This is a genomic window from Rhizobium mulingense (assembly GCF_029194105.1).
Lineage (GTDB): Bacteria > Pseudomonadota > Alphaproteobacteria > Rhizobiales > Rhizobiaceae > Rhizobium > Rhizobium mulingense.
Genome location: NZ_JARFVE010000005.1, coordinates 56895 through 172237, shown reverse-complemented (window position 1 = coordinate 172237; position 115343 = coordinate 56895). Strand labels below are relative to the sequence as shown.

98 protein-coding genes, 2 tRNA genes and 3 pseudogenes (1 of these 103 only partly in view) are annotated in these 115343 nt (G+C 60.5%); 56 read left to right on the top strand and 47 right to left on the bottom strand.

Annotated features, from left to right (window positions below; translation table 11 throughout):
- Positions 1–27 precede the first annotated feature (27 nt).
- From amaB to PYR71_RS13470, 4 genes are all read left to right on the top strand, one after another.
- Positions 28–1566: an L-piperidine-6-carboxylate dehydrogenase gene (gene amaB / locus PYR71_RS13485; RefSeq protein WP_275619719.1), complete on the top strand. Its 1539-nt coding sequence runs from the start codon at positions 28–30 to the stop codon at positions 1564–1566.
- Positions 1567–1764: 198 nt separating this feature from the next.
- Positions 1765–2787, top strand: a complete 1023-nt coding sequence (locus PYR71_RS13480) for an iron ABC transporter substrate-binding protein (RefSeq protein ID WP_275619718.1) — start codon at positions 1765–1767, stop codon at positions 2785–2787.
- A 63-nt stretch (positions 2788–2850) separates the two neighbouring features.
- On the top strand, positions 2851–4518 hold the full coding sequence (locus PYR71_RS13475; RefSeq protein WP_275619717.1) for an ABC transporter permease: 1668 nt from the start codon (positions 2851–2853) through the stop codon (positions 4516–4518).
- Complete coding sequence (locus tag PYR71_RS13470) at positions 4515–5552, top strand: ABC transporter ATP-binding protein (RefSeq protein ID WP_275619716.1); 1038 nt, start codon at positions 4515–4517, stop codon at positions 5550–5552. Before PYR71_RS13475 ends, PYR71_RS13470 begins: the two co-directional genes overlap by 4 nt.
- A 2-nt stretch (positions 5553–5554) precedes the next feature.
- On the opposite strand, the gene PYR71_RS13465 is transcribed toward PYR71_RS13470, so the two are convergent.
- The 3 genes and pseudogenes from PYR71_RS13465 to PYR71_RS13455 form a co-directional block, all read right to left on the bottom strand.
- Positions 5555–6886: a glucoamylase family protein gene (locus PYR71_RS13465; protein WP_275619715.1), complete on the bottom strand. Its 1332-nt coding sequence runs from the start codon at positions 6884–6886 to the stop codon at positions 5555–5557.
- A gap of 250 nt (positions 6887–7136) precedes the next feature.
- Positions 7137–8920: pseudogene (locus tag PYR71_RS13460) on the bottom strand (gamma-glutamyltransferase family protein).
- A 47-nt stretch (positions 8921–8967) separates the two neighbouring features.
- Positions 8968–10410 (bottom strand): M81 family metallopeptidase, encoded by a 1443-nt coding sequence (locus PYR71_RS13455; protein ID WP_275619714.1) that lies wholly within the window; start codon positions 10408–10410, stop codon positions 8968–8970.
- Positions 10411–10686: 276 nt separating this feature from the next.
- Here PYR71_RS13455 and PYR71_RS13450 point away from each other — a divergent pair, with 276 nt between their 5' ends.
- Positions 10687–10881 carry a hypothetical protein gene (locus tag PYR71_RS13450; protein WP_275619713.1) on the top strand — a complete coding sequence of 65 codons (195 nt, stop codon included), beginning with the start codon at positions 10687–10689 and terminating at the stop codon, positions 10879–10881.
- A gap of 541 nt (positions 10882–11422) precedes the next feature.
- On the opposite strand, the gene PYR71_RS13445 is transcribed toward PYR71_RS13450, so the two are convergent.
- Together PYR71_RS13445 and PYR71_RS13440 are read right to left on the bottom strand one after the other, a co-directional pair.
- Positions 11423–11512 (bottom strand) — tRNA-Ser (locus PYR71_RS13445).
- A 113-nt stretch (positions 11513–11625) separates the two neighbouring features.
- Positions 11626–12246, bottom strand: coding sequence for a hypothetical protein (locus tag PYR71_RS13440; protein WP_275619712.1), 621 nt, complete (start codon positions 12244–12246; stop codon positions 11626–11628).
- 45 nt (positions 12247–12291) lie between these two features.
- Between PYR71_RS13440 and PYR71_RS13435 the strand changes: the two genes are divergently transcribed.
- From PYR71_RS13435 to PYR71_RS13415, 5 genes are all read left to right on the top strand, one after another.
- The gene (locus PYR71_RS13435) at positions 12292–12609 is read left to right on the top strand and encodes a hypothetical protein (RefSeq protein WP_275619711.1); all 318 of its coding nucleotides are present in this window, start codon (positions 12292–12294) and stop codon (positions 12607–12609) included.
- A 54-nt stretch (positions 12610–12663) separates the two neighbouring features.
- Positions 12664–16170, top strand: a complete 3507-nt coding sequence (locus PYR71_RS13430) for a helicase-related protein (RefSeq protein WP_275619710.1) — start codon at positions 12664–12666, stop codon at positions 16168–16170.
- An 81-nt stretch (positions 16171–16251) separates the two neighbouring features.
- Positions 16252–19230 carry a DUF1156 domain-containing protein gene (locus PYR71_RS13425; RefSeq protein ID WP_275619709.1) on the top strand — a complete coding sequence of 993 codons (2979 nt, stop codon included), beginning with the start codon at positions 16252–16254 and terminating at the stop codon, positions 19228–19230.
- A 10-nt stretch (positions 19231–19240) separates the two neighbouring features.
- On the top strand, positions 19241–22597 hold the full coding sequence (locus PYR71_RS13420) for a DUF499 family protein (protein ID WP_275619708.1): 3357 nt from the start codon (positions 19241–19243) through the stop codon (positions 22595–22597).
- Between the two features lie 82 nt (positions 22598–22679).
- The gene (locus PYR71_RS13415) at positions 22680–23423 is read left to right on the top strand and encodes an NYN domain-containing protein (RefSeq protein ID WP_275619707.1); all 744 of its coding nucleotides are present in this window, start codon (positions 22680–22682) and stop codon (positions 23421–23423) included.
- Between the two features lie 997 nt (positions 23424–24420).
- Here PYR71_RS13415 and PYR71_RS13410 read toward each other — a convergent pair.
- The gene (locus PYR71_RS13410) at positions 24421–25005 is read right to left on the bottom strand and encodes a recombinase family protein (protein ID WP_275619706.1); all 585 of its coding nucleotides are present in this window, start codon (positions 25003–25005) and stop codon (positions 24421–24423) included.
- Between the two features lie 204 nt (positions 25006–25209).
- On the opposite strand from PYR71_RS13410, the gene PYR71_RS13405 reads away from it, so the two are divergent.
- Positions 25210–25500: a hypothetical protein gene (locus PYR71_RS13405; RefSeq protein WP_275619705.1), complete on the top strand. Its 291-nt coding sequence runs from the start codon at positions 25210–25212 to the stop codon at positions 25498–25500.
- Here the strand turns inward: PYR71_RS13405 and PYR71_RS13400 are convergent.
- Together PYR71_RS13400 and PYR71_RS13395 are read right to left on the bottom strand one after the other, a co-directional pair.
- Positions 25497–25721 carry a hypothetical protein gene (locus tag PYR71_RS13400; protein ID WP_275619704.1) on the bottom strand — a complete coding sequence of 75 codons (225 nt, stop codon included), beginning with the start codon at positions 25719–25721 and terminating at the stop codon, positions 25497–25499. The two genes, PYR71_RS13405 and PYR71_RS13400, sit on opposite strands and share 4 nt — an antisense overlap.
- Positions 25718–26314: a hypothetical protein gene (locus PYR71_RS13395; protein ID WP_275619703.1), complete on the bottom strand. Its 597-nt coding sequence runs from the start codon at positions 26312–26314 to the stop codon at positions 25718–25720. The genes PYR71_RS13400 and PYR71_RS13395 overlap by 4 nt, the downstream gene beginning before the upstream one ends.
- Before the next feature lie 1199 nt (positions 26315–27513).
- Between PYR71_RS13395 and PYR71_RS13390 the strand changes: the two genes are divergently transcribed.
- Positions 27514–27714, top strand: a complete 201-nt coding sequence (locus tag PYR71_RS13390; RefSeq protein WP_275619702.1) for a hypothetical protein — start codon at positions 27514–27516, stop codon at positions 27712–27714.
- A gap of 107 nt (positions 27715–27821) precedes the next feature.
- Here PYR71_RS13390 and PYR71_RS13385 read toward each other — a convergent pair whose 3' ends face one another.
- Positions 27822–28040 carry a hypothetical protein gene (locus PYR71_RS13385; protein ID WP_275619701.1) on the bottom strand — a complete coding sequence of 73 codons (219 nt, stop codon included), beginning with the start codon at positions 28038–28040 and terminating at the stop codon, positions 27822–27824.
- A gap of 91 nt (positions 28041–28131) precedes the next feature.
- Positions 28132–29124, bottom strand: a complete 993-nt coding sequence (locus PYR71_RS13380) for a site-specific integrase (RefSeq protein WP_275619700.1) — start codon at positions 29122–29124, stop codon at positions 28132–28134.
- A 138-nt stretch (positions 29125–29262) separates the two neighbouring features.
- On the opposite strand from PYR71_RS13380, the gene PYR71_RS13375 reads away from it, so the two are divergent.
- The 5 genes from PYR71_RS13375 to PYR71_RS13355 all read left to right on the top strand — a co-directional run bounded on the left by PYR71_RS13375 (position 29263) and on the right by PYR71_RS13355 (position 33633).
- Entirely contained in the window at positions 29263–30504 is a 1242-nt protein-coding gene (locus PYR71_RS13375) for a PD-(D/E)XK nuclease family protein (RefSeq protein WP_275619699.1), read from the top strand.
- 106 nt (positions 30505–30610) lie between these two features.
- Positions 30611–31177, top strand: a complete 567-nt coding sequence (locus tag PYR71_RS13370; protein WP_275619698.1) for a hypothetical protein — start codon at positions 30611–30613, stop codon at positions 31175–31177.
- A 476-nt stretch (positions 31178–31653) separates the two neighbouring features.
- Positions 31654–31944 carry a hypothetical protein gene (locus PYR71_RS13365; protein ID WP_275619697.1) on the top strand — a complete coding sequence of 97 codons (291 nt, stop codon included), beginning with the start codon at positions 31654–31656 and terminating at the stop codon, positions 31942–31944.
- A gap of 223 nt (positions 31945–32167) precedes the next feature.
- Positions 32168–32500: a type II toxin-antitoxin system RelE/ParE family toxin gene (locus PYR71_RS13360; protein ID WP_275619696.1), complete on the top strand. Its 333-nt coding sequence runs from the start codon at positions 32168–32170 to the stop codon at positions 32498–32500.
- Positions 32501–32544: 44 nt separating this feature from the next.
- Positions 32545–33633, top strand: a complete 1089-nt coding sequence (locus PYR71_RS13355) for a HigA family addiction module antitoxin (RefSeq protein ID WP_275619695.1) — start codon at positions 32545–32547, stop codon at positions 33631–33633.
- A gap of 23 nt (positions 33634–33656) precedes the next feature.
- Here PYR71_RS13355 and PYR71_RS13350 read toward each other — a convergent pair whose 3' ends face one another.
- Together PYR71_RS13350 and PYR71_RS13345 are read right to left on the bottom strand one after the other, a co-directional pair.
- Complete coding sequence (locus PYR71_RS13350; protein ID WP_275619694.1) at positions 33657–35201, bottom strand: RNA-directed DNA polymerase; 1545 nt, start codon at positions 35199–35201, stop codon at positions 33657–33659.
- 179 nt (positions 35202–35380) lie between these two features.
- Positions 35381–35470: transfer RNA gene (locus PYR71_RS13345), tRNA-Ser, on the bottom strand.
- A gap of 303 nt (positions 35471–35773) precedes the next feature.
- Between PYR71_RS13345 and rplU the strand changes: the two genes are divergently transcribed.
- The 4 genes from rplU to PYR71_RS13325 all read left to right on the top strand — a co-directional run bounded on the left by rplU (position 35774) and on the right by PYR71_RS13325 (position 37761).
- Positions 35774–36091, top strand: coding sequence for a 50S ribosomal protein L21 (gene rplU / locus PYR71_RS13340; RefSeq protein ID WP_064683935.1), 318 nt, complete (start codon positions 35774–35776; stop codon positions 36089–36091).
- A gap of 34 nt (positions 36092–36125) precedes the next feature.
- Positions 36126–36395, top strand: coding sequence for a 50S ribosomal protein L27 (rpmA, locus tag PYR71_RS13335; RefSeq protein ID WP_004676172.1), 270 nt, complete (start codon positions 36126–36128; stop codon positions 36393–36395).
- A gap of 125 nt (positions 36396–36520) precedes the next feature.
- Positions 36521–37177, top strand: a complete 657-nt coding sequence (locus PYR71_RS13330; RefSeq protein WP_275619693.1) for a GNAT family N-acetyltransferase — start codon at positions 36521–36523, stop codon at positions 37175–37177.
- Positions 37174–37761 (top strand): GNAT family N-acetyltransferase, encoded by a 588-nt coding sequence (locus PYR71_RS13325; protein WP_275619692.1) that lies wholly within the window; start codon positions 37174–37176, stop codon positions 37759–37761. The genes PYR71_RS13330 and PYR71_RS13325 overlap by 4 nt, the downstream gene beginning before the upstream one ends.
- 95 nt (positions 37762–37856) lie before the next feature.
- Here PYR71_RS13325 and PYR71_RS13320 read toward each other — a convergent pair.
- A pseudogene (locus PYR71_RS13320) lies at positions 37857–38722 on the bottom strand (endonuclease/exonuclease/phosphatase family protein).
- A gap of 84 nt (positions 38723–38806) precedes the next feature.
- On the opposite strand from PYR71_RS13320, the gene obgE reads away from it, so the two are divergent.
- From obgE to modC, 8 genes are all read left to right on the top strand, one after another.
- Complete coding sequence (gene obgE / locus PYR71_RS13315) at positions 38807–39895, top strand: GTPase ObgE (protein WP_183917611.1); 1089 nt, start codon at positions 38807–38809, stop codon at positions 39893–39895.
- Positions 39882–41051, top strand: coding sequence for a glutamate 5-kinase (gene proB / locus PYR71_RS13310; protein ID WP_275619691.1), 1170 nt, complete (start codon positions 39882–39884; stop codon positions 41049–41051). Before obgE ends, proB begins: the two co-directional genes overlap by 14 nt.
- On the top strand, positions 41044–42327 hold the full coding sequence (locus PYR71_RS13305) for a glutamate-5-semialdehyde dehydrogenase (protein ID WP_275619690.1): 1284 nt from the start codon (positions 41044–41046) through the stop codon (positions 42325–42327). Before proB ends, PYR71_RS13305 begins: the two co-directional genes overlap by 8 nt.
- A gap of 37 nt (positions 42328–42364) precedes the next feature.
- A complete protein-coding gene (locus PYR71_RS13300; RefSeq protein ID WP_275619898.1) occupies positions 42365–42964 on the top strand; it encodes a nicotinate-nucleotide adenylyltransferase in 600 nt (199 codons plus the stop codon).
- 95 nt (positions 42965–43059) lie between these two features.
- Complete coding sequence (locus PYR71_RS13295) at positions 43060–43446, top strand: hypothetical protein (protein WP_275619689.1); 387 nt, start codon at positions 43060–43062, stop codon at positions 43444–43446.
- A 4-nt stretch (positions 43447–43450) separates the two neighbouring features.
- Entirely contained in the window at positions 43451–44242 is a 792-nt protein-coding gene (gene modA / locus PYR71_RS13290) for a molybdate ABC transporter substrate-binding protein (protein WP_275619688.1), read from the top strand.
- A gap of 256 nt (positions 44243–44498) precedes the next feature.
- A complete protein-coding gene (gene modB / locus PYR71_RS13285) occupies positions 44499–45200 on the top strand; it encodes a molybdate ABC transporter permease subunit (RefSeq protein ID WP_010031297.1) in 702 nt (233 codons plus the stop codon).
- On the top strand, positions 45197–46267 hold the full coding sequence (modC, locus tag PYR71_RS13280) for a molybdenum ABC transporter ATP-binding protein (protein WP_275619687.1): 1071 nt from the start codon (positions 45197–45199) through the stop codon (positions 46265–46267). The genes modB and modC overlap by 4 nt, the downstream gene beginning before the upstream one ends.
- Here modC and PYR71_RS13275 read toward each other — a convergent pair whose 3' ends face one another.
- Entirely contained in the window at positions 46268–46645 is a 378-nt protein-coding gene (locus PYR71_RS13275) for a winged helix-turn-helix domain-containing protein (protein ID WP_275619686.1), read from the bottom strand.
- 210 nt (positions 46646–46855) lie between these two features.
- Between PYR71_RS13275 and rsfS the strand changes: the two genes are divergently transcribed.
- From rsfS to PYR71_RS13245, 6 genes are all read left to right on the top strand, one after another.
- Positions 46856–47299 carry a ribosome silencing factor gene (gene rsfS / locus PYR71_RS13270; protein ID WP_168295087.1) on the top strand — a complete coding sequence of 148 codons (444 nt, stop codon included), beginning with the start codon at positions 46856–46858 and terminating at the stop codon, positions 47297–47299.
- 121 nt (positions 47300–47420) lie between these two features.
- Complete coding sequence (gene rlmH, locus PYR71_RS13265; RefSeq protein ID WP_275619685.1) at positions 47421–47903, top strand: 23S rRNA (pseudouridine(1915)-N(3))-methyltransferase RlmH; 483 nt, start codon at positions 47421–47423, stop codon at positions 47901–47903.
- A gap of 181 nt (positions 47904–48084) precedes the next feature.
- Positions 48085–49485: a murein hydrolase activator EnvC family protein gene (locus tag PYR71_RS13260; RefSeq protein WP_275619684.1), complete on the top strand. Its 1401-nt coding sequence runs from the start codon at positions 48085–48087 to the stop codon at positions 49483–49485.
- Positions 49475–50797 carry a S41 family peptidase gene (locus tag PYR71_RS13255; protein ID WP_003543943.1) on the top strand — a complete coding sequence of 441 codons (1323 nt, stop codon included), beginning with the start codon at positions 49475–49477 and terminating at the stop codon, positions 50795–50797. The genes PYR71_RS13260 and PYR71_RS13255 overlap by 11 nt, the downstream gene beginning before the upstream one ends.
- A gap of 77 nt (positions 50798–50874) precedes the next feature.
- The gene (locus tag PYR71_RS13250; RefSeq protein WP_275619683.1) at positions 50875–52065 is read left to right on the top strand and encodes a divergent polysaccharide deacetylase family protein; all 1191 of its coding nucleotides are present in this window, start codon (positions 50875–50877) and stop codon (positions 52063–52065) included.
- Between the two features lie 24 nt (positions 52066–52089).
- Positions 52090–52623 (top strand): RNA pyrophosphohydrolase, encoded by a 534-nt coding sequence (locus tag PYR71_RS13245; protein WP_275619682.1) that lies wholly within the window; start codon positions 52090–52092, stop codon positions 52621–52623.
- 72 nt (positions 52624–52695) lie between these two features.
- On the opposite strand, the gene bfr is transcribed toward PYR71_RS13245, so the two are convergent.
- The 5 genes and pseudogenes from bfr to PYR71_RS13220 form a co-directional block, all read right to left on the bottom strand.
- Positions 52696–53181: a bacterioferritin gene (gene bfr / locus PYR71_RS13240; protein ID WP_047615824.1), complete on the bottom strand. Its 486-nt coding sequence runs from the start codon at positions 53179–53181 to the stop codon at positions 52696–52698.
- Positions 53147–53546: pseudogene (locus PYR71_RS13235) on the bottom strand ((2Fe-2S)-binding protein). The gene bfr and the pseudogene PYR71_RS13235 overlap by 35 nt, the downstream one beginning before the upstream one ends.
- Positions 53547–53662: 116 nt before the next feature.
- Positions 53663–57109: an error-prone DNA polymerase gene (locus PYR71_RS13230; protein WP_275619681.1), complete on the bottom strand. Its 3447-nt coding sequence runs from the start codon at positions 57107–57109 to the stop codon at positions 53663–53665.
- On the bottom strand, positions 57106–58554 hold the full coding sequence (locus PYR71_RS13225) for a Y-family DNA polymerase (RefSeq protein WP_275619897.1): 1449 nt from the start codon (positions 58552–58554) through the stop codon (positions 57106–57108). Before PYR71_RS13225 ends, PYR71_RS13230 begins: the two co-directional genes overlap by 4 nt.
- A 10-nt stretch (positions 58555–58564) precedes the next feature.
- Positions 58565–59509, bottom strand: coding sequence for an ImuA family protein (locus PYR71_RS13220; protein ID WP_275619680.1), 945 nt, complete (start codon positions 59507–59509; stop codon positions 58565–58567).
- 163 nt (positions 59510–59672) lie between these two features.
- On the opposite strand from PYR71_RS13220, the gene PYR71_RS13215 reads away from it, so the two are divergent.
- Positions 59673–60110 carry a metallopeptidase family protein gene (locus tag PYR71_RS13215; protein WP_183917641.1) on the top strand — a complete coding sequence of 146 codons (438 nt, stop codon included), beginning with the start codon at positions 59673–59675 and terminating at the stop codon, positions 60108–60110.
- A gap of 25 nt (positions 60111–60135) precedes the next feature.
- Here PYR71_RS13215 and PYR71_RS13210 read toward each other — a convergent pair whose 3' ends face one another.
- Positions 60136–60342: a DUF1737 domain-containing protein gene (locus tag PYR71_RS13210; protein ID WP_009996762.1), complete on the bottom strand. Its 207-nt coding sequence runs from the start codon at positions 60340–60342 to the stop codon at positions 60136–60138.
- Positions 60342–61247 carry an HpcH/HpaI aldolase/citrate lyase family protein gene (locus PYR71_RS13205; RefSeq protein WP_275619679.1) on the bottom strand — a complete coding sequence of 302 codons (906 nt, stop codon included), beginning with the start codon at positions 61245–61247 and terminating at the stop codon, positions 60342–60344. The genes PYR71_RS13210 and PYR71_RS13205 overlap by 1 nt, the downstream gene beginning before the upstream one ends.
- 113 nt (positions 61248–61360) lie before the next feature.
- Here PYR71_RS13205 and PYR71_RS13200 point away from each other — a divergent pair, with 113 nt between their 5' ends.
- The 3 genes from PYR71_RS13200 (at position 61361) to leuD (ending at position 62863) form a co-directional block, all read left to right on the top strand.
- Positions 61361–61594: a hypothetical protein gene (locus PYR71_RS13200; protein WP_183917645.1), complete on the top strand. Its 234-nt coding sequence runs from the start codon at positions 61361–61363 to the stop codon at positions 61592–61594.
- Between the two features lie 107 nt (positions 61595–61701).
- Positions 61702–62124: a VOC family protein gene (locus PYR71_RS13195; protein ID WP_097583104.1), complete on the top strand. Its 423-nt coding sequence runs from the start codon at positions 61702–61704 to the stop codon at positions 62122–62124.
- Between the two features lie 130 nt (positions 62125–62254).
- Positions 62255–62863, top strand: a complete 609-nt coding sequence (gene leuD / locus PYR71_RS13190) for a 3-isopropylmalate dehydratase small subunit (RefSeq protein WP_183917647.1) — start codon at positions 62255–62257, stop codon at positions 62861–62863.
- Positions 62864–63022: 159 nt separating this feature from the next.
- Here leuD and PYR71_RS13185 read toward each other — a convergent pair whose 3' ends face one another.
- Complete coding sequence (locus PYR71_RS13185) at positions 63023–63955, bottom strand: pyridoxal-phosphate dependent enzyme (protein ID WP_275619678.1); 933 nt, start codon at positions 63953–63955, stop codon at positions 63023–63025.
- Positions 63956–64123: 168 nt separating this feature from the next.
- On the opposite strand from PYR71_RS13185, the gene leuB reads away from it, so the two are divergent.
- The gene (leuB, locus tag PYR71_RS13180) at positions 64124–65236 is read left to right on the top strand and encodes a 3-isopropylmalate dehydrogenase (RefSeq protein ID WP_183917651.1); all 1113 of its coding nucleotides are present in this window, start codon (positions 64124–64126) and stop codon (positions 65234–65236) included.
- A 199-nt stretch (positions 65237–65435) separates the two neighbouring features.
- Entirely contained in the window at positions 65436–66188 is a 753-nt protein-coding gene (gene lpxE / locus PYR71_RS13175) for a lipid A 1-phosphatase LpxE (protein WP_183917653.1), read from the top strand.
- 40 nt (positions 66189–66228) lie between these two features.
- On the opposite strand, the gene PYR71_RS13170 is transcribed toward lpxE, so the two are convergent.
- The 5 genes from PYR71_RS13170 to PYR71_RS13150 form a co-directional block, all read right to left on the bottom strand.
- The gene (locus PYR71_RS13170) at positions 66229–68115 is read right to left on the bottom strand and encodes an MFS transporter (protein WP_275619677.1); all 1887 of its coding nucleotides are present in this window, start codon (positions 68113–68115) and stop codon (positions 66229–66231) included.
- Between the two features lie 213 nt (positions 68116–68328).
- Complete coding sequence (locus tag PYR71_RS13165) at positions 68329–69630, bottom strand: ABC transporter permease (RefSeq protein WP_275619676.1); 1302 nt, start codon at positions 69628–69630, stop codon at positions 68329–68331.
- Positions 69627–70319: an ABC transporter ATP-binding protein gene (locus tag PYR71_RS13160; RefSeq protein ID WP_275619675.1), complete on the bottom strand. Its 693-nt coding sequence runs from the start codon at positions 70317–70319 to the stop codon at positions 69627–69629. Before PYR71_RS13160 ends, PYR71_RS13165 begins: the two co-directional genes overlap by 4 nt.
- Before the next feature lie 8 nt (positions 70320–70327).
- Positions 70328–70789 (bottom strand): hypothetical protein, encoded by a 462-nt coding sequence (locus tag PYR71_RS13155; RefSeq protein ID WP_275619674.1) that lies wholly within the window; start codon positions 70787–70789, stop codon positions 70328–70330.
- 94 nt (positions 70790–70883) lie between these two features.
- The gene (locus tag PYR71_RS13150; protein ID WP_275619673.1) at positions 70884–72638 is read right to left on the bottom strand and encodes an alkaline phosphatase; all 1755 of its coding nucleotides are present in this window, start codon (positions 72636–72638) and stop codon (positions 70884–70886) included.
- A 68-nt stretch (positions 72639–72706) separates the two neighbouring features.
- On the opposite strand from PYR71_RS13150, the gene PYR71_RS13145 reads away from it, so the two are divergent.
- The 3 genes from PYR71_RS13145 (at position 72707) to PYR71_RS13135 (ending at position 75078) form a co-directional block, all read left to right on the top strand.
- Positions 72707–72937: a hypothetical protein gene (locus PYR71_RS13145; RefSeq protein WP_275619672.1), complete on the top strand. Its 231-nt coding sequence runs from the start codon at positions 72707–72709 to the stop codon at positions 72935–72937.
- A 112-nt stretch (positions 72938–73049) separates the two neighbouring features.
- Positions 73050–74084, top strand: a complete 1035-nt coding sequence (locus PYR71_RS13140) for an aspartate-semialdehyde dehydrogenase (protein ID WP_064683966.1) — start codon at positions 73050–73052, stop codon at positions 74082–74084.
- A 169-nt stretch (positions 74085–74253) separates the two neighbouring features.
- Positions 74254–75078: a lytic murein transglycosylase gene (locus tag PYR71_RS13135; protein WP_275619671.1), complete on the top strand. Its 825-nt coding sequence runs from the start codon at positions 74254–74256 to the stop codon at positions 75076–75078.
- A 53-nt stretch (positions 75079–75131) separates the two neighbouring features.
- Here PYR71_RS13135 and PYR71_RS13130 read toward each other — a convergent pair whose 3' ends face one another.
- The 3 genes from PYR71_RS13130 to pdxY all read right to left on the bottom strand — a co-directional run bounded on the left by PYR71_RS13130 (position 75132) and on the right by pdxY (position 78434).
- Positions 75132–76751, bottom strand: a complete 1620-nt coding sequence (locus PYR71_RS13130; RefSeq protein WP_275619670.1) for a GGDEF domain-containing protein — start codon at positions 76749–76751, stop codon at positions 75132–75134.
- A gap of 94 nt (positions 76752–76845) precedes the next feature.
- Positions 76846–77487, bottom strand: a complete 642-nt coding sequence (locus PYR71_RS13125) for a carbonic anhydrase (protein WP_010031455.1) — start codon at positions 77485–77487, stop codon at positions 76846–76848.
- 71 nt (positions 77488–77558) lie between these two features.
- Positions 77559–78434 carry a pyridoxal kinase PdxY gene (gene pdxY / locus PYR71_RS13120; protein ID WP_275619669.1) on the bottom strand — a complete coding sequence of 292 codons (876 nt, stop codon included), beginning with the start codon at positions 78432–78434 and terminating at the stop codon, positions 77559–77561.
- Between the two features lie 270 nt (positions 78435–78704).
- Between pdxY and PYR71_RS13115 the strand changes: the two genes are divergently transcribed.
- A complete protein-coding gene (locus PYR71_RS13115) occupies positions 78705–83480 on the top strand; it encodes an NAD-glutamate dehydrogenase (RefSeq protein WP_275619668.1) in 4776 nt (1591 codons plus the stop codon).
- Positions 83481–83504: 24 nt separating this feature from the next.
- A complete protein-coding gene (locus tag PYR71_RS13110) occupies positions 83505–84893 on the top strand; it encodes an MFS transporter (RefSeq protein ID WP_275619667.1) in 1389 nt (462 codons plus the stop codon).
- A 27-nt stretch (positions 84894–84920) separates the two neighbouring features.
- Here PYR71_RS13110 and purH read toward each other — a convergent pair whose 3' ends face one another.
- The 4 genes from purH to htpX all read right to left on the bottom strand — a co-directional run bounded on the left by purH (position 84921) and on the right by htpX (position 90834).
- Positions 84921–86537, bottom strand: a complete 1617-nt coding sequence (gene purH / locus PYR71_RS13105; protein WP_275619666.1) for a bifunctional phosphoribosylaminoimidazolecarboxamide formyltransferase/IMP cyclohydrolase — start codon at positions 86535–86537, stop codon at positions 84921–84923.
- Between the two features lie 71 nt (positions 86538–86608).
- Positions 86609–88282, bottom strand: a complete 1674-nt coding sequence (locus PYR71_RS13100; protein ID WP_275619665.1) for a heparinase II/III family protein — start codon at positions 88280–88282, stop codon at positions 86609–86611.
- Between the two features lie 204 nt (positions 88283–88486).
- Complete coding sequence (locus tag PYR71_RS13095) at positions 88487–89887, bottom strand: RsmB/NOP family class I SAM-dependent RNA methyltransferase (protein WP_275619664.1); 1401 nt, start codon at positions 89885–89887, stop codon at positions 88487–88489.
- The gene (htpX, locus tag PYR71_RS13090) at positions 89878–90834 is read right to left on the bottom strand and encodes a zinc metalloprotease HtpX (RefSeq protein WP_275619663.1); all 957 of its coding nucleotides are present in this window, start codon (positions 90832–90834) and stop codon (positions 89878–89880) included. Before htpX ends, PYR71_RS13095 begins: the two co-directional genes overlap by 10 nt.
- A gap of 110 nt (positions 90835–90944) precedes the next feature.
- Here htpX and PYR71_RS13085 point away from each other — a divergent pair, with 110 nt between their 5' ends.
- Positions 90945–91169: a DUF1674 domain-containing protein gene (locus tag PYR71_RS13085; protein WP_275619662.1), complete on the top strand. Its 225-nt coding sequence runs from the start codon at positions 90945–90947 to the stop codon at positions 91167–91169.
- A 109-nt stretch (positions 91170–91278) separates the two neighbouring features.
- Here the strand turns inward: PYR71_RS13085 and acs are convergent, their stop codons facing one another.
- Complete coding sequence (acs, locus tag PYR71_RS13080; RefSeq protein WP_275619661.1) at positions 91279–93234, bottom strand: acetate--CoA ligase; 1956 nt, start codon at positions 93232–93234, stop codon at positions 91279–91281.
- Between the two features lie 229 nt (positions 93235–93463).
- On the opposite strand from acs, the gene PYR71_RS13075 reads away from it, so the two are divergent.
- Positions 93464–94171, top strand: a complete 708-nt coding sequence (locus PYR71_RS13075; protein WP_183919506.1) for a DUF1013 domain-containing protein — start codon at positions 93464–93466, stop codon at positions 94169–94171.
- 317 nt (positions 94172–94488) lie between these two features.
- On the opposite strand, the gene PYR71_RS13070 is transcribed toward PYR71_RS13075, so the two are convergent.
- Entirely contained in the window at positions 94489–96399 is a 1911-nt protein-coding gene (locus tag PYR71_RS13070) for a propionyl-CoA synthetase (RefSeq protein ID WP_275619660.1), read from the bottom strand.
- 82 nt (positions 96400–96481) lie between these two features.
- The gene (locus PYR71_RS13065; RefSeq protein ID WP_275619659.1) at positions 96482–97141 is read right to left on the bottom strand and encodes a YggS family pyridoxal phosphate-dependent enzyme; all 660 of its coding nucleotides are present in this window, start codon (positions 97139–97141) and stop codon (positions 96482–96484) included.
- Between the two features lie 201 nt (positions 97142–97342).
- Between PYR71_RS13065 and leuS the strand changes: the two genes are divergently transcribed.
- The 3 genes from leuS to holA are packed head-to-tail and all read left to right on the top strand — an operon-like array spanning position 97343 to position 101535.
- Positions 97343–99973 (top strand): leucine--tRNA ligase, encoded by a 2631-nt coding sequence (gene leuS / locus PYR71_RS13060; protein WP_275619658.1) that lies wholly within the window; start codon positions 97343–97345, stop codon positions 99971–99973.
- Entirely contained in the window at positions 99963–100484 is a 522-nt protein-coding gene (gene lptE / locus PYR71_RS13055; RefSeq protein ID WP_183919514.1) for an LPS assembly lipoprotein LptE, read from the top strand. Before leuS ends, lptE begins: the two co-directional genes overlap by 11 nt.
- 10 nt (positions 100485–100494) lie before the next feature.
- A complete protein-coding gene (gene holA, locus PYR71_RS13050; RefSeq protein ID WP_275619657.1) occupies positions 100495–101535 on the top strand; it encodes a DNA polymerase III subunit delta in 1041 nt (346 codons plus the stop codon).
- Here holA and PYR71_RS13045 read toward each other — a convergent pair whose 3' ends face one another.
- From PYR71_RS13045 to hemE, 8 genes are all read right to left on the bottom strand, one after another.
- Positions 101536–102417 (bottom strand): ParB/RepB/Spo0J family partition protein, encoded by an 882-nt coding sequence (locus PYR71_RS13045; protein WP_275619656.1) that lies wholly within the window; start codon positions 102415–102417, stop codon positions 101536–101538.
- Positions 102418–102448: 31 nt separating this feature from the next.
- Entirely contained in the window at positions 102449–103243 is a 795-nt protein-coding gene (locus PYR71_RS13040; RefSeq protein WP_038692104.1) for a ParA family protein, read from the bottom strand.
- A gap of 19 nt (positions 103244–103262) precedes the next feature.
- Positions 103263–103880, bottom strand: coding sequence for a 16S rRNA (guanine(527)-N(7))-methyltransferase RsmG (rsmG, locus tag PYR71_RS13035; protein WP_275619655.1), 618 nt, complete (start codon positions 103878–103880; stop codon positions 103263–103265).
- Between the two features lie 18 nt (positions 103881–103898).
- Positions 103899–105776, bottom strand: coding sequence for a tRNA uridine-5-carboxymethylaminomethyl(34) synthesis enzyme MnmG (gene mnmG, locus PYR71_RS13030; RefSeq protein WP_275619654.1), 1878 nt, complete (start codon positions 105774–105776; stop codon positions 103899–103901).
- A gap of 67 nt (positions 105777–105843) precedes the next feature.
- The gene (gene mnmE / locus PYR71_RS13025) at positions 105844–107163 is read right to left on the bottom strand and encodes a tRNA uridine-5-carboxymethylaminomethyl(34) synthesis GTPase MnmE (RefSeq protein WP_275619653.1); all 1320 of its coding nucleotides are present in this window, start codon (positions 107161–107163) and stop codon (positions 105844–105846) included.
- Between the two features lie 102 nt (positions 107164–107265).
- The gene (gene rho, locus PYR71_RS13020; RefSeq protein WP_003571435.1) at positions 107266–108531 is read right to left on the bottom strand and encodes a transcription termination factor Rho; all 1266 of its coding nucleotides are present in this window, start codon (positions 108529–108531) and stop codon (positions 107266–107268) included.
- A gap of 198 nt (positions 108532–108729) precedes the next feature.
- Complete coding sequence (hemJ, locus tag PYR71_RS13015; RefSeq protein WP_183919526.1) at positions 108730–109272, bottom strand: protoporphyrinogen oxidase HemJ; 543 nt, start codon at positions 109270–109272, stop codon at positions 108730–108732.
- Positions 109269–110300 carry a uroporphyrinogen decarboxylase gene (hemE, locus tag PYR71_RS13010; protein ID WP_275619652.1) on the bottom strand — a complete coding sequence of 344 codons (1032 nt, stop codon included), beginning with the start codon at positions 110298–110300 and terminating at the stop codon, positions 109269–109271. Before hemE ends, hemJ begins: the two co-directional genes overlap by 4 nt.
- A 400-nt stretch (positions 110301–110700) precedes the next feature.
- On the opposite strand from hemE, the gene PYR71_RS13005 reads away from it, so the two are divergent.
- From PYR71_RS13005 to dnaQ, 5 genes are read left to right on the top strand one after another with little or no spacing between them, the layout of a single operon-like run.
- Entirely contained in the window at positions 110701–111522 is an 822-nt protein-coding gene (locus PYR71_RS13005) for a pyruvate, water dikinase regulatory protein (RefSeq protein ID WP_037115893.1), read from the top strand.
- A gap of 33 nt (positions 111523–111555) precedes the next feature.
- Positions 111556–112155 carry a Maf-like protein gene (locus PYR71_RS13000; RefSeq protein WP_183919532.1) on the top strand — a complete coding sequence of 200 codons (600 nt, stop codon included), beginning with the start codon at positions 111556–111558 and terminating at the stop codon, positions 112153–112155.
- Positions 112148–113005: a shikimate dehydrogenase gene (locus PYR71_RS12995; protein ID WP_275619651.1), complete on the top strand. Its 858-nt coding sequence runs from the start codon at positions 112148–112150 to the stop codon at positions 113003–113005. Before PYR71_RS13000 ends, PYR71_RS12995 begins: the two co-directional genes overlap by 8 nt.
- Positions 113005–113616 (top strand): dephospho-CoA kinase, encoded by a 612-nt coding sequence (coaE, locus tag PYR71_RS12990; RefSeq protein WP_183919536.1) that lies wholly within the window; start codon positions 113005–113007, stop codon positions 113614–113616. Before PYR71_RS12995 ends, coaE begins: the two co-directional genes overlap by 1 nt.
- On the top strand, positions 113609–114337 hold the full coding sequence (gene dnaQ, locus PYR71_RS12985) for a DNA polymerase III subunit epsilon (RefSeq protein ID WP_275619650.1): 729 nt from the start codon (positions 113609–113611) through the stop codon (positions 114335–114337). The genes coaE and dnaQ overlap by 8 nt, the downstream gene beginning before the upstream one ends.
- A gap of 51 nt (positions 114338–114388) precedes the next feature.
- Here dnaQ and secB read toward each other — a convergent pair whose 3' ends face one another.
- Together secB and PYR71_RS12975 are read right to left on the bottom strand one after the other, a co-directional pair.
- Positions 114389–114871 (bottom strand): protein-export chaperone SecB, encoded by a 483-nt coding sequence (gene secB / locus PYR71_RS12980; RefSeq protein WP_037115887.1) that lies wholly within the window; start codon positions 114869–114871, stop codon positions 114389–114391.
- A 101-nt stretch (positions 114872–114972) separates the two neighbouring features.
- A protein-coding gene (locus PYR71_RS12975) for an FxsA family protein (RefSeq protein WP_312862820.1) crosses the window boundary here: on the bottom strand, positions 114973–115343 show its 3' portion. Its footprint extends 136 nt past the window's final position; the window shows 371 of its 507 coding nt (coding positions 137–507); its start codon lies beyond the right edge, outside the window; it ends in the stop codon at positions 114973–114975.

Sequence of the window (115343 nt, the reverse complement as noted above, 5' to 3'; positions counted from 1 at the left end):
TGGAATAACAAGATTGGAACCACGACAATGAATATCGCCGTCCTCGATCTCGCCACCGAAACCGCCAAGCTGCTCGCCGAACTCGGCGTCGACGCCGGCCGCTATCAGGGCGGCACGCTTTCCGTCACCTCGCCGGTTACGGGCAAGGAAATCGGCAAACTCAAAGAGCACACGGTTTCCGAGACGAAGGCGGCGATCGAAGAGGCGCACAAGGCTTTCCTCGAATGGCGTTCCGTTCCGGCGCCGAAGCGCGGCGAGCTGGTCCGCCTCCTCGGTGAGGAGCTGCGGGCCGCCAAGACGGCGCTCGGCCGTCTCGTCTCGATCGAGGTCGGCAAGATCACCTCGGAAGGTCTCGGCGAAGTGCAGGAGATGATCGATATCTGCGATTTTGCCGTCGGCCTGTCCCGTCAGCTCTACGGTCTGACGATCGCCACCGAGCGCTCCGAGCACCGGATGATGGAAAGCTGGCATCCGCTTGGCGTGGTTGGCATCATCTCCGCCTTCAACTTTCCGGTCGCCGTCTGGTCGTGGAATGCAGCACTGGCAATGGTCTGCGGCAATTCCACCGTCTGGAAACCTTCGGAAAAGACGCCGTTGACCGCACTTGCCGTGCAGGCGTTGTTTGAAAAGGCGCTGAAGCGCTTCATTGCTGAGGGCGGCATCGCGCCGGCCAATCTGTCAACACTGATCATCGGCGGCCGCGAGGTCGGCGAAGTGCTGGTCGATCATCCGAAAATCCCGCTCGTATCCGCCACCGGATCGACCGCCATGGGTCGCACCGTCGGCCCACGCCTGTCGCAGCGTTTTGCCCGCGCCATCCTCGAACTCGGCGGCAACAATGCCGCGATCGTCTGCCCGAGCGCCGATCTCGACCTGACGCTGCGCGGCGTCGCCTTCTCCGCTATGGGCACGGCCGGCCAACGCTGCACGACTCTGCGCCGCCTTTTCGTCCATGAAAGCGTCTACGACCAGCTGGTGCCGCGCCTGCAGAAGGCCTACGGCTCCGTCACCATCGGCAATCCGCTCGAAACCGGCACGCTGGTCGGACCACTGATCGACGGTCAGGCCTTTGAGAAGATGCAGGCAGCGCTTGGCCAGGCGAAATCGGCGGGCGGCAAGGTCACCGGCGGCGAGCGTGTCGACAACGGTTCGGCCGATGCCTTCTATGTTCGCCCCGCGCTGGTCGAAATGCCCGATCAGACTGGACCGGTCGAGCACGAGACCTTCGCGCCTATTCTTTACGTGATGAAATACAGCGATTTCGACGCGGTGCTGGCCCTGCATAACGCCGTGCCGCAGGGGTTGTCCTCGTCGATCTTCACCAACGATATGCGCGAGGCGGAAACCTTCGTCTCGGCTCGCGGTTCGGACTGCGGCATCGCCAACGTCAACCTCGGGCCTTCGGGCGCCGAGATCGGCGGCGCCTTCGGCGGCGAGAAGGAGACCGGCGGCGGACGCGAATCCGGCTCCGATGCCTGGAAGGCCTATATGCGCCGCGCCACCAACACGATCAATTACGGCAGCACGCTGCCGCTTGCGCAGGGCGTCAAGTTCGACGTCGAATAGGCGCGGTGACGAGAAAGGCGGCGTTCCCGAAGTGCCGCCTTTTCTATCGGCTCGAAATTATTCCCTCGAAACTGAGCTGTTGCGTCAAGATATTGTGATGCTTTTTTTGCTCACAACAAACTTGAAATAAGCACTCAGGAAAAATATACGCCTCTGATCGCCCTTGGGAGCTCGGGTAACATCGCCACGGAGGCCATCTTGACAATTAAACTTAATCTCTTTTCCCACGCGTTTGCGCTTGCCGCCTCGCTTCTCTCCGCCACCGCGTTCGCCGGCAGCGCCCATGCGCAGGACGCAGGTCTCGTCGTCTACAATGCCCAGCATGAAAGCCTTGGCCGCGAGTGGATCGAAGCATTCACCAAAGAGACCGGCATCAAGGTCACCATGCGTCAGGGCGGCGACATGCAGTTCGCCAACCAGATCATCCAGGAAGGCGACGCCTCTCCGGCTGACGTATTTCTCACAGAGAATTCGCCGGCCATGACGCTGGTCGACGGCGCCGGCCTCTTCGCCCCGGTCGAAAAGGATACACTGGATCAGGTCCCGGAGCAGTATCGCCCGGCCGATGGCATGTGGACCGGCATTGCCGCCCGCACGACGGTCTTTGCCTATGACAAGACCAAGCTCAGCGAGGACAAGCTGCCGAAGTCGCTGCTCGATCTTGCCGATCCCGCCTGGAAGGGCCGCTGGGGTGCAGCCCCGGCCGGCGCCGACTTCCAGGCTATCGTCGCCGCGCTGCTGCAGCTGAAGGGCGAAGACGCCACCAAGGCATGGCTGAAGGGCCTCAAGGACAATGCCACCCCCTACAAGGGCAACAGCGTCGCTATGAAGGCGGTCAATGCAGGCGAAGTCGAAGGCGCGGTCATCTATCACTATTATTGGTTCGGCGATCAGGCCAAAACCGGCGAGAACAGCAAGAATGTCGGCATGCACTACTTCAAGAACCAGGATCCGGGCGCTTTCGTCAGCGTTTCCGGCGGCGGTGTCCTGAAGTCCACGCAGCACATGAAGGAAGCTCAGGCTTTCCTGAAGTTCATCACCGGCAAGGCGGGCCAGGCGGTTCTGAAGGACGGCACGTCCTATGAATATGCCGTCGGCAAGGACGCAGCCTCCAACAGCAAGCTGACGCCGCTCGCCGATCTCAACGCGCCGAAAGTCGAGGCTTCGACGCTTGATAGCAAGAAGGTGGTGGAGCTGATGACCGCCGCCGGCCTTATCTGACACTTCTGCCGCAGGCTTGCAGCCGCCAAAACTATTGCTTTTGGCTCAAGAAAACCTTAGGGCATGACGAAATCCGGCAACCGTCCTTCACAGGCGGTTGCCTTCCTTTTTCAGCGTGTGAAGGCATCGGCCTTGCTGCAGGACAACAGATTGCTCGCATCCGGTGCCGAGGCGCCGGCCGCGCCGGGGACTATGCGAATGGTTTTGCCGCGCGCGCGCATGCCGCACGCCTCCGTCGTGCTCCTCGCGACCGTGGTCGCGCTGTTCAGTCTCGTGCCGCTCGGCTTCATCGGCTGGATCACCTATGATGTCGGCTGGGAGACCGTGCAGGCGCTCGTCTTCCGCTCGCGCGTCGGCGACCTCCTCATCAATACGGTGCTGCTGGAATCACTCACCATTCCCCTGTCGGTCGCGCTGGCCGTGACGCTCGCCTGGCTGACCGAGCGGACGGATGTTCCTTTCCCAAGGCTTTGGGCCTGGCTGGCAATCGCGCCGCTCGCCGTGCCGGCCTTCGTGCACAGCTATGCCTGGGTCAGCCTCATTCCCGGCATGCGCGGCCTGCAGAGCGGCGTCTTCGTTTCGGTGATCGCCTATTACCCCTTCCTCTATCTGCCGGTCGCCGCAGCCTTGCGCCGTCTCGATCCGGCCATCGAGGATGCCGCCGCCTCGCTCGGCCTCAATCCCTGGCGTGTCTTCTTCCGTGCCGTGCTGCCGCAACTGAGATTCGCCATCTGCGGCGGCTCGCTGCTGATCGCCCTGCACCTGCTTTCGGAATACGGCCTGTTCGTCATGATCCGCTTCGACACTTTCGCGACCGCGATCGTCGACCAGTTTCAGTCTTCCTACAACAGTCCGGCCTCCAACATGCTCGGCGGCGTGCTCGTCGCCTGCTGTCTTTTCCTGCTTGGCCTCGAAGTGCTGCTGCGCGGCAACGAACGTTATGCCCGCGTCGGCGCCGGCTCACCGCGTCCGGCCGACCGCCGGCGTCTCGGCCGGTTCATGGTACCGGCCATCTCGCTGCCCGTCGTCCTGGCGGTGCTGACGCTTGGCGTGCCGCTGGTGACGCTTGGCCGCTGGCTCTATCTCGGCGGCGGCGAGATCTGGCGTATCGAGGTCGCCAGCGCCTTCGTGCAGACGATCGTGCTCGCCCTTGCCGGCGGCGTGCTCGCGACGATTGCCGCAGCCCCGATGGCGTGGCTGTCCGTGCGTGCACCCGGTCGCTTGCAGCGCCTGCTCGAAGCCTGCCACTATTATGTCGGCTCGCTGCCGGGTGTCGTCGTGGCGCTGGCGCTGGTGACGATCACCGTGCGCCTGATGCTGCCGCTCTATCAGACCTTCGCAACCCTGCTCGTTGCCTATGTGATGCTTTTTCTGCCGCGCGCCATGGTCGGGCTTCGCACCAGCATCGCCCAGGCGCCGGTGGAACTGGAGCGCGCCGCGATGGGCCTCGGCCGCACGCCTGGCCAGGCGGTGCGGCAGATCACCATGCGGCTTGCAGCGCCCGGAGCCGCCGCCAGCGTGGCGCTCGCCGCACTGGGCATCACCAATGAACTCACGGCGACGCTGATGCTTTCGCCCAATGGCGTCGATACGCTGGCGACGAAATTCTGGTCGCTGACCAGCGAAATCGATTATGTCTCCGCCGCCCCCTACGCCTTCATGATGGTCGTGCTGTCGCTACCGCTCACCCTGACTCTCTATACGCAATCGAAACGGACCGCCGGCCAATGACGCTGCTTACGATCGAGAACATCAGCAAGCGTTACGGCCCGGTCCAGGCGCTGAAGGATATTTCGCTCGAAGTGCAGGCGGGCAGCCGCACCGCAGTCGTCGGGCCGTCCGGCTCGGGCAAAACGACGCTGCTGCGCATCATTGCCGGTTTCGAGCAGGCCGACACCGGCAGGGTGACCCTGGATGGCGATGTGCTGGCAGACGGTCCGGCCGCGGTTCCGGCCCACAAGCGCGGCATCGGCATCGTCTCGCAGGACGGAGCGCTGTTTCCGCATCTGAGCGTCGCCGAGAATATCGGCTTCGGTTTCGAGAAAGGGGCCGCGGATCGCGAGAAGCGCATCGTCGATCTGCTCGACATGGTCGAGCTCGATCGCGGCATGCTGGCGCGGCGCCCGCACCAGCTTTCCGGCGGCCAGCAGCAGCGCGTAGCGCTCGCCCGCGCGCTCGGCCGTAAGCCGCGGCTGATGCTGCTCGACGAGCCGTTCTCGGCGCTCGATACCGGCTTGCGTGAAAACATGCGCAAGGTTGTGGCGCGCGTGCTGCAAGCGGCCGACATTACCGCCGTTCTGGTAACGCACGATCAGGAAGAAGCGCTGAGCTTCGCCGATCAGGTGGCGGTCTTGAGAGAGGGGCGGCTGATCCAGGCCGGATCGCCACAATCATTATATCTGCATCCCAGGGATCGCGAGACGGCGCTGTTCCTCGGCGATGCCGTACTGCTTCCCGCCATCATCCGGAACGGGCTGGCCGACTGCGCCCTCGGTCGCGTCGCCGTCGAGGGCAATCGTCAGGGCAAGGCGGAGATCATGCTGCGGCCCGAGCAGATTCGCGTCGTTGCCGACGATGGCGATCGCAGCTATGGCGGACGTGTCGTCGAGGTGGAGTTCGGCGGCGCGGTCTGCACCGTTGCCGTTTCGCTCGACGACGTTGCCCTGCCGCCGATCCGGATCAAGACATCGAGCGTCGGCCTTCCCTCTCGCGGCGATCTCGTTCGCCTGGATATCTCAGGGAATGCGCATGTATTCGAACGGTAAAATCAGCCGACCTTGCGCACCAGTTCTTCCGGCTCGATGCCTTCCAGCCAGCCGCCGGCAAAACCGGCGCGCTCGAGGCCAAGGCGGATGGTCGGCGACTGCCGCATCAGTCTCCAGATGAAGTCGGAGCGCGCATTTTCGATGGTCATGACGAGAAGACCCTGGTCGATGCCGACGGTGCGGTCGTCGACCCAGCCCTCCGGCCGCTTCGTCTTGACCGTCGGATTGAAGCCGCCAGGAAAGCCGCCTTCCAAGAGCAGGTTCGGATAGCTGGTCAGAAGCGCCTTGGTGCCATCGAGGGCCGCCTGCCGATCGTAGGGCAGGCAGGCAAGGGCCGCCCACGGCGCGATCGTCCCGTCATCCGGGCCAAGCGGCGCGCCACGCGCGGCATAACCCAGAACCTTCGGCTGGCGGCCGCCGCGCATGCGCCGGGTCGGCGGCGGGCCGTCGCAGGCGGAGAAGCCCCATATATTCCTGTTATAGCCGACAAACTGGCCGGGATTGCGCTCGGCGTAATCCCGCTGGACATTGATGACGACCTGGGTGTTACGGAAATAATCCCAGTTCCGCTCCGCCATCGGCTTGTCCTGGATGCCGCGGAAATCGATCCAGGCATGGGAGAAGAGATGGATGAACAGCGGGCCTGCATAGAGATAGGGCTGTTCGCCGTGTATCATCCAGGAATAGCTTGAAGTGAAGGCGTCATAGCACGATTGCGGGATGGGATGCGACGGCGAGGCGAGCGCCAGCGCATAAAGGATGATCGCCTCGTCGAAGCCGTGATAGCGCCAGCGCAGAAAGCCCGATGAGGGCTTCCAACCCATGGAAATGGTGTCGCCCTTGTTCAGCGCCCAGCGCCAGTCGACGCGTTGGTAGATGAGGGTCGCAAGCTCACGGATTTCAGTCTCCGTCTCGTCCTGGCAATCGAAATATTGCGCTGATGTCAGGATACCGGCAACGAGCAGAGCAGTGTCGATGGTCGAAAGCTCGCTGTTCCAGGCGCGGTTGCCGGTGTCCATGTGCAGGAAATGGTAGAAGAAGCCGCGGTGGCCGGTCGCATGACGTTCCTCGCCCTGGCGCGCCTCGGCAAAGAAACGCAGCGTATTGACCGTGCGTTCGGCCGCTTCCTTGCGGGTGATCCAACAACGTTCGACACCAACGGTATAGGAGGAAAGCGCAAAGCCGACGGCCGCGATGCTCGCCGGCACCCCGCCGATCGAGGTATCCGCCACCAGGCCATTTTTGGGATTGGAATATTTCAGGAAGTACTTGAATGCCGAATACTGCAACCTGTCGACCAGGGCGGCATCAATGTCTTCAATCCGTTGCAGCATAGGCTCCTACCCAACTGTTGCATCGCCCCCATGGTTGAACATGAGGGCCATCCCCGGGCAAATCAAACCTTTTTGATTCGCAAGGATAAGAGAACACAAACGACGGGTATCGGTCGTTAACAATTATCGGTGAAATAATATCTAGCATAAGTCATATAAGCGGTGCAGCAAAAAGAGAGCGCCGCGCCGCGGCGGCACAGCTTATCTCCCGCAATACTTGTTGCCTCCCGGCGCCCTGCAACGCGGTCGCCTATCGGCCGATCGCATAGGCCTGCATCAGGCGCGGGGTGGCTGCGGCACGCAGCAGCCCGTCGGCATCGCGCCGTGCGGCAGTCAGACGGCCGATCGTCCAGGCGTCGGTAATCGTCAGCTTGTGACCCTTCCGCGAGAGCTCGCCGAGCACATCCGAGCCAAAGCTCTCTTCCGCCATTAGGCTGCCGGGTTCGCGGGTGCGCGGATAGAAGGAGCTCGGAAAATGAGCGGTATGAAAGAGCGGCCGATCGATCGCCGCCTGCAGGTTCAGCTTGTGATTGACATGGCGCAGGAAGAAGGAAAGCTGCCATTGCTCCTGCTGATCGCCGCCCGGCGTGCCGAAGGCAAGGGTCGGGCGGCCTTCATAGAGGCCGAGTGACGGCGTCAGCGTCGTGCGCGGCCGTTTCCCCGGAGCAAGCGAGGTCGGCAGGCCCGGCTTCAGCCAGAACATCTGCGCACGGGAATTGAGGCAGAAGCCGAGGCCGGGCACGGTCGGCGAAGACTGCAGCCAGCCGCCGGACGGGGTAACGGAGACCATGTTGCCGTCGCGATCGATCACGTCGATATGCACGGTGTCGCCGCGCTTTTCGGACAGATGCGCCATGGTGGGCTCGTAAACGGCGCCGGTCTTGGAATCGGCGCCGAGCATATTCATCGTCAGATCACGCTGTGCCTCGAAGCCCGGAACGATGCCGGGGCGAAGATCGAAGGAGGCGTCCGCGCCGATCAGCTTGCGGCGTTCGGCAGCATAGGTCTCCGACAGCAGATGCGCGACGGGATCTCGGAAAAACCGGGATCGCCGTAATAGACCTCGCGGTCGGCGAAGGCGAGCTTCATCGCCTCGACGACGGTATGAACGAACTCGGCCCCATCCGGGTTCATCGCAGCGAGGTCGAAATCTTTCAGGATCGACAGCGCCTGCAGGAAGACGGGACCCTGGCCCCAGGGACCGGTCTTGGCGACGGTCCAGCCGTGATAATCATAGGTCAGCGGTTCCTCGATCGTCGCCGACCAGTCCGCCATGTCATTGGCGGTCAAAACGCCCCTGTGGCGGCTGCCGCTTGCGTCCATCACTTCGGCGGTTTTCAGATAGGCGTCGATCTTTTCGGCGATGAAGCCGCGATAGAAAGCGTCGCGAGCCGCCTGCACCTGTTCTTCCCGACCGCTTTTTGCCTCGGCTTCGGCAACGACGCGCTTCCAGGTTTCGGCAAGCGCCGGATTGCGGAAATTCGCCTGCGCTTCGGGGACACGTCCGCCCGGCAGCCAGGTCTCGTGGGACGTCGGCCATTCCTTTTCAAAGAAGGTCGCAAGTCCCTTGATGGTCGCTGAGACTCGCGGCAGCAAGGGATGGCCGTGTTCGGCGTAAAAGATCGCCGGTTCCAGCACCTCGCGCATGCTCATCGTGCCGTAGTCGCGCAGCATCAGCATCCAGCCGTCGAAGGCGCCGGGAATGACCGTTGCAAGCAGGCCATCGCCGGGGATCAGCGTTAGGCCCTCGCGCCTGTAGTGCTCGATCGTCGCGCCCGCCGGTGCAGGCCCCTGGGCTGAGATGACCTCGACCTTGTCTTTCTTCCTGGAATAAATCACCGCCGGCAGATCGCCGCCGGGGCCACAGAGATGCGGCTCGACGATCTGCAGCACGAAGCCGGTCGCGACCGCGGCATCGAAGGCATTGCCGCCCTTTTCGAGAATGCTCATACCGACCGCGGAGCCGATCCAGTGGGTCGACGTGACGACGCCGAACGTGCCGAGAATTTCAGGTCGGGTCGTAAATCCGGTCATGCCGAACATCCTTTTTGGGAAATTATCTCGCCGGCTTCGGTGAAATTTTAAGCCTGCGGTGACCGCGCGGAGAGGAAGACCTGCGGCTCGAAGGCAAAATCCTTGTCGAAAGGATAGGTTGGATGCTGTTTGCGCAGCCGTGGCAGGCGCTCGACGAACTGATCGACGACGCCCTCCGACAGCGCCATCAGGTTCGGATTGGCGATCGGGGCCAGTTCCGGGGAGAGATAGCCCGATTTGACGACGATGATTTTGGCCGCATGCGGGTCGAGGCCCAGCCGAGTAAAATCGGTGATATGGTGATAAGGCCGCCGTTTGGCCGACAGCACGAGATCGATGCCGCCGAGCGAGACCACCGCCTGACGGTCTGAAGGGTCCGACGTTTCGTGCAGGAACTTGACGATGAAACGGCCAATGACCGGCTTGCTGCCTTGGGTATCGAGCGAGGCGCCGACGCTGAGTTCGAGCTCGCGACCTACGCCGGCAGCGTAACAGGCCTCGGTCGCTTCGCGGTCGGCAATACCGGCAAAGACGACACCGGTGGCGTTTCTGGAAATCAGTTCGGCCAGGACGTCGGCTCGATCTCCGACGCCGCCGCCAGTCGGGTTGTCGCCGGATTCGGCGAGCACGACAGGAGCCGTCGGGCTGGCAATAGCTCTCGCTACGCATTCCTCGACAGATCCGGTCTCGCAGCCGAAGATAAAGTCCTCGCGCGCATCCCAATAGGCTTGGGCGAGGCGTTTGGCCTCACGCTCGAGCACGGCGCGATCGGTACCGGTCATGATGGCGGCGGCTGTAGCACGCGGCTCGTCGGCCCAGACGTAGCCGACCATCAGCGACGCATCCCAGACACCATCAATCGCATCGATTTCGGGCAGAATCGCATAGAGGCTCCGAGCCGGTTCATCGACAGTGCTTGTGCGTTCGCCCGGCAGCACGACCGGGATCGGCGCCCAAAGAACAAGCGGCTTCACGCCTGTTTTCAGACTCCTTACCAGCATGGAGACCGAGCGGCGCATTGTCTCCTCGACATCGATATGCGGCGCCGTCCGATAGGTCGAGTAGACATCGAGTGCATCAATGATGCGTTGGGTGACGTTGCCGTGCAGGTCATAGCTGGCCGAAACCGTACAATCGTCGCCGACCAACGCGCGGGCGGCACCAATCCAGTCGCCCTCGGCATCCTCCATGCCGTCCACATACATGGCGCCGTGCATGGCAAGATACAGCCCGTCGAGCGGCAGCAGCGGTTTCAGCCGCTCGAGGAATTCGCTCTTGAACGCCTCATAGGTGGCACGCGAAACCGGCCCGCCGGCAATGGCGCGGGCATGGATCGTCGGCATGAATTCCGCGTCGTAGTCTCTGAGGAAGGCAAAGTAGGGCGATTCCAGCAGCCCCTCCCCGCGCAACACGCGAAAATCACTCTCCACGTTCAGAACGGGATTGTAAGTGCTGCATTCAATATGGATGCCACCGACGGCGATGCGCATGGAAAACCTCGGATGTGGGAGCAATTACAATATAGGGCGATGAACTGAAGATGGGGGGCGGCGATTCGGCGGTCGCGCCGCCGCCCTCTGATCCTGATGATAGTTCGCAAAACAAGCTGATCAACCGCAATAAATGACAAAATTCATTCGAGTATCAGCCAGGATCCAGGACCGGAATCAGCTTACGGAAAGGCTTCTTAAGGAGGCCGCCATGCGTAATCGAGCGGTTAAAGTGGCTCACCACCCGAAGCACTGTCTGCCAGCTTCAAAGCGGATGTGAAGGCGAAGCTCGCCGATGGCCTCGATCCGCAGAAAATCGCAACGCTGGTCATCGCCGCCTGCTCCGGCGCCATGGCGATGGTGAAGGCGTGCCAGGATGGCGGCCCGCTCAACAACTGCCGCGCCGATCCGGCGGCGCTGCGGCCGCGCGCCGATTTCCTCGGAAGAATCAGAACCTATGAGCCGGCATGAAGCCAAATTCCCGCAGTGGCTCGGATTGAAATCCCGCGAAATCAATGAGAGGCTTGCAAGTCAAAGTTGGAGCGGCATCGGGGGAGTCGTGCGAAATTTCATCTCTATCATCTTGGGGCTTGGCTTACTGATCGCGGGAGTTTGGGGCTTTGCCTACATGTTCCTGAACAGTGGCCCCGTAACGCTTCTTTTGTGGATGGTCCCGATTGGAAGCTTCTCGCTAGCTCTGGTGATCCTGTGGGAAGACTTCAGTTCGCTCCTAAAGCGGGGCGACAATAGGCGATAGGACCGACAAATATCCCGCTTGCGATAATAGGCGTTTTGCTCGTCGGAAGCGCAGCGGCTCGATCTCGTTTTTAAGCCCTTCAATGCCGGACAGATTCATAGGTCGGTAAAACGTGACGAGAGCTGCGCGGTTCATCCGTATCGCCGGACGACCTGTGCATCATGCCAAGGCTCTCTCTTCAAAGAGCTATCGGCTGAACAATCTGCTGGAATTCCAGAGTAGTTATCTGGATATGATGGAGAAGGCTTGAAAACATGGCGGAGAGGGTGGGATTTGAACCCACGATACCCTTGCAGGTATGCCGCATTTCGAGTGCGGTGCATTCGACCACTCTGCCACCTCTCCGCGGTCAGGTCGGCGCTTGTTCGGCGCGGGCGTTCTCATAACGAGCCTATGACAGGTTGGCAATTTGATTGCCGTGGCAACGGCAATGTGGCCGCAGCGTGCCGGAAGGGAGTTCAGAGAATTCCTGCCCATAGGTGCTCATGGGATCCAGAATGGTTCTCCATGCCTGGCTTTGTCATACAGCCTTTTGGAATATAATGATCGATCCGTCTCAGAGGCTTTTCGTGCCATCCTATGTTGAAAGCCCAATATTTAGGGAAAAACTCGAGCGAAGAATAAGGCAAGTTATCATGTATCCACCAGGCTAGTTTTTGCCAATCGCCTTCGGCATGGAAGCGATCCCAGAAACTTGGCACTATTACGCAAGCGGTGGCGCCCATACAGCCATCGTTGTCAAGCTCATCCCAAATATGTCCAGCATAGTTCGCTTCGTTACTAGCGCAATTATACCCGCTTTTGCCAGCTCGCTGCATTTCATTGCCGAAACCATTCACTTCAACCGAGCGAAAAGCAGATCGTATTGCGAGGCGCCCAAAGGCATCCTGCAATGGCTCCAATAGCTCTTCGCACAGCCGAGTCCCGGCAGCGATTGCCCGGTCAGGGTTGTTTGGCACATTGTTGAAACCATGGATCGAGGCGATGTCGGAAAATAGAAAATCGCGCATAAAGAAGCTCTTAGATAGGCGAACTCGTCCAAATTCGGCGAGGCTCGAGACGCTTGTCGGCTTCCTCATTCTTTGATCTCCTTCTCGTAATAACTCACCATCGGAGGCATCACCGTGCAAGTGGATATTGAACTTCACTTGACGGTTGCCTCCGTTCATCACTTGGCTACAAACACAGGTAGACATGATTTGGAAATGGGATGCGCCATGCTCACAGGTGAAATTCGCTCGAAGGTCGACCAAGTCTGGAATGCCTTCTGGGCAGATGAGATCGCCAATCCGCTGGAGATTGTTTCGAGCATCATTTACCTGCTCTTCATGCCGCACTTTGCAAACACACGCCATAGTCGGGGACTCGACAAACTCTCTAAGGAAATCCGCAAAGACAGCTACCCAAAAAGTCAGCTTGCAGGTAGGCTCTCGCTTAAGTAGAGGAGTGATAGTGTTGGACAGCTTAGATCCTCGAATTCTAATCCCACGTTGTAGATGACTAATTTTGAAGAAATAAAGCCAGGATCGCGTATCAAAGGATTGGCCTCCGAAGGCGTTGCTGAAATAATCTCAGTCTCGCGTTTCGGTTCCGACGCTATGAATCTAGTTTTCCGGGTCGATGGCAAGGTTAGCGAGCGGCTTCTCTATAGAGGTGAGGACGCTGGATTTGAGTTCATCACTTCGGGGCGTTCATATTCATTCGATGCTGACGGCGAGCTTCTCCGCCTTGCCTCTGAAGCCTATCGCATCCGACTCGCCCATCTCTTCGATCCCTATCTTGCTGTCAGCGCCTCGCAGATTGAGGCGCTGCCGCACCAGATCACCGCCGTCTACGGCGAGATGTTGCCACGTCAGCCGCTTCGCTTCTTGCTGGCCGATGACCCCGGCGCCGGCAAGACCGTCATGGCCGGCTTGTTGATCAAGGAGTTGCTGATTCGCGGCGACCTTGAGCGATGCCTCATTGTGGCGCCGGGCAGCCTCGTCGAGCAGTGGCAAGAAGAATTGGCCGAGAAATTCGGCCTTCATTTCGATCTGCTCACGCGGGATCAGATCGAGGCCTCGGTCACTGGAAATCCGTTCACCGAGAAAAACCGCCTCATTCTGCGCTTGGACATGGCTGCGCGCTCGGATGAACTAAAGGCCAAGCTCGAAGCGGCGCCCGACTGGGATCTCATCATCTGTGACGAAGCGCATCGCATGGCTGCGTCCTATTTCGGTGGCGAGGTGAAGGAGACCCAGCGTCACAAGCTCGGCAAGCTGCTAGGCTCGCGCACGCGGAATTTCCTGCTGATGTCGGCTACCCCGCACAACGGCAAGGAAGCGGACTTTCAGCTCTTCATGGGCCTGCTCGACGCCGATCGCTTCGAGGGCCGGTTCCGTGAAGGTGTCCACAAGGCGGATGTCTCGGACATGATGCGCCGCCTGACCAAGGAGGAGCTCTACCGCTTCGACGGAACTCCGCTCTTCCCGGAGCGCCGTGCCTATACTGCGAGCTACGCGCTGTCGCTCGTCGAGGCCGAACTCTACCAGGCCGTCACCACATATGTGCGCGAGGAGATGAACCGGGCCGACCGGACCGGCGACGACAAACGCCGGTCGAGCGTAGGCTTCGCGCTCCAGATCCTGCAGCGGCGGCTCGCCTCCTCGCCGGCCGCCATCCATCGCTCGCTCGAAAGACGCCGCAAGCGGCTCGAAGAGCGGCTCCGCGAGGAGAAGTTGATGCGCCAGGGAGGCGCGTCACAGTTGGCGAGCGCTCCGGATCTACCGCGCTACGACCTCGACGAGTTCGAGGAAGTGTCAGGGGCAGAGGCGGAGGCAGCCGAGGAGCAGATCGTCGATCAGGCCACCGCAGCCTCCACTCTTGCCGAGCTCGAGGCCGAGATCATCATTCTTCAGGATCTTGAGGCGCGCGCGCTTAAGCTCAAACTCTCCGGCCAGGACGCGAAGTGGCGGGAACTGCAGTCCATCCTCGACGAGCCCCTCATGCTCGACCGGGCGACCGGGCTGCGACGCAAGGTGCTGATCTTTACCGAGCCGAAGGACACGCTTGAATACCTGCAACAGAAGATCGGTGCGCTGGTCGGCGACCCGTCTGCCGTCGTCGTCATCCATGGCGGCATCGCACGTGAGGCCAGGCGTGCGGCCATTGCCGCCTTCAATGCCGATCCGCGTGTGCGGGTGATGATCGCCAACGATGCCGCTGGTGAAGGAGTGAACCTGCAGCGCGGCGCTCATCTGATGGTCAACTATGACCTGCCTTGGAACCCTAACCGGCTTGAACAGCGTTTCGGCCGAATCCACCGCATCGGCCAGACCGAGATCTGCCATCTCTGGAACCTGTGCGCGGCCAATACGCGCGAGGGCGAGGTCTATCGCCGTCTGCTCGAGAAGCTCGAGGAGGCGCGAACGGCGCTGGGTGGTAAGGTCTATGACGTGCTCGGCGAGCTGTTCGAGGGCCAGGCGCTGCGCGACCTGCTTGTCGAGGCTATCAGATATGGCGACCGCCCGGAGAAAAAGGCCGAGCTGTTCAACAAAGTGGACGGCGCCGTCGATGTCGAGGCGATCGAGACGCTGGTCGCCGAACGGAAGCTGACCTCGGAAGGAATGAATCCGAGCTCCGTCGCCGAGATTCGCGAGCAGATGGAGCGCGCCACTGCCCGCCGCCTGCAGCCGCATTTCATCGGCGCCTTCTTCCGGGAAGCCTTCGTGATGCTCGGCGGACGGCTTGCCGAGCGAGAGAAAGGTCGCTTCGAAATCCTGCGCGTGCCCTCGATCCTCAAGGAACGTGACAGGTTGATCGGACGATCCGACCCTGTGCTAGATCGCTACGCGCGCGTCACCTTCGAGAAGGGCCTAATCGTAGGCCAGCCGCAGGCGGAACTCGTGGCACCCGGCCATCCTCTGCTAGAAGCGCTTGTGGATCTGGTGCTCGAACGGTTTCAGCCGCTGCTTGGCCAGGGCTCGGTGCTGGTCGACGACGCCGACGACAGTCAGGATCCTCGTCTACTCGTCTATCTCGAGCACGCCGTCCGCGATGCGCGCGCCAGCCGCTCCGGCGAGCCGCGCGTCATCTCCCAGCGCCTCCAGTTCCTGTTCCTTAAGGAGGATGGAATCGCGCTCGACGGCGGCCCGGCTCCCTATCTCGATTTCCGCCCGATCACGGAGGAGGAACGCTCGAAGATAGCCGATGTGCCGGAAGCAACATGGCTGGCCGACAATGTCGAGAAGCAGGCGCTCGGCTATGCGATCGCTTTGCTCGTGCCGCATCACCTCGAAGAGGTGAGGAAGCGCAGGATTGCCGAGATCGACAAGGTGGACCGCGAGGTGCGCGCTCGGCTCACGCGCGAAATCAATTACTGGGATGCGCGCGCTGCCCGGCTTCGGGAGGAAGAGCGCGCCGGCAAGGAGCAGCGCATCAATGCCCAGAACGCTGAGGCGACTGCCGCGCGTCTGGTCGAGCGACTGCACAAGCGCCAGACCGAGCTCGATCACGAGCGCCAGATCTCGGCGCTGCCGCCGGTGCTGAAGGGTGCCGCGCTGGTGATCCCGCGAGGGCTGATCGCGGCGAGGACGCCGGCAACCGCTCCAGTAACCGCAAGCGGTTTCGCCGAGGATCCGGACTTGCGGGCTGTATCCGAGCGGCAGGCGATGGAAGCGGTGATGTTGGCGGAACTTGCGCTCGGCCATTCTCCCCGCGATGTCGCGGCCGAGAAGAAGGGCTGGGACATCGAAAGCCGCGACGGTCGGACCGGTCACCTACGCTTCATCGAGGTCAAGGGAAGGCATGCCGAAGGTCGCGACATCATTCTGACCAAGAACGAGCTGCTGTCTTCCTTGAACGCGGCCGAGGCCTTCGTGCTGGCGATTGTGCAGATCAATGGCAGCTTCGTGCGTGAACCGGTCTATGTCCGCCACTTCTTCCACAGGGAATTGGGCTTCGGTGAGACGGCCGTGGTGTTCAACGTCAATGATTTGCTATCGATTGGCACCAGACCTTGCTAATGCCGATTGCCGGATGGCCCACGCAAGAGGGCAAGAAAGCTAGCGGCATTCGTTCACCACCCCCGGAATGACAGGTTCTAGATGACGACAACACCCCAGCGCAAAAAACTCATCGAGGTGTCGATCCCACTCGAGGCGATCAACGCTGCCGCCGCGCGGGAAAAATCCATCCGCCATGGCCACCCGTCGACTCTGCACCTTTGGTGGGCGCGCCGGCCGCTGGCTGCCTGCCGCGCGGTGCTGTTCTCGCAGTTAGTGGACGATCCGTCGTCCTGGCCCGAACGTTTTCCGACTGAAGAGGCGCAGGATGCCGAGCGCAGGCGTTTGCATCGCGTCATTGAGCGCATGGTGCCCTGGGAGGCGTCAAATGATGAGAGTGTCCTCAATGACACACGTTGGGAAATCGCACGCTCGGTCGCCTGGGGTCTGGGTGAAGAACCGCCAGCGAACGGCGACGGTAAGGCCATCCTAGCTTATCTGCAAGAAAAGGCGCCGCCGATCTATGATCCCTTTTCAGGTGGTGGATCGATTCCGCTCGAAGCGCAGCGGCTGGGCCTGCTTGCCTACGGCTCCGATCTTAATCCGGTCGCCGTGCTTATCGGAAAGGCGTTGGTCGAAATTCCGCCGAAATTCGCCGGCCGGCCGCCGGTAAATCCGAAGGCCCGCATGGAGCTGGAACGGGGCCACTGGAATGGGAGAGGCGCGCAAGGCCTCGCGGAGGACGTGCGCTACTACGGCCAGTGGATTCGCGACGAGGCTGAGAAGCGCATCGGCCATCTCTATCCTAAAGCCAGACTGCCAGACGGTTCCGAGGCCACGGTGATTGCCTGGCTCTGGGCGCGCACAGTGCGTTCGCCAGATCCGGCGGCGAACGGTGCCATGGTGCCCCTAGTGTCGTCGTTCATGCTCTCCACCAAGGACGGAAAGAAGGCATGGGTGGAGCCGGTGATCGATGCCAGCGCATCGGACGGCTGGCGCTTCCAGGTGAAAAAAGGGACGCTGAGTAAGGCCGAGGAAGAGAAACTAAAGAATGGCACGAAGGCCGGGAAGGGCCAAGCGTTTGTCTGTGCTCTAACCGGAGCGGCGATAGACCGCGCCTATGTGCAAGCCGAGGGCAAGGCCGATCGACTTGGGCGAAGGCTGATGGCGGTCGTGGTGGACGGAAACCGGAGCCGGATTTATCTTACGCCCTCACATGAACACGAAGTGATCGCGCGTTCGGCTAACGAGTGGCATATCGTTGAAGAAGCGCGCGAAAGTTTCCTCTCTGCGGCCACGCCAACCCGTGCCATGATCACGGGTGGCGTCTGCTCAGCCTACGGGCTGCGAACCTATTGGCACCTCTTCACTCCACGCCAGCTTGTAGCATTGACGACCTTCTCTGATCTCATAGCTGAGGCACGGCAACGTGTGCTGGCTGAAGCGCACGCCTCCAGCCTTTCCGACGATCCGACCCCCTTGCAAGAGGGAGGCACCGGAGCAGAGGCCTACGCCGATACGGTGGCGACTTATCTCGGGCTTTCAGTCAGTAAGCTGGCGGACAGTCAGAACTCCTTGGTTTCTTGGAAAGCATCCATGGATCAAGCCATACACCTGTTCACTAGGCAGGCAATTCCGATGGTGTGGGACCACGCAGAGCCTAACGCGCTCGGTAATGGAATGGGTGCACTCACCGTCACGATAAATAATATGATGCGGGTTGTTGAAAGCCTTGTGGTTGCGGGGCCTGGGCACATAGGAAATATCAATGCTGCCAAGAATAATTATCCTGTGCGCCCTGTAGTGGTTTCAACGGACCCACCTTACTACGACAACATCGGCTACGCGGACCTGTCGGATTTCTTCTATGTTTGGCTGCGCCGAGCGCTGTCCGGCGTGTGGCCCGATCTCTTCCGCCGTCTGGCTGCACCGAAAGCTGAGGAACTTGTAGCTACGCCCTACCGGTTTGATGACAGTAATCCACCCGAATGGACGAGAATCACGCCTGCACTTTTCAGCGCCTGGCCGGGGATGTCTGCCAAGGAGCGGGCTGAAGCCTTCTTCATGAATGGAATGGGCGAGACGCTGACTGCTATGCGCAAAGCCGCGACGCACACGGAACCGCTGGCGATCTACTACGCCTTCAAGCAATCGGAAGTCGCGGCCGATGGCGTGACCTCAGCAGGCTGGGCGAGCTTTCTGCAAGGCATTGCTGATGCCGGTCTTGTCGTCGATGGCACGTGGCCGGTAAGAACAGAATTGTCTAATCGGATGATCAGCAGCGGCACAAATGCCCTTGCGTCCTCGATCGTCCTCGTTTGCCGCAAGCGCAATGAAGACGCTCCAGTCATCACCCGCGCCGAATTTATCCGCCTGCTCAGGCGCGAACTACCGGACGCCATCGACGACATCCGCAAGGCAGGCGTTGGCCCGGTGGACATGCAGCAATCCGTAATTGGCCCAGGTATGGGCATCTTCTCCCGTCACACCAAGGTGCTGGAGGACGACGACAGCGCCATGACAGTGAAGACTGCACTTGCGATCATCAACCGCGTCTGGGAGGAGATCGACCAGGAACTCGACGCCGTCTTCGACGCCAATACGCAGGTAGCGCTTACCTGGTTTGCGACCTACGGCTTCGACACGCGCTCCTCAGGCGAACTAATCACGCTCGCCAATGCCAAGAACATTGGCACCAACGCTCTATTCGACTCTGGGGTGTTCGAGGACTTGAGGGGTAAGACTGCGCTGACGACGCGGGAAAACCTTCCAAAAGTTTGGTCGCCTGCCGCCGACAAGACGCTCACCATCTGGGAGTGCGTGCAGCACACTGCCCGCGTGCTCAATGCCGAGGACGGTGGTGCCGAGGCGGCCGGCCGACTAGTGGCGGAAATGGGGACAGCGGGCGACCAAGCGCGCAAGCTCGCCTACCGCCTGTTCGAGATCGCCACCCAGAAGGGCTGGTCGCAGGAGGCGCTGGTCTACAACGAGCTTGCGCAGGAATGGCCGCATCTCGAAGATGCCGGCACGCGCGTCGCGCAGCCCACCACCAGACCGGCTCAGGCCGCATTCGATCTCTGAGGGACAGACCATGGCGGATACAGACATCGAAGGCACTAAGCGGGTCCGCGATACGCTGGACTTCGTGCTGAAACCGGTTCTCGAGGGCTTCGTCGAAGCCAACATGAAGAAGAAGCACGGGCCACGCTGGCTGCACTATGCCAGCCGGGCCGCGGGCTCCGGTCCCAACGATTCGCTCGACGCCTATGGCCTGCTCAAGACCATCATCGACAACTGGAACGACGTGTTCTACGCCTGCTTCGACCGCAAGGTCATGCACAAGGCGCGCAATCAGGTCTCCGTAGCCTTCGACGCGCGCAATGCCACCTCGCACCTTAACCTGCCGCTCAGCGACGCCGAGGCACTAAACTACTTGTTCGCGATGCTGCAGCTCGCCGAGATCCTCAAGGCGCCGGCAGCGACAATCGAGAAGGTAAAGTCCGCCTATACAGAGCAGCGCAATACGGGCATCGAATCCGGCCGGGTCGACCCGGCGACGCCGACCGTCAACAAGGTGTTGGAGACAGCGGCCCAGCCGCAACTCGGCCTAACAGCTCCCGAGGCTTCGACCAGTGCGCTCAAGCCCTGGATCGAGGTGGCATTGCCGCATCCCGATGTGATCTCCAACCGTTTCAAGGAAGCGGAGTTCGCCGCCGACCTCTTTGCCGTCGATGCCGGCCTTGCCGGCGAGGGATATGCGACGCCATCGGCCTTTTACGGCATGACTTTCCTCACGGAGGGCCTGAAGCGCGTGCTGATGACCGCGGTGCAACGCCTGGGCGGTTCGGGCGGCGATCCGGTGATCGGCCTGCAGACGGCATTCGGCGGCGGCAAGACGCACACCATGCTCGCGCTCTTCCATCTTGTAAGGCATTTGCAGGAAGGTGGCGATCCGCAAAGCCTGCCCGGCATACGCGATATCCTCGACCGCGCCGGCGTCGCCACTCTGCCGAAGCCGAAGATCGCCGTCTTCGTCGGCTCATCCAAGGGCACGGACGTCTCGCTCAACATCAAGGACGGACCACGTCTCCATACACTATGGGGCTATATCGCCTGGCGCATTGCTGGCGAAGCCGGCTTAAGACTCGTCGCCGACGCCGAAGCAGCGCGCACAAGCCCAGGCTCCGAGCTGATGGTCGAGGTGTTCAAGCTTGCCGGTCCGAGCGTTATCCTGCTCGACGAACTGACGATGTTCGCGCGACAACTCGACGGCGACCGGTTCGAAGCCTTCCTCTCCTTCATCCAGTCGCTCACTGAGGCGGCAAAGATGGCGCCCGGCATACTGATCGTAGGCTCGCTGCCGGAGAGCAAGGCGGAAGCAGGCGGCGAGCGCGGCGAGCGTGCCCTCCTTCGCCTGGAAGTGGTCTTCGGTCGCGTTCAATCGCCCTGGCTACCGGCCTCCGGTGACGAGACCTACGAGATCATCCGCCGCCGCTTGTTCCAGTCGCTCGATACCGAAGGCGAGAAGGCGCGGGAGGAAACCGTCAAGGCCTTTTACAATCTCTACAAATCCAATGCAGTCGAGTTCCCTCCTGCGGTAAAAGAGGCGCGTTATCTCGAACTGCTGAGGCTCTCCTATCCCATCCACCCGGAGCTTTTCGACCGCCTTTCCAAGGACTGGGCGAGTCTTGCGAAATTCCAGCGCACCCGTGGCGTTTTGCGCTTCATGGCCAATGTCGTAGGCGTGCTCTGGCATGCGCAGTCTCGCGACCCGATGATCACGCCGGCACGCATTCCGGTCGCCCACGAGCGTGTGCGGGCGAGCGTGCTTTATCCACTCGACCCCGCCTTCGGCGCCGTCGTCGACAAGGAAGTCGATGGTGACGGATCCTTGCCCGGCCTCATGGAGGCAAATCCCTCGCGTCGTATCTCTCAAGCGCGCGCAGCCACGCGTGCCGCACGCGCGGTTTTCATCTGCTCGGCGCCACTGGTCGGCCAGCCCAACGCGGGCGTGACGGGCCAGGGCTTACGACTTGCCTGTGCCGAACCTGGGGACCAACTTGCGATCTTCGGCGAGGCGCTGCGCGAACTCACCGAGCGAGCCACCTATCTCTACGAGGAGGCGGGGCACTATTGGTTCTCAACGCAGCCGACGCTGAACCGCCTTGCGGACGATCGCGCCCGGGCGTTGCCCGACCACGAGATCGATGCTGCGATCGCCGACGTGCTGCGCGATGACGCGAGGGCCGCCAGCGGCTTTCATCGCGTCTTCGCAGCTCCTGACGACCCGGTTGCGATCGACGAGGCCCAGGCGCTCTCTCTGGTGATCCTTGGTCCCGAGCATGCGCACACCGGCCGCGGCCCGGAAAAATCACCCGCTACCGATGCGGTCGACGATGCGCTGACGCGCTGCCGATCCTCGCAGCGGAGGTTCAGGAACACGCTGATCTTCGTCGCGCCCGATTTAGCGCAACTCGGCACCGCACGCGACGTGATGCGCAAGGCGATCGCTTGGGCATCCATCTCCTCGGATGACCGGCTGCAGCAGCAAATGACTCAGGCACAATCGGCCGATGCCAGGGACAAGGCCAAGACAAATCGTGACTCCGCCCAAAAGGCCGTGAGGGCCGCCTGGAGTCACATCCTCCATCCCGTGAAAACCGATATACCGGGCAAGCCCTTCGAGCTCGAGCATAATCAGATCTCGTCGCGCGATCGGCCGGCGATCCCGGCGATGGTCTATGACAAGGCGAAGGCGGACGGGATCGCGCTGGAAAAGCTCGGCACCGAGCGGCTCTGGCTAGCGTTGAAGCCGATCTGGCCGGCGGACCGGCCGCACCTGCCGATCTCCGAAATCGTCAGCTGGTTCGCCTCCTATGTCTACCTGCCGAAGCTGCGGGACCGGGTAGTGCTCGAGGGCGCGATCCGCGATTCCTTGGCGAAGCTCGATCCGCAGTTCGGATTTGCCGAGAGCTTTGATGACGCGACCGGCAGGTATCACAAGCTCATCTGGGCCAAGGATCCCCCGGGCATGAATCTCTCGACGGGCCTCATTGTCCGCGAGGCCGAGGCCAGGCGACAGCTTGAGGACGCGGAGGCCGCTGTTCTGCGGCCAACTTCCGGAGGGGCAACGAGCGTGTCACCCGGTCAGCCGCTACCTCTCGTTCAAAGCACAAGTCCTGTCGCGTCTGCCCCAGTCGGGCCGAAGAAGCTGCGGCGCTTCTATGGCTCCGTCGAGATCGACATGGTCCGCCCGGTGAAGTCGTTCGATGCCGTCCTGAACGCGGTGATCATGGAACTACAGCGCACGTCGGGCGCCAAGGTAAAGCTGACGCTAGAGATCGAGGCAACGGCAGCGGACGGCTTCGACGAGGCCGACGTGAGTGTCGTCCGAGACAATGCCAGGCAGTTAAAGTTTAAGCCGGAGTCCACGGGCTTCGACGATTGACGTTGAGGTGCCTCACTATTCGATTCACCACCTCTGTGAGCAACTCAGCGAACATGCCGTGGGCAACAAGGAGCCTGAGCGTATGCCAACTGAAACTCGCTCTCCCCGCCGGGCCGTCCTGATCGACGCTGACAATGCGTCCGCCAAGATCGCTGACGGCCTTTTCGAGGAGATCGCAAAGATCGGCGAGGCAAGCGTTCGACGGATCTATGGCGACTTCGCGAACGCTCGTTCAAAGGCCTGGACAGCAGTTCTTGCCAGACATGCGATAATCCCCCAGCAGCAGTTTACCTATACAACCGGGAAGAACGCGTCCGACATCACACTCGTCATCGACGCGATGGACCTTCTCCATAGCGGCCGGCTCGATGGGTTCTGCCTCGTCTCGTCCGACAGCGATTTTACCCGGTTGGCTGCACGTATCCGAGAGCAGGGTGTCGACGTCTTTGGGTTTGGTGAGCAGAAGACGCCGGAGAGTTTCCGGCAGGCATGCCGTAGATTCATCTACACCGAGAACCTACTTCCGGTCACAGCGGGCAACGGCAGCGACGCAAGCACCACGTCGAAGTCGCTCCAGCCACCGAGCGCTGCTACACCGATCATTAAGAAGGTCATTGGCCAGATGGAGACTGAGGATGGCTGGGTGCTGCTCGGCGCCGTGGGGACTCAGCTTGCCAACCTCGCGTCGGACTTCGACCCGAGAACCTACGGGTTCCGCAAGCTCAGCGACCTTTTCCGAAAGACCGGGGCCTTCGACGTCGACCAGCTCGATGGCAAGCCCCTCCGGATCCGAGTCAAGCAGCCAGGACCAAAGAAGAAGTCTTGAGCACTGGACGGGATGCTTCTGGTTGGCTCATAGGCGCTCACCGGCTCGCTTCGTTTGATCTGACGTCGCTGCACAGCATAAGACGTGCCAAAAGCGCCAGCGAGTCTCCTGGTCAACTGACGACAGCTCAGCAACCTGGGAGCCCAACCGAAGCTCAGGAGCATACTCCGCTGTGCCGAGAAGATTATTCTGCTGTGATCGTAATCGTCCGCGTCTCACCAGGAAAGAGCTCAATCTCGAATTTGATCTTTACGGGTGGGACAAGATCGAAATCATCAGCGTCATCCGATGCCTCGCCATAACGATACTTGCTTGCACCTTTCTCGACGAGTTTCTGGAGTGCGGGACTGAGGGCCATTCGAGCGACCTTTCTTTGTGGAGTTGAGATACCTGCCGAATAGACGCCGATTCGCGGGATTTCGAAAAAAGTGGATGCCGGTGCGCCTTTTTCTCTGCGAGCCGCCAATATGTGACAAAACCGCAACAAATGGCCGTTCGAACAAAATTCATGGCGTACTCCATCTAAACGCGACCCAAAACGATCTATTCTAAGTCGTGGGGCGTCACCCCACAAACATACTGGACCCAAATATCAATGGCGGCACCGGGAACCTGACCGGGCACCAAGCTTTCCAGAAGCGATCGGAAGATCTTTGCATTCGCTCCCCTACGGAGAACGTAGGACGCCTTGCCTAGGTTGTCGCCGCACGCCTCGAGCGTGGAAAGGATGCCGAAAGACAATGCTCTGTGAATGCTGCTTGCAGTCACCACAACATTGGTTGCGCGACGATAGTGGTAGTGTCGTGCGCAATGCGCGCCCTCGGGCGTAACCGCTTTGATCGTAAGATCAGGATTCGGAGTGAATACCAGGTAAATGGAAGCCACCTGGTGCGACCTGACAAGTCTTAACTCTTCCCCAACTGCTGACGCAGGATCCCCTCTGGAGAAACGATACATTTGCTATCATCTCCAGGGGGAAAGACTATTTCCGCAGGGATCAAAGAAGAGAAGCTGCTAGCTTATTGTTGTGTTGGCTGAGTATGCGCGACAACGTTTTTGGATGGACATGGAAACGAGACGCGACGACGTGGACAGGCTCGCTAAGCGCATGAACTGCCTCATAAGCCTGTTCAATTTGCAGCTGATCCAATGCGGGGCGTCGACCAATTCGAGAGCCACGAGCCCTGGCCGCTTCCATGCCTGCTTTCGTCCGCTCGCTGATGATCGACCGCTCAAATTCAGCCATTGCTCCAAGCATGTGAAATACTAGCCTGCCCCCGGAGGAGGAGGTGTCGATGCTCTCGGTGAGCGAGCGAAACTCACAGCCACGTTTATGAAGTCGGTTTACGATTTCGATGAGGTCCACCAACGATCGTCCAAGCCGATCCAGGCGCCACACGACAAGCATGTCACCACGCCCAACGTGCCGAAGCGCTCTGCGCAGCCCAGGGCGCTGATAGTCTACGCCGGACAGGCCTTGATCTGTGACGATCTCCACACACCCGGTTGCCTTCAGAGCATTTACCTGCAGATCGAGGTTCTGTTCAACCGTGGAGACTCGGGCATATCCGACCAACTTCATTGAGATCCAATCCTACGACAACGGGCTTAAACCATTGACATAAAGGAACCTTTTCGCTCTGTCTGGCTTAAAATGAGACCGAACCGGAAGACATTGAAACTAAAGGATGCGACCGGATCAGCATTCACGACCATTGTCTATCGGACAAAGGTTCCCTTTCGTTCCCTCGGGTCATCGACGCGTGCGTGTTAGGGAGAAATGAAATTGCTGTTGATCATTGGATTCGTCGGCGTCATTTTCGGCGGCGCATGCGCCATCGTCGCATCGAATAAAGGTCGCGACGTCTTGGGCTGGTTCGTCCTCGGCTTCCTATTCAACCTGATCGCCTTGATCGTCATCGCGGCGCTCACTCCGTTGGACAAAGCACAGGCAGCGGAGGGCGCCAGCGACAAGCGCCTCCCCGACGAAGAAGTGATGGGAAAAGATGAACTTCGCAAAAAAGCGGCCGCCCTGGCCGCTTCGCTTGCACAGTCGAGGGAAAAGATGAACGGCTAAACCGAAGCGCTAACCTGATCGACTAACTCAAGCACCCGTTCGAGCTCGATCTCGCGCTCAGCCGGCGACATGTCCTTGGTTCGTTCAAGAGCGTCAGCAATCATGTCCACTGCCTGACAGGCAGCCCGGTGAGGCGGCAGCTCAGTCGTCCGACACTGCTCCCATTCGCCGTCGTCGCCGATCCGGTAGTAGATGTAGCTTTCGTCGAACGCCGTGTTCATTGTGCCGCGACCTCAGCGACTCTCTGCAGAGCCTTCTTCGCAGCACGTTGACGCTTCTTTGATTCGGCGTCCTGCTGACGCTTGCGGTCCTTCTTCTCCTCCTCAGTCATGCCAGCCAAGTGGAGATAACAGCGAGTGTTGGTCTTGTCTTTCCCAGCGCGCCGACGACTACCCTCCCTGTGAAGACGCAACTCACGGTCGAACGAGCTTTCTCCTGCAGGTTCTGGATGTCGCCGGTAGGGACGCACACGTCGTCCGTCGGCAGCTCGCTCATTGGCGTAATCCTGCCGAGCCTGCCTACGCCTGGCTTCAAGGTATGACTCCCGATTGTCCTTGCGATATTGCTCGATCTCCAGCAGCTTATCCGCAATTTTCTCTCGAAGTCTTTCGGACATCGGAGGGCACATGCGTTCGATGGGCTCCAAAGAATCCTCATCGATCGAAGCGAGGAGTTCGTCGAGAACTGAGATATTGGTCGTCGGTGAACGAATTTCACCACCGTCGCCTGGTTCATCGCTGTAATAGGCAATCAGATTGAGCTGGATCTTTTGATCACGATCGTCGTCGGATTCCGTTGAGGTCAGGTAATTCAAGGTCAACATCCTTTCTAGCTGTTCTGAAGAATGAATAGTCAGCTTGAGGTCCGGATGCGTGATTTGTGATCGAAGGCATTCGTCCGAAAACTTGCTGTTTTCCCATATGTGCTATTACTTACATATTATCTTTTAGTAATCTCTTACATGGAGAAACAACGACCGAATTTCGGACACGAAGAAGCAGGTCACGCTCGCTTCGCTCGCCTGCGCGCCCTTCGGGCTTGCCGGCCGCCTTCCGGCGTCCGATGAATTCAAACTCTCTCCGGCTTGATCTTCGTTTTCTCTTGCTGACTCTAAACCACACCGTTCGGTGTCAAAGTCCTTCTCGGCGACAAGACGGTGCCCGCATGCTCAGGTTGACTCGAGGATCGTCACCGGCGCGCTTCGTGAGTCTGTCGCGAGTTGCTCTATTGGGAAACGATCGTCGCAGCCAGCGACCGGCTGTGCGACTGCCGGGCTCTCGTTCGCTCGTCGCCCCGTCTCTCATCGTCTGGCCGCATGTGCTTGGCCTATCTCGACCGTGCCTGGCATGGGCAGTCTCCCTTGTTATCCGACCCAAAAGCACTGGCGCGGCGCGTTTCTTGCAAAGTTGCCCGGCGTTGACCAAGGTGCCAAATGTTCCGGCGTCGTTCCTCAGCAAGCACAGCAGTCGAGGAGGAGGCATTCAAACATCACGCGCGCTCCCTCAGCGGTCGTTGCAAGCCGTGTCGTGTTTGATCGATCGACGGACATCTATTCAACTATGTTTCTTCCACTGGCTAGCCGAAGATCTGCGAAAATGGGCTTGTGAGCGCATGCTTTTGAGGGGCACAGCTCGGCGCGATCAAAGCTCGACCGATCGAACGATCATCATCGAGCACATACGGCTCAAGCCGTCGCGCGACAGCCTCGTTCTATAGCGTGAGCACGGGTTGCCTGGTCATGTTGACAGAAAGGGAAAATCAGAAAATCGGGTAATTTCTGTCAACGTAGCGTTAACTTACGTCAACATCAAAGCCTTGTGAGGATGGTCATTAGACAAAAAGGGGTGAAAAGCTGTCAACATAGAGTGGGGTGAAACGGTCGATTTAGAGGCGCTATGTTGACAGAATTGACGGCCTGTCAACATAAAGGCCGTGGGCTTGAGGGGTGATTAAATGCGAGTGATTAGATTGATTTGCTGCGCCGGCTTGTTGAGTCTCGGTGCGGGTGTAGCCATGGGCGAGGATAAAGCTGTCAAACCCACGGTGAGGGAGTTAGTGGACAACAGCAATAATGCGGAATACATCGCGCTCATTATGGGAGCGGGGATGGGTGTCGAAGGCGCGACTGCGCTAGCCGAGAACAAGCACCTGGGAAAGGTCTATTGCCCGCCTGAGAATTTCGCGATGACCGGCACCATCTCGCCCAGGTTCTGAAGAGTTTCTTGGATGATCGCCGGGATCTCGCCGGCAATGACGCTTACTCAGTGGGGTGGATTATGGCTCTGGCGTTGAAGAATACCTTCCCATGCAAAGATTGAGCGTCAGTGCCGGGCGAAGGAGCACTGCGCTATAGCGAGCGTGACCAGGCGGTTCTCTTCGTCGAGGGCTAGCCGGTTGAAGGCGAGTTCCTGGTGGCCGCGGCCGCCTCTGTGCGGCTCCAGCCGTATTGCTCTGCGAGTAGCAGCACCTGGTCGAAGGTCGATCGCGCGCGGCCAGTCGAGGGCGCGGTCGACAAGCCGGAGGATGGGTAGTTCAACCACCGAATTGCTCAGCCAGCGGGCAGCATCATGTAAAGCATGAACGCTATTTTCTAGGACTTCGATCGCGGCTGACTGAGCAGTGGTGGCGTGTTCAGGAAAGACGGGCTACCAGGTTATCAGCGCTCAGGTGTGTATATCGCTTCAACATTCTAAGCTCTTTGTGTCCCGAGATGCTACTGACTTCGATCACATTCAGCCCTCGCTCAAATAAACGGCTGACCCCCTCATGGCGAAGATCGTGAAACCTCAGTCCCACGATGTTTGCACGCTTCAGAAGACGTCGCCAAACCTGTTCAAAAGAACCTGGGGCGATAGGGAAGATCGTAGCTTCATCTACGGGCGCATTTTCCTTCCACCAGGAAAGCGCATCGAACGCACGCTGCGTCATCGGCACCTCGCGACCGGACCCGTTCTTAGTCATTTCCAGCGTGATGACACGACGGTTGTGAGAGACGTCGTTCCATTTCAAGCCGAGGATCTCGCTACGGCGCATCCCTGTCTCGATGGCGACGATCAGCAAAGTCTTCATAAACGCGATCTTACCACCGTCGCACCCGTCGAGCAGGCGCTGCTCCTCGTCACCCTCCAAGCGGCGCTTACGCTCGTTCCGAATGATGGGACGTCGAACCAGCTTGACGACGTTGCGACTGAGCGGATATGCCCAATCGCGGATAGCGACCTCAATGACATGACTAAGTATTGCCAGCTCGCGAACGGCGGTAGATGGAGCTACTGAGCGGAGTCGCTCATCTCGGAATGAGGCCGCGTCCTGCTGGGAAAGCCCTATTAGCGTTCGATGGGAAAGATCGTGTCGGCGCAGAACGTCGATGCGCTGGCTCTCCTGCATGAACCCACGTTTCGTCGGCGAAACCTCTGCCTGGTAGCGCTCTAGTAGCTGACCGAGCGTCGTGGTCTCAAGGATCTTCGTATCCGGCGCCATGCCGAAACGATCGACCTGGGTCTCAAGGTCTCGGGCCCACTTCTCCGCGTCCGCTTTGCTGTCAAAGCTCTTTGCCCGGGGCTTCATGCCACGACGACGCACTTGAGCTTGCCATCGTCCTCGTAGTTTTCTAATCGTCGCCATCCCGGCCTCCAGTTGCTGTTGAAGACCTGCGTAGGATGCCCCGGCAAGGGAGCCAAGGATTATCCCGACCACCAGTTCGAGACTTGCGAACGCCACTTGTTTGTAGTGTTCTTTCCAGAAAGATTCGCGGAGTGGTAGATGGAAATCGAAAACCAGATCGAACGGCTCATTGTTGACGATAGAGACTTCATTCAGCTTGAGTCGGAATTCGATACCTTCTGTCCGTTCGAAGCGCTGGGGATGGTAAGATCAGAGATAAGGCACGGAAACCTGCTCGCCTACTTGCTTGACCCTCTTCGCCCTCACGGGTTCAATACGGAGATATTGCGAAACTTCTTGCTCGCAGCCGCAAGAAACGTCTCTGTGCGCGAGCATGTCGCCGCCCTGAAACCTTTGGACGTGCACCTTCTCGATTTACAGGACGCAGAAATCCGCCGCGAGTGGCGAAACATCGATCTCCTTATAATTCTGCACTCCGCGAAGTTGATCATTCCAATCGAGCTGAAAATCGAGTCTTCCCAAGGCAGAGAGCAGCTCAAACGCTATCGTGCGATTGTAGAGGACACGTGGAAGCAATCAAATGGGTGGGCTCATGTCTGTATTTTTCTAACGAAGAACGAGGAGGAACCTGATGACCTCGCGCACTGGTCGTCCTTGCAGCTCGCAGATCTGGCCCAGGCACTCGAGACCGCAATTATATCTACGGAAGTATCTGGAGCGCGTTTACTTCAAGCTTATCTCAGAATGCTCAGGAGACACCATTTGGACGACGAGAGACTGAACGAACTAGCTCGTAAACTTTGGTCGAGGCATAGTGAAGCCCTGGCATTTTTGGCAGACCATCGACCGGATGCGGTTGGAAACCTCTTCGCAGCTCTTAGGGACCAGCGACAAGAAATTGCAATCCGTATGAGCGGCCCCAGCCGGCGGCTTCTGAATGATGGCGATCAAGCCAGCATCATGCGCTTTGCGTTTGAGGGATGGGACAATCTTCGCGGCTTTAAGACGTCAAGGTGGACGGAGTCGAAGCGACTAATTTTGCTTGAACTGAAGCGAGAAGGGCTGAAGCTAGTCGCCTATCTGTATTTGGGACCTGGCGTCGGCAGCGAGCGGGAGGAATACGCTTCAGCTCTCGATAAGCATCGACTTCATCGACCAACCGCGCGAGCAGGCAGAGATTGGATGTGCCTCGCAAAACGTGATCTTTTCAAGGCGAATGAGAGTGATGATATTGATGTCGAGAATATCACCTTAATGATCTCCAAGACATTGGAAGCCTTCGCTGCGGATGTGTTTCAGCACTTTAATCCCATTCTGGCGCCTTTTCGGGATCCCTCCAATTCGGACGCTGCTGATTATAATATCTCGACACACGCATAGAGAAAATGGAGCCGGCGTTTTCCGTAGTTCGGGATAGAGGTCAGAGCCGGCGAATTCCTGCAGCAGCTCTTACCTTTCAAACTCGATCTGCCGGAGATCTGCATAGTTGTCCCACTACGACGTCGATATTCATCGAAAGCGGTTCGCGGCTTGGGCGGCGGTAACGGCCGCGCGTGCTTCGAAGAAATGTCGCTTCACGAGAAGCGAGGGCCTACTGATCATTGAGCGGTCAGAGCTGTCGAAGTTCGTGCAGTGGGCCGATCTCCCATCACATAATTTCGATAAGGCCCATAGAGCCCTACGTGCGGCTGTGTGCCATGCGGCAATCGGAGTTCTGAAAATAGATCCGGAACGCTTCACGCATGGGGTCGCTGCGAAACTGATAAATGTGTATCTCAAATCTATGTTTCTCTCCGGAGCGGGACTAGAAGCCGCCGATTCCCAGACTCAGTCGAAGGTCAATGCTCTCCATCCGCCGATCGACCGGTTGCTTCTGACAAGCCTTGCCTCAAAGGATATTGGAGGAAATGCAGACTTCTGGCGTCAACAATTCTCAAAGGGATGGTCGAATTTTAGCTCGGATGATTACGAGAATACAATCGACAAAATCCGGCTGGTAACCAATGGCGCTCTATGGAAAATCGAAGAGCATTGGCTCGGGCCAACAGAGTAGTGCCCGGCTCGATGAGGCAACTAGGGCACTAGCGCTCTAATACAACATGGTAGACTGAGCATCGTGCAGCCGCTTAGGGCACAACGGGGCGATTTCCTGCCGGCTGAGACCAATCGTTGTCCGATGAACGAGCTCGTGACGTCGTAGCAGGTCTGGGGGGCTCAAGATCGCGTGCCCACTTCTCGGCGTCAAGTTGCCGAAGGATTTGGAGTGGGCTTCATTCGCGCCGGCGGACCTCTGCCTGCTAGCGTCCTCTAAACTTTCGGATCGTCGCCATGTGATCTCCAACCGATATTGAAAGTCACGCGTAGGATGCCCCTGAAGAGGTGCCAAGGATTATCCCGGCACGTATCCGTTCCACCCAAAGAGCGATGGCGCTGTCCTCCTCGGACATCTCTAGAAGTCTAAGCAACTCTGGGTGAATATCTTAAAGCGAGCGCGTTATGCGTGCCGCATTATCACCGGAGCTTCTCTGCATGTTCAAAGTAATCCTCGCCATCGTTGTCGCACTCGCATACCTCTATCCGCTCTACACGCTCTGGGATCAAATCCCTTTCCTGCCCTATCTCGTCATCGCGATCGTCGTCATCGTGATCGCATGGCTCGCGACTGTGTGGTGGCTCTTCAATGGCACCGCTCTGCAGGCGTTCTCAACATTCATCGTTAGCGTGATCGTGATCTTTGGTGGCGCTGCGAACTTGTCTGGCGTGCACAAGTTCGAGACTCTCAACGAGAGGGGTCAGGAGATAATAGACAAGGCTCAATAGAATCAGTGGGCGTTTGCGACACAACCTGTGCTTGCCAGCGAGCTCTGAGCTTTCTGATTGCGGCCATATGATCTCTACGGCTGTCGCACGTAGGATGCCCCCTGTTGAGTCGCCAAGGATAACCCGGCACTCCGCGGATCGTAAACTTTAATCTATTGTCGCCTTGTGTTACCTATTGCGTAACGATTCCGATTCTATTACTTATTGGGTAACGGGCAGGCTGATGAAAATCGATTTTGCGAGTGGCAAACTTCGACGTCAGCTGGAGTCTGACAAGGAGTTAAGGAAGGCATACGGTGATCGTGCCGGCCGCTTGAAAATGCGGTTAGCAGTGCTGGAACAGGCAAACAATTTTAGCGAGGTCCCGACTGAATCGCCAGATCGATGCCATCAGCTCGATGGCGAATGGACTGGTTGTTTCGCGGTAGCTATCACTGGGAACTGGCGGCTGATTTTTGAGCCGGATCATGACCCGGTCCCGATACGTGATGACGGTGGCATAGACCGTGCCGCCGTTGTCGCGATTCGGATTCGCGGTATTGTTGACTACCATTGATGCCATATGACCTTTCAAGCAATGAATGGCGATGGGATTATGCGATGGTTACTGTAGCGAAGAAGGAAGACTGGGCGCCAGATTGGGCAACTCATCCAGGCGAACATCTTGCTGAGTATCTTGAGGATCGCGGGTGGTCCCAAGCCGAATTTTCCAGGCTCGCGGACATGAGCCCGAAGCATGTCAGCACTATTATCAACGGCACCAACCCGGTGACGGCAGACACGGCACTGAAACTAGAACGCGTTCTTGGTTTAAAGGCGAGCATCTGGACGGGTTTACAGGCTAAGTGGGATCTCCATGAAGCCAAGGCCGAAAACAATCGGGCACTGGCAGATGCGGATCAAGTTCTTTCCAAGTTCCCAATCAAGGAACTTAAAGATCGGGGTGCACTGCCCGCGACCAATGATAACGGCCGACTTCTTAGTTCCCTGCTAGAGTTCTTTGCCGTCGGAACCCCCCATGCTTTCGGTGCCAGATGGGCAAATTTAGCTGTCCATCATAGACAATCTAAGGCCTTCGAGACCAGCCAATATCACGTTGCTGCGTGGCTGCTCCTCGGAGAGAAGAAGGCGCGTGGGATGAATCTGCCGACGTTCGACGCCGAAAAGTTTGCGAACGCTGTGCTCGAAATCCGTAAGCTCACAACGAGCGAACCAAAGATTTTCTATCCCCGCATGGTGGATCTATGCCGTAGAGCTGGCGTGGCGTTGGTGCTTGAGAAGCCAATTTCGAAGACCTGCCTATTCGGTTCCGCGCGATGGCTCGAGGGCGACAGAGCAATCATTCAGATGTCCCTGCGAATGAAGAGTAATGACCACTTCTGGTGGACATTCTTCCATGAAGCCGCTCACATAACGCTTCATAAGGGACGAGCGTTCGCTGATGATAAGGGCGGCGAGGGCGACGGAGTAGAGAACGAAGCTGATTCCTGGGCCGAAGAAAAGCTAGTGGGTAGAGCTAAGTTCGCAGCTTTTAAGAAAACCAATCCGCGATCTGAGATGGCAGTAAAGGCCTTCGCCCAACAAGTTGAGATCCACCCCGGCATAGTGGTTGGAATGCTTCAACACTGTGGCGCTATCCCTTACCGCAACTTGAACGGGCTTAAGGTGAAATTTGAGTGGGCCGAATAATTCCGTGGCCTGGTCATAAGAGTTCACCTGCGAGCGCGAGCCCAATCGACAAAGAGCGACGATAAGGGGAAATTTAGGTTTAGTCGAATATTGCCAAGCCAGGTTCGATATTCTTCCGCCGGCAAGCATGCCGCAGAATATAAGAAGGCGGGCTGCAGCCACGGTGTTAGTTCGTGAATACGAGCCTTACGCTGACGAAAGTAGTGAATTTCGCCTAACCTTGCTCTAATTCGAAACAAGGCACGTTGATCCAGCGTATGATTCAAAACTTCCAGTCGGCGCGCCTGCACTGCTCCTATGTCTATAACGCCTCTAACAAATACCTCTAGAAGCCATGCCCTGGTGACGTGAAGGTGACGAATTGCCGGGCTCAGGATCAGATCTACGATAGATGTTTCCATATCCTGGAACGATATCTGACCGTCCACCTTCAGCTCCTCCATGAGTAAGATAAGCTCCTTTGCGAAGGGAATCAGACGATCGTAGTTGTCACGGATGAATTGGACAGACGCCGGATCTCTGGTCAACTTCATAGCTCTGAGGAGCACTCGGATCATGCCGAGATCCCAGAATTCCTTTTCAATCTCTTCGGAGATCGTTGCGACAAGGTCAATGTTAGCCAGTTGGGCTAAAGGCTCCGTGCTGTCTTCCGACTCGTAAATCGTATAAAGGAGGTGCTCCACTGCAGATGCCTCTGCTTGGTCTGCATCTTCACCACTCAATAATTGAAGATCTTCACGATAGGTTTGAAAGGCAATTACACGCGTTTTAGATGTAGCTAATGAGAGCCCTTCGCCGGCCCACAAGCTGTCCGCGAGGAATGCCAACGCATCATACGGATCTTGCCCCGTCCGGATAAAAATGCGGAAATCATCGACATACCGTGAAACCAGATACCCTTCGCCGACCAGTGCTCTATCGATGTCTACAAGGGCTAGTTCCGCAAGGAGCCTTGAAGCATTTCCGCCTACCGGTATCCCAAATGACTGCCTTGCTCGGATGTCGCGAAGAAACGCCATGATCATTCGTGTTTCTGTTGTTTCTCCTGCAGCTTCTCTCAAATTGTTTTCCAGACGGTGATGATAAATCCTTTGATAGAAATCGGAGATGTCAGCCTCGATTACGCAAGTGAAGTCGCCTTCTTCAGCAAATTGAACCTGGCCAAATTGCGTCCATAGCCAATTGCTGTAACGGCAATCATCCGCGAACATTTTGAAGTTGTCGCCAGGTTGGTATCTATACGAGAAACCTGGTCGCGCATCCGCCGGGCCACGCGCAGTTTCAATTTGCGCGCCAATAGACGCGGTAGCCGCTAGCAGGAAGATTGCGTCTGTTGGATACAGCTGATGCGCAACGCGGAAGCCATGACGGCTCTTAGGGACGAGCGAATCGAGAGAACTGAGGGGTCTAAAGGTCACTGTGTTCTCGGCCGCGAGAGCATTCACTATCTCCTCTTTCCTCTCACGCAAAAACTCGAACTCAAAGGGATAGGGGAAAATGTCTGTATCGCCGTGCGCAGTGATGTGCTCAAGGCTCCAAAGCAGCGCCTGGCGGTCAAGATGCGGCATTGAGAATTGCTCCGTGAAGTTGCCAAGGTTTGGCACAGAGCGGACTCGGTTGTAAACATTTAGCGAAGGCAAACTGCCTTGACGTGCCGAGAGTGTGGCCCTCATCAATTTGGAGCACGGAATCAAGACTCGAGACAGGTGCGAGTTCGCGGGGGAGCCTTATAGACCAAGATCCATGATGGCGGAGAGGGTGGGATTTGAACCCACGATACCCTTGCAGGTATGCCGCATTTCGAGTGCGGTGCATTCGACCACTCTGCCACCTCTCCGCGGTCAGGTCGGCGCTTGTTCGGCGCGGGCGTTCTCATAACGGGCCTATGACAGGTTGGCAAGCCGAAATCTCAAGCTTTTCCATCCTTTTGCCTTGACACCTTTCCGTCACTCGCGTATCCCGCATCCGCAATAGGAGTGGAGTAGTCCGCCCCTTGCCCGCCTCGCGCTTGCGCGGGGTTTCACCGGCAGACCAGAATTCCGGGCTAGCTCCCTGAAATCCCTGCTTAACCTAGACTGATAAAAAGACGGCCACCTGCTCCGATGCGGGGAGCGCCGGAACGAACATGAAAGGATAAAAAATGTTCGCAGTCATCAAGACCGGCGGTAAGCAGTACCGAGTGGCAGCCAATGACGTGCTGACCATCGAGAAGCTTGAAGCATCCGCTGGCGACTCCATTGAATTTACCGAAGTCCTCGTGATCGGCGAAGGCGCCGACGCGGCGATCGGTGCGCCCTTCGTTGCCGGCGCCTCCGTCAAGGCGGAAGTCGTCGAACAGAACCGCGGCAAGAAGGTCATCGCCTTCAAGAAGCGCCGTCGTCAGAATTCGAAGCGTTCGCGCGGCCATCGCCAGCATCACACGGTCGTCCGTATCACGGACATCGTGGCGGCCAAGTAAGATCAACGGGTTTCAGGTTTAAAGGAGAACTCCAATGGCACATAAAAAAGCTGGCGGTTCCTCGCGCAACGGTCGCGATTCCGAATCCAAGCGCCTTGGCGTGAAGAAGTTCGGCGGCGAAGCCGTCATCGCAGGCAACATCATCGTGCGTCAGCGCGGTACGCAGTGGCATCCCGGTTCCAACGTCGGCCTCGGCAAGGATCACACGATCTTTGCACTTACCGCCGGCAATGTGGACTACCGAACGAAGGCCAACGGTCGCGTCTACGTGTCTGTCATGCCGAAAGCGGAAGCAGCGGAATAAGCCGGTAGCGCTCAAAAACAGCCGGCGTCTCATCGACCCGGCTGGCCGTACCAGGTTCAGTCCAGAAAACAGGGGAGATGGGGCGCCATCTCCCCTTTTTCTTTGTCCAAACAGGAGGACTGAACATGCAAGGCGAATTGTTGAGGGCAGACCAATCACGGTCTCCCCGGGAAGACCAGCGGTCTTCCATAGAACGGCTGAGGCCGGAACGGTTAAGGACCGATTGCCCTGTCTTGTTATCGGAAAGGCTCGTCATGCGCGCGCCCCACGAAGAAGACATCGACGCCCTTGCCCATCTCGCCAACAACGCCAAAGTCGCCACCATGGTATCGCGTATGCCGCACCCTTATACCGCCAATGATGCCGCCGACTTTGTTTGGCGTACGCGAAATGGCGAGATTGGTAAGTGCGTCTATGCCATCACCAAAGCGGAAAACGGCGCCTTTATCGGCTGCTGCGGCGTGGAACCGCATACCGACGGCAAGACCGTCGAGATCGGCTACTGGCTGGGTGAGCCCTATTGGAACCAGGGTTATACGACCGAGGCCTGCCATGCCCTGGTCGATATGGTGTTCAGGACCCGTCAGGACGTCGACCAGATCGACGCCCGCTGCCGGGTGATGAACGTCGCCTCGCGGCGCGTCATCCAGAAGTGCGGCTTCCAGTTCCAGGGCTCGGGGCTTGCCGCCTCGCTGGCGCTCGGCAGCAACGTGCCTGTCGAATGGTACAGGCTCGACCGCAAGACCTGGATGTCGCTGAGAAGCTGGGGGAACATCGCATGAGCACGACCGCGCTGCAAAGGCCGAACACCGGGCCGATGATGCCCGGTCCCGCCCCTGTCATCTCGACCGCCCGGCTGACGCTCCGCCCCCACCGGCTAAGCGATGCGCCTGCGATCGCGGAATCGCTTTCCGATTTCGCGGTCACGCGCATGTTGTCCCGCGTTCCCGCGCCGTTCGACCGGCAGGATGCGCTGGACTGGCTGATGCCGGTCACCTCGGGCACCCTGTCCGACTGGTCGCTCGCGATCACCGGTCAGGACGATGTCCATATCGGCAACGTCTCGATCGAGCTGCGCCACGGCCGCTGGCACCTCGGCTACTGGCTGAACCGCTACTACTGGCGGCGCGGCTATATGAGCGAGGCGGTGGTGGCGATCATCGAGCGCTTCTTGCGCCGCATGCCGGAGACGCCGATCCATTCCGGCGTCTTCGCCGACAACCCGGCGTCGCTGCGGCTGCAGGAAAAGCTCGGGTTCCGCATGACGGGTTGCGGCGAAATCTATTGTTTCGCCCGCAACACCATGGTGTCGCACATCGAAACCGTGCTGCAGCCGGGCATGCTGCAACCGCGGAAGGTGGCCTGACGGAGCAGGATGCCGAAAAGTGTGAGCGGTTTTCGGACAACATCATGCTCTCAACCAATTGAGAAACAGAGACGCCGCCACCGGCGGCGTCTCTGTCACTCGCCGATTTCGACCCAGAGCGGGAAATGATCGGAGCCGACGGATTGGATGTCGATCCGGGCGGATTTCAACCGGCTGACGAGGCCGCAACTGACGAAGCAATAATCGAGATGCATGCGTTTGCCGTGGTCCTCGGGATCCATCCAGCTGTAGCTCTCGGGGCGGTAGGCTTCGAGCGCCGCGAAGGCGTCGACCGGCGTGCCTATCCTGGCGACGCGGCCGTAATACCCGCCGGCAGCACCGGCAAGCGCGCAATATTCCGGCGATTCCGGCTCCATGTTGAAATCGCCCAGAATAGCGTAATCTTCCGGCAGCGGCGGCTCCGGCAGATCGAATTCGGCCGCCCCAGTCAGCGACCCGCCCTCCTGGACGAAAGCATTGATATGCGCGTTCAGAATTGCAGCTGGCGGATGCGTTCGTCGGGAGAAACGTGGTCGAGATGGACGGAGTAGACGCGGATCGCGCCCCCGGGCACTGTGATGACCGCCTCGGTCGCGCCGCGCTGCGGGTTGATCTTTCCGATCGTGCGGCTGCGCGGCAGAAGCAGCGTCCGGGTCGAGGCGATCGGCCAGCGCGACAGCACCATATTGCCGAACTGAAAACGCCTGCCCGGTGCCGGCGCGGACTTGCCGTGAACAGCCTCGACATGCAGGTCGCAGGCCGGCCCATACACCCAGAAATGGTGGGGAAAGAGGGCGGCAATACCGGCGACCATGTCGGCAAAACCGTTGCGCGAGAAGCCGCGGGTCACCTCCTGCAGCGCGATGATATCGGCGCCTTCGAGGCTCCGGGCAATGCGCGGGAGATCGTATCTGCCGTCGAGACCGAAGCCGTACTGTATGTTATAGCTCGCAAAATTCACGATAATCTTTGACCTCCGTCGGAACCGCCTATATCGAATGGGCCAAGACGGGCCGTCCAACTGCCACCGGATACTGGAAGTAAAATGAAATTTCTCGACGAAGCAAAGGTCTATATCCGATCCGGAGACGGCGGCGCGGGCAGCGTCTCCTTCCGGCGCGAGAAATTCATCGAGTTCGGCGGCCCCGACGGCGGTGACGGCGGACGCGGCGGCGATGTCTGGGTGGAGACGGTCAACGGCCTCAATACGCTGATCGATTTCCGCTACCAGCAGCATTTCAAGGCGACGACTGGCACCCATGGCATGGGCAGGAACCGCACCGGCGCCAATGGCAGCGACGTGACGCTCAAAGTGCCTGTGGGAACCCAGATCTTCGAGGAAGACCGGGAAACGCTGATCTGCGACCTCACCGTCGAAGGTCAACGTTACTGCCTCGCCCATGGCGGCAATGGCGGCTTCGGCAACGCCCATTTCAAGACCTCGACCAATCAGGCGCCGGATTGGGCCAATCCCGGCCTGCCCGGTGAGGAAAAGACCATCTGGCTGCGCCTGAAGCTGATTGCCGATGCCGGTCTCGTCGGCCTGCCCAATGCCGGCAAATCGACCTTCCTGGCATCCGTCACCCGCGCCCGGCCGAAAATCGCCAACTATCCCTTCACCACGCTGCATCCCAATCTCGGCGTCGCCACCATCGACGAACGGGAATTCATTCTTGCCGACATTCCCGGCCTGATCGAAGGCGCCCATGAAGGCGTAGGCATCGGCGACCGGTTCCTCGGCCATGTCGAGCGCACCCGCGTGCTGCTCCATCTCGTCTCCGCCCAGGAGGAAAAGGTGGGCAAAGCATATAAGACGGTCAAGCACGAACTCGAAGCCTATGGCAACGATCTCACCGACAAGCCGGAGATTGTGGCGCTGTCGCAGATCGACGTGCTCGACGAGGCCGAACTGAAGAAGAAGACGAAGGAATTGGCCAAGGCCTGCGGCAAGACGCCATTCCAGATTTCGGCCGTCACCGGCAAGGGCATGACCGAGGTCCTGCGGGCGCTGCGCGATATCATCGTCGAAGAAAATGCCGAGGAAAAGCCGGCCAAGGTGCCGAAGCTCAGGCATCGCGACATGATCGTCTCCGAAGAGGACACGGGCGAGGATGGGGCCGATGACCAACCGTAAGCCGCTCGGCCGCTACCGCCGCATCGTCATCAAGATCGGCTCGGCCCTCCTCGTCGACCGCAAGGCCGGGCTGAAAAAGGCCTGGCTCGACGCCATGTGCGCCGACATTGCGGGACTGAAGGCCAAGGGGATCGATGTGCTCGTCGTTTCCTCGGGCGCGATCGCGCTCGGCCGCTCGGTGCTCGACCTGCCCTCCGGCGCGCTGAAGCTCGAGGAGAGCCAGGCGGCCGCCGCCGTCGGCCAGATCGCGCTCGCGCGTGCCTGGTCGGAAAGCCTGTCGCATGAAGAGATCGTCGCCGGCCAGATCCTTTTGACCCTCGGCGATACCGAAGAGCGCCGCCGCTATCTCAATGCGCGCGCCACCATCAACCAGCTTTTGAAAATCGGCGCCGTGCCGATCATCAACGAAAACGACACGGTCGCGACCAGCGAAATCCGCTATGGCGACAATGATCGCCTGGCCGCCCGCGTCGCGACCATGACCGGCGCCGATCTGCTCATTCTTCTCTCCGACATCGACGGCCTTTATACCGCGCCGCCGCACCTCGATCCGAATGCGACCTTCCTGGAGACGATCGCCGAAATTACCCCTGACATCGAGGCGATGGCCGGGGGTGCCGCTTCCGAGCTTTCACGTGGCGGCATGCGCACCAAGATCGATGCCGGCAAGATCGCCACGACCTCGGGCTGCGCCATGATCATCGCCTCCGGCAAGACCGACAGTCCCCTGTTGGCAATCGAAAACGGCGCCCGTTCCTCCTGGTTCGCGCCGTCGGGCACGCCGGTAACTGCCCGCAAAACCTGGATTGCCGGCCAGTTGCAGCCGGCCGGCGAGTTGCATGTCGATGACGGCGCCGTCACCGCCCTTGGGGCCGGCAAGAGCCTGCTTCCCGCCGGCGTGCGCAGCGTTTCCGGCCTCTTCAGCCGTGGCGATACGGTGGCGATCGTCGGTCCTGAAGGCCGCGAGATCGCCCGCGGGCTTGTGAGCTACGATGCCGAGGACGCCCGCCGGATCGCCGGCCGCAAGTCGGCCGAAATCGCGGCAATCCTCGGTTATGCCGGCCGCGCCGCCATGGTCCATCGCGACGACATGGTGATGACCACACAGATCAGACAGAAATTGGAAAGGCAGAAGAAGGACGCGGCCCATGCCTGATACCGTTGCGCTAAGCCCTGACATTGACGCGCTGATGAACGACATCGGCCGCAAGGCGAAGGCTGCCGCACGACCGTTGGGCTTCGCATCCACCGAGGCGAAGAACCGCGCCTTGCACGGCATGGCCGATGCCATCCTGGCCAACAGCGCCCATATTCTTGCCGAGAATGCCAAAGACTTGAAGGAGATCGAAGGCAGCGAGACGCTTGCCTCCTTCGTCGACCGGCTGACGCTGAACGACAAGCGCATCGCCGAGATGGCCGAGGGGATTCGCGCCATCGCCGCCCTTGCCGATCCGGTCGGCGAAGTCATCGCCGCCTGGGACCGGCCGAACGGCCTGAAGATCGAGCGCGTCCGCACGCCGCTCGGGGTCATCGGCGTCATCTTCGAAAGCCGGCCGAACGTCACGGCGGATGCCGGCGCCCTCTGCGTCAAGGCCGGCAATGCCGTGATCCTGCGTTGCGGTTCGGATTCACGTCGTTCATCGCAGGCTATCTATGCCTGCCTCGTGGACGGCCTGAAGGCGGCAGGACTTCCAGAGCGTGCTATCCAGCTCGTTCCGGTCACCGATCGCGCTGCCGTCGGCGCCATGCTGCGCGGTCTGGACGGCGCAATCGACGTCATCGTGCCGCGCGGCGGCAAAAGCCTGGTGGCCCGCGTGCAGAGCGAGGCCCGCGTGCCGGTCTTTGCCCATCTCGAAGGCCTTTGCCACATCTATGTTGATGCTTCCGCCGACATCGAGATGGCGAAGCAGATCGTCGTCAATGCCAAGATGCGCCGCACCGGTATCTGCGGCGCGGCCGAAACCCTGCTCGTCGATGGCGCTGTGATCGGCACGCATCTGACGCCGCTGCTCGAGGTCCTCGCCGAAGCCGGCTGCGAGATCCGCGGCTCCGCGACGGTGCTGAAGGTCGCCCCCGGCATCAAGCCGGCGACCGAGGAGGACTGGACGACCGAATATCTCGACGCGATCATTTCGGTCGCCGTCGTCGACGGCATATCGGGGGCGATCGCCCATATTCAGACCTATTCGTCGAACCACACCGAGGCCGTGATCGCCGAAGACCCCGCGGTGGTCGAGCGTTTCTTCACCGAGGTCGATTCGGCGATCCTCCTGCACAATGCCTCGACGCAATTTGCCGATGGCGGCGAGTTCGGCATGGGCGCGGAGATCGGCATCGCTACGGGCAAAATGCATGCGCGCGGCCCCGTCGGCGTCGAGCAGCTCACCTCCTTCAAATACCGGGTGCGCGGTGCCGGACAGACCCGACCTTGACGTGACGACGGAAAATCTCGATCGGCGCTATCTCCGCATGCCGCACAGCGAACGCGGCATGGTCGTCGGCCTGTTCGGCGGTTCGTTCAATCCGCCGCATCAGGGCCACGCGCTTGTCGCCGAGATCGCCATCAAGCGGCTCGGCCTCGACCAGCTCTGGTGGATGGTGACCCCGGGCAATCCGCTGAAGAGCCGCAACCAGCTCGCACCGCTGGCGGAACGCATTGCCGAAAGCGAGCGTGTGGCTGCCGATCCGCGCATCAAGGTCACCGCCTTCGAACAGACGCTCGGCGTCAGCTACACCGCCAATACGCTGGCCCGCATCAAGGCCCGCAATCCGCATGTGCATTTCATCTGGATCATGGGCGCCGACAGCCTGCAGACCTTTCACAAATGGCAGAAGTGGCAGGAGATCGCCCGCACCTTCCCGATCGCCGTGATCGACCGCCCCGGCGCCACGCTCTCCTATCTCTCCTCGAAGATGACGCGGACCTACGATTTCGCCCGCATCGACGAGGATGACGCGCGCGTCCTCTGGAAGAAACCGGCGCCGGCCTGGACGTTCATCCATGGCCCGCGGTCCGGCCTGAGCTCGACGGCGATCCGCAACGGCGCGTTGCCGGGCGCAGTCAAATAGGCTGATTTTCAGGGAAATCCCAGAAACGAGAAAGCCCGACGGGGGAGGAGATCCGTCGGGCTTATAAACTCGATCGACAACTGGGAGGAGGAGTGTTGTCGATCCTGTCGAACGGCTTATGGGAGGAGGAGAAAGCCGTTTCGATGAGTGTCTTGTACCATATTCCTGAGGAAGGTGAATATCGATTTGTGCAATGCAGCAATGCTGGCGATGCAACACTGAGGCCGAAAGGCTGCGACTGCTGCCGATTTTATCGGCAAGACGGGCGAAAATGGACATTGTCACCGCGGGTCTTGCGGTTTGTCGTCGGCTTTCCCAAGCATATCAGTGCCGCCAAATCTCCTGTTCTCGGAACAGCCATGCGCTTCATGAACGCTTGGATCCTCATCACCAGTCAATACGGTTATATTTCCCTGGATATATCCCTGGCCAAAACCCGAGCATCGTTATATTCGTTGAGATATTTCGAAGCCTGGGGATAGAATCATGCAGAACCGCCGCCAATGCATGAAACTGGCAACCGCCGCAATCGCGGCTCTCTGGCTTGGCGCGGCAACGCTGCCGACACCGGCAGAAGCCGCCGAAAAGCTGACCGTCTTTGCCGCAGCAAGCCTCAAGGACGCGCTTGATGCCGCCAATGCTGCCTGGGCCAAGGAGAGCGGCAAGGAAGCCGTCGCCTCCTATGCGGCAAGCGGCGCGCTCGCCAAACAGGTCGAAAACGCGGCCCCTGCCGATATCTTCATCTCGGCCGACCTCGACTGGATGGATTACGTCGCCAAGAAGAACCTGATCAAGACCGACAGCCGCACCAACCTGCTCGGAAACCGGATCGTGCTCGTTGCCGAAAAGGACAAGGCTAAACCGGTCGAGATCAAGCAAGGCTTCGATCTTGCCGCTCTGCTCGGTGCCGGCAAGCTGGCCATGGGTGAGCCGAAATCGGTTCCGGCCGGCAAATACGCCATGGCCGCGCTCGAAAAGCTCGGTGTCTGGAAATCGGTCGAAACCAAGGTCGCCGGCGCCGAAAGCGTGCGCGCCGCCCTTGCCCTGGTCTCCCGCGGCGAGGCGCACTATGGCATCGTCTACCAGACGGACGCGACAGCCGATAAGGGTGTCGCCATCGTCGGCACCTTCCCGGCCGATTCCCACCCGCCGATCATCTATCCGGTCGCCATTCTTGCCGATAGCAAGAATCCGGACGCCGCAGCCTATCTCGACTTCCTGAAATCCGGCAAGGCAGCCGGCTTCTTCACGGCGGAGGGATTTACTGTCTTGAAATGATGGGCTGAATTGATTGCGGAATCGATGGTGACAGCTTACCGTGAAGCTGCCCCTCACCCTAGCCCTTTCTCCGTAAACGGGGCGAGGGACGTGCCCAGCGAAACGTTGGCGCCGGACGGAAGGGTTGCGGCTGCTCCCCTTCGCCCGCGAGCGGGGGTCCGAAGGACGGGTCGAGACCCGTGGCTCGACCCCGGCGGTGCCGGCAGGCGGATGAGGGGCAACCGGGTGACACCGGATTCCAGGGAGACAACTGCGTTTGGATATGTTCGGCCTGAGCGATGAAGAATGGACGGCGATCCTGCTCAGCCTGCGCGTCTCGGTCGTCGCCATGCTGGCGAGCCTGCCCCTCGGCATCATGGTCGCTTTGCTGCTTGCCCGCGGCCGTTTCTGGGGCAAGTCGGTGCTGAACGGCATTGTTCACCTGCCGCTGATCCTGCCCCCTGTTGTCACCGGTTTTCTTCTCCTCATCCTCTTCGGCCGCCGTGGACCGATCGGCAGCCTGCTCGACCAGTATTTCGGCATCGTTTTTTCCTTCCGCTGGACGGGTGCGGCACTCGCCTGCGCCGTCATGGCCTTTCCGCTGATGGTGCGCAGCATCCGCCTGTCGATCGAGGCGGTCGACCGCAAACTCGAGGAGGCCGCCGGAACGCTGGGGGCCGGACCGATCCTGGTCTTTCTGACGGTTACGCTGCCGCTGACCCTGCCCGGCATCATCACCGGCATGATCCTGTCCTTCGCCAAGGCGATGGGCGAATTCGGCGCGACAATCACCTTCGTCTCCAACATTCCCGGCGAGACCCAGACCTTGTCGTCCGCCATCTACACCTTTACCCAGGTGCCCGGCGGCGATGCCGGTGCGCTGCGCCTGACGCTCGTCGCCGTGATCATTTCCATGACCGCCCTGCTCGCCTCTGAGTTCCTCGCGCGTTTCGCCGGTCGAAGGATCGATCCGGAATGACGCTGATCGTCGAGGCAAAACACAGGCTCGGTGCCTTTCTTCTCGACGCCGCCTTCACCTCCGAAGGCGGCGTGACCGCGCTGTTCGGACGCTCCGGCTCCGGCAAGACCTCACTGATCCGCATCATTGCCGGCCTCGCCCGCCCGGACGAGGGCCGCGTCATCTTTGACGGCGAAACCCTGACCGAAACCAAAGCCGGCCGCTTCGTTCCGAAACACCGCCGTCATTTCGGTTATGTCTTCCAGGAGGCGCGGCTGTTCCCGCATCTCAGCGTCCGCGCCAACCTTTCGTACGGCCGCTGGTTCGCGCCACCAAGACCTGCACGCGGCGAGAGCTTCGATCACGTCGTCGACCTGCTCGGCATCGAGACGCTGCTGGATCGCAGCCCCGCCAAACTTTCCGGCGGCGAGAAGCAGCGGGTCGCGATCGGCCGCGCCCTTCTCTGCTCGCCCCGGCTGCTGTTGATGGACGAGCCGCTGGCCGCCCTCGACGAGGCGCGCAAGGCCGAGATCCTGCCCTATCTCGAGCGATTGCGCGATCACACCGAAATCCCGATCGTCTATGTCAGCCATTCGATCGCCGAGGTGGCGCGGCTCGCAAACAAAGTGGTGGTCATGCGCGACGGCAGGGTCGAGGCGGTCGGCCTGGCCGTCGACATTTTGAGCCGCGCCTCTGCGGCCTTTGACCGGAAAGAAGCGGGCGCGCTGCTGCAAGGCATCGTCGAAAGCTTCGACGCGCGTCACCACCTCTCGACCGTCGCCCTCAAATCCGGCCGGCTGCATATACCCGGCGCGGCACTCGCGCCCGGCAGGCCGGTCCGCATCCGCATCCCGTCGCGCGACGTCATGCTGGCGACAGCAAGACCGGAGGGGCTCAGTGCCCTCAACATTGTCGAAGGCAGGATCGAACAGCTAGTTCAGGATGCGGACGGAACGGTTGAAATCCGGCTCGACTGCGGCGGCGATAGCATTCTCTCGCGCATCACCGCGCTCTCCTGCGAGCGCCTCGACCTTCGACCCGGCAAGACCGTCTTCGCCGTCATCAAGACGGTTGCCCTGGAGTCCTGATCAGCCCTGTTCGCCCTGCCGCGGGCTGCGCTTTGCTTCAAGCCAGGCAAGGTCCTCGACAAGGCTCGCTTGCAAAATGCTTTCCATCCGGCGAAACCGCGCCAGCAATTGCTCGCCGAACGGCGTCAGCGCCGCACCGCCGCCCTTCTGGCCGCCGCGTTGCGATTCCACCACCTGTTCGCAGAACATCCGGTTCATCTCGCTGACCAGCAGCCAAGCGCGGCGATAGGACATATCCATCGCTCGCCCGGCTGCGGAGATCGATCCGGTCGCGCGGATGTGTTCTAGCAGTTCCATCTTGCCGCGCCCAAGCCGATCCGCATCCGGGAAGCCGATTCGCAAGATGGGAACGAGTGTTTTTGCGGCCGGATCGGTCATTCGAATCTGCAGATGTTGGAATTTCCGGCACTTTACGCTCCGGCCTTAAAACTGTACAGCGCGCCGACAAGCAGCGAGGGCAGCAATAGTGTTCAATTTGGTCGCCAGATTGGATTTTCCGCCGCTCCGTACGTTAGCACGTCTTGAAACATTGATGGTTTGATGCCTATCTTAACCATGATCCGGTCGTGATCGGATCCCGTGTTGTGCATGGTTTGTCATTCCAGGAAAGGGAAAGCACTGACAACAGTACACGCCAAGGGAAAAACGCTCGCCGTTCTCCCGAAGAGCGCAGAACGTGGCGCCGATGCCGCTGCCCGCGCCCTAGAAGCCGTCCTCGCCAGCCTCGAGGACTCCAAAGCCGAAGATATCGTCACCATCGACATTGCCGGAAAATCGGCGCTGGGAGACTACATGATCGTCGTCTCCGGCCGCTCGAACAGGCATGTCATGGCGATCTCGGACCACCTGCTCACCGATCTTAAGGACGAAGGCTTCGGTACGGCCCGCGTCGAAGGTCAGGAGGGCGGCGACTGGATCCTGATCGACACCGGTGACATTATCGTGCATGTGTTCCGTCCTGAAATCCGCGAGTTCTACAACATCGAAAAGATGTGGGCGGCTCCCGATATGGATGAAGAAACACGGCACTGACAGGCGGTCCGGCATTCTGACCGGCGCCTGAGACGTGGCATTAACTGGCAGGGAAACATCGTGAGCCGGCCGGTGGGCGCGCTTCGTGCGTCGCAAATGCCTCACGAGCGGGAGCGGGTGAATGCGCGTTGGTCTTTTTGCGGTGGGACGGCTGAAATCCGGCCCCGAAAAGGATCTTGCGGCTCGTTATTTTGACCGTTTCGCCAAGGTCGGCCCTGCGGTCGGCCTCGAATTTGCCCGTATTGCCGAGGTCGCCGAAAGCCGCGCTTCGAATGCGGAGACCCGCAAACGCGAGGAGGCGGCGATGCTGTTGAAATCGCTTGCCGAAGGCAGCGTCCTTATTCTTCTCGACGAACGCGGCAAGGCGCTCGACAGCGAGGCCTTCGCAAATCTGCTCGGCGCCTATCGCGACCAGGGCAAACGCGAGTTGACGATCGCAATCGGCGGCGCCGACGGTCTCGATCCCGCGCTCTACGATCGCGCCGACGCCACGCTCTGCCTGGGTAAAATGACCTGGCCGCACCAGCTCGTCCGCACGCTGATCGCCGAGCAGCTCTATCGCGCCGTCACCATCCTGTCCGGCCATCCCTATCACCGCGTCTGAGATGTTCCACGTGGAACTCAAGTCTTTGACGATGCGTCGCATTGTCACGCAGCCGTGTTTCGTGTGGCCGGCCGTTCGCTTGCGAACTTTCTGGCAAAGTGTGCCAAATCAGCTTAGTCTCCGCGCGATTTGAGAGAGTGCCCCGACACGCATGACGACGACACCAACCAGGCGACACCGCATGATTCTGCCGGCACTTGCGGCCGGTTTTGGTGTCGCCGTCGTCGTGTCCGCAAACACCTTCACCGTCCGGGCCCAGGAAGCCGCGTCCGAGGCGGCACAATCTGCAGCGCAGCCGCCGGCAGTCGAGCCGCCGCCACCCGATCCGGCCGCTGAACTTGCCGCCAAACGCGATCAGACCCGCGCCGAACTCGAAACCCTGTCGAAATCAATCACCCTTTCCTCGGACAAGGTGAGTGAACTCCAGCAAAGCATCGCCAATCTGGAAAAAAACACGCAGAGCATCCGCCAGGCGCTGATCGATTCCGCCGCCCGCCGCAAGGGGCTTGAGAAGCAGATCCTCGAAAGCGAGAAGAAGCTGGCCGATCTCGGCGTCAAGCAGGATGGCATCCGCCGTTCGCTGCACGAGCGCCGCGGCTTGCTGGCCGAGGTATTGGCCGCACTCCAGCGCATGGGCCGCAACCCGCCCCCGGCTTTGCTCGTCACTCCCGATGATGCGCTCGCTTCCGTGCGCAGCGCCATCCTGCTCGGCGCCGTCGTGCCCGGCATCCGCACGGAAACCGACAAGCTCGCCGCAGACCTTGCAAGCCTTACCGCGCTGCAGACGGCAAGTGCGGCCGAGAAAGCCGGCCTGACGGCGACGATGACTGACAGTATTGAGGAAGAGCGGCGCATGGACCTGCTGCTTGCCGAAAACGACAAGCTCAGCCGCAGCAACGCCGCCGAACTACAGGCCGAAAGGAAACGTTCGGAGGAACTTGCGGGCAAGGCGACCAGCCTCGAAGGCCTCGTCGCTTCGATGGAATCCGAGATCGCTTCGGTGCGCGACGCGGCTGCCGCCGCCCGCCAGGCCGAGGAGAACCGCAAGCTCCTGACGGACGAGCAGCGGGCTCAGGCGAAGGCTCTGGCCGAGAGCGGCGTGCCCGATAAAAACCGCATTGCGCCCGCATATCCCTTCGGAGAATTGAGGGCCAAATTGGAGCTGCCGGTGGCAGGCGATATCCTGCGCCAGTTCGGCGATGCCGACGGCACCGGGCACGAAGCCATGGGAATGACGGTCGCCACCAACCCGGAGACCGTGGTGACGGCGCCTGCAGACGGCCTGGTGGTTTTCGCCGGCGCTTTCCGAAGTTACGGCCAGATGATCATTCTTGACGCGGGCGATGGATATCACCTGGTTCTCTCGGGAATGGATACGATCAATACCCGTCAGGGAAAATTCGTTTTCTCCGGCGAGCCGCTCGCCGTGATGGGAGCGAAAAGAGTGGCAAGCGCAACTGCATTGGCGCTGGAAACGGACCGGCCAACGCTTTACATTGAATTTCGAAAAGACGGTAAACCGGTCGATTCCCGACCGTGGTGGACCGCCAAGGACACTGGAAAGGCACGCAATGATTCGTAGGGCTTCTCTTGTTCTGGTCGGCGCATTGATGGGTGCGACCGCGATGAGCGTCATTTACTCGGCAGGTGTGCCGGCAGAAGCGGCCGGATCCTCTACATATAAGGAACTCTCGGTATTTGGCGACGTCTTCGAACGCGTGCGCGCGCAGTACGTCACGCCGCCGGCCGAAGATAAGCTGATCGAGAATGCCATTAACGGCATGCTTTCCTCGCTCGATCCGCATTCGAGCTATATGAATGCGAAGGACGCCGAGGACATGCGCACCCAGACCAAGGGTGAGTTCGGCGGCCTCGGCATCGAAGTCACGATGGAAGACGAGCTCGTCAAGGTGATCACCCCGATCGACGATACGCCCGCCGCCAAGGCCGGCGTTCTCGCCGGCGACTACATCTCCGAGATCGACGGTCAGTCCGTGCGTGGTCTGAAGCTGGAAGACGCGGTCGAGAAGATGCGCGGCGCCGTCAACACGCCTATCAAGCTGACACTGATCCGCAAGGGCGCCGACAAGCCGATCGAGCTGACGATCGTCCGTGACGTCGTCGCCGTCCAGGCGGTCAAATCACGCGTCGAGGACGATGTGGGTTACCTCCGCATCATCTCCTTCACCGAGAAGACCTATCCCGACATGGAAAAGGCCATCAAGAAGATCAAGGACACCGTTCCGGCCGACAAGCTGAAGGGTTACGTCCTCGACCTGCGCCTTAACCCGGGCGGCCTGCTCGACCAGGCGATCAATGTCTCTGATGCCCTGCTGCAGCGCGGCGAGGTCGTCTCGACTCGCGGCCGCAATCCTGATGAAACCCGCCGCTTCAACGCCGGCCCGGGCGACCTGACCGACGGCAAGCCGGTCATCGTGCTGATCAACGGCGGTTCGGCCTCCGCATCGGAAATCGTTGCCGGCGCGCTTCAGGATCTGCGCCGCGCCACCGTTCTCGGCACCCGTTCCTTCGGCAAGGGTTCCGTCCAGACGATTATCCCGCTTGGCGAGAACGGCGCGCTGCGCTTGACCACGGCACTCTATTACACGCCGTCGGGCCGCTCGATCCAGGGCACCGGCATCACACCTGACATCAAGGTGGAAGAGCCGTTGCCGGAAGAACTGCAGGGCAAGATGGTGACCGAAGGCGAATCCAGCCTGCGCGGCCACATCAAGGGTCAGAGCGAAACCGATGAAGGTTCGGGCTCCGTTGCCTATGTGCCGCCGGATCCGAAGGATGACGTTCAGCTGAACTACGCGCTCGACCTTCTGCGCGGCAAGAAGACCGATCCGGCCTTCCCGCCGAACCCCGACAAGGCCGTCGTCGCCAAGTAATCGATCGTCGCAAGGCCGGGCACTCGCCCGGCCTTGACCCTTTCTGCGGTTTCCCGGTTTTGGAGCGGGCGAGAAAATTGGGAACGGACCTGCATGCGCCTTTGGGGCGCAACCGCAAAACCGGCAGCCGGCTTCCTGGCGTGCTGCGCCTCGGCCGCATTGCTGGCAGTCTGTGCCTTTTCGCGGTAGGCGGCTTTTCTCTCTACACTGCATTTCGGGGCGACGGGCTGGAGCGCGCCAAACCGCCGGCGGCCGAACAGGCGGCAACCCAAGCTTCCGGCAAACCGCCGACGACCGCTGCCGACCAGACGGCGGACGGACTGCCCCGCGCCGATCCACGCTCGGGCGCCAATGTCGAACAAATGATCACCGGCGATGGCTCCGTCGTCACCAAATATAGTCCCCGCCCGCGCGACGGCAGTGGACCGGTGCTGGTCGATGCCATGAAGATCGGCCAGGATCCGCGCATGGCGGCCCAACCCAATGAAGCGCTACTCGAAGACACGGCCTTTGGCAGGCTGCCGATCGTTGGCCCCGACGGCCGGCGGCCGATGGACCAATATGCCCGTCCCTCATCCGGCGCACGCGCCATCCGCATTGCCATTGTCGTCAGCGGCCTCGGGCTCAGCCAGACGGGGACGCAGCGCGCCATCGCCGAGTTGCCGGAGGAAATCACCCTCGCCTTTGCCGCAAGCGGCAACAGCCTGCAGCGCTGGATGCAGGAAGCCCGCCGCGGCGGCCACGAGATCCTTCTGCAGGTCCCGCTCGAACCATTTGATTATCCGGCCAATGATCCCGGTCCGGAGACCCTGCTGACGTCGAAGCCGGTGGCCCGCAACATCGAGAACCTGCACAAGGCGATGGGCGAAATCACCAATTATACCGGCATTATGAACTATCTCGGCGGCCGTTTCCTCTCCGACCCCGCCGCCATGGAACCTGTCATGCGTGATATCGGCAAGCGCGGCCTGCTCTTCCTCGACGACGGCACGTCGGCGCAGTCGAAAACGGCGACGGTCGCCAAAGGCACCGAACTGCCCTATGCCTTTGCCGACCTGCAGCTCGACGGCCAGCTCGATATCAGCGCCATCCTGAAGAAGCTCGACGAGCTCGAACGCATCGCCCGTAAGAATGGCCAGGCGATCGGCATCGCCTCGGCTTTCGACGAAAGCATCGATGCCATCGCCAAGTGGAGCGAGGAAGCGTCCATGCGCGGCATCGAGATCGTCGGCGTCGCCGCGCTTTCCAGCGACCCCAGAAGCCCCTGAGATAATTTCTGAACGGAGAAGAAGATGAGCCAGGCGACCGTAAAAGCCGAGGATCTGCCCTACCGTCCCTGCGTCGGCGTCATGATCCTGAACCGCGATGGCCTGGTCTGGGCCGGGCGACGGATCGCCGACGGAAATTCCGAATATGACGGCTCGCCGCAGCTGTGGCAGATGCCCCAGGGTGGCATCGACAAGGACGAGGACCCCTTGGACGCCGCCTATCGTGAGCTCTATGAGGAAACCGGGATCAGGACGGTGACCCTGCTTGCCGAAGCGAGCAACTGGATCAACTATGATCTGCCGCCGGCGCTGATCGGCATCGGACTGAAAGGAAAGTTCCGCGGCCAGACACAGCGCTGGTTCGCCTTTCGCTTCGAGGGCGATGAAAGCGAGATCGCCATCAACCCGCCGCCCGGCGGCCACGAGCCGGAATTCGACGCCTGGGAATGGAAGCCGATGCAGGAACTGCCGGGCCTGATCGTGCCCTTCAAGCGCGCCGTCTATGACCAGGTGATCGCCGAGTTCCGGCATCTGGCAGCGCTGCAGGCCGAAGACTGAGTGCCTGATTGAGGCTCGCAGGTGTGAATTGAAGATGCCGACCGCGCGGAGCGGCCGGCATTTCCATCCGAATTATTCGGCTTCGTCGGCGGAGTCGGCGTTGAGCTGGCCGTATTTACTCTCGCCGATTTTCTCGAGCAGATCGATCTGCGTTTCGAGGAAGTCGATATGGCCTTCCTCATCCGCCAGCAGTTCTTCGAAGAGTTTCATGGAGACGTAGTCGCCGGCCTCGTGACAGATATCGCGCGACTTCTTGTAGGCGGTGCGGGCGTCATATTCGCCGGCAAGATCGGCTTCCAGCACTTCCTTGACGTTCTGGCCGATGCGTAGGGGCGCCAGAGTCTGCAGATTGGGATGGCCTTCGAGGAAGATGATGCGCGCGACAAGCCTGTCGGCATGGTGCATTTCTTCGATGGATTCGGCCCGCTCTTTCTTGGCGAGCTTGGTGTAGCCCCAGTCCTCGAGAAGTCGATAATGAACCCAATATTGATTGACCGCCCCGAGCTCGAGGAACAGTGCCTCGTTAAGCCGCTCGATGACCTTTTTGTCGCCTTTCAATGTCCGCTCTCCTGTTTTCCTCATGGAACTGTTTCAAGCGTGACATGAAATCAAAGATTTCGGTCTCCGTCGAGTGGCGACGGGCGTGATATTCCTCGGTCGTCTGGATAATGATATCGACCACATTGGGGAAGCAGCCGCAGCAACGGCCGCGTTTTTCCATGGCGTGATAGACCTTCGCAGGCACGATAAGCTGCCAACAGTCTTCGTCGAGAAGGTTGGTGATAACCTCCCGGATTTCCTTGTCGGTTATATAATTGCAGCTGCAGACAAGCACGTCTTCATTTCCAAACATGACACTGACTATCGTGTTTTCTGCTAAAGAAGATGATGGCTGTCAAGAAAAAATTCGAATCCGGCGCCATCGGGCAGCGACGATGGGCAACGCTTGTTGCAGATTGTCTAAATTATGGGCGATTCCGGCTGGAACGTCCACAGACAATGAAGGCATGTCGGGATCCCCGACCGGCGCGACCGCACGTCAATGAAAATTCCGCCCACGCGGCATGACTTCAGCGGTTTCCGCCACGCCCGCCTGGCGGTCTGCCAGCACCCGTTTTTCCAATTCCGCCCCCTTCCGTGCGTCGGCGATCTGCCGCTGGTCGCCTCCCTGTCTCAGCACCTCGTCCGACCGCTCGCAGGCGCCGAACCGGCGAGCCTCGCGTTGCAGGATGCCGAGCGCCGGTGTCATGTCTTCGATATGCTCGACGACCGTATGGATCACGCCGCTATGGCTTTGCAGCCTGCCGCGGATTTTTACGAGCCGAGCCCCCATGACGATCGCCCGGTATTTGTCGAATACCTTGTTCCAGACGATAGCATTGGCGACCCCGGTTTCGTCCTCCAGCGTCATAAAGATCACGCCCTTGGCCGAACCCGGGCGCTGGCGCACGAGCACCAGACCGGCGATCGTCACCCTCTTTCCGTTCGGCACCGTCAGAAGATCGACATTGCGGGTGATGCCGATCTTCCGGAGCTCCTCGCGCAGCAAGGAGACCGGATGCGCTTTGAGCGACAGCGAGAGATAACGATAATCCTCGATCACCTGCTCTCCCGGCAGCATATCCGGCAGCACCGCCGCGGGTTCGGGCTGAAGGTCGACATGACGAACCTTTTCGAAAAGGGGCAGTTCTTCGGCTGCACTCTTCACATCCAGTGCCCGCACAGCCCAAAGCGCTTCGCGCCGTGACAGATGGATGGATCGGAACGCATCCGCATCCGCCAGCCGCTCGATGACCGATTTCTGCAGGCCGGACCGCAGCCAGAGATCACGCACCGAACCATATCCTTGCCCTCGATTGTCGACGAGCCGCTTCATATCGTCTGACGAGAGACCTTTGATCTGCCGGAAACCCAGCCGCACTGCATGCCGGGTCCTGATGATCTCCCGCATCTGCCCATGTCGGAAATCGACAGTCTTTCGGTCGAAGGCAGCCTCTTTCAAAGTACAATCCCAGTCCGATTCATTGATGTCGACCGGCAGGATCTTTACCCCATGTTCGCGTGCATCCCGCACCAGCTGAGCCGGCGCATAGAACCCCATCGGCTGGGAATTCAGCATCGCCGCGCAGAAGACATCGGGATAGTAGGCCTTGAGCCATGAAGAGGCATAGACAAGCAGCGCAAAGGATGCGGCATGGCTTTCCGGAAAGCCATATTCACCGAAGCCTTTGATCTGATTGAAGCATTGTTTTGCGAACTCGGGGTCGTAATTCTTTGAGACCATTCCCTCGATGAACCGCTTCTCGAAATCGCCGATCGTACCGGTTCGCTTGAATGTCGCCATCGCCCTGCGAAGCTTGTCGGCCTCTGCCGGCCTGAAGCCTGCAGCGGTGATCGCGATCTGCATCGCCTGCTCCTGAAACAGGGGCACGCCAAGGGTTCTTTCGAGGACCGCTTCCAGCTCCTTGCTCGGATATTCGATCGGGATGTTCCTGGCGCGCTGTTCCCGGCGTTTCAGATAGGGATGGACCATATCGCCCTGGATCGGCCCCGGCCGGACGATCGCCACCTCGATGACAAGGTCGTAGAATATCTTCGGCTTCAGGCGCGGCAGCATGCTCATCTGCGCCCGGCTTTCGATCTGGAAGACGCCAAGCGTATCGGCCCGGCCCATCATCTCATAGACCGGCTTGCCCTCCTCCCCATGCTCCCTGTTGCCGAGGTCTGCGAGCGTCTTCTTGACATCATAATGCAGTTCAAGCAGCGAGAACGCCTTCCGCAGGCAGGTCAGCATGCCGAGCGCCAGCACATCCACTTTGAGGATCTTGACGTTGTCGAGATCGTCCTTGTCCCACTCGATCATGTAGCGATCCGGCATAGCCGTCTTCATGATCGGCACGACCTCGTCGAGCCGGTCTCGTGTGATGACGAAGCCGCCGACATGCTGGGTGAGGTGGCGCGGGAAACCGAGAAGCTCGGAGGCATATTGCAGCACATTCTTGGTCACTGGATCCTTGACGTCGAGACCAGCCGCCTTGGCATCCCGATCGGAGAGATTGTCCTCCGACCAACCCCAGACGAGGCTGCTGATCGCCGACTGAACATCCTCCGACAGGCCGAAGGCTTTGGCGACCTCGCGGCCAGCCGAACGGGTGCGGTAGGTGGTCACTCCCGCCGTCAGCCCGGCATGTTCGATGCCATATCGTCCGTAGATGAACTGGATGACTTCCTCACGCCGGTCATGCTCGAAATCGACGTCGATATCCGGCGGTTCGTCCCGGTCCATCGAAATGAAACGGTCGAAGAGCAGCGTGCTCTTTTGAGGGTCAACTTCCGTTATTTCAAGACAATAGCAGATGACCGAATTTGCCGCCGATCCGCGCCCCTGGCACAAGACCTTGAGGCCATAACGGGCGTGTTGGATGATCCTGTGAACCGTCAGGAAGTAGGAGGCGTAGTTCTTATCACCGATGAGTTTCAGTTCATAATCGATCTGCTTTGCCACCTTGGGCGGCACACCTTCGGGATAGCGTTTGACTGCTCCCGCTCTCGTCAGCCTTTCGAGGCTCTCCTGCGGCGTTTCGCCGGGATCGTTTTCAGGCGGATAATTATGCTCGAGTTCCTTCAGTGAAAAGGTCAGCTTGTCAAAAAAAACCCGGGTATTCTCGATCGCACCAGGATAGTCCCGGAAGATCCGGGCCATTTCACGTGAATCCTTGAGGTAACGCTCGGCATTCGGCGCCAGCAGGAATCCGGCTTGCGATATCTGCACATGCTCCCGGATCGCGATCACGACATCCGAAAGCGGCCGGCGTTCAGGATGGTGGTAAAGTGGCTGGTTGGTGGCAATCAACGGCACGCGATTTCGGGCGGCAAGCATGGCAAGCACCGCAAAGACCTGCCTGTCGCGGCCGTCATAGGCCGGCGCCAACGCCATGAAAAAAGCCTTGCGGAACCGTCTGCGAAACCGCTCCAGATAATCTTCCAGCGTCGACTGGCCCTGCTGATGGTCGACAAGGGTACGATCCGGAACGAGGGCAAGCATCATCTCGTCTCCCCATTCCATGAGCTCCGCTTCCGTCAGGATGCAGGTTCCCTTGACCGCTTCCTCCTTCAGATTGCCGGCGCTGAGAAGCCGGCAGAGATTTGCCCAGCCGCGGCGGTTTCTGGGATAGGCGAGAATGTCGGGCGTGTCATCGGAGAAGACGAGACGGGCACCCGGCTGGACCCTGACCGGATCGAGAATTTCCTCGCCTTCCTTCGCCTGAAAATCCGTCTCATGTCTGTTCTTGTACTTCTCCTCGATCTGCAACGCCTGCGCATGCGCCCTGACCACGCCGGCAACCGAATTCCTGTCCGCAATCCCGAGGCCGCCGAGCCGGAGATGGGCGGCCTGCACGACCATCTCCTCGGGGCCGGAGGCGCCTTCGAGAAACGAGAAATTCGTCCTCGCGCCAATCTCGAAGAATGCACGTTCGGCCTTCATGCGAATACCCCGTGCATGAACCAGCGAGGGTCGAGCTCCTGACCATAGAAACCTCGACGATAGATCCAGAAGCGATGTCCGGCCTCATCCTCGATACGGAAATAATCGCGCGCCTCCGCGTCGCTTCCGTCGATCCACCACTCCATGGCAATCCGCTCCGGACCTTCGCTTTTTGTCACTTGATGCTGCATGCGCCGCCAGCGGAAGATCTGCGGCGGGCCATCCGGCACTTCGGCGAGTACGGTCTCGACAGGCTCCGGCGTTGCAAAAAGCCGTAACGGACGCTCTTCGCGCAAAGGGAGAGAACCGCTCTGTTCCGCCTTCCCCCGTCTTGAAAGCTTATCCATCGTCGGAACTTCGATGACGGCGCGTTCCGGCACGTGGCTCTCACGGAGTTGGAAGCTTTGCAGGCAATCCGCACCCAACCGGGCGGAGACACGGTCGACGAAAGCCGAAAGGGAGATTTCTTCCTGACGATCGCCCTCGAAATCAGCCTGCGCTTCGTTGAAGGGATCATGCTGCAAGACATTCAGCCGCACGATCTCGAAACCATAGCCGGCATCGAGATCGTCATAGACCGCCTGCAGTCGTTCGGAAAAAAGCCCGGCGATAAATTTCGGTTCGCGAAGCGGTTGCGAAGCGCCGACGGAAATACGGAAGACCCTGCCGTCGACGCGGAATAGAACCAATTCGAACACCCGCCCGCCGGCACCTCGTGCCTCCAGCGACGGCTGCAACGACACGGCGACCTGCCTGGTGACGGCAAGGATCTGTTCCTCCGTTCCGATCGGCTCGATCAGGCGGCTTTCGGCCGAAAGGCTGGCGACGGGGCGACGGGGCGAGACCGGTTCTTCTTCATGCCCTAGCGCCTGGTCGAGCCGCAGAAGCAATCCCGGCCCGAACCGCCGGGTCAGTGGCGCCCGCGGCGCATTGATGACGTCGCCGATATATTTCAGGCCGAGCTTCTTCAGGGCATCGACGGTTTGCCCTTGCAGCCGCAAGGCTGCGATCGGCAAAGACATTAGCACACGCTCCGTCTCCTCATCCCCGAGCACGCCGCTTTGACCGAAACGCGACACGGCCCAGGAAAGGCCCGGTGACGATGAGATCGCGCCGCGCGCATCGATCCCCATATGAAAGAGCCGCGACAGAACATCCTTGAGAAGCGCCTTCTCACCGCCGAAAAGATGCGTGCAGCCGGTAATGTCGAGAAACAGACCGTCCTTGCCGTCGAACGCCACCAAAGGCGTATAACGATCGCACCAGTCGGCAATTGCCTCCAGCAGCCGGCGGTCGGCGGCCGGATCCTCTTCCACCACCTCGAGCGTCGGATACATGGCGCGCGCCTCGGCAACGCCCTGCTCATTTTTGAGCCCCAGCCGCTCGGCCAATTCGTCCAGTGCCGTCAGCCGCATGGCATTGTTGAGCTTGGCCGAACAGACGATGGGCGGCGCCTCAGGACGCCCTTTCGAACGCCAGGAGGGCCCCCATCGCCTGCGGGCGATACGGTCGGTTGGCAGATGCGGGAAGCTGAGCGCCAGAATACGCTGACTGTTCGCCTGGAGGACGAATGAGGTTTGGTTCGGTGACAGGGAAAAATTCGCGTTCATGGGGGCTCCACTCCAGGAGAAAGGAGAGCGGGGCCGGATTACGGCTCTTCTCCAGCGTGAGATGGAAAATCGGATTGCCGATGCTGCCGGCAAGCTTCGATCCGTCCGGCAACGGCCGCAGACCAGACGGTCCCGGTTCGACATGCAGGCGCAAGGCGGCACTGCTGGCCTCCTCCGCCCCTGCCTGCCGCACGAGAAAGAGCGGACGGCGGGCAGCATGCGCCCTGAGACTGAGCCTGCGGCTTTCGGTCAGGCCGAAATGCACAGGGTTGCCCCGCACTTCGAGGATGACGGCCGAAAAAGCAGCGCTTTCCACCGCCGCCTCCGCCAGCCAGAGCGCTTCGTCCAACTTGCGCGGCGCGGCATGGAGAAATCGCTCAGGGCTCAACCCGAAATCCCGAAGCCCGGGAGCATAGGGACGGCCGGCCTCCAGCGTACCGACTGCATCGCCGATCCAGAGCAACGGCATAAGCCTGCCGGCATCTGCTTCGTGTTTCTGCAGCCGCGCGGCAACAGCCATCGCCAGTCCGCTTGCCGCGCCGGCATCGCGAGACAGCGCGGAACGGAATTCGGTAATCGCATCGAGGGATAGGCCGCCCTCCAACGCTCGATCGAGAGGCTCCACCCCGAACGGCAGGGATGGCAGAATGCGCTCCTGGCGCGTCTTGCGTCCTTGCGCCAAGGCTTCCCGCTCCGCGGCCGCAAGTGCCGGCGCGGGCTTTCCTTCCAACCTGGCAATGGTTTCGCGGAGCGCAAAAAGCCGCTCGCGCGCCAGGGCGTTCTGCGCCATGGCGTTCACTCCGATCCGTCTTGTTCCTGTTATGTTCTTATAGATTCCAGAGAGCTAATGAAGAGTCAACAATCATTTTCTATGAATTTATTCCTGCCTTTGATTCCGCACTCGAAAATCGGCAATAAAGGTTCTATATGGGCCCGCAAAGGAAGGAATATTCATGGCCCGCGTAGACCAGAGCGATGATTGGCGGGACCGCCATGCGCCGACGATCAGCACCTTCGAGTCGCTGGCGATGGAGGCCTACAGCCATCTTCCGGATGAATTCCGCCAGCTGACAACCAACCTCACGATCGAGATCGAGGATTTCCCCGATGACGACGTTTTCGAGGACATGGCGCTGGAAACCCCTTTCGATCTGCTCGGCCTTTTCGAGGGCAGGGGCATTTCAGAACGCTTCACGGTGGAAACCGGCGAGATGCCGAACCGCATCCGCCTCTACCGGCGCCCCATCCTCGATTATTGGGCTGAAAACGACGAGACGCTCGGCGATATCATCACCCATGTCCTGATCCACGAGATCGGCCACCATTTCGGGCTGAGCGACGATGACATGGAGCGGATCGAGGCCAGCGCCGAGGAAGCCGCGGAGCGCTGAAACACCGCGCGTCCGGTAGGACGCGCTATTGCTCGGAGAGTTTCATCTCCGGATCGTAGTCCTTGCCTTCGACGGTCTTGACGACGGCCTGGCCGCACTGCATCGCGCCGGTTGCGGCATTGAAGGCATAAGTCGGCGAACCCTCCAGCGACCAGCCCTTGTTGAGGGCGGCGGTGACCTTGTGGCAGAAGGAAGCATCGTCGGGACCGGTCAGGAAGCGGTAGAGTTTCATCAGGCGGGCTTTCTTGCAGACATCAGGCGAGCTTTATGAACCAGAGCCTCGGCCTGGACAAGATGCAGCCGTTCGATCATCCGTCCGTTGGCATTGATGACGTTGAGGCCCTCGGCATCAGGATCGGCAAAAGCTGATATGACCGCCTCGGCTTCCGCAATCTCCTCCGCACTCGGTCCGAAATGCCGGTTCGCGGGCTCGATCTGCGAGGGATGGATCAGCATCTTGCCGGCAAAACCCATGGCGCGGCCCTGGCCACATTCGGCGTCGAAGCCTTCGGCATCCTTAAAATCATTGAAGACACTGTCGATCGCATCGAGCCCATAGGCCCTGGCCGCAAGGACGACCTGCATCAGCCACGGCACGAGATAGCTCCGTCCCGGCTGCGGCAAGACGCCCGTTTCTTTGCGCAGATCGTTGAGGCCGACAACGAGGCAATCGAGCCGCGAGCCCGGCGTGCGGCCGGCTTCGGCGATCGCTCCGACATTCAGCACACCGCGCGGCGTCTCGATCATCGCCCAGATGCGCAGCCCCTCCGGCGCCTCCGCATCGGCAAGCAGATCGCTGATGTCAGGGACATCGCCAGGCTCATCCACCTTCGGCAGGAGAACGGCGTCGGGCAAAAGTGCCTTGACCAGATCGAGGTCCGCCGCCCCGAATTCGGATGACAAAGAATTGATGCGGATGATCCTCTCCTTGCGCTCAAGCGGCGGCCCGGCAAAAAAGGCCCGCAGATTTTCCCGCGCCTGCCCCTTCTTCTCGGGCGCTACGGAATCCTCCAGATCGAAAATAACCGCATCGCACTCAAGGGAATGGCTTTTTTCAAGCGCCCGGAGGTTGATCGCGGGCACGCTCAGCACCGAGCGGCGCAGATGTAGGGAACGGTGAGGTATAGTTGGCTTCATCAGCCATTAGTGCCAAGCTTCGCACAGCCCGGCAAGACAACAAAAAGCCATGCTTGCCTTGCAGAGAGAAAAAAGAAGGACCACATTCCTTTCTGTAGAAAGGTATCAAACCCATGCAGAACATTCGCTCCATCTTCTTCATGCTTGCCGGCGCCACCGTTTTTGTCGCCATGCTGCTTCTCACCTTTTCGGTGACGCTTGCCGTCGGCGGCATCCTGACCGTTCTCATGGTCGGCCGCGCCCTTTCGATGAAGATGAAGCCCGCTCCGGTCCGCGCCAAGGCAAACAACCGCCAACGCGAGATGCGCATCTGGAACGACGGTCGCGGCACGATCATCGATCTCTAAGCCGCGTCGCTCAAAAAACTGACCGACATTGTCGGATCATGCGTCCATGATACGTCTTTGAAGCAGCCAGGCATTCAGCCGGCGCTTGAACACGATGGAGGACGAGCATGGATACGACGACGGAAAACAATCCGGTTAAAATGCCGCCGGTCAAGAATGGCCTGCTGCCCTATCTGACGGTCGACGGCGCGGTGAAAGCCGCGGAATTCTACAAGAAGGCCTTCGGCGCCGAAGAGGCGCATCGGGTGCCGGTCGATGAGAGCGGCCGCACGATGCATATTCATCTCTATATCAACGGCAGCTCCCTCATGTTGGCGGATGCCTACCCCGAATACGGCCACCCCTTCAAAGGCCACGAAGGCTTCGCCATCCAGTTGGTCATCGACGATATCGATTTCTGGTGGGAGCGCGCGGTTGCCGCCGGCGCCGAAGTCGTCATGCCGATCGAACTGATGTTCTGGGGCGACCGCTACGGCCAGCTTCGCGACCCATTCGGCGTGCTATGGGGCCTGAATGCCCCGACCAAGTAAGAACGCGCACTCTGCGGCCGCGCGAAACGTCGCGCGACCGCGATTTTAGAAAGATTCTCCTTCATTTCGGCGGAAAACTGGACTAGATGCACATTCAGGAAAGTACATTTGCTGAAATGGAGCATGGGTCATGGATAAATTCGTGAAGCTCACGGGCGTTGCGGCGCCCCTGCCGGTTGTCAACATCGACACCGATATGATCATTCCGAAGGATTATCTGAAGACCATCAAGCGCACCGGCCTCGGCACCGGCCTTTTCGCCGAAGCCCGTTATAACGAAGACGGCTCGGAAAATCCCGATTTCGTGCTGAACAAGCCGGCCTATCGTGATGCCAAGATCCTGGTCGCCGGCGACAATTTCGGCTGCGGTTCCTCGCGCGAGCACGCTCCCTGGGCACTGCTCGATTTCGGCATCCGCTGCGTGATCTCCACCAGCTTCGCCGACATTTTTTACAACAACTGCTTCAAGAACGGCATCCTGCCGATCAAGGTCAGCCAGGAAAATCTCGACAAGCTGATGGACGACGCCTCGCGCGGCTCCAACGCCATCCTGACCATCGACCTGGAAAACCTGGAAATCACCGGTCCCGACGGCGGCTCGATCAAATTCGATCTCGACGAGTTCAAGCGCCACTGCCTGCTGAACGGCCTCGACGATATCGGCCTGACCCTGGAAAAGGGCAAGGCGATCGACGAGTTCGAAAAGAAGAACGCCGCTTCGCATCCCTGGGCCGCTTAAGCTCCCAATTCAATGATGACGATCGAGCCGGGCTTTCGCCCGGCTTTTTCTTTGGTCCAAGCATGTCGCGCAAAAGTGTGCAGCGGTTTTGCGGCAACGACATGCTTCAACAAATAACCTAAGCGCAAGGAGCGAATCCGAGCAAACGCGCTTTAGGGATCAGAGAAATTTCTCTTTCCAGAGCCTCAGCTTTTCCAGCGACACGCCGATGCCGCCGCAGACTTCGATCAGCGGATTGTCGAAGCGGGCAAGCAGCCCGGCATGCACGTCGGCGACAGCAAGGGCCGCGCCGCAGGCCGGCTCGACCAGAATGCGCTGGGCATCGGCAAACTTCAGACAGGCGGCAACGGCATCGGCGTCGCTGACGAGAACACTTTCGATCGGATGCCGTTTCGGCAGGTCGAAGACATGCTGGGCCACCTGCCGCGCGCCGAGCGATGTGGCGATCGAGGTGATGGCGGGCAGGGTAATGCGCTTATTTGCCTTGAGGCTTTCATGTAGCGAAGCCGCCCCTTCGGTCTCGACGGCAATCACGGGCACGTCGGACAGCCCGTTTCGCTTCAGCCCCGCGACAATGCCGGCTAGCAGCCCGCCGCCGCCGACGCTGGTGACGACGCAGTCGAATTCCGCACCCCTCGCCACCACCTCGTCGATCAGCGTCGCATGACCGTCCCACAGAAGCGGATGATCGAAAGGATGCACATAGCTTGCTTTGCGGCTCCGGGCGAGTTCGACCGCATGGGCATTGGCTTCGTCGAAAACGGCGCCGTTCACGAGGACATTGGCGCCGGTAGCCGCAATCGTCTGCCGCACATCGGCCGCCGTCGTCTCCGGCACGACGATCGTCACCGGCACACCGAGTGCCCGGCCGGCATAGGCCGCGGCAATGCCGGCATTGCCGCCGGAAGCGCAGAAGATCTCGCGCGCGCCATTTTCCACCTCGTGCTGGCAAAGCCGGCCGACACCGCGCAGCTTGAAGCTGCCGGAGGGCTGCAGCGCATCGAGCTTCAGCCAGAGCGGCTTCCCGCTGGCGCTGTAGTCGGAGGCGGTCCGAACCAGCGGCGTGTCGAGATGGAGAGGTGCGAAAGCCATGGGAGAATATCCTGGAAATAAAAGGGTGGCGACCGTTCTAATGCGTTTGCCGGTCCAGGAGCAACCATTGCGGTCGGCGGCGAGGCGTACCGATTCAGGCCTTCTCTCGCTTGAAATGCCCATTTCCGGGGTCTAAGAAGCCGCAGCTTGTTTTTCCAGGAGGGCTTCATGACAGCGCGCAATCTTTTCCTGCTGCCGGGTGACGGCATCGGTCCCGAGGCCATGGGCGAGGTCCGCAAGATCATCGGCTATATGAACGAGTCGATGAACGCAGGTTTTGTTACCGATGAAGGCCTTGTCGGCGGCTCTGCCTATGACGCCCATGGCGCGGCGATTTCCGAAGCCGACATGCAGAAAGCGCTTGCCGCCGATGCCGTACTGTTCGGCGCCGTCGGCGGCCCGAAATGGGATAGCGTGCCTTACGACGTGCGCCCGGAAGCCGGCCTGCTCCGGCTGCGCAAGGATCTTCAGCTTTTTGCGAACCTGCGTCCCGCCATCTGCTATCCGGCTCTTGCCTCGGCCTCGTCGCTGAAGCCGGAACTGGTCGAGGGCCTCGATATCCTGATCATCCGTGAGCTGACTGGCGGCGTCTATTTTGGCGAGCCGAAGGAAATCATCGATCTCGGCAACGGCCAGAAGCGTGGCATCGACACCCAGGTTTACGATACTTACGAGATCGAGCGCATTGCAGGCGTCGCCTTCGAAATGGCCCGCACGCGCCAGAACCGCGTCTGCTCCATGGAGAAGCGCAACGTCATGAAGTCGGGCGTGCTCTGGAACCAGGTGGTGACCGAAACGCACAAGGCGAAATATTCCGACGTCCAGCTCGAACATATGCTGGCCGATGCCGGCGGCATGCAGCTGGTGCGCCAGCCCAAGCAGTTCGACGTCATCGTCACCGACAATCTCTTCGGCGACATGCTCTCCGACGTCGCCGCCATGCTGACCGGCTCGCTCGGCATGCTGCCCTCGGCTTCACTCGGCGCGCCGGACGGCAAGACCGGCAAGCGCAAGGCACTCTACGAGCCAGTGCACGGCTCGGCCCCCGATATTGCCGGCAAGGGCATCGCCAATCCGATCGCCATGATCGCCTCCTTCGCCATGTGCCTGCGTTACTCCTTCAACATGGTGAAGGAAGCCGACGACTTGGAAAAGGCGATTGCCAACGTGCTCGACAAGGGCATCCGCACCGGCGACATCATGGCCGATGGCGCAAGGCAGGTCGGCACCGTCGAGATGGGCGATGCGATCCTTTCCGAGTTCAAGGCGCTTTCAGCCTGATATATTTCACGTGAAACAGTATCAGCCCTTCGCATCCAGGCGGAGGGCTGCTTTTTCTGAAGTCGGCGGCCGCAACGCTTGAATTCTCCGAGCCGACTATCCTCGGCCACAATCTCGTGTATTTTTGCGCGGGATTTCACGAGCGCATGACCGAGAACTGAAATCGATTTTCGGCCATGCCAATTCGAACGGACGACGCATGAGGGCATTTTGGACTTCCCTGGACAGGCGCTGGCGCCGAAGCGACGCTGCCATGCCGCCTTTGCGCTGGCAGGCCTGCCTCTTCATCACGATCAATGCCGTGATCCTTTCCATGCTGCTCTTCGATGCGCCGATAGGCGCCAGCGAACCTCCCGCTCCAGTGAAGCAGCTTGGCGAGCTCCTGACCGGTTTCGGCGATTCCGCCTGGCTGATCCTTACCAGTATCCTGCTCTTCTTCCAGGGCAGGGCGGGCTACAAGCTTCTGACGACGGCGCGCTCGAGGGCGCAGGCACTCTACGTCAGCTGGATCGGCGCCTATCTCTTCACCACGGTCGTTTTCTCTGGGCTTCTCGCCAATTTCCTAAAGCGGGCGATCGGAAGGGCTCGTCCCGATCACTTCCACGATTACGGCATGTTTTCTTTCACGCCCTTTTCGGGCCATTCCGCTTTCGAAAGCTTTCCCTCAGGCCATTCCACCACGGTCGGCGCCTTCTTCGCGGCCTTCGCGCTTCTGTTTCCGCGCTACCGCGTTGCCTTCATCGCCTGCGCCATCTGGCTCGGCATGACGCGTGTCATGGTCGGCGCCCATTATCCGAGCGACGTCATCGCCGGCCTTGCCTTCGGCGCCTGGTTCTCGCTGTTGATGGCGATCGTCTTTGCCCGCTGCGGGTTGCTCTTCAAACTGGCGCCGGATGGCTGGCCGCTCGCCAAGCGCCTTTTCCCTGACATGGAAAAGCCCGGCGCCTTGTGAGCGCCGGGCCGTTTCTCGAGCTTCTCAGACGCGCGCGCCATCAATCCATTGCGTGGATATCCCGGTTTTTCGTTTCCGGCAGGAAGATCAGGCCGATCACCAGGGTGATCGCCGCAAAGACGATCGGATACCAGAGACCGTAATAGATATCGCCCGCCGCAGCGCTCATCGCGAAGGCCGTCGCCGGCAGCAAGCCGCCGAACCAGCCATTGCCGATGTGATAGGGCAGCGACATGCCGGTATAGCGGATGCGGGTCGGGAACAGTTCGACCAGAAGTGCCGCAATCGGGCCGTAGACCATCGTCACATAGAGGACGAGGACGAGCAGGATGGCGACCGTCCCGATCCAGTTGACGCGGGCGGGATCGGCGGTCATGGCGAAGGTGCCGCCATTGGCGATGTTGTAGACCGCCATATCGGTGACGCCATTGGCCTCATCCGCCGTCAGTAGCTTGCCTTCGACCAGCTTGGCCGCCGGCATGGTTTCCTTCTCGCCGGCGCGGACAGCTTCGGCATTGAGCGCCAGTTCCGGATTGGCGGCGATGAAGGCATCGAGCTTGGCATCCGGCACCTTGGCGACGGCGCGTTTCAGCGGATAGCCGGCATCGTGAAGCGCGATGTTGATGCTCTTTTCGAAGGCGGCAGTCATGCCCTTCGCCTTGTCGCCAGCAGCAGCGGCGTCGAAGCTCGGCACCGTCGCGTTACCCACCTTCACCGTCGCCGGTTGTCCGGCAGGGCCGGCCACGACGTCATAAGGCACCGAGTTCTTCGTCAGGAACGCCGTCGCCACGTCGCACGAGCTGGTGAACTTCGCCGTACCCGTCGGGTTGAACTGGAACTTGCAGTCCGCGGGATCGGCCGTGACCGTCGCACGGATCGAGGCCTGTGCTTCGGCAAGCGCCGGGTTGGCCGTCCAGGTCATCGCCTTGAACAGCGGGTTATAGGTCACCGCCGCAATCAGGAGGCCCGCCATGATGATCGGCTTGCGGCCGATCTTGTCGGAGAGGCCGCCGAAGATGACAAAGAAAGGCGTGCCGAGGAAGAGCGCAATAGCGACCATGACATTGGCCGAGAAGAGGTCGACCTTCAGCACGTTCTGCAGGAAGAACAATGCATAGAACTGACCGCCATACCAGACGACGGCCTGGCCCATGGTGGCCCCGAGAAGCGCGATGAGTGCGATCTTGGCGTTCTTCCACTGCCCGAAAGCTTCGGTCAGCGGCGCCTTGGAGCCCTTGCCTTCCGCCTTCATGCGCTGGAACGCCGGCGATTCGTTCATCTTCAGGCGAATCCACACGGAAATACCGAGCAGGACGACCGAGACCAGGAACGGAATACGCCAGCCCCAGGCGGCGAATTGAACCGGCCCCATCAGCGACTGAACCAGGATGATAACGATCAGCGACAGGAAAAGGCCGAGCGTCGCCGTCGTCTGGATCCAGGAGGTGAAATAGCCGCGGCGCCCGTTCGGCGCATGTTCGGCGACGTAGGTTGCCGCACCGCCATATTCACCGCCTAGCGCCAAGCCCTGCAGCAGGCGCAAGCCGATCAGGATGATCGGGGCTGCAATGCCGATGCTGGCGGCACCCGGCAGAATGCCGACGAGGAAGGTCGACATGCCCATGATCAGGATCGTCACCAAGAAGGTGTATTTGCGGCCGACAAGATCGCCGAGACGGCCGAATACCAGCGCGCCGAAGGGACGCACCAGGAAGCCGGCGGCAAAGGCGAGCAGCGTAAAGATGTTACGCGTCGCCTCTGGATATTGGGTGAAGTAGGTTGCGCCGATATAGGTGGCGAGCGAACCGTAGAGATAGAAATCATACCATTCGAAAACGGTGCCGAGCGAAGAGGCGAAGATGACCTTCTTCTCCTCGCCGGTCATCGGACCGGCCTTCGCGCCGTCGATGCTTGCGACATTTGCCATTGTCTGTCCTCCACAGAGTGATGAGCAATGCGCGCGGCCTACTCTCCTCAAGCATACTCCTGGCCGCGACACGCCTGACGGGAGTGTGCCAGAAACGGCAGATCAAAAAGAGGGATGCTTTGGGATTATGACTTTAGTCTAACAGCAGCGCGGTTTGTCGCGCGCATCGTGCTCCGTTGGAAGGAAGTTTGACTGCGGTTTGCGATCTGGACGTTACGCTCTCAGCGCCTGCGCCGGCGATTGCCGGTAGGCGAGCGCCGCCGGCAGGGCGGCAAGAATTGCGGCAAAGGCGAGCAGTGTCGCCGCAAGCCCGGCGTCTTCACGGGCGAATCCGACCGGCATGGCGATACCGCTCGTCTCGGAGAATAGGCCGGACAAAGTCAGCGCCGCAACATAACCGAAGACCAATCCGAGCCCGATGCCGACCGCCAACAGGAAGAAGAATTCGAGCCAGACGATGCCCAAGATCGCGCCGCGCGGGGCGCCGAAGGCCCTGAGCGCGCCGATCTGGCGGCGGCGCTGGCCGATGTGGATGACCGTGACCAGCACCAGCGAGGCGGCGACGAGAGTTTGCGCCCCGGCGGCGACCGCGACGAGGATCTGCTTGGCGTTACCGAGCGTGGCGTAGAGATTGGTCAGCACCTCGCCGGGAAAGACGGCGACCGTATTGCCGCTGCGATAGTCCTGCCGCAGCTTGTAGGCATCGGCGATCGTCTTCGGCTTGACGAGAATAGCGGGAAGGCCGGGAGTGTCCGCAGTCCAGTTCTCGTTGAGCGCGGCATCCGGATTGGGCTCGCCGTGATGCTCATCCCCAGCGTTATGATCGCTGGCTTCTTGATGCTCGTGGCCGGTACCCGTGACGGACGCCGACTCACGATCGTGCCCGGTGCCCTCCTCCGCAGGCTCATGCGCCTCCATGCCATGGATATGCCAGACGGCCTGGATCGGAACGAGAACGGCCCGGTCCCAGGCCGTCCCCGTCGGCCGCAGGCGGCCGGCAACATGATAGATGAGTTCGGTATGGGTCTCGCCGCCTTCTTCGGCCGAGCCATGCATCGGCTTGATTTCACCACCGAGCGGCAGCTTGACCGCGGAGCCGATTACCGCCTCTCCCTCCTGTGCGAAAACCTTGCCCTCGGCAAAGCCGCCGGACAGCTTCTCGGCCAGCGTTACCGTCGTCCCGACGATCGGATAGCCGGAGAAGGAATCGCCGAAGCCGATCGGCGCGGCCCAGTCCACACGTGGATCGGCGGCAAGCCTCGCCAGCACCTCGCCCGGCATCAGCGGCAGGGGCGAGGGCTGCAGAAAAACGGAGGACAACACGAGCTGCGTCTCGCTGCCGCCGGCGCCGATGACGAGATCGAACTTGTCGGCGGCGCGCGCGCTGCCGAGCCGAAGCGCCCGCTCCTGCAGGACGACGCAAACGCCGAGCGCGGTTGCCAGCGCCACCAACAGCACGACGACCAGCGACCCAGCCCAGAGGCGGCGAAGATCGGCAAGAATGAAGCGGATCATGTAGCTTCCCCCGCCGCCGCAGCGGAATCCTCTCTGATCCGGCCGGAGCCGAAGGTGATACGTCGGTCGAGGCGGCCCGCGAGGCGCTGGTCGTGCGAAACGATGATCAGCGTGCTGCCTTCGGCAATGGCGAGATCGAGGATGAGATCGCCCACGGCTCCGCCGCTTTCGGCGTCGAGGCTTGCGGTCGGCTCGTCGGCGATAATGACACCGGGTTTGCGCAGCAGCGCGCGGGCGATCGCCACGCGCTGCATCTCGCCGCGCGACATGGTCTCAATCTTCTGGCCAGGGCGGGAAAGACCGGCCGTGCGCAAAAGCGCATGCGCCCGCTCGATGACGGCGACAGTGGCGGCGCCGGCAAGCCGGGCGGGCAGGAGCACGTTTTCCAGCGCCGAAAGGCCTGGAAAAAGATAAAATTCCTGCATGACTAGGCCGATATTGGCGGCGCGGAACCGGTCGCGCCGGCTTTCTGAAAAGCCGGCAATATCCTCGCCGTTCCAGCGGATGCGGCCCTGGCGAGCCCGCTCCAGCCCGGCAGCGATATTGACGAAGGTGCTCTTTCCGGAGCCGGACGCCCCGGTGATGACAACCCTGCTGCCGGCATCGATCGACAGGCGGCCGATCGCCAGCGCCGGCGAGGCGAGCCCCGGGAAGGTAACATCAAGGTTTTCGATATCGAGCGCGAGCATTTGGATATTCACACGGCGAAATATTCGGCCTGGCGGATGCGCAGCAGGCTGACGAAGCCGGTTTCCGGATCCGTCCAGGAACCATATTCCAGTGTGCCGCGCACTTCGATCGTCTGGCGCGGCTGCACGAAGGTCTGCTTCTCCCCGAGATAGACGACGACGATATTGTCGGGCCAGTCCGCATCGGAAGAGCAGAAGGGGCAGAGCGACATCGGCACTTCAGTGAGCACGAAGAACTGCGCCTCGGCCTTCAGCGGCGGCGCCATGAAGCCCTTCATGCTGATCTCCTGGCCGGCGAGGCGCTTGACCTTATCGGAGAACTCAAGGCCGAGCACGCCGAACTTGCCATAAAGCTCGTCAAAAGAGAGCAAAGCGCCGGCGGCACGAACGGCGTGAGCGGTGAATGGGAGCACAACGGCAGCGCCGATCAGCCGGCGGCGGCTGAGATGCAGCGAAGAGAACATGTCCATGGCAACCTCCAGGAAACAAATCCCGGCCGCTTGAACGGCCGGGACCATGATCGACGAAAGACGCAAGGCCGACAAGCAGCCTTGCGTCTAGAGATCAGTTCGTTTGCTTGGCGCCGAGGGCGAAGGTATCGGCGAGCACGCGATAGACGTCGCTCTGTTCCATGTAGCCATGGAAGCCTTCGGCGCCCGGACCGGCCGACTGCAGAACGACGTCGTCGACAGCATGGACGCCGCTCTCGCTGCTCTTCGGCAGATTGCCCTGAACGAGGACCGCGCCCGGAACATCCTTGTACTGTTCGTTGGCGACATATTCCTTCTTTTCGTTCTGGACAGCCGGAACGAACGGACCGTCGAGCTTCGGACGGAAGGTTTCGTAATGGTCAGGGCCGTTATTGGCGCTGAGGAACAGGCGGCGGCTGACATCGATCTTGTCGGGGTAACCGTCGCCGTTTTCGTCCTTGTAGTTCGGGAAGCCGGCTTCGGCATAGGTGCCGACCTTTTCGCGCATTTCCGTGCCCGGCTTCTCGTCATCGACGGTGCCGATGATCGAAACGCCATGCGTGTGGTCGCCGGTGACGACGATCAGCGTATCCGGATGCTCCTTCTGGAATTCGCGGGCAACGCCGATCGCCTTGTCGAATTCAATGGTGTCGATGACGGCGCGATCCCAATCGAGCGGATGCGACATCTTGTCGATCGAAGAGCCTTCGACCATCAGGAAGAAACCGTCAGGATTCTTGGAGAGGCGGTCGAGCGCGACCTTGGTCATGTCGACGAGACCCGGCTGGTTCGGAAACTTATCGACGGTGCCCTTCTTCAGGAATTCGCGATCGAGCGTGACGTCCATGTTGCCGGTGTGGAAGAGGCCAAGGAGATTGCCGTCAGCCGACGCATTGGCTGCAAGCTCGTTCTTATCGGTCGCAAGCTTGTAGCCGGCATCCTGGAACAGCTTGATGTAGTCCTGATTGTCCTTGCGCTTGGAACCGGCGACTTCCTGGCCGAGGAAATAGGCCGAGCCGCCGCCGAGGATGACTTCCGGCTTGACCTCGAGCAGCATGCCGACAACGTCGGCCTTGTCGTTGCGATTGCGGGTGTGGGAAACAACCGCGGCCGGCGTTGCATCCTCGACTTCGGACGTCGCGACGATGCCGATCGACTTCTTGCTCGTGCGGCGAATGGCTTCTGCGATGGTTTCGACACGTGGGTCGTCGAGCGAGGCCGGTGTGCGGTCCGCATAAACGCCGAGTGCGTTAACGGCTGTCTTGTGGCCGGTCATGTAGGCCGACATGGTGTTGGCCGAGTCCGTGGCAACGGCATTCGTCGATGACGTGCCGATGAAAGCCATATGATCGAGATCGTCCATGTTCAGGCGGCCATTCGCCTTCCCTTCGGTCATGCCCTTGGACATGATGCGGGCAGCGGTGCGATGGGCGACGGAAAGGCCGTCGCCGAGCAGGAAGATGATGTTCTTGGCCTTTGGCTGACCGGCGGTTTCGTAAACGTTCCAGGTGACCGACTTCGTTTCGTCGCCGGCAGAGACCTCGACCTTGTAGTCGCCTGGAGCGGAAATCTTCAGGCCGCGCAGCAGCAGGGCGGAGCCGAGGGCCTTGTCTTCCTTGCCCTTTTCCAATTCGACGAACTGAGCCTCCACTCCGAGGACGGTCTTGTAATCCTGGCCGTTGACCGTGATCTTCACGTCTTCGGGCTTGACCTGCTTGTTGAGCTCGACCTTGAAGTCGAACGGCGAACCGACAAGGATCGTCGCGCGATCAAGCGGGTAGACCGTCGTCGCCTGAGCGGCGCTAGCGAGAATGGTGGTGGCCGCAAACGCGGCGAGAAGCATACGCATGGAAAACCCCCGTTTTCGTTGCAGATCTTAACAACCGGGTCGGGATACCCCCGGGTGATGACAGCGGCATGACAAGGCGCCGCAGGACGACACCGCTCCTTCCGCCTCGAAGCTGTCGGCGCAAAAACCTTGACTCCTGTGGAAAACCTTCTAAGAGCAACAGCGGAAAAGGAATCTCCATGGTTCGCGACGAACACGCCATTGCCGCATGCGATGACCGGGCACGGGTTGCCGGGGTGGATATTACCGTTCCGGTTTCTGCCAAAACCAAGGCCAAAACGACGACGAAAACCGTCTGACGTCTCTGGCCTGCCGCTCTCTCCCCGGCTCGGCTGGGGACAGGAAGACGCGATCCGTCGCGCCTTTCCCCCTCACCGGACCAGAGGAGAGAAGAGAAAGAGAGCTTGAGAAATGGGTTTCAAAGTAGCAATTGCAGGAGCGACCGGAAATGTCGGCCGGGAGATGCTCAACATCCTCTCCGAACGAGGCTTCCCCGCCGATGAGGTCGTGGCGCTCGCCTCGGCGCGTTCGCAGGGCACCGAGGTGTCCTACGGTGACCGGACATTGAAGGTCTCCAATCTGGAGAACTACGATTTCTCCGACACCGACATCTGCCTGATGTCGGCCGGCGGCGAGGTTTCCAAGAAGTTCTCGCCGAAGATCGGCCAGCAGGGCTGCGTTGTTATCGACAATTCCTCGGCCTGGCGCTACGACGCCGACGTGCCGCTGATCGTGCCGGAAGTGAACCCGGATGCCATCAGCCAGTTCACCAAGCGCAATATCATCGCCAACCCGAATTGCTCGACCGCCCAGCTGGTGGTGGCGCTGAAGCCGCTGCACGACTTCGCCAAGATCAAGCGCGTCGTCGTCTCGACCTACCAGTCCGTCTCCGGTGCCGGCAAGGACGGGATGGACGAACTCTTCAACCAGACACGCGCCGTCTTCGTCGCCGATCCGATCGAGAACAAGAAGTTCACCAAGCGGATCGCCTTCAACGTCATCCCGCACATCGACAGCTTCATGGAGGATGGCTACACCAAGGAAGAGTGGAAGGTGCTGGCCGAGACGAAGAAGATGCTCGATCCGAAGATCAAGGTGACCTGCACGGCGGTGCGCGTGCCCGTCTTCATCGGCCATTCGGAATCGGTCAACATCGAGTTCGAAAACGAGATCACCGCCGACCAGGCCCGCGACATCCTGCGCGACGCTCCCGGCTGCCTCGTCATCGACAAGCGCGAGAACGGCGGCTACATCACGCCCTATGAATCCGCCGGCGAAGATGCGACCTACATTTCGCGCATCCGCGAGGACGCGACGGTCGAAAACGGCCTCAATATGTGGGTTGTTTCCGACAATCTGCGTAAGGGCGCGGCGCTGAACGCCATCCAGATCGCCGAGCTGCTCGTCAATCGCGGCCTGGTCAAGCCGCGCAAGCAGGCAGCCTGATACCATTTGTAAACCATAAGATGATAAGCCCTGCTCGGTGAGCGGGGCTTTTTCCAGGACAAACACGACTGTATAAGCGCTCGATAAAAGGTGATCGTGACAAAATCGCGAGTGGCTGGCATTCTCTTGCCCGCTTAAAAACTATGCAGATCGAGAGCGGGGTTTCTCAATGCGCATGACAAAGTTGTTTCTGGCGGCCGCTGCGGCAATGGGCGTCCTCCACGCGGTACCGGTATTCGCGCAAGGACCGCAATGTGGCAATACCAGCGCCGGCTTCGACGCCTGGGTTGCCGATTTCAAGCAGACGGCAGCGGCCAATGGCGTCAGCCAATCGGTGCTCAGCCGCGCCTTCGCCAACGTCAACTACAACAAGCCGACGATCGCCGCCGACCGCGGCCAGAAAAGCTTCAAGCTCTCCTTCGACGCCTTCATGCAGAAGCGCGGCGGTGCCGCCGTCATTTCCCGGGGTCGTTCGATGAAGGCGGCCAACCAGGCGCTTTTTGCCTCGATCGAACGCCGCTTCGGCGTTCCCGCCGGCCCCCTGATCGCCATCTGGGGCATGGAGACCGGTTTTGGCAGCTATATGGGCAACCAGCATACGCTGTCGGCTGTTTCGACCCTTGCCTATGACTGCCGTCGTTCCGAATATTTCACCGACCAGCTTTATGCCGCGCTCCAGCTCGTCTCGGAGGGGTATCTGAGCCCGCAGGCCAAGGGTGCCGCCCATGGTGAAATCGGCCAGACGCAGTTCCTGCCGAGGAACGTCGTGCGTTTCGGCGCCGACGGCGACGGCGATGGCCGTGTCGACATGGTCGGTTCCCGCGCCGATGCGCTGGCCTCGACCGCCAATTTTCTCAAGGGCCACGGCTGGCAGGCCGGCGCCGGCTATCAGCCGGGAGAGCCGAATTTCGCTGCCATCCAGGGCTGGAACGCCGCCAGCGTCTATCAGCAGGCGATTGCCTATATCGGCCAGCAGATCGACGGCGGCAGATAGGCCTTCATTTGGCAACGATCCCGCAAAAGCGCCGCTGCAAGATGCGGCGTTTTTCAGAGGCGGGAATCGAAACCACCGCCGGAGGCCGTCTTGCGGCGTTCCTCTTGCGGCGGAGCCGGGACGACCGGCCCCGAAACGACGCAGTTGCGGCCGGAGGCCTTGGCGGCGTAAAGCGCCAGATCTGCGCGTTTGACAAGATCCTCGAAGCTCCGGCTTGCGCCATCGTTTGCCCGGCCGGCGCATCCGAAACTCGCCGTCACCTTGAGCAGATCGCCGCTCGGTAAAGGGATTTCCGCCATCTCGATCGCCAGCCGCACCCGCTCGGCGACGATGGCAGCGTCGGCTGGCATCGAATCGGGCAGAAGCGCCAGGAATTCCTCGCCGCCATGACGCACCAGCAGATCGAAGGAGCGGAAATTCTGGCGCGCGATGCCCGCGACATGGCGAAGCACGGCGTCGCCGGCATCATGACCGTTGACATCGTTGATCTTCTTGAAATGATCGAGATCGAACAGCACGACGGATATCCAGCGTGACCCGTGTTCCGCCTGGGTGAGAAGCGCCGATGCGGCGACCTCGAAGCCGCGCCTGTTGTACAGGCCGGTCAAGAGGTCGGTCTGGGCAGCGTTGCGCAACTCCGCCACCAGCGCCTCGCGATCCTGCGTCAGCCGGTCGATCAGGCGCAGACCCCTTGCCGCCAGCACCATCACCAATGTGGCGAGGATCAGCAGACCAGCGCATAGCGCCAGGATCCGCGTCAAATGCAGGTGCGAACGCGTCGAAAAGTTCTCGCCAGTGTCGTGAATATCTCGGGCGGCCTCGATCATCTTCTGCTGCAGGAAGCTCATGCGTTCGTTCTGCGCCGTGGCCCAGACGTCACGTATTGCGCGCGTCGGCCGCGATCCGGCGAGGATCGCATCGGTGATGGCATTCGCCTTCACCTGGCTGCTGCGACCGAGATAGCCGACGATATCGCGCACGATCGGCGCCGCGGAGTGGAAGACCATGTGGTCCATACCCTCGCCGATCATCACTTTTCCCTGCACCAACAGCTCCACCGGAAATCTGGCGGAAGGGCCCCGGTCAAGATAACGCGTGCCAATCCCGGTGATCAGCCTTTCGCCGTAGTAGGTCAGCATGATGCCCATCAGCTGGTTGGATTTCTCGAGCAGCACCGGATCGTTGATCAGCGGGGAGAGCGCATCGACGACGGCAAGCTGCTTGAGAGCTGCGTACCAGTAGATGGCACCGGGATCGCCACCGGCATAGCGACCCTGGTCGACGGCGCTTCGGGCGGCGACGATGCGGCTATAGGCGAGGCCGAGAGCCGATAATTCGTCCACAAGCCCTTCATCGAACACGTCGCGGGAAGGCAGGCTGGCGTAAAAAGCTCGGCGTTCGTTGTCGAGCGTCGCCCGGCTGCGCTGCATGTCGATCGCGTTCCTGCTGCTGGGATGGGCGAGATAGCGGCGCGTGGCGCCGATTTCACTCAGGATCTCCGTGGCGGCGATGGACCCGCCGCGGGCAAGCACGTCGGCGAACTGCCGGTCTTTCTCGAGGTTCCGGTATTGTGTCAGCGAAGTCCGGATGACGACGACGCCTTCGATGAGCATGAAGACGAAGGGCAGCAAGATGGCCGCCAGAATAACCTTTTTGATGGTTTCGAACTTCATCGCCAATCGCCACGGTGATCAAGACGTCGGTCGTGCGCGACCAATTCAGGGAGGTTAACAACAATCCTTAAAAAACTGATAAACTCGTTGATCCCTAAATCTCGGGGCGAATGAAATCACGCGTTTCGGCGTCCATGACCCAGAGTTCACCCGTCGATATGTCGAACCAGGCGCCGTGGAGATGCATTTTTCCTGCTTCCTCGAGCGCCTTGATATCGGGAAAGCTTCTGAGATTGTCGATCGAATTGCGGATCGAGACACGCTCCAGCGCCGTCTGCCGCTCGGCAGCCGTCATCACGTCATTGCTCTGGATCTGCTCGGCTGCCGGTTTGACCAGCGACATCCAGCGACCGATGAAATCGCCCGGCGACAGCGGCTCTGCATTCGGATCGAGCGCCGCGCGGATGCCGCCGCAGCGGCCATGGCCCATCACCACGATATCCGAGACCTTCAGCGCCTGCACGGCAAATTCGAGCGCGGCCGATGTCGAATGGAAATGACCGTCCGGCTCGTAGGGCGGCACCATATTGGCGACGTTGCGGATAACGAAAAGCTCGCCCGGGCCGGCATCGAAGATCAGCTCGGGAGCCGCACGTGAATCCGAACAGGCAATCACCAGCGTACTGGGACTTTGACCGTTTTCGGCCAGTTGCCGATACCTGTCCCGAGCGTCGGCGTAACGCCCGTTCATAAAGTTGCGATAGCCGTCCAGAAGGGTGTTTGGGAAACGCTGCATGCTAGTGAATTACCGCGCGCGGAAGACAAGATCAACTGCTGCACCGCAAAATGAGCATTCTGGAAGATGCGTCATTTTTTCCGTCGCTGCGCCGGGTGGACGAGCCGACGCATCTGCACCATGGCCATCGGCGTCGAAAGGCTGGACGCGTCGCTTGCCAGCATCAACTCGTTGCTGCCGCGCTTGACGGCACGCGCGAGCACTTCGAACACGCTGGCGGTGGCAAGCTGCAACGCCTTTTCATCCTCGAGGCCGGACAACAGGCGCGACAGAAAAACCGCGGCGAGCAGGTCGCCGAGACCATTCGGCGGGTTCTCGACAACGCGGTGCTCGGCAAGAAGCGCGTGACGACCGGAGAGGTAGAGATTGCCGGTGCCGCCCGCCATCATCGGCACCGCCGAGGTGACGAGCATACGCGACGGTCCGAGCGCCAACGCCGCCTCCATGATCGCGCTGTTGTCGTCAAGTGCTGCTCCCGACAGCCAGGCGAGCTCGTAGCGATTCGGCGTCGCCAGCGAAGCGAGCGGGATGAGATGGTCACGAATGGCCTCGGCCGTGGCTTCCGGCACGTAGAGCCCGCCGAGGTCGCCCATCACGGGATCGCAGACATAAAGCAGTCCGGGATTGTTTTGCCGGAGGGCAGCGATCAGCCGGGCGACGGAGCGCGCCTGGGCAGCATTGCCGAAATAGCCCGAAAGCACCGCCCGGACTTCACCGATCCAGGGCGCACGCATCAGATCGTCGATCGCCGCGTCGAAATCGGCTTCCGCAAATGTCAGCCGCGTCGAACGGCCATGGCCGGGATGCCAGGGCAAAACGATGGTCGGCAGCGCCCAGACCGGATGGCCGAGCGTCTCCAGCGCAAACACCGCCGCCCGGTTGCCCACCGAGCCGCGCACGACATGGCTGGAAATGACGATGACTGCGCCCGCTGCATTTTCCGACATGATACCGAAGTCCGAATGATGATGGCGTTTGATGATCTTTTTGACGCTGCGCTGTCAACCATTCTTCACGTGAGCATGGAAATGTGCGGCGGAGGAAAAAAGAGGGCCGTCCACGTTTGTTTTGGCTACGAAATCGGAAAAATCGCCGACAATTTCCCATTTCCGACGTCAAAAAGCATCAAAACCATCCCGCTGGCCCCCATTTTAGAGATTTTTTCGAAGAATCTTCTGCTAGCTTGCAGAAAATCAGTCCATTGCGGGAGGCGATCCATGGCTGCCAGAAACAATCCGAAACGAGAAAAACAGATTGAAGGCGCGCGAAAGATCGCCAACGAGAGGGGCGAGGCCCATCTCGATCCGGAAATTCTCTTCGGCCGGGCAAGCAATGACGATCTCGAACGGTACACGCCTGAAATGCTGGCGCTTTCTGCCGTACATTCGGCGAAAGAACTTGCCGCCTGGAACAGCAAGACCCCGCGCGTCAGTATCGACACCATCGGCGGTGTGGCGCCTGACGGCATTGCCGTCTCGGTGCTTTCGGTCACCGACCGGAATATGCCTTTCCTCTATGAATCGGTGATGGGTGAAGTAACGAGCACCCACCGTGATCTCTTCATGGCCGTGCACCCCATCCTCATAATGGAGAAGGGCAAGGCGCCTACGCTCTATTCCGCCGACCAGCCGAGTGATCCCGCGACGCGCGTCAGCCACATCCAGCTTCATATCGCCCCGTTGAATTCCAGCCAGGCTGCCGATCTCGTCAATCGCATCCAGACCGTGCTTGAACAGGTCCGTCTGTCCGTCTCGGACTGGAAGCCAATGCTTTCCAAGCTCGACGGGGTGATCGCCGAGCTTTCGGCCAACGCCGCCGGCCGCAGGAAGGCCGAACACGCCGAGGCGGTGGCGTTCCTGACCTGGTTGCGCGACGAGAATTTCACCTTCCTCGGCATGCGCGAATATATTTATTCCGGCAAAGGTGCCGATGCCAAGGTCGAGCGCGACAAGGGCACGGGCCTCGGCATCCTCTCCAATCCCGATGTTCTCGTGCTGCGCACCGGCAAGGATGCCGTGACCACGACGCCCGAGATCCTCGCCTTCCTCGACGGCCCCGACTTCCTGATCGTCACCAAGGCGAATGTGAAATCGATCGTCCATCGCCGCGCCTATATGGATTATGTCGGCGTCAAGCGTTTCGACGCCGGGGGTAATGTCACCGGCGAACTGCGCATCGTCGGCCTCTTCACCTCGACCGCCTACACCTCGTTCGCCTCGGAAATCCCGCTGCTGCGTTCCAAGATCGAAAAGGTGAAGGAGCATTTCGGCTTCGACCCGATGAGCCATTCCGGGCGCATGCTTGATAACACGCTGGAATCCTATCCGCGCGACGATCTTTTCCAGATCGACACGACATTGCTTGCAAGCTTTGCCGAGCAGATCAACGACCTGGCCGACCGGCCGCGCGTTCGTGTCCTGCCGCGCATCGACCACTTCGACCGCTTTGTCTCGGTCATCGTCTATGTCCCGCGCGAGGAATATGATTCGATCGTCCGCGAGCGGATCGGTACCTATCTGAAGACCGTCTATGACGGGCGTGTCTCCGCCTATTACCCGGCTTTCCCCGAAGGCGGCGTGGCGCGCGTGCATTTCATCATCGGTCGCTCCGGCGGCAAGACGCCACGCATACCGCAAGCCAAGCTCGAGCAGACGATTCGCGAAATCACTGCCCGCTGGGACGACCGCTTCGAAGCGCTGGCCGGGCCGAAGGCGCCGAAAATATCGGTCGACCAAGCCTTCCAGGATTCCTTCACCCCTGAGGAAACCGTGGCGGACCTCGCCGATATCGGCGCCTGCGCCGCCGGCGAGCCGCTCCGCATCCAATTCTATCATCGTCAGGAAGAACGGGGCCGCATCCTTTCGCTGAAGATCTTCCACGCCGGCGGTCAGCTGGCCCTGTCACGGCGCGTGCCACTTCTCGAGAACCTCGGCTTCAATGTTGTCAGCGAACGCACCTTCGATATCGGGGTGCCGGTCGCCGACGGCCAAACCAAACTCGTCGTGCTGCATGACATGGAGCTCGAGACCCGTAACGGTCGCGACATCGACCTGCATCGTTATGGCGCCGCCCTCGAGGAAGCCTTCGTCGCCGCCTTCGCCGGTACAATCGACAATGACAGCTTCAACCGGCTGATCCTTTCGGCCGGGCTCTCGGCGCGTGAGACAAATGTGCTGCGCGCCTATGCGCGCTATCTCCGCCAGGCCGGTATCGCCTATTCGCAGGACTATATCGCAACGACACTCGACAAATATCCTGATGTCGCTGCCGCCATTTTCCGGCTGTTCCACGACACGCTCGATCCCAAGCTTCCGGAGAAGACCCGGGTGAAGAAGCTCGCCGAGCTGCACCAGGCGATCGAGGCCGAGCTCACCGAGGTGCCGAGCCTCGACGACGACCGCATCCTGCGCCGCTACGTCAACATCGTCGATGCGACGCTGCGCACCAATTATTTCCAGAAAAACCCTGATGGTTCGCCGAAAGCGATGCTCGCCTTCAAGCTCGATCCGCATCTGGTCGACGGGCTGCCGCAGCCGAAACCGTTCCGCGAGATGTTCGTCTACGGCGTCGAGGTCGAAGGCGTGCATTTGCGCTTCGGCAAGGTGGCGCGCGGCGGCCTGCGCTGGTCGGACCGCGCCGAGGATTACCGCACCGAGGTGCTCGGTCTCGTCAAGGCGCAGCAGGTCAAGAACGCCGTCATCGTGCCGGTCGGCGCCAAGGGCGGCTTCTATCCGAAAAAGCTCCCTGCCGGCGGCAGCCGCGACGAAATCTTCAACGCCGGCCGCGAGGCCTACAAGACCTATATCCGCACCCTGCTCTCGATCACCGACAATATCTCCGGGGCCGAGATCGTGTCGCCGGCTGATACGGTTAGGCTCGACGGAGACGACCCCTATTTCGTCGTCGCTGCCGACAAGGGCACGGCAACCTTCTCCGACACGGCCAATGCGCTGGCGCAGGAAGCCGGCTTTTGGCTGGACGACGCCTTCGCCTCCGGCGGCTCGGCCGGTTACGACCACAAGAAGATGGGCATCACCGCCCGCGGCGCCTGGGAAACCGTCAAACGCCATTTCCGCGAGATGGACATCGACATCCAGACGACCCCCTTCACGGTCGCCGGCGTCGGCGACATGTCGGGCGACGTCTTCGGCAACGGCATGCTGCTCTCGCCGAAGATCCGGCTCGTCGCCGCCTTCGACCACCGCGACATCATCATCGATCCCGATCCCGACATGGAAAAGACGCTGGCAGAACGCCAGCGGCTTTTCGACCTCCCGCGCTCGAGCTGGCAGGATTTCGACAGAAACGTGCTTTCGAAAGGAGCGATGATCATTTCCCGCGCAGCGAAATCGGTGACGCTGACGCCGGAAGCGGTCGCTGCGATCGGCATCGACAAAGCCGTCGCCACGCCGTTTGAGATCATGACGGCGATCCTGAAGAGTCCGGTCGACCTGCTCTGGTTCGGCGGCATCGGCACCTATGTGAAAGCGTCGTCCGAAACCGATACCGAGGTCGGTGACCGCGCCAACGACCCCATCCGCATCACGGCGGCGGAGGTGCGCGCCAAGGTGATCGGCGAGGGCGCAAACCTCGGCGTCACCCAGAAGGGCCGTATCGCCTACGGTCTCAACGGCGGGCGCTGCAATTCCGACGCGATCGACAACTCGGCCGGCGTCAACACCTCTGACGTCGAGGTCAACATCAAGATCGCGCTGGCCGCCGCCATGCATGACGGGCGGCTGACGCGGGCAAAACGCGACCAGCTTCTTTCCTCGATGACCGGCGAAGTGGCGGCCCTCGTGCTGCGCAACAATTATCTCCAGTCGCTGGCGATCTCGCTGACGGAGCGCAAGGGCACGGCCAACGGCCTGGAACTCGGCCGCTTCATGAGCGTGCTCGAGGGGGCCGGTCAGCTGAACCGTAAGGTCGAGACCTTGCCCGACGACCAGACCCTCGCCGAACGTTATACTGCCGGCAAGCCGCTGACGCGGCCGGAAATCGGCGTGCTGGTCTCCTATGCCAAGATCGTGCTCTTCGACGCGCTCGCCGCAAGCGAGCTACCCGACGACCCCTATTTTGCGTCGACGCTGTTGAAGTATTTCCCCGTCAAAATGCAGAAGTCGAACGCCGGCGATATCGCCAGCCATCGTCTGCGGCGTGAAATCATCGCGACCGTACTTGCCAACGAAGCGATCAACCGCGGCGGGCCCAGCTTCATCGTCGCCATGATTGACGCCACGGCGGCTTCGGCGCCGGAAGTGGTGCGCGCTGCAATCGTTGCCCGCGATGGTTTCGATCTCACCCGGCTCTGGGCCGAGACGGATGCACTCGACGGTACGATATCGGGCGAGGTGCAGAACCGAATCTACGAGGAAATCAGCCACAGCTTTATCGTGCTCACGCGGCTGCTGTTGAAAACCGCCATGACCAAGGCCGATATGGCGGAGGTGATTAGCCGGCTGCAGGCGGCCCTGAAGAAGCTGAGGCCTTCTTTCGCCGAGCAGGCAGCCGCCGATGCTGCGGCACGCCAGGCGGAATATGCCCAGGCAGGTGTGCCGGAAAAGCTAGCTGCCGAGATCGCCGACCTCCAGAGCTTCGCGCTGGTGCCGGAGATCATGCAGATTGCCGAGCGCACCGGTGAGCCGCTGGTGCGTGCGGCCGAGAATTATTTCGCAGTGTCGAAGACCTTCCGGATTGCCCGGCTGCTGGCGGCCGGCGGCCGGATCCTCACCTCCGACCACTACGAAAATCTGGCGCTTGCCCGCAGCATTGACCAGATCGCCAGCGCCCGGCGCGACATCGTCATCTCGGCCCTTTCCGACCACGGCAAGGAAAAGCTGCCCGTCCAGGCATGGCATGCCCACGATCGTGTCCGCATCAACCGCATCGTCGAGGAGCTTTCGAGCCTCAGCGACAGCGGCGACCCCAATCTCGCGCGTATTACCGTGGCTGCAGGTATCCTGACCGATCTTGCGCGCGACCGGGCGAGGTGAGACAGTCCGCCAAAACAGGAGCGGATGTTGAATCGCATAGACTGGACAGGAACGCAGCCGCCGAAAGCCACGGAGAAGGGCATCTGGGGGTGGATGTTCTTCGATTGGGCGGCGCAGCCCTTCTTCACCGTGGTCACCACCTTCATCTTCGGGCCCTATTTCGTCTCGCGCCTGACCGATGACCCGGTGTCGGCCCAGACGACGTGGAGCAACATGGCGACGAGCTCTTCGGTGATCATCGCCCTGCTCTCGCCGGTTCTCGGCTCCATCGCCGACCAGTCCGGCGCACGCAAACCCTGGATCGGTTTCTTCGCGATCATCAAGATCGCGAGCCTTTTCGGCCTGTGGTTCGCCGCCCCGGGTTCGCCTGTCCTCTATCCCGTGATCTTCATGATCCTCGCCTCGATTTCGGCCGAGTTTTCGATCGTCTTCAACGATTCGATGATGCCGCGCCTCGTCGCCAAGCATGAGGTCGGCAAGCTTTCCAACACCGCCTGGGGGCTTGGTTATCTCGGCGGCATCATCGTGCTGATTGCCGTCGTTACGCTTCTGGCGGCAAGCCCGGAAAGCGGCAAGACCGTTCTCGGTCTCGACCCGCTTTTTGGCCTTGATCCCAAGACCGGCCAGGATGCGCGCATCACCGGGCCGATCTCGGCCGTTTGGTACCTGATCTTCATCCTACCGATGTTCTTCTTCACGCCCGATGTAGGCAGAGGCCTGCCCTTCGGCACTGCCATCCGCGCCGGCCTGCGGGAGCTGAGAAACACGCTCGGCGAACTCAAAGAGCGGCGCGGCATCCTGAAATTCCTGATTGCCCGCATGATCTATCAGGACGGCGTCAACGGCCTGCTGATCCTCGGCGGCGTGTTTGCAGCCGGCATGTTCGGCTGGGCGACGATCGAGATCGGCCTCTACGGCATCATCCTCAACGTCATCGCCATCTTCGGCTGCCTGATCGCCGGCCGGATCGACAGGGGGGTCGGTTCGAAGGTGACTGTCGTCATCAGCCTCACCACGCTGCTTCTCGCCACCGTCGGCATCATCTCGACCGGGCCGGGCTACACGCTGTTTGGCCTGATGCCGCTGCCGACGGCCGATTCCGGCGGTCTCTTCGGCACCGATGCGGAAAAGGCCTATATCCTTTATGGCCTGCTGATCGGGCTCGCCTTCGGGCCGGTGCAGGCCTCGTCGCGCTCCTATCTCGCCCGCAGCGTCAGCCTGGAGGAAGCCGGCCGCTACTTCGGCATCTACGCGCTTTCAGGGCGCGCCACGAGTTTCATGGCGACGCTGCTCTTCTCGTTGGTGACCTATATCAGCGGATCACCGAGGCTCGGAATGGCGACGCTGATCCTGTTCCTCGCTGGCGGCCTGCTGCTCTTGATCCGCACGCCCTATCCCGCCGACCGGGCATAGGAATGCCCGATCATTTCCAGCACTTCTTCAGTGGCGGAAGTGGCGCATGCCTGTGAAGACCATCGCGATGCCGTGCTCGTTGGCGGCATCGATGACTTCCTGGTCGCGCATCGAGCCGCCCGGCTGGATGACCGCCGTCGCGCCTGCGGCAATCATCGACAAAAGACCGTCGGCAAAGGGCAGGAAGGCTTCCGAGGCAACCGCCGACCCCTTTGTCATCGGAACCGCAAGGCCGAGCGCCTTGGCGGCTTCTTCGGCCTTCAGCGCGGCGATGCGGGCGGAATCGACCCGGCTCATCTGCCCGGCGCCGATGCCGGCCGTCTGGCCGTCCTTGGCATAGACCACGGCATTCGATTTGACATGTTTGCCGACCTTGAAGGCAAACTTCATGTCCTCGAGCTCCTGCGCAGTCGGCGCACGCTTGGTAACGACCTTGAGTTCCAGATCCTCGACCATGCCGTTGTCGCGGCTCTGGACCAGCAGGCCGCCGGAGACGGTCTTCGCCGTCAGCCCTGCAACGCGCGGATCGGGCAGGCCACCGGCAGACAGGAGCCTGAGGTTCGGTTTGCGCGCAACGATCGCCTTTGCCTCTTCGGTGACATCGGGGGCGATGATCACCTCGGTGAAGAGCTTGACGATCTCTTCGGCTGTTTCGGCGTCCAATATCTGGTTGAGCGCGATGATGCCCCCGAAGGCGGAAACGGAATCGCAGGCAAGCGCCCGCTGATAGGCTTCGACCAGGCTCGAACCGGTGGCAACGCCGCAGGGATTGGCGTGCTTGATGATGGCGCAGGCCGGGGCCTTTTCCGGCAGGAACTCGGCGACGAGCTCGTAGGCGGCGTCTGTATCGTTGATATTGTTGTAAGAGAGCTGTTTGCCCTGGAGAAGGATAGCCGTCGAAACACCCGGGCGCTTCTCGTCGGTCACATAGAAGGCGGCCTTCTGGTGTGGGTTTTCGCCGTAGCGCATCTCTTCCTTCAGCACGCCGCCGATGACGCGATGGCGCGGCGTGTCGATCGACAGCGCCTCGGCAAACCAGTTGGCAATCGCAGCGTCATAAGCGGCGGTGCGGGCATAGGCCTTAGCCGCCATGCGCTGGCGGAAGGCGTAGGCCGTCTTGCCGGCATCGGCCGAAAGCTGCTCCTTGAACTCGGCATAATCGTTGGGATCGGTCAGAATGGTCACATAGGCGTGGTTCTTGGCCGATGCCCGCATCATCGCCGGGCCGCCGATATCGATGTTCTCAACGGTCGTCGGATAGTCGCCGCCGGCCGCGCGCACCTCTTCGAAAGGATAGAGGTTGATGACGGCGAGGTCGATGGCCTCGATGCCATGCTTCTTCATCGCTTCCTGATGCTCGCTGTCGTCACGGATCGCCAGCAGGCCGCCATGCACCGTCGGATGCAGCGTCTTGACGCGCCCGTCCATGATCTCGGGAAAACCGGTGATGTCGGAAACATCGGTGACGGTGAGACCGGCCGCGGCAATCGCCTTGTAGGTGCCGCCGGTCGACAGTAGGCGCACGCCTCTTTCAGACAAGGCGTGGGCGAGCTCGACGATCCCCGTCTTGTCGAAGACGGAGAGGAGCGCGGTCTTGATTTCGACCTTGTCCGGGGCGGGGATCTTCTTGGAAATGACGGCCATGAACTTTCTCCGTTCGGCTTCGGTTCTGCTTGCGCCGCGTTAGCACAGCTTCGCCGCCGCGCAAACAGGCGCTATCCCTTGCGGGATAAAAACCAGCGGATTTCCGTCTTCTCGGCTAGATCGAAGTCGATCTCGATCTGATCCGAGCCGCAAATGCCGGAGCTGTCGGCAAAGAAAATGTCCTCGGAAATCAGCACTTCATTGCCGGGGACGGAAAACAGCCAGCTTTCGCCGTCCGGCGCCATCAGTAGCACCGACTCTCCGTCACTCTGCTGCAGCACGATCGAAGGATGGACGTGAAAACGGGCGACAGCCTTCACCGGCTCGTCAATCTCATATCCTTCACGGGCGACAAGCCGGTCGCGGCCCGTCACGATCGTGCCTGCCGCATTGAGTGTGATTTCACGTTCGTGCAACACGCCGAAGGCTCGCACATAACCGTCATGGCTGAGTTTGATGCCGTCGCGCCCATCCTCCGTTTCGGCACGCTCGACGGTGACGGTCCTGACCGGTTCGGTAATCGCGTGGTTAAGGAAGGGCGAGAGCGAAAAGCGGCTCGACGACGTGTCGTTGAGAATGACGGTCGAATGCGCCGCGGTGGTGCGCGCCATCTGGACATAGCGGTGCCCCGCAAATTTCGGCGAGCCGGAATTGACGATGAAGCGATGGCGGCCGGACGACATCTCGAAGGAGAGGGTGCCGGCATGCGCAGTGCGCAACCCGCCTCCCGAAGGCGGCGTGCCGGTGTCGGCAATGATGATTGTCTTGCCCCCGGCAAGCCGTTGATAGCGCGACTGCGGCAAAGCCTTGAACGGCTGACCGGCGGTCTCGTCATATCTGAGCACCGACATCAGTTCATTGGCGAGCGTTGACGTCGCGCCGTTGAAAAGCGCCAGATCCCCGTCCTGATGGCGGAAGAACCGCAAGGCCGGATACATGCGGTCGATACCGGAGATCAGCTTTTGCGGCAGATCATGGCCGAGATTGACATAGGTCTGGCGCAACGGCAGCAGATCGAGCAGCAGTTCCAGCCCGGCGCGCGGATTGCGCGAGACATGGCCGCCATCCGGCAGAATCTGGCTATCGAACTCGCGGTCGAGCGCCTGGGCCGCCCGTTTGAGCGTGGAGGCGCGGGTCGGCATGGCGACGGAAGCCATGGCGAGCGCAATGCGCAGGCGAAACAGCTCCAGACCGCCGAGCGTATAGGGTGCCATGCGATGCAGGAACCTGACCTGAAACGCCAGCGACTTCATGAAGCGGCGATAGAACCCACGGTCGGCATTCTGCAGCACGACTGGCGAATGCGACAGCCAGGCGATGACGCGCTGGGCGGTGACGTCGGTTTCCCAGGCAATTCCTTCCATGCGGCCGGCATGAACGGAAAGCCAGCTGTCGACGATGGCGCGGGCGGCGGCCGAGTAGCGTTCCGTCTTGTGCGCCCGCATGTGCCGCAGCCAGCCGAAGCTGTGAAGGCGGGTCGCGAAGGCGCGCGAGGGCAGGGTGAAGGTAAAGGGCGATTTGCCGTTCGTCTCCAACATCCGCCCGGCCAGGAGAAACCGTCCGTTGAGAATTTCGTCGGCCACATGCGGATCGATACCGCGCAGATCGGTCGGCGCGACGATCAGGCGCTCGGGCACTTTGATCGAATGGCGAAAAAGCTTCAGGCGCAGCAGCGCGACTCGGCGCAAGGCGCGCCGCCAAGCTTCCCGAACATACATGCTCGCAAAACGCCGACCGGACTGCATATTCTATTGTCTATTGACCCTCGTGGTTAAGAATAGGTGAAAAGCGACCGATTTCATCGCCCGCAATGAATTAATTCGTGACAAAGTTCGAATACACGCAAACTACCGCATGTCAGATGAGCATTCGACGGTTCACGACGCACCGTGGCGATGATGCGGGGATTTTGAATCCCCGCATGGTTTGCTCCCACCTATCGAGGTTGGTCAGCCCGCTCGCCGCAGCACGGCCGCGTAAAAGCCGTCGAGACCGGAGGCGATGCCCTCAGGCATTTTCAGCATAGTCGGAAGCGTGCGGAATTCGCCGAGCGGCGTGATTGCCGCCTCAAGCCCGGGCCAGTCACCCGCGTTGATCGGAACGCGCTCGATCGCATCCGTATCGGAAAGAACACGGGCGACGACCTCCTCGCCCTCGGCGGGATCAAGCGAGCAATTTGAAAACACCAGCATGCCCAAAGGCTTCAGTAAGGTCAATGCATGACGCAGCAGCCGCTCCTGCAACGCCGCCAGCCTGGCGATATCCTCAGGCCCCTTGGTCCACAGCACGTCGGGGTGCCGGCGAGTCGTGCCGGTGGAAGAGCAGGGGGCGTCGAGCAGGATCGCATCGAAGCCTTCTGATGGCTTGAATGTCGTCAGGTCAGCCACGACCGTTTCCGCGTTCAGAGCGAGCCGTTCGAGATTCGAGCGCAGCCGTCTTATCCGGCTTTCCGACTGATCGAGGGCGGTGACCGCGCCACCGGCGAGGATGAGCTGCGCCGTCTTGCCGCCGGGTGCAGCACAGAGATCCGCCGCGCGTTTGCCGGAGAGATCGCCGAAAAGCCTGGCTGGAATGCTTGCCGCTGCATCCTGCACCCACCAGGCGCCCTCATCGAACCCCTCAAGCGATGGAATGCCGCCGTCGAAGGCCGCGAGCCGCACGCCGCCTGTCGGCAGGGCAACGCCGTTCAACCTCTTTGCCCAGCCTTCGGCGTCGGATTTGACGGTCAGATCGATCGCCGCCGGCTCGAGCTGCGATTGCGAAATCGCTAGCGCGGCGTTCCGGCCATAGGCCTTTTCCAGCCGTGCAAGGAACCAGGACGGCATCGGCGCGACCTTGCCGATCTCTGCCAGCACCTCATCTTTTTCGCGGCCGAGCCGGCGCAGCACGGCATTGACCAGCTTGGCGAAACGGCGATTGCGCGGATCCTGATTGGCCTGCTCGACGGCAAGATCGACGGCCGAATGATCGGGCACGTCGAGATAGAGAATCTGTGCCGCGCCGATTGCCAAAACGTGATGCAGCGCGCGAGCACCCTCCGGCAGCGGCGATTCCAGCAGCGAGGCGATGGCCGCATCGATACGCGGCAAATGGCGCAGCGTCGTGTTCAGAATGGCGCGTGCAAGCGCCCGGTCGCTTTCACCGAGCGCCTTATAAGCAGGATTGCCATGTTCGTGATCGAGAGCGCCGTCGAGCGGCAGCTTGCGGTCGACGACGGCGGCGAGGATTTTTGCGGCGGCGGCCCGGGCCTGCAGGCCGGGCTTAACCGGCACCGATCGGCCGGCCGGCCGGTCGCTGGAGGGTTTCTGTTTGCGAAATGGCTTCTTCGTGCCGTCTGAATTCAAGACCACGGACCTCTTGGCGGTTGCGAACCACCGCGACCCGTATTCGGAACAGAGCGCGATTTGCGCGTCGGATTAACAGCACGAACCGGTCCCGTCGAGACATTCATGCCGCTTTGCGCCATCTCCTGTAGCGCAGCAATGCGGTTTTCCGTGTCTGGATGCGTCGAAAACAGATTGTCCATGCGCTCGCCGGACAGCGGATTGATGATGAACATGTGCGCCGTGGCCGGATTGCGTTCGGCATCCTCGTTCGGCACTTGGGCGGCGCCGCGGGCGATCTTGCCAAGCGCCGACGCGAGCCAGAGCGGGTTGCCGCAGATTTCAGCGCCGCGGCGGTCGGCCGAATATTCGCGCGTGCGGCTGATCGCCATCTGCACCAGCATGGCGGCGAGCGGCGCCACGATCATCGCGACAAGGATCCCGACGAAACCGAGCGGATTGTTGTTGTTGTCGCGATTGCCGCCGAAGAAGAAGGCGAAATTGCCGAGCATCGAGATCGCCCCGGCAAGCGTTGCCGTGATCGTCATCGTCAGCGTGTCGCGGTTTTGAATATGGGCCAGCTCATGCGCCATCACGCCGGCGACTTCCTCCGGAGACAGTGCCTGGAGCAGGCCCGTCGAGGCGGCGACGGCAGCGTTTTCGGGATTGCGGCCGGTGGCGAAGGCGTTCGGCTGCGGGCTGTCATAGAGATAGACCTTCGGCATCGGCAGGCCCGCATTGCGAGCGAGATCACGGATGATCGCGAAAAACTCCGGCGCATTGCGCTCGTCGACCTGCTGGGCGCGATAGGCCGAAAGCACCACGCGATCGGAATTCCAATAGGAGAAGAAGTTCATGCCGGCGGCAATGAGGAATGCGATCATCATGCCGGCCCGACCGCCGATCAGGAAGCCGACAAACATGAAGAGCGCCGTCATGAAGGCAAGCAACATGGCAGTGCGAACGAGGTTCATTGCGAGTCTCCAATTCCGATTTCGGCACCGCAAGCTTTCAATCCCGAAGCCGGCGCATTATGATTTGGTCATTCACCAGCCATTTTCAATGTTTTCCGGCAGGAGAAGCCATGCAGGACGCCGATAACGACAATAGCCAAACGCCGACGGCCGAAGGATCGGAGCCGCCGCGCAAAATGCTGTCTCCGGCTGCCCAGCGTGCGCTTGCCGAGGCCGAGGAGCGGCGAAAGAATCAGAGGCCGCTGGAGTTGCCGCCGGAGATCGGCGGCCGCGGCGGAGCCGAGCCGGCCCGTTTCGGTGATTACGAGATCAATGGCCGGGCGATCGATTTCTAAGCAACGATTGTCGAGCCCGAATCCGGGCCTTGTGCAGGCCGTCTAATATCAGCCAGCAATGTAAAGTGGGCCGCCCCGGGAACTCGGATGGTCGGAGCGGCTCTGTGTGTCAGGCGGTCGCCTTGTTCTGCCGGTTGGCGATCAGATCATCGACGACAGCCGGGTCGGCAAGTGTCGAGGTATCGCCGAGAGCGCCGAAATCGTCTTCGGCGATCTTGCGCAGGATGCGGCGCATGATTTTGCCCGAGCGGGTCTTCGGCAGGCCGGGGGCGAACTGGATCTTGTCGGGCGAGGCGATCGGGCCGATTTCGGCACGGACGTGTTTCACCAGTTCCTGGCGAAGCGTGTCCGTCCCTTCGTGGCCGGCCATCAGCGTCACATAGCAATAGATCCCCTGGCCCTTGATCGAATGCGGATAACCGACGACCGCGGCTTCCGAAACCAGATTGTGCGACACGAGCGCGGATTCCACCTCCGCGGTGCCAAGCCGATGGCCCGAGACGTTGAGCACGTCGTCGACGCGGCCGGTGATCCAGTAGTAGCCGTCTTCATCGCGGCGGCAGCCGTCGCCGGTAAAGTACTTGCCTTTGTAAGTTGAGAAATAGGTCTGGATGAAGCGCTCATGATCGCCATAGACGGTGCGCATCTGGCCCGGCCAGCTGTCGGCTATGCAGAGATTGCCGTCGGCGGCCCCTTCCAGCACCTTGCCCTCATTGTCGACCAGTTCAGGCTTGACGCCGAAGAACGGTACCGTCGCCGAACCCGGTTTCAGATCGATCGCCCCTGGTAGCGGGGTGATCATGTGGCCGCCGGTCTCCGTCTGCCACCAGGTATCGATCACGGGGCAGCGCTTGTCGCCGACGACATTGTAATACCACTCCCAGGCTTCCGGATTGATCGGCTCGCCAACCGTGCCGAGCAGGCGCAGCGAAGAGCGCGACGAGCGCGTGACGAATTCGTCGCCGGCGCCCATCAGCGAACGGATCGCCGTCGGCGCCGTATAGAAGATGTTGACCTTATGCTTGTCGATGACTTCCCAGAAGCGACCCTGATCGGGGAAATTCGGCACGCCCTCGAACATCAGCGTCGTCGCGCAGTTCGAAAGCGGCCCATAGACGATATAGGAATGGCCGGTGACCCAGCCGACATCGGCGGTGCACCAGTAGATGTCGCCATGATGGTAGTCGAAGACATATTCATGCGTCATCGAGGCGTAGACGAGATAACCGCCCGTCGTGTGCAGCACGCCCTTCGGCTTGCCGGTCGAGCCTGACGTGTAGAGAATGAACAGCGGATCTTCCGCCTTCATCTTCACCGGCGGGCATTCGGCCTTCACCGTGGCGACTTCCTGGTGATACCAGAGGTCGCGGCCCGGCGCCCAGCCGGTCTTGCCGCCGGTGCGGCGCACGACCAGCACCTTGCTGACATTGACGTGCTGACGGGCGGCGATGTGGATCGCCGTATCGGTATTGTCCTTCAGCGGCACCGGCTTGCCGCCGCGCACGCCTTCGTCGCAGGTGATGACGAAGGTGGATTCGCAGTCGACGATGCGCCCCGCCAGCGCTTCCGGCGAGAAACCGCCGAAGACGACCGAATGCACCGCGCCGATGCGGGCGCAGGCGAGCATCGCGTAAGCCGCCTCGGGAACCATCGGCATATAGATGGTGACGCGATCGCCCTTCTTGACGCCGTGCTTCTTCAACACGTTCGCCATCCGGCAGACGTGCTCGTAGAGCTCGTTATAGGTGATCTTCTTGTCGATATAGGGATTGTCGCCTTCCCAGATGATCGCCACCTGGTCGCCGTTCGTCTTCAGATGACGATCGATGCAATTATAGGAGACGTTGGTCTGGCCGTCCTCGAACCACTTGATCGAAACCTTGCCGGTAAAGGAGGTGTTCTTGACCTTGGTATACGGCTTGAACCAGTCGATCCGCTTGCCGTGTTTGCCCCAGAACTTGTCCGGGTTCTCGACGCTTTCCTCGTACCATTTCAGGTACTTCTCCTTATCGATCAGGGCACGCGCCTTCACCGGCTTCGGCACCGGATGGATCTTCTCCGACATGGAACTCCTCCTCATGGGACATGCGACGGGCCAAGCGATCTACGAGCCCGAACTTCAAATCAGGGCAATTCATAGCAGGTCGCATCGCCACGGCAATTAGACAAAGGTCATTTGATTTCGGAAGAATTGCAATTCTGCGACAGTCCGGTTATATAGCGGCATATTTCCCGGACATTGTGGTGACAATCCACGGACCGCGACCGGCGCGGACGATAGAAGGACTATATCCATGGCTCAAACACTGCTCATGCCGAAGGCGACCGCCATCTGGCTTGTCGACAACACGGCGCTGTCTTTCGATCAGATCGCGCAGTTCTGCAAACTGCATCCGCTCGAGGTCAAGGCGATTGCTGATGGCGAAGCGGCGCAGGGCATCAAGGGCCTCGATCCGATCTCGACCGGTCAGCTTTCCCGCGACGAGATCGCCCGCGCCGAAGCCAATCCGAACCACAAGCTCAAGCTCTCCGAACCGAAGGTGCGCGTGCCGGAATCCAAGCGCCGTGGCCCGCGTTATACCCCGGTTTCCAAGCGTCAGGACCGCCCGAACGCCATTCTCTGGCTCGTTCGCAACCATCCGGAGCTGAAGGACGCGCAGATTTCCCGCCTCGTCGGCACGACGAAATCGACGATCGAGCAGATCCGCGAGCGCACCCACTGGAACTCCGCCAACCTCGCGCCGATGGATCCGGTGACGCTTGGCCTCTGCAGCCAGATCGATCTCGACATGGAAGTGGAAAAGGCCTCCAAGGGCCGGCCGCTGCCGACCGCCGCCGAGCTTGGCGCGACGCTGCAATCGGCTCAGGAAACCGAACGCCTGACGCCGAGCTACGAGCGCGAAGAGGAAAAGGAAAAGGAAATCGACGCCGATGCCGTCTTCCGCAAGCTGAGCTCGCTGCGCTCGGCTCCGAAGGACGAGGACGAAGACGATCAGTACTGAGATACTAGCGATCTCATCAAGCAAACCCCGCCGAGCGAACGCCCAGCGGGGTTTTTTATGGAGAATCGCCTGTCCCCGCATCAGCTGCGGAACAAGGTGAGACTACAGCGACGCGCGCCTTTCAGACGCGCAAAGGACGCTGGAGCACTTCAACTGCTGCATAATTTAGTCCTCAAATCGAGTCCGATTCAAAGAACCATGCAGCAGGCCGGTAAAGGCAACTGCGACATGCGAAGCTTGCTGTGCGCCTTTGCCCATGACAAAGCCTTGCGCAGCATGGTTACAGTTTCCCAATAGGCTTATTGAATACTTAACTTTTACATTGGCAGCGAGCCGAAACCGCGCTTGCGCAAGGCCTCGGCGATCTCCTCCAAAATCGCCGGATCGTCGATGGTTGCGGGCATTTTCCAGGGTATGCCATCGGCAATTTTCTGCATGGTGCCACGCAGGATCTTGCCCGATCGCGTCTTAGGCAATCTATTGACGGTGATGGCCGTCTTGAAGGCGGCCACAGGCCCGATGTGATCGCGAATCATCGCCACCACCTCCGATTCGATCACCGTCGATTCGCGCCGAACATGGCGCTTCAGGACCAGAAAGCCACAGGGAGACTGACCCTTCAGCGCATCGATCACGCCGATGACCGCGCATTCGGCTACATCGGGGTGACGCGCGCAAACCTCCTCCATCGCACCAGTCGAGAGCCGATGACCGGCGCAATTGATGATGTCGTCGGTCCGCGACATGATGAAGAGGTAGCCGTCTTCGTCAACATAGCCGGCGTCGGCGGTCTTGTAGTAACCGGGGAACTCGTCGAGATAAGCCGATCGGAAACGGTCGTCCGCATGCCAGAGGGTCGGCAGGCAGCCGGGCGGCAGGGGTAGCCTGATGACGATATTGCCGAGCGTCCCCGCCTCGATAGAATGGCCGGCATCGTCGAGCACCGTCACCTCGTAGCCCGGCATCGGCAGTGCCGGAGAACCATGCTTGACGGGCAGGGCGCCGAGGCCGAGCGGATTTGCGGCGATCGGCCAGCCGGTCTCCGTCTGCCACCAGTGATCGATGACGGGGATGGCAAGCATGCGTTCGGCCCATTTCAGGGTCTCCGGATCGGCCCTCTCGCCGGCGAGAAACAGCGCCCGCAAATTCGGCATCTTGTAGTTCGCAATCAGTTCGCCGTCCCCATCCTCGCGTCGGATGGCGCGAAAGGCGGTCGGCGCCGTGAAGAGCACGCGCACGTCGTGCTCCGCAACGACCCGCCAAAATGCGCCGGCATCGGGCGTGCCGACCGGCTTTCCCTCGAAGATCAAGGTCGTCACGCCCGATATCAGCGGTGCATAGACAATATAGGAATGGCCTACGACCCAGCCGATATCGGAGGCCGTCCAGAAGACCTCGCCAGGGGTCAAGCCGTAGATATTCCGCATCGACCAGTTGAGCGCGACCATGTGCCCGCCATTGTCGCGCACCACGCCCTTCGGCTGGCCCGTCGTGCCGGAGGTGTAGAGAATGTAGAGCGGATCGGTCGCCTTGACGGAAACACAAGCCACCTCGGCGCCGCGATGGCGCGCCACCGCTGCCTCGAAATCCTCATCGCGGCCGCCGACAAGTTCTGCCTGAAGCTGCGGCCGCTGCAGCACCAGACAGTGCTCCGGTTTTACCCGCGCAATCTCGAACGCCTGATCGACCAGCGGCTTATAGGCGACGACGCGGCCAGGCTCGAGCCCGCAGCTTGCGGTAATCACCAGCCTGGCGCCGCTGTCGTCGATGCGGGCCGCAAGCTCGCTGGCGGCAAACCCGCCGAAAACGACGGAATGGACCGCACCGATCCGAGCGCAAGCGAGCATGGAAAATACTGCCTGCGGCAGCATCGGCATATAGAGGATGACCCGGTCGCCTCTGGCGATGCCGAGCGCCAGCAGCGTCGCGGCGATGGCCTTCACCTCGCCGAGCACCTCGTCATAGGAGAACCGACGCTTCTCGCCGGTCATGGCGCTGTCGAAGATGATGGCCGTCTCGCCGCCGCGTCCGGCCGCGACATGCCGGTCCAGGCAATTGTGACAGGTATTGGTTTCCGCTCCCGAGAACCAGCGGCCGTAAATACCTTCGTCAGGCGAAAACACCCGGTCCGGCGGCGTGAACCAGTCGATTTCGTCGGCGGCTTCGCGCCAGAAAGCTTCGGGATCGCGTTTCCAGGCCGCATAGGCCTGATGATAGCCGTTCTGCATCTGCTCCTCCCCAGGACCTGCAAGCCTCGATGTTAATCTAGGCAGAGGGGAGGGGAACGGGAAGCCCGACCAAAGCAGCGTATCAGCGCGCGCCGAAAATCGCCGATCCGACGCGGACGCTGGTGGCGCCGAAGGCGATTGCTGTCTCGTAATCGCCCGACATGCCCATGGAGAGTTTCTCAACGCCGGATTTCGACGCGAGCTTTGCCAGCAGGGCAAAATGTGGTCCGGGATTTTCCTCGGCCGGCGGAATGCACATCAGACCTTCGATGGAAAGACCGAGCTTGTCGCGACACAGCGAGACGAAGGCCGGCGTGTCGTCAGGGGCAATGCCGGCCTTCTGCGGCTCGAGCCCGGTATTAACCTGAACGTAAAGCCGCGGCCTCCTGTCTTGCCGCTGCATCTCCTCGGCAAGGGCGCGGGCAATCTTTTCCCGATCGACGGTCTCGATCACGTCGAAAAGCGCCACCGCGTCCGCCGCCTTGTTCGATTGCAGCGGCCCGATCAGATGCAGCTCGATGTCGGGATGTTCGGCTTTCAACGCCGGCCATTTGCCCTGGCTTTCCTGCACTCTGTTCTCGCCGAAAGTGCGCTGACCGGCTTCGATCGCCGGGCGGATCGCCTGCGCCTCGAATGTCTTCGACACCGCGACGAGCCGAACCGAGCCGGCCGGCCGGCGGGCCGCACGTTCCCCGGCGGCGATCCTTGACCGTACGTCGTTCAAGCGCTCTTGAAGTTCCATTGTTCTGCCTCGACATTTCAGCATGAGAATGATGGCAATGAACTAGCCAGCCATTCTGTGCTTGCCAAGACCCGCTGCCGCGAAATCGCCCGGCCCGCATGAAGATCGGACGCTTGCAGCGCCTGCAAAACTTGACGCTACGGTGGTTTCATGGTGAAGGTCTCGACCAACCTCCCCTGATTTTCCGGAATTTCGAATACAATGGCCACCGAACGTTATAATCCGCGCGATGCCGAGCCCCGCTGGCAGCAGAAATGGAATGAAGACAAGGTCTTCGAGACCGACAACGCCGATCCGCGCGAAAAATATTACGTCCTCGAAATGTTCCCCTATCCCTCGGGGCGCATCCATATGGGCCATGTCCGCAACTACGCCATGGGCGATGTCGTTGCCCGCTACAAGCGTGCCCGCGGCTATAACGTGCTGCACCCGATGGGTTGGGACGCCTTCGGCATGCCGGCGGAAAACGCCGCCATGGAACGCGGCGTCCACCCGGCGTCCTGGACCTATCAGAACATCGCCTCGATGAAGGCGCAGCTGAAGGCCATGGGGCTTTCGCTGGACTGGAGCCGCGAGTTCGCCACCTGCGACGTCGACTATTACCAGCACCAACAGCATCTCTTCCTGGATTTCCTGGAGAAGGGTCTGGTCTACCGCAAGCAGTCGAAGGTCAATTGGGATCCGGTCGACAACACCGTGCTCGCCAACGAGCAGGTGATCGACGGCCGCGGCTGGCGTTCCGGCGCGCTGGTCGAACAGCGTGAACTGACGCAATGGTTCTTCAAGATCACCGATTTCAGCCAGGACCTGCTGGACGCGCTGGATACGCTCGACCAGTGGCCGGAAAAAGTTCGCCTGATGCAGAAGAACTGGATCGGCCGTTCGGAAGGCATGACCATTCGCTGGGAAATCGTGCCGGAAACGGCGCCGGCCGGCGAAACCGAGATTACCGTCTATACCACCCGGCCGGATACGCTGTTCGGCGCCTCATTCCTGGCGATTTCCGCCGACCATCCGCTGGCCAAGGATGCCGCCGCCAACAACGCCGAGATCGAGGCCTTTTGCGAGGAATGCCGCCGCGCCGGGACTTCGCTCGCAGCACTCGAGACCGCCGAAAAGAAGGGCCTGGACACCGGCATCCGTGTGCGCCATCCGCTCGATCCCTCCTGGGAGCTGCCCGTCTATATCGCCAATTTCGTGCTGATGGATTACGGCACGGGCGCGATCTTCGGCTGCCCCTCTGGTGACCAGCGCGACCTCGATTTCGCCCGCAAATACGGTCTGCCGGTCGTGCCCGTGGTCATGCCGAGCGATGGCGACGCAGCGAGCTTTTCCGTCGGCGATACGGCCTATGACGGCGATGGCGTCATGATCAATTCACGCTTCCTCGACGGCAAGACGACCGAAGAGGCCTTCAATATGGTTGCCGAGCGGTTGTCGGCCGCCTCGCTCGGCAATACGCCGCAGGCTGAGCGGAAGGTCAATTTCCGCCTGCGCGACTGGGGCATTTCGCGCCAGCGCTATTGGGGCTGCCCGATCCCGGTCATCCATTGCGATGCCTGCGGCGTCGTGCCGGTGCCGAAGAAGGACCTGCCGGTGAAATTGCCGGAAGACGTCAGCTTCGACCAGCCGGGCAACCCGCTCGACCGCCATCCGACCTGGCGCCATGTCACCTGCCCGAATTGCGGCAAGGATGCCCGCCGCGAGACCGATACGATGGACACCTTCGTCGATTCGAGCTGGTATTTCACCCGCTTTACCGCGCCGTGGGAGGGCAAGCCGACTGATCCTGAGGCGGCTAACCGTTGGCTGCCGGTCGATCAATATATCGGCGGCATCGAGCACGCGATCCTCCATCTGCTCTATTCGCGTTTCTTTACCCGCGCCATGCGCGAGACCGGTCACGTCGCGGCGAGCGAACCCTTCAAGGGCCTGTTCACCCAAGGCATGGTGGTTCATGAGACCTACAGCCGCAACGCCGGCGCCGGCCGTGAATGGGTGGCTCCCGCCGATATCCGCATCGAGGAGATCGACGGCAAACGCCGTGCCCTGCTCTTGGCGACAGGCGAGGAGGTCGCCATCGGCTCAATCGAGAAGATGTCGAAATCGAAGAAGAATGTCGTGGATCCCGACGATATCATCGCCTCCTATGGCGCCGATACCGCCCGCTTCTTCGTGCTGTCCGATTCTCCGCCGGAGCGCGACGTCATCTGGTCCGAAGCGGGTGTCGAAGGCGCTCACCGTTTCACCCAGCGCCTGTGGCGGCTGATTTCCGAAGCAGCCGGCGTCCTGTCCGCCGTTGACGCCGCACCGGCAAGCGAGGGCGAGGCGCTGGCGATCTCGCAGGCGGCGCACAAGACGCTGAAGGCCGTTCAGAACGATTACGACAAGCTCTGGTTCAACAAGGCCGTCGCCCGCATCTACGAACTCGTCAATGCGCTCGCCTCGCCGCTGACGAGGGTTGCGGCAGGTGAGGGCGATATCGCCTATCGTGCCGCCGTGCGTGACGCGGCCGAGATTCTGATTCAGCTCGTCGCCCCGATGACGCCGCATCTCGCTGAAGAATGCTGGGCCACGCTTGGCAATACGGAGCTGCTTGCCCGCACCGACTGGCCGCGTTTCGTCGAAGCGCTCGTTGTTGAAAACGACGTTGTCCTGCCCGTGCAGATCAACGGCAAGAAGCGCGCCGAATTGACAATTTCTCGCGATGCGGATCAGAATACCGTCACCGACGCCGTGCTGGAACTGGACGCGGTGAAGAATGTGCTGAACGGTCAGGCACCGAAAAAGATCATCGTGGTTCCCCAAAGGATTGTGAACATTGTCGTCTGAAATCGCTCGCAAGCTGGCCCGCAATGCCGGCATCGCCATGATCCTTGCCACCGCGACATTTCTGTCGGCCTGCCAGGTCCGGCCGCTTTATTCCGAGAGCTCGGGCGTCACCGAAAAGTTGTCCTCGGTCGGCTTTTCCGATGCATCCGGCCGGGTCGAACAACAGGTGCGCAATCGGCTGATCTTCCTGGCGTCGCGCGGCGCCGGCGAAGCGGCAAATCCGCAGTATCATGTTGAACTGCGGGCAACGTCGAGCGTCGCCGATACGCTCCTGCGGCAATCCGGCGATACGTCGCGCGCCGGTCGTGTCACCGTCACCGTCACTTATACGCTGAGCGCCATTGCCGACGGTCGCGTCATCAAGGCCGGCAGCCGCCAGACGACTGCTCTGGTGGATTTCTCCGAGCAGGAATTTGCCAAGCAGAGGGCGATCCGCGATGCCGAAAACCGCGCGGCCGACCAAGCGGCGGAATTCGTAGGAGCCGACCTCGCCGCTGCCCTCAGCCGCTGAGGGCGGGGAGGTGGCGGAGATCAAGTCCCACGAGTTCGAGACCTTTCTGCAGAAATCGGTGCGGAACTACCGGATTTTCGTCATTTACGGGCCGGATCGCGGTTTGGTATCAGAGCGCGCCGGCCAGCTCGCCGGCAAGACCGGCGTCGCGCTGGACGACCCTTTCTCGCTGACAAAACTCGATATCGCCGATCTGCAAAAGGATCCCGGGCGATTGGTTGACGAGGCCCAGTCCATCGGGCTGTTCGGCGGCGAAAAACTCATCTGGATCCGCGGCGCCGCCAACGAGAAATACCTCGTCGAATCCCTGGCGCTCCTGGCTGAAAAACCGCTCGAGGCCGCCTATCTGATTGTGGAGGCCGGCGATCTGAAAAAGGGATCGCTGCTGCGCAAGACCGCGGAAGCCGCGCGAGCCGTCATGACGGTGCCGTCTTATGCCGACGACAGCCGCGCCTTGAACGGCTTGATCGATGCTGAACTCGGGGCGGAAAAGCTTGGCATTACACCGGCGGCGCGCCAGGCACTGATCGCACTGATTGGCGGCGATCGTATCGCTTCACGCAATGAAGTGCGCAAGCTCGCCCTTTACTGCCGCGGCCTCGATACGGTGGAAGAACATCACGTTACCGAAATAATCGGCGACGCCAGCGCGATCTCTGTTGACGATGCCGTCGACGCCATCCTAGGCGGCGACCTCAACGGCTTCCTCCATGCGATGCAAAAGATCAGCAGTTCGAAAACGGCGATCTTTCTCGTGCTCCAGGCTTGCCTGAAGCAGTTCCAGCTTCTGGATACCCTACGTGCAGAGATGGAAGACAAGGGCTTGCAGGCGCCGCAGGTGATGCAAACGATGGGCCGGCATCTGCATTTTCGCCGCAAGCCAATCCTCGAGCAGGCGCTTCGCCAATGGTCCGCGGAGAGCATCGCGCGTGAATCCAACCGTCTGCAGGCGGCTATTCTTCAGAGCCGGCGTCGGCAGGTGCTGGAAGACAGCGTTGCGATGCAAACACTTCTCTCCACCACTCTGCAATCCGGTCGCAAGTCGGCGTGATTAACGCCTCTCCAGTAGGCGACAGACTTCCTCGAGCTGCTCGAGCGACTTATAGGAAATTTTGATCTGGCCGCCACTCGTTTTGTGATTGATTGACACATCGAGCCCGAGGGCATCGGACAGAGTGCGCTCCAGCGCCAGCGTATCCGAATCCTTTTGATCACGGCGTAAGGCCGTCTGCTGCGGCACCGATTGCGCCTTGATATTGTTCTGCGCCAGTTTTTCGGCGTCACGCACTGACATGCCCTTGGCCACGATCGTGCGGGCAAGGCTCGCCGGATCGGGCGTCGACACCAGCGCACGCGCATGTCCGGCCGAAAGACTGCCGGCGGCCAGCAGATCGCGAACCGGATCCGGCAATTTCAGCAAACGCAGCGAGTTGGCGACATGGCTGCGGCTCTTGCCGATAATTTCGCCAAGATCGTTCTGGGTATAGCCATATTCCGCGATAAGCTGTTCATAGCCCAACGCCTCTTCAAGAGGATTGAGATCCGCGCGCTGAACGTTTTCGACAATGGCAATCTCAAGCGCCGTTTTATCATCGACATCACGGATAATGACGGGGATCTCGATCAGGCCGGCAAGCTGCGCTGCGCGCCACCGCCGTTCGCCGGCGATGATTTCATAGCGGTCCCGCTCCATCGTTCGCACCACGATCGGCTGCACGATGCCGTGCTGCCGGATCGAGCTGGCAAGATCGTGCAATTCGGTGTCGTCGAAGAAACGACGGGGGTTGCGGGGGTTACGACTGACGAATTCTATCGGGATCATCCGGTCGGCGCTGACGGTTCGTTCAGCTTCCACCGGAACAGGTTGATCCATTTCACCAATCAGCGCCGCAAGGCCACGGCCCAATCGCCTTTTCGATATATCGTCATTCATGATCAACACTCACCTGCATCCTGAAATGATTTTACGCGGCCAGTCTCTGGCGCTCCCGCTGAATGACCTCGGAGGCCAGCTGCAGATAGGCCTGGCTACCCGCGCATTTCAGATCATAAAGAATGGCCGGCTTGCCGTAGGACGGCGCCTCGGACACCCGGACATTGCGCGGAATTAACGTATGGTAAACCTTCTCGCCGAGATGCGTGCGCACATCATTGACCACCTGCTGGGCAAGATTATTGCGGGCATCGAACATCGTCAGGACGATGCCCTGGATATCCAGCCGCGGGTTGACCGTCCGGCGCACCTGACTGACGGTTTCGAGCAGCTGACTTAGCCCCTCGAGCGCGAAAAACTCGCACTGCAGCGGCACCAGCACCGAATGGGCTGCTGCCATGGCATTCATCGTCAGCAGGTTGAACGAAGGTGGGCAATCGAGAAGAATATAGGAAAACGCCATGGCTTCAGCGGACGACAGCGCCTTCCGCAATTTAAAGACACGATCGCTCTGCTGCGAGATTTCCATCTCGATGCCGAGCAGATCCATGGTCGATGGCACGATAAAGAGGTTGGGTACCGCAGTTTCCAGCGTCACCTCACTGATTCCGCGCTCTCCGACCATCAGGTCATAGGAGGAAAGCTTGCGATCGCGACGGTCGATGCCAAGGCCGGTGCTGGCATTGCCCTGCGGATCGAGATCCACGATCAGGACGCGCTCGCCGATGGCGGCCAGCGCTGTTGCCAGGTTGATGGCGGTGGTCGTTTTGCCAACGCCACCCTTCTGATTTGCGATGGTGATTATCCGATGTCGTTCGCCAGCCATTGCCGCAATATCCGATCTGTTAAACCAAGCGCCGGAGATTCGATATTTCCAAAATAACAGATTCCTGCTCGACGGCGCTCTTATGTTCTAACAGATCGAATTCCCACCGGCCACGTGCTTCGTCGATTTCTCTCAGGTAATCCCGGCCTTTATGAAAAAACCCACGACAATTTTCCTTGCCAAGCATCCATGGCGCTGCATAGCCGATCAGCCCGTCAAGGTCGGCGAGGGCTCTGGCTGAAATCGCATCACATTCGCCGATCTCGGCAGGGGCATCCTCGATTCGGATGGCATGAACGCTCCCGCGTGCATTTGTCTCCCGCAGTGCGGTTCGCAAAAATGCTGCCTTTTTGCGGTTGCTTTCGACAAGATGCACCCACCCATCCTGTAGTTCCGCTAGGAAGATCGCGGTAATCACGCCGGGAAAGCCACCGCCGCTGCCGAGATCGACCCAGCGAACCGGCTCGGGGTAAATCTGGAAAATCTGGCTGCTATCGGCGATGTGACGCCGCCAGAGATCGTCGAGCGTCGATGGCGCGACGAGATTGATGGCTTTTGCCCATTTCTGAAAGAGTACCGCAAAATGTTGGAGTCGTGCCTGTGTTTCACGTGAAACACGCAAACCGTTCAATTCCATTCAAAAGACTCGCTTGTGTTAGGCAGTTTGGCGCTCTGCGCTGCTCTGCCGGCGCAAATGCACCAGCAACAGCGCGATAGCGGCCGGCGTCATACCCTCGACAATGGCTGCCTGCGCGACGTTGAACGGGCGGGCCGCACTAAGCTTTGTCTTGAGCTCGTTCGACAAGCCGGAAAGCGCAGAATAGTCGAAATCGTCAGGGATACGCCGCTCCTCGTCGCGCTGCTGGTCGGCAATGGCCGAAGCCTGGCGGTCGAGATAAACCGAGTAGCCCGCTTCGATCTCCAACGCCTCGGCAACCGTCGGTCGGATCGCGCCCAGGGCATGCGGCCAGACCTGCCGGAGCGCGGCAAAGTCGTAATCCGGGTAGGACAATAAATCATAGGCCGTCCGGCGCTGACCATCCAGATTGATGTTCAGTCCGGCGCGCCGCGCTTCATTGGGGGTCACCGTCAGCGACATCAGCTGGGTCCGCCCGGCGTCGACTTCCGCTTGATAGGCCGTGAACCGCCGCTCGCGCGCACTGCTGACGCAGCCAAGCCGCATGCCAAGTGGTGTCAGCCGAACATCAGCATTGTCAGCCCGCAGAGTCAAACGATACTCCGCGCGCGACGTAAACATCCGATACGGTTCCGTAACGCCGCGAGAGGTGAGGTCATCTATCATCACCCCAATGTAAGAATTCGTTCGGCTAAAATGGAACGGAGCCGAATCGGTACTTCGCTGTGCAGCATTCAAGCCCGCCGCCAGCCCCTGCGCCGCTGCCTCCTCATAACCGGTGGTCCCGTTGATCTGGCCGGCGAGAAACAGGCCTCTCAGCCGCTTGACTTCAAGCGACGGCGTCAGCTCCCGCGGGTCGACATGATCATACTCGATGGCATACCCCGGCTGGAGGATCCGCGCCGTCTCGAGTCCGGGAATGGTCTTGATGAATTCCGCCTGGACCTCGGCCGGCAGCGACGTCGAAATGCCATTGGGATAGACCGTATCGTCGTCGAGGCCCTCGGGCTCGAGAAAGACCTGATGGCCGTCGCGTTCGCCGAACTTGACCAGCTTGTCCTCGATGGATGGGCAGTAACGCGGCCCCACACCTTCGATCTGGCCGGAATACATGGCCGAGCGCTTGATGTTGTCTACGATGATCCGGTGTGTCGCTTCGGTCGTCCGGGTGACGCCACATTCGATCTGCCGCGTCGCGATCGAATCCGTCATGAAGGAAAAGGGCACAAGGTCCTCGTCCGCACCCTGCCGACCGACGGATTGCCAGTCGATCGTCTTGCCGTCCAGCCGGGCCGGCGTGCCAGTCTTCAATCGCCCGAGGCGCAGCCCCAGCCGGGCCAGAGTCGCCGACAGCCCGAGCGAAGGGGGTTCGCCGACGCGGCCGGCGGGTGTCTTCTCCGAACCGATATGGATCAGACCGCGCAAAAAGGTGCCGGTCGTCAACACGACTGCCGGCGCTTTCAGCCGCCGGCCATCCTTCATGATCACGCCGGCAACACGGTTATCGACGACGTCGAGATCGAATGCGTCGCCTTCGACGACATCCAAGCCTGGTGTCGCTTCGATCGCCGCCAGCATCGCCAGTCGATACAGCTTCCGATCCGCCTGCGTTCGCGGACCGCGGACGGCCGCACCCTTCTTCCGGTTCAGCATTCTGAACTGGATACCGGCTATATCGGCGACCCGGCCCATCAGACCGTCCATCGCGTCGATCTCGCGGACCAGATGTCCCTTGCCAAGCCCGCCAATCGCCGGATTGCAGGACATGACACCAATCGTGTCTCGCCTGTGGGTGACTAAGGCGGTTTTCGCCCCGAGGCGCGCAGCTGCACTGGCAGCCTCCGTGCCAGCATGGCCGCCGCCGATCACAATCACATCATAGACATTGCCGGTCATCTCAAACTCCAACTCGGCGGGGTTTCATGTGAACTCGGGCTCCAGCCTCGAGAAGGTTTCACGTGAATCATTTGCCGATACAAAACTCCGAGAAGATCACATCGAGCAGCTGCTCGACATCCACCCGCCCGGTAATCCGTCCCAAATACTCAGCCGCTAGGCGAAGCTGCTCCGTGCGCAGTTCGAGGCTCGTCTCGCTCTGCGAGATTGCCGCATCGAGCGCTAACAAACATTTCGCCAGCGAATCCTTATGCCGCTGCCGGCTCGGGATCGCCATAGACAGGCCATCAAACCGCTCTTTGACGACGCGTCCTATCAGCGCCCGCAATTCCGGCAGGCCCTCACCGGTTGCCGTCGAAATTCGCAGATCATAGCGATCGGATCCAGTCTCGATGAGGTCCTTCTTCGTTCCGACCCTAACATGCGGCAAAGCCTGGTCCAAGTCGGCAGGAATGACGGGATCGCTCACATCGACCAGCAACAGCACAAGATCGGCATCGCGAAGCGCAACCCGCGCCCGCCGCACGCCTTCCATCTCGACCCGGTCGTCCGCCTCACGCAGACCGGCCGTGTCATAGAGTTTGACAAGATAGCCGTCAATGTCGAGATCGACCTGCAGGACGTCACGGGTGGTTCCGGCAATATCCGTGACGATGGCGACGTCACGTCGGGCGAGAGCATTCAGCAGGCTCGATTTTCCCGCATTCGGCGCGCCGGCGATGACCACCTTAAAGCCGTCCCTGATAATCTCGCCTGCCGAAGCCGCGTCGAGGTGATGGCGGATATCGTTGCGAAGGCGATCCATGTCGGCCCAGACCATATCCGACACCGATCCCGGGACATCATCCTCGTCGGCAAAATCGAGTTCCGCCTCGATCAAGGCGCGCGCACGGGTCAATCGTTCCGCCCACGAATCGTATACTGCCGAGAGACCACCAGCGCTGTGTTCCACCGCAAGGCGGCGCTGCATCTCGGTCTCAGCCCCGATGAGATCGGCCAGGCCCTCGACCTCGACCAGATCAAGCTTGCCGTTTTCGAAAGCACGTCGCGAAAACTCGCCCTCGATCGCCATACGAACACCGGGGGTATCACCCAGCGCCTGAAACAGCGCTGCCAGGACGGCCTTGCTGCCATGGATCTGCAGCTCGGCGACATCTTCGCCGGTAAACGAGTTTGGAGCGGGAAAAAACAGCACCAGACCGCTATCGATCGGTTGGTTGTTACGAGCCCGAATCGTTCGGATGGAAGCCAGCCGATCAGCCGGCACTGACCCGGCCAGCCTGGTTAGCAGTTCTCTGGTCAACGGACCGCTGATTCGAATGACCGAAACACCCGAGGGCGGGGCGCCGCTCGAAAGCGCATAAATCGTATCATTTACCATGGCCATGCGTCCGCGTGTCAGTTCGAATCCGAATCGATTCCTCTCAAATAAAAAGCTGGCGACATCGAGGCGATGCGCCAGCTCTGGTAGGATGAATCCGGCTAAGGATCAGGTATTCATCGAGTCGAAGAAATCGGAATTGTTCTTCGTCTGCTTGAGCTTATCGATCAGGAATTCGATCGCATCGGTGGTGCCCATAGGAGCGAGGATACGGCGAAGAACGAAGATCTTCTGCAGATCCTGGCGTGGAACGAGCAGGTCTTCCTTACGCGTGCCGGACTTGAGAATGTCCATCGCCGGGAAGATGCGCTTGTCGGCGACCTTGCGGTCGAGGACGATTTCCGAATTGCCGGTACCCTTGAACTCTTCGAAGATCACTTCGTCCATGCGGCTGCCTGTATCGATCAGCGCCGTTGCGATGATGGTCAGAGAACCACCTTCCTCGATGTTGCGCGCGGCGCCGAAGAAGCGCTTCGGCCGTTGCAGCGCATTGGCGTCGACACCACCTGTCAGCACCTTGCCGGAGGAGGGGACAACGGTGTTATAGGCGCGCCCGAGGCGTGTGATCGAATCGAGCAGAATCACAACGTCGCGGCCATGCTCAACGAGACGCTTGGCCTTTTCGATGACCATTTCGGCCACCTGGACGTGACGCACCGCCGGTTCGTCGAAGGTCGAGGAAATGACCTCGCCGCGGACGGAACGCTGCATGTCCGTCACCTCCTCCGGACGTTCGTCGATCAGAAGGACGATGAGATAGCATTCCGGGTGATTGGCCGTGATCGAATGGGCGATGTTCTGAAGAAGGACGGTCTTACCGGTGCGCGGCGGCGCGACGATCAAGCCGCGCTGGCCCTTGCCGAGCGGCGCCACCAGATCGATCACGCGGGGCGACAGATCCTTGGAGGTCGGAATGTCGAGTTCCATCTTGAAGCGCTCATTCGGATAGAGCGGCGTCAGATTGTCGAAATGAACCTTGTGACGAATCTTTTCCGGATCGTCGAAATTGATGGTGTTGACCTTCAGCAGCGCAAAATAGCGCTCGCCTTCCTTTGGTCCGCGGATCGGTCCCTCGACCGTGTCGCCTGTCTTCAAAGAGAAACGGCGGATCTGCGACGGCGAGATATAAATATCGTCAGGGCCGGGCAGGTAGTTGGCGTTGGCCGAGCGCAGGAAGCCGAAGCCGTCCTGCAGCACTTCGACCACCCCTTCGCCGATGATCTCCACATCCTGGCTGGCCAGCATCTTGAGGATCGCAAACATCAGCTCCTGTTTGCGCATCGTGCTTGCATTCTCAACCTCGAGCGATTCGGCGAAAGCCAGAAGATCCGTCGGGGATTTGCTCTTAAGTTCCTGAAGCTTCATTTCAGCCATGAAGTGACCAATACTCTTTTCATTTTCGAAGGGGAAAGGCGATGTTGGGTCGTATTCGGTACTGCGAAAGGGGCTCGCAGACGACTGAACTCTTCACACATGCCACGTAGATGAGATGCGCGGAAAATAGCGAGTCGCAATCGCGCCCGCAAGGGGGCTGATTAAAATGAAGCAAATTTAACCTGAGGAGGATTTTCCTCAGAACGGCTTCACCACGGCGAGGATCACGATCAGGATCATCAGCAGTGTCGGCGCCTCGTTCATGAACCGCCAATAGCGTGCCGAGCGGCGATTTTCGTCGCGCTCGAAAGCGCCGACCGCACGGCTGAAGAACATATGAACAGCGGTCAGCAGCACGACCAGACCGATCTTGGCATGCAGCCAGCCGCCCTGGAATCCATAGACCGACCAGGCGAGATAAAGACCGAAGATCCAGGTCAGCATCATCGCCGGTGTCATGATGATCCGCAGCAGCCGGCGCTCCATCACCTTGAAGGTTTCCGACTGCACCGAGCCCGGCTCCGCGTCGGTGTGATAGATGAACAGCCGCGGCATGTAGAACAGCCCAGCCATCCAGGAAATCACCGCGATGATGTGAAGCGCCTTGATCCAGAGATAGAGATTGTCGGGGTTCCAGGCGAAAAGCCCGACCGCCATCAGGGCGAAGAAGGCCAGCGCAAAATGGGCACGGCGCCGGGCATAAGCGCCAGGTTTCCGATCCGTCTGCCTTTCAGTCGTCACTTCGCGCCCCGCACGCGTTCGACCAGCTGACGCACATGGTCCGGGTCGGCCTGCGGCGTGATGCCGTGGCCGAGATTGAAGATCAGCGGTCCATGGCCGAGATGCTGCAGAATATCATCGATACCCTCTTCCAGCGCCCGGCCGCCGGCAACGACGCGCATCGGATCGAGATTGCCCTGCACCGGTCCATCCTTCTGAAGTTCGGCGGCAAAGGCCAATGGGACCGACCAGTCAAGGCCGATGGCATCGGCGTCGGTCTTCTGACGATAGGTTTTCAGCTGAGAGCCGGCCCCCTTGGCGAAGGCGATGACCCGCGCATGCGGGCGCTGCGACTTGATCGACGCGATCATCCGAGCAACCGGCCTGATTGCGAAAGCTTCGAACTCCTTCTCCCCGAGAACCCCAGCCCAGGAATCGAAGATCTGAACGGCATCGGCGCCGGCGTCGATCTGGGCGACGAGATAGTCTGCCGACACGTCGGCAAGCAGCATCAGCAGATGTTCGAAGGCGCAGGGATATTTGTAGGCGAAGAGACGGGCAGGGGCCTGATCCGGCGTGCCGTGTCCGGCGATCATATAAGTCGCAACCGTCCAGGGCGCCCCGCAGAAGCCGAGCAGGGTCGTCTCATCAGGCAACTCCTCCCGCAACCGTCGCACCGTTTCCAGAACCGGTCTGAGATAGGCGACGACCTCTTCCCCGTTCAATCGCCCGATCCCGGCTTCATCGATCGGATCCATCTCCGGCCCATGCCCTTCGGTGAACCGGACATTCCGTTTCATTGCATCGGGGATGACCAGAATATCGGAAAACAGGATGGCCGCATCGAAGCCATAGCGGCGGATCGGCTGCAGCGTCACTTCAACAGCGTAATCGGGGGTGTAGCAGAGATCGAGAAAACTTCCGGCCTTTGCCCGCGTCTCTCTGTATTCCGGCAGGTAACGTCCCGCCTGCCTCATCAGCCAGAGAGGGGGAGGGCTCAGGGTTTCGCCATCGAGAACCCTCATGATCTTTCGGCGCGTGTCTCTCAAGCGCTTCTTCCCTATAAAAAATCAAAGATATTTTAAAAGGTTTCTATTTCTTAGAGTCGGTGTCTATCAAGGATTAAAATCCATCCACTGCCGATGCCATTTGTCGCGCGCCCGCACCAAAGCTCGAAAAGAATTTTCCGATCCTGCGAAAATTCGGGGAGAGAGCGAATCGGAGAATGATTCCAAAACTTTACTGGGAAGCCAATTTTCTCCTTCCTGTGGATAAGTTGTGGAGCTTTCTTCGACAAACCGATTTCGTCCCCATCCTCCACAGGACCTGACAAAACAGGTCCGCAAAATTCGAAATGTGGATAAGGCGGCATGTTTTCCCTTGCCCGAGGCAGCCTCACCGCCTTAGCTCTCCATCATCCAGTGTTTTCAACAGGCAGCGGAAAATAGCGTGGAGAACAGAACGAACTTCTTTCATCTGCATCTGATTTCTGACTCGACGGGAGAGACTCTGATCTCCGCCGGCCGCGCCGCCTCGGCGCAGTTCCGATCCGCTCAGCCGATCGAGCACGTCTATCCGCTGATCCGCAATCGCAAGCAGCTGCTGCCGGTTCTGCAGGCAATCGACGATGCGCCCGGCATCGTGCTCTACACCATCGTCGACCGGGAACTGGCGAGCCTAATCGACGAGCGCTGCACCGAAATGGGCGTCGCTTCGGTCAATGTGCTGGAGCCGGTCATGAATGCGTTCCAGATCTATCTCGGCGCTCCGTCGCGTCGCCGGGTCGGAGCCCAGCATGTGATGAATGCCGGCTACTTCGCCCGCATCGAAGCGCTGAATTTCACCATGGATCACGACGACGGCCAGATGCCGGACGATTACAACGATGCCGATGTCGTCATCATCGGCATCAGCCGGACATCGAAGACACCGACAAGCATCTATCTCGCCAATCGCGGCATCAAGACGGCCAACATTCCGATCGTCTACGGCGTGCCATTGCCCGAGAGCCTACTTGTCGCGACCAAACCCCTGATCGTGTGCCTGATCGCCACCACCGACCGCATCTCCCAGGTGAGGGAAAACCGCATCCTCGGAGCGACCCAGGGCTTCGATCGCGAACACTATACCGATCGCGCCGCGATCTCCGAGGAGCTGAAATATGCCCGCTCGCTTTGCGCCCGTCACAACTGGCCGCTGATCGACGTGACCCGCCGCTCGATCGAGGAAACCGCCGCGGCAATCGTTGCCCTGCGCCCGAAGCTGCGCTAAGCGCTGACGCAAAGCCGGCACTCCGAGGAGCCTATGACAACAAACATCATCCTTGCATCGTCGAGCCCGTTTCGCCGGATGCTGATGGAAAATGCCGGTCTATCTTTCGAGGCGCATGCCGCAAGGATCGATGAAAGGGCGCTGGAAGCGCCGTTGGAAAAAGCCGGCGCGACGCCGGATGCCGTTGCCCTCGCCCTCGCCAGGGCCAAGGCCGAGGATGTCAGCCGCCGTTTTTCAGACAGCCTGGTTATCGGTTCGGATCAGACGATGTCGCTCGGCGACCGCGTCTTCCACAAGCCGAAGGACATGGCCGACGCGGCGAGCCATCTTCACGCCCTGTCGGGAAAAACGCATCGATTGAACAGCGCCGTCGCCATCGTCACCAATGGCGTGGTCCTGTGGGAACATTTGGCCCATGCGGAGCTGACGATGCGGCCGCTGACGACGGATTTCATTGCCGGGCATCTGGCGCGGGTCGGCGACGGAGCGCTTTCGAGCGTCGGCGCCTATCAATTGGAGGGGCAGGGCATTCAGCTCTTCGAGAAAATCGAAGGTGATTATTTCACCATTCTCGGCCTGCCGATGCTGCCGCTTCTGAAGAAATTGCGCGAATTCGGAGCGATCGATGGGTGATTCACGTGAAACATTCGGGCCGAAAGCGTTTGTCACCGGCTTTCCGGTCAGGCATTCGCGCTCGCCGTTGATCCACGGATATTGGTTGAAGACCCTCGGCCTGCCAGGCAGCTACCGCGCTCACGAAGTCGCACCGGAAGCCTTTGCCGATTTCATCGCTTCGCTGAAGGACGGCAGTTCCGGCTTTATCGGCGGCAATGTCACCATTCCCCACAAGGAGTTGGCCTTCCGCCTCGCCGACAGGCCGGACGCGCTGTCGCACGAACTCGGCGCGTCGAACACGCTGTGGCTGGAGGATGGCCTTCTTCACGCGACAAATACCGACGGCCGCGGCTTCACTGCCAATCTTGACGAACGCCATCCGGGCTGGGACCGGCATGACACGGCGGTGATCTTCGGCGCCGGCGGCGCCAGCCGGGCCATCATCCAGGCGGTTCGCGACCGCGGCTTCAAGACGATCCACGTCGTCAACCGTACGGTCGAACGGGCCCGCGAACTGGCCGACCGTTTTGGCTCGAAGGTTCAGGCTCATCCGGCCGGGGCCCTTGCTGGGGTGATGAAAGGTGCTGGCCTCTTTATCAACACCACGTCGCTCGGCATGGATGGCGAGGCGGCGCCGCAGCTCGATTTCACCCCTCTTGCCGCCGACGCCGTCGTCACCGATATCGTCTATGTGCCGCTGAAGACGCCGATTCTGGCGCAGGCGCAAGAGCAGGGCTTTGCGATCGTCGATGGCCTCGGCATGCTGCTGCATCAGGCCGTGCCGGGCTTCGAGAAATGGTTCGGCAAGCGCCCCGTCGTCGACGCCGCACTGCGTGCGCTGATTATTGCGGATATGGAAGCACATTGATGCTGACGATCGGATTGACCGGCTCGATCGGAATGGGAAAGTCGACGGCCGGCAAGCTCTTTGCCGAGGCCGGGATCCCGCTGAACGATTCGGATGCCGTGGTCCACGATCTCTATGCCGGCGAAGCTGCACCGCTGGTGGATGTCGCCTTTCCCGGCACGATGAAGGAGGGCGTGGTCGACCGGCACGAACTCGGTCGCCAGCTGGCACTCGATCCCGACGGCTTCAAGCGGCTGGAAGCAATCGTTCACCCGCTGGTCCGCAAGCGCGAAACGGAATTTCTGGCACGCCACCGCGCCGCCGGCGCCGAGATGGTTCTGCTCGATATCCCGCTGCTTTTCGAAACCGGCGCCTGGGAAAGGGTGGATGTCATCGTCGTCGTCAGCACCGATCCACAGATTCAGCGTCAGAGGGTGCTTGCGCGCGAAGACATGACCGAGGAAAAATTCGACATGATTCTCTCTCGCCAGACGCCGGATGCAGAAAAACGGCGCCGTGCCGATTACCTGATCGACACCAGTCACAGCATTGAGCAGACGAGGGAACGGGTGCTTGAGATCGTCGCCGATCTGAAAATGCGAATTGCCAAGGGAGATTTCCGGAATGCGTGAGATCATTTTCGATACGGAAACCACCGGCCTCGACAACCGGATGGACCGCATCATCGAAATCGGCGGCATCGAACTCTTCAATCACTTCCCGACCGGCAACACGCTTCATATCTACATCAATCCAGGAGATCAGAAGGTCCATCCGGATGCGCTCGCCGTGCACGGCATTACCGACGAATTCCTGAAGGACAAGAAAGCCTTCGCCGAGGTCGCCGAGGAAATTCTCGCCTTTTTCGGCGATGCGAAATGGATCGCCCATAACGCTACTTTCGACATGGGCTTCATCAATGCTGAATTCGCGCGGATCGGTTTGCCGCCGATCCTGCCGGAAAGGGTGGTCGATACGCTGTCCATGGCGCGGCGCAAACATCCGATGGGACCAAATTCGCTCGACGCGCTTTGCCGGCGTTACGGCGTCGACAATTCGCACCGCGCCAAACACGGCGCACTTCTCGACTCTGAACTGCTGGCCGAAGTCTATATCGAAATGATCGGCGGCCGGCAGGCGGCCCTTGGCCTCGGCCTATCGGGTCAATCCGGCCAGGCGGCGCGCGGCGAAATGGCAATGGAAGATGATGGCGTGATAGCAGCGGTGCTTGAGCGGCCCCGCCCGCTTGCACCCCGCCTCAGCCAGGCCGAAGCGCAGGCGCATGAGGCGCTGGTCGCCAAGCTCGGCGAAAAAGGCATCTGGTCGAAATTCGGCAGCGCGGCGTCGAATTGAAAATGCCCGGGAGTTGCCCGGGCATCCGCACGTCGGAACGAAGGAATTCGATCAGTTCGGAACGGCCTGAACCTTGGCGCGGGCCTGCTCTTCGGCAACGCGCTGGGCGAACATCTGCGTGAAGTCGATCGGGTCGATCATCAGCGGCGGAAAGCCGCCGTTGCGGGTCACGTCGGCGATGATCTGACGGGCGAAGGGGAAGAGCATGCGCGGGCATTCGATGAAGAGAACCGGCAGCATGTGCTCCTGCGGGAAGCCGGCAACGCGGAAGACCCCGCCATAGACGAGTTCGGTGTGGAACACCGTTTTGTCATCGTCCTTGGCCTCGGCATTCAGCGACAGCACGACATCGAAATCCGTGTCGGAAAGAGGATTGGCGTTGACGTTCACATTGATGTTGATCGTCGGCGCCTTGTCGCGCGCCTGCAGCGAACGCGGCGCACCCGGATTCTCGAAGGACAGATCCTTAGTATATTGCGCAAGGATCGAAAGGGTGGGGTTGGTCGCACCGTTGCTGTTGTTGTCGTCTGCCATTGGCTTTTCCTCGAAGGGCATGGGAATGGTGCCGCCATCTAACATTTCGGGGAGGGGCTTACAACCCTGGGCGCTGGGCGCCGTTGCTCGGTCGAACCACCTCAATCACTGAGATGTTTGCCGGACCACGGCGAGTTGCGGTCCGGCCGCCTATGATAATCCTCCTCGTCGAGATCCACCACCTTCGAATTCCGGTTGCCGTCGCGGAAATCCGGCTTCGGGCCGGCGGAAAAGCCGTGCTGGGCGTTGACGACGACGAACCGCTTGGCGATCGAGCGCCAGACGAGATCGCGCACCGGCGGAATGAGAATAAGGATGGCGATGATATCGGTGAGGAAGCCGGGAATGATCAGAAGCAGCGCGGCGATGACGTTCATCGCCGGCTTCAGCAGATCGCTGCCGGGCATCACGCCGTTTCGTCCTTCGCTCGACATGCGGCGCAGGATACCGACGCCCTGCCGACGCAGCAGGA

Bases quoted from the DNA above. Each gene is read 5' to 3' on its own strand.
- PYR71_RS13230 (WP_275619681.1), bottom strand. From the start codon at position 57,109: ATGAAGGCCGAACGTGCATTCTTCGAGATTGGCGCGAGGACGAATTTC.
- PYR71_RS13185 (WP_275619678.1), bottom strand. From the start codon at position 63,955: ATGGCTTTCGCACCTCTCCATCTCGACACGCCGCTGGTTCGGACCGCC.
- PYR71_RS13075 (WP_183919506.1), top strand. From the start codon at position 93,464: ATGGCTCAAACACTGCTCATGCCGAAGGCGACCGCCATCTGGCTTGTC.
- PYR71_RS13365 (WP_275619697.1), top strand. From the start codon at position 31,654: ATGTTCAAAGTAATCCTCGCCATCGTTGTCGCACTCGCATACCTCTAT.
- PYR71_RS13275 (WP_275619686.1), bottom strand. From the start codon at position 46,645: ATGACCGATCCGGCCGCAAAAACACTCGTTCCCATCTTGCGAATCGGC.
- PYR71_RS13130 (WP_275619670.1), bottom strand. From the start codon at position 76,751: ATGAAGTTCGAAACCATCAAAAAGGTTATTCTGGCGGCCATCTTGCTG.
- mnmE (WP_275619653.1), bottom strand. From the start codon at position 107,163: ATGGCCATGGTAAATGATACGATTTATGCGCTTTCGAGCGGCGCCCCG.
- PYR71_RS13165 (WP_275619676.1), bottom strand. From the start codon at position 69,630: ATGATCCGCTTCATTCTTGCCGATCTTCGCCGCCTCTGGGCTGGGTCG.
- PYR71_RS13140 (WP_064683966.1), top strand. From the start codon at position 73,050: ATGGGTTTCAAAGTAGCAATTGCAGGAGCGACCGGAAATGTCGGCCGG.
- PYR71_RS13125 (WP_010031455.1), bottom strand. From the start codon at position 77,487: ATGCAGCGTTTCCCAAACACCCTTCTGGACGGCTATCGCAACTTTATG.
- leuD (WP_183917647.1), top strand. From the start codon at position 62,255: ATGGATAAATTCGTGAAGCTCACGGGCGTTGCGGCGCCCCTGCCGGTT.
- PYR71_RS13110 (WP_275619667.1), top strand. From the start codon at position 83,505: ATGTTGAATCGCATAGACTGGACAGGAACGCAGCCGCCGAAAGCCACG.
- PYR71_RS13100 (WP_275619665.1), bottom strand. From the start codon at position 88,282: ATGCAGTCCGGTCGGCGTTTTGCGAGCATGTATGTTCGGGAAGCTTGG.
- rplU (WP_064683935.1), top strand. From the start codon at position 35,774: ATGTTCGCAGTCATCAAGACCGGCGGTAAGCAGTACCGAGTGGCAGCC.
- PYR71_RS13325 (WP_275619692.1), top strand. From the start codon at position 37,174: ATGAGCACGACCGCGCTGCAAAGGCCGAACACCGGGCCGATGATGCCC.
- acs (WP_275619661.1), bottom strand. From the start codon at position 93,234: ATGTCGGAGAAGATCCATCCGGTGCCGAAGCCGGTGAAGGCGCGTGCC.
- rpmA (WP_004676172.1), top strand. From the start codon at position 36,126: ATGGCACATAAAAAAGCTGGCGGTTCCTCGCGCAACGGTCGCGATTCC.
- PYR71_RS13255 (WP_003543943.1), top strand. From the start codon at position 49,475: ATGATTCGTAGGGCTTCTCTTGTTCTGGTCGGCGCATTGATGGGTGCG.
- PYR71_RS13430 (WP_275619710.1), top strand. From the start codon at position 12,664: ATGACTAATTTTGAAGAAATAAAGCCAGGATCGCGTATCAAAGGATTG.
- PYR71_RS13245 (WP_275619682.1), top strand. From the start codon at position 52,090: ATGAGCCAGGCGACCGTAAAAGCCGAGGATCTGCCCTACCGTCCCTGC.
- rlmH (WP_275619685.1), top strand. From the start codon at position 47,421: ATGCGCGTTGGTCTTTTTGCGGTGGGACGGCTGAAATCCGGCCCCGAA.
- PYR71_RS13420 (WP_275619708.1), top strand. From the start codon at position 19,241: ATGGCGGATACAGACATCGAAGGCACTAAGCGGGTCCGCGATACGCTG.
- PYR71_RS13195 (WP_097583104.1), top strand. From the start codon at position 61,702: ATGGATACGACGACGGAAAACAATCCGGTTAAAATGCCGCCGGTCAAG.
- PYR71_RS13375 (WP_275619699.1), top strand. From the start codon at position 29,263: ATGGAAATCGAAAACCAGATCGAACGGCTCATTGTTGACGATAGAGAC.
- PYR71_RS13305 (WP_275619690.1), top strand. From the start codon at position 41,044: ATGCCTGATACCGTTGCGCTAAGCCCTGACATTGACGCGCTGATGAAC.
- PYR71_RS13300 (WP_275619898.1), top strand. From the start codon at position 42,365: ATGCCGCACAGCGAACGCGGCATGGTCGTCGGCCTGTTCGGCGGTTCG.
- amaB (WP_275619719.1), top strand. From the start codon at position 28: ATGAATATCGCCGTCCTCGATCTCGCCACCGAAACCGCCAAGCTGCTC.
- PYR71_RS13210 (WP_009996762.1), bottom strand. From the start codon at position 60,342: ATGAAACTCTACCGCTTCCTGACCGGTCCCGACGATGCTTCCTTCTGC.
- lpxE (WP_183917653.1), top strand. From the start codon at position 65,436: ATGAGGGCATTTTGGACTTCCCTGGACAGGCGCTGGCGCCGAAGCGAC.
- PYR71_RS13115 (WP_275619668.1), top strand. From the start codon at position 78,705: ATGGCTGCCAGAAACAATCCGAAACGAGAAAAACAGATTGAAGGCGCG.
- PYR71_RS13380 (WP_275619700.1), bottom strand. From the start codon at position 29,124: ATGGCGACGATTAGAAAACTACGAGGACGATGGCAAGCTCAAGTGCGT.
- rsfS (WP_168295087.1), top strand. From the start codon at position 46,856: ATGGTTTGTCATTCCAGGAAAGGGAAAGCACTGACAACAGTACACGCC.
- PYR71_RS13410 (WP_275619706.1), bottom strand. From the start codon at position 25,005: ATGAAGTTGGTCGGATATGCCCGAGTCTCCACGGTTGAACAGAACCTC.
- PYR71_RS13200 (WP_183917645.1), top strand. From the start codon at position 61,361: ATGCAGAACATTCGCTCCATCTTCTTCATGCTTGCCGGCGCCACCGTT.
- leuB (WP_183917651.1), top strand. From the start codon at position 64,124: ATGACAGCGCGCAATCTTTTCCTGCTGCCGGGTGACGGCATCGGTCCC.
- purH (WP_275619666.1), bottom strand. From the start codon at position 86,537: ATGGCCGTCATTTCCAAGAAGATCCCCGCCCCGGACAAGGTCGAAATC.
- PYR71_RS13170 (WP_275619677.1), bottom strand. From the start codon at position 68,115: ATGGCAAATGTCGCAAGCATCGACGGCGCGAAGGCCGGTCCGATGACC.
- PYR71_RS13220 (WP_275619680.1), bottom strand. From the start codon at position 59,509: ATGGCGCAGAACGCCCTGGCGCGCGAGCGGCTTTTTGCGCTCCGCGAA.
- coaE (WP_183919536.1), top strand. From the start codon at position 113,005: ATGCTGACGATCGGATTGACCGGCTCGATCGGAATGGGAAAGTCGACG.
- PYR71_RS13350 (WP_275619694.1), bottom strand. From the start codon at position 35,201: ATGCCGCATCTTGACCGCCAGGCGCTGCTTTGGAGCCTTGAGCACATC.
- modA (WP_275619688.1), top strand. From the start codon at position 43,451: ATGCAGAACCGCCGCCAATGCATGAAACTGGCAACCGCCGCAATCGCG.
- PYR71_RS13085 (WP_275619662.1), top strand. From the start codon at position 90,945: ATGCAGGACGCCGATAACGACAATAGCCAAACGCCGACGGCCGAAGGA.
- PYR71_RS13070 (WP_275619660.1), bottom strand. From the start codon at position 96,399: ATGCAGAACGGCTATCATCAGGCCTATGCGGCCTGGAAACGCGATCCC.
- proB (WP_275619691.1), top strand. From the start codon at position 39,882: ATGACCAACCGTAAGCCGCTCGGCCGCTACCGCCGCATCGTCATCAAG.
- pdxY (WP_275619669.1), bottom strand. From the start codon at position 78,434: ATGTCGGAAAATGCAGCGGGCGCAGTCATCGTCATTTCCAGCCATGTC.
- PYR71_RS13330 (WP_275619693.1), top strand. From the start codon at position 36,521: ATGCAAGGCGAATTGTTGAGGGCAGACCAATCACGGTCTCCCCGGGAA.
- PYR71_RS13400 (WP_275619704.1), bottom strand. From the start codon at position 25,721: ATGAACACGGCGTTCGACGAAAGCTACATCTACTACCGGATCGGCGAC.
- PYR71_RS13355 (WP_275619695.1), top strand. From the start codon at position 32,545: ATGGTTACTGTAGCGAAGAAGGAAGACTGGGCGCCAGATTGGGCAACT.
- PYR71_RS13160 (WP_275619675.1), bottom strand. From the start codon at position 70,319: ATGCTCGCGCTCGATATCGAAAACCTTGATGTTACCTTCCCGGGGCTC.
- PYR71_RS13470 (WP_275619716.1), top strand. From the start codon at position 4,515: ATGACGCTGCTTACGATCGAGAACATCAGCAAGCGTTACGGCCCGGTC.
- secB (WP_037115887.1), bottom strand. From the start codon at position 114,871: ATGGCAGACGACAACAACAGCAACGGTGCGACCAACCCCACCCTTTCG.
- PYR71_RS13425 (WP_275619709.1), top strand. From the start codon at position 16,252: ATGACGACAACACCCCAGCGCAAAAAACTCATCGAGGTGTCGATCCCA.
- PYR71_RS13155 (WP_275619674.1), bottom strand. From the start codon at position 70,789: ATGGACATGTTCTCTTCGCTGCATCTCAGCCGCCGCCGGCTGATCGGC.
- PYR71_RS12995 (WP_275619651.1), top strand. From the start codon at position 112,148: ATGGGTGATTCACGTGAAACATTCGGGCCGAAAGCGTTTGTCACCGGC.
- rho (WP_003571435.1), bottom strand. From the start codon at position 108,531: ATGGCTGAAATGAAGCTTCAGGAACTTAAGAGCAAATCCCCGACGGAT.
- PYR71_RS13135 (WP_275619671.1), top strand. From the start codon at position 74,254: ATGCGCATGACAAAGTTGTTTCTGGCGGCCGCTGCGGCAATGGGCGTC.
- mnmG (WP_275619654.1), bottom strand. From the start codon at position 105,776: ATGACCGGCAATGTCTATGATGTGATTGTGATCGGCGGCGGCCATGCT.
- PYR71_RS13475 (WP_275619717.1), top strand. From the start codon at position 2,851: ATGACGAAATCCGGCAACCGTCCTTCACAGGCGGTTGCCTTCCTTTTT.
- PYR71_RS13465 (WP_275619715.1), bottom strand. From the start codon at position 6,886: ATGCTGCAACGGATTGAAGACATTGATGCCGCCCTGGTCGACAGGTTG.
- PYR71_RS13390 (WP_275619702.1), top strand. From the start codon at position 27,514: ATGGGCGAGGATAAAGCTGTCAAACCCACGGTGAGGGAGTTAGTGGAC.
- PYR71_RS13260 (WP_275619684.1), top strand. From the start codon at position 48,085: ATGATTCTGCCGGCACTTGCGGCCGGTTTTGGTGTCGCCGTCGTCGTG.
- PYR71_RS13065 (WP_275619659.1), bottom strand. From the start codon at position 97,141: ATGGAACTTCAAGAGCGCTTGAACGACGTACGGTCAAGGATCGCCGCC.
- leuS (WP_275619658.1), top strand. From the start codon at position 97,343: ATGGCCACCGAACGTTATAATCCGCGCGATGCCGAGCCCCGCTGGCAG.
- htpX (WP_275619663.1), bottom strand. From the start codon at position 90,834: ATGAACCTCGTTCGCACTGCCATGTTGCTTGCCTTCATGACGGCGCTC.
- PYR71_RS13045 (WP_275619656.1), bottom strand. From the start codon at position 102,417: ATGAATGACGATATATCGAAAAGGCGATTGGGCCGTGGCCTTGCGGCG.
- obgE (WP_183917611.1), top strand. From the start codon at position 38,807: ATGAAATTTCTCGACGAAGCAAAGGTCTATATCCGATCCGGAGACGGC.
- PYR71_RS13215 (WP_183917641.1), top strand. From the start codon at position 59,673: ATGGCCCGCGTAGACCAGAGCGATGATTGGCGGGACCGCCATGCGCCG.
- PYR71_RS13440 (WP_275619712.1), bottom strand. From the start codon at position 12,246: ATGAGGAAGCCGACAAGCGTCTCGAGCCTCGCCGAATTTGGACGAGTT.
- PYR71_RS13415 (WP_275619707.1), top strand. From the start codon at position 22,680: ATGCCAACTGAAACTCGCTCTCCCCGCCGGGCCGTCCTGATCGACGCT.
- PYR71_RS13205 (WP_275619679.1), bottom strand. From the start codon at position 61,247: ATGAAGCCAACTATACCTCACCGTTCCCTACATCTGCGCCGCTCGGTG.
- modC (WP_275619687.1), top strand. From the start codon at position 45,197: ATGACGCTGATCGTCGAGGCAAAACACAGGCTCGGTGCCTTTCTTCTC.
- PYR71_RS13040 (WP_038692104.1), bottom strand. From the start codon at position 103,243: ATGGCTGGCGAACGACATCGGATAATCACCATCGCAAATCAGAAGGGT.
- PYR71_RS13455 (WP_275619714.1), bottom strand. From the start codon at position 10,410: ATGCGCATCGCCGTCGGTGGCATCCATATTGAATGCAGCACTTACAAT.
- rsmG (WP_275619655.1), bottom strand. From the start codon at position 103,880: ATGGAATTGAACGGTTTGCGTGTTTCACGTGAAACACAGGCACGACTC.
- PYR71_RS13360 (WP_275619696.1), top strand. From the start codon at position 32,168: ATGAAAATCGATTTTGCGAGTGGCAAACTTCGACGTCAGCTGGAGTCT.
- dnaQ (WP_275619650.1), top strand. From the start codon at position 113,609: ATGCGTGAGATCATTTTCGATACGGAAACCACCGGCCTCGACAACCGG.
- PYR71_RS13000 (WP_183919532.1), top strand. From the start codon at position 111,556: ATGACAACAAACATCATCCTTGCATCGTCGAGCCCGTTTCGCCGGATG.
- PYR71_RS13150 (WP_275619673.1), bottom strand. From the start codon at position 72,638: ATGCGTATGCTTCTCGCCGCGTTTGCGGCCACCACCATTCTCGCTAGC.
- PYR71_RS13145 (WP_275619672.1), top strand. From the start codon at position 72,707: ATGACAAGGCGCCGCAGGACGACACCGCTCCTTCCGCCTCGAAGCTGT.